The sequence below is a fragment of the Streptomyces xanthophaeus genome (assembly GCF_000725805.1).
Taxonomy (GTDB): Bacteria; Actinomycetota; Actinomycetes; order Streptomycetales; family Streptomycetaceae; genus Streptomyces; species Streptomyces xanthophaeus.
Genome location: NZ_JOFT01000013.1, coordinates 113,124 through 213,625 on the forward strand (window position 1 = coordinate 113,124; position 100,502 = coordinate 213,625).

90 protein-coding genes and 7 pseudogenes (1 of these 97 only partly in view) are annotated in these 100,502 nt (G+C 72.6%); 51 read left to right on the forward strand and 46 right to left on the reverse strand.

The features are described from left to right. Positions 1-388, reverse strand: the 5' end (the start) of a protein-coding gene (locus IO30_RS0108310; RefSeq protein WP_031140827.1) for a potassium channel family protein. The gene continues 500 nt to the left of window position 1, outside the view; only the first 388 of its 888 coding nucleotides appear in the window; it begins with the start codon at positions 386-388; its stop codon lies beyond the left edge, outside the window. After that, the gene (locus IO30_RS48045) at positions 373-732 is read right to left on the reverse strand and encodes a pyridoxamine 5'-phosphate oxidase family protein (protein ID WP_078903898.1); all 360 of its coding nucleotides are present in this window, start codon (positions 730-732) and stop codon (positions 373-375) included. The genes IO30_RS0108310 and IO30_RS48045 overlap by 16 nt, the downstream gene beginning before the upstream one ends. Here IO30_RS48045 and IO30_RS0108315 point away from each other — a divergent pair. From IO30_RS0108315 to IO30_RS0108325, 3 genes are all read left to right on the forward strand, one after another. Continuing rightward, positions 731-1,195: a Crp/Fnr family transcriptional regulator gene (locus IO30_RS0108315; RefSeq protein WP_031140829.1), complete on the forward strand. Its 465-nt coding sequence runs from the start codon at positions 731-733 to the stop codon at positions 1,193-1,195. The two genes, IO30_RS48045 and IO30_RS0108315, sit on opposite strands and share 2 nt — an antisense overlap. Positions 1,196-1,240: 45 nt before the next feature. Further along, positions 1,241-1,867 carry a CBS domain-containing protein gene (locus IO30_RS0108320; protein ID WP_031140831.1) on the forward strand — a complete coding sequence of 209 codons (627 nt, stop codon included), beginning with the start codon at positions 1,241-1,243 and terminating at the stop codon, positions 1,865-1,867. Between the two features lie 130 nt (positions 1,868-1,997). Then, a complete protein-coding gene (locus IO30_RS0108325) occupies positions 1,998-2,714 on the forward strand; it encodes a response regulator (protein WP_031140833.1) in 717 nt (238 codons plus the stop codon). 17 nt (positions 2,715-2,731) lie between these two features. Here IO30_RS0108325 and IO30_RS0108330 read toward each other — a convergent pair whose 3' ends face one another. The 14 genes and pseudogenes from IO30_RS0108330 to IO30_RS0108395 all read right to left on the reverse strand — a co-directional run bounded on the left by IO30_RS0108330 (position 2,732) and on the right by IO30_RS0108395 (position 20,302). After that, positions 2,732-4,480 (reverse strand): GAF domain-containing sensor histidine kinase, encoded by a 1,749-nt coding sequence (locus IO30_RS0108330; RefSeq protein ID WP_031140835.1) that lies wholly within the window; start codon positions 4,478-4,480, stop codon positions 2,732-2,734. 107 nt (positions 4,481-4,587) lie between these two features. Continuing rightward, positions 4,588-4,797, reverse strand: a pseudogene (locus IO30_RS0108335) (DUF1918 domain-containing protein); the annotation flags it as partial. Between the two features lie 5 nt (positions 4,798-4,802). Then, positions 4,803-7,385 (reverse strand): cation-translocating P-type ATPase, encoded by a 2,583-nt coding sequence (locus IO30_RS0108340; protein ID WP_308443088.1) that lies wholly within the window; start codon positions 7,383-7,385, stop codon positions 4,803-4,805. 7 nt (positions 7,386-7,392) lie between these two features. Then, positions 7,393-8,250 carry a universal stress protein gene (locus tag IO30_RS0108345; RefSeq protein WP_031140839.1) on the reverse strand — a complete coding sequence of 286 codons (858 nt, stop codon included), beginning with the start codon at positions 8,248-8,250 and terminating at the stop codon, positions 7,393-7,395. Continuing rightward, positions 8,250-9,152, reverse strand: a complete 903-nt coding sequence (locus tag IO30_RS0108350; protein WP_031140840.1) for a universal stress protein — start codon at positions 9,150-9,152, stop codon at positions 8,250-8,252. Before IO30_RS0108350 ends, IO30_RS0108345 begins: the two co-directional genes overlap by 1 nt. A gap of 214 nt (positions 9,153-9,366) precedes the next feature. Beyond that, on the reverse strand, positions 9,367-9,666 hold the full coding sequence (locus tag IO30_RS0108355; protein WP_031140841.1) for a DUF1876 domain-containing protein: 300 nt from the start codon (positions 9,664-9,666) through the stop codon (positions 9,367-9,369). A 21-nt stretch (positions 9,667-9,687) separates the two neighbouring features. Further along, positions 9,688-12,369: a cation-translocating P-type ATPase gene (locus tag IO30_RS0108360; RefSeq protein WP_031140842.1), complete on the reverse strand. Its 2,682-nt coding sequence runs from the start codon at positions 12,367-12,369 to the stop codon at positions 9,688-9,690. After that, entirely contained in the window at positions 12,362-13,018 is a 657-nt protein-coding gene (locus IO30_RS41785; protein ID WP_031140843.1) for an Rv1733c family protein, read from the reverse strand. Before IO30_RS41785 ends, IO30_RS0108360 begins: the two co-directional genes overlap by 8 nt. Positions 13,019-13,052: 34 nt before the next feature. After that, the gene (locus IO30_RS0108370; protein WP_031140844.1) at positions 13,053-13,556 is read right to left on the reverse strand and encodes a flavodoxin domain-containing protein; all 504 of its coding nucleotides are present in this window, start codon (positions 13,554-13,556) and stop codon (positions 13,053-13,055) included. 60 nt (positions 13,557-13,616) lie between these two features. Further along, positions 13,617-15,740, reverse strand: coding sequence for a phosphoenolpyruvate synthase (ppsA, locus tag IO30_RS0108375; RefSeq protein ID WP_031140845.1), 2,124 nt, complete (start codon positions 15,738-15,740; stop codon positions 13,617-13,619). A gap of 14 nt (positions 15,741-15,754) precedes the next feature. Then, entirely contained in the window at positions 15,755-15,889 is a 135-nt protein-coding gene (locus IO30_RS47595; protein ID WP_267886452.1) for a hypothetical protein, read from the reverse strand. A 260-nt stretch (positions 15,890-16,149) separates the two neighbouring features. After that, on the reverse strand, positions 16,150-18,552 hold the full coding sequence (locus IO30_RS0108385; protein ID WP_031140846.1) for a glycoside hydrolase family 65 protein: 2,403 nt from the start codon (positions 18,550-18,552) through the stop codon (positions 16,150-16,152). After that, positions 18,549-19,307, reverse strand: coding sequence for an HAD family hydrolase (locus IO30_RS0108390; RefSeq protein ID WP_031140848.1), 759 nt, complete (start codon positions 19,305-19,307; stop codon positions 18,549-18,551). The genes IO30_RS0108385 and IO30_RS0108390 overlap by 4 nt, the downstream gene beginning before the upstream one ends. Beyond that, positions 19,304-20,302 (reverse strand): helix-turn-helix domain-containing protein, encoded by a 999-nt coding sequence (locus IO30_RS0108395; RefSeq protein ID WP_202205075.1) that lies wholly within the window; start codon positions 20,300-20,302, stop codon positions 19,304-19,306. The genes IO30_RS0108390 and IO30_RS0108395 overlap by 4 nt, the downstream gene beginning before the upstream one ends. Before the next feature lie 175 nt (positions 20,303-20,477). On the opposite strand from IO30_RS0108395, the gene IO30_RS0108400 reads away from it, so the two are divergent. The 3 genes from IO30_RS0108400 (at position 20,478) to IO30_RS0108410 (ending at position 22,912) form a co-directional block, all read left to right on the forward strand. Then, complete coding sequence (locus IO30_RS0108400; protein ID WP_237403379.1) at positions 20,478-21,905, forward strand: MBL fold metallo-hydrolase RNA specificity domain-containing protein; 1,428 nt, start codon at positions 20,478-20,480, stop codon at positions 21,903-21,905. A 161-nt stretch (positions 21,906-22,066) separates the two neighbouring features. Continuing rightward, positions 22,067-22,249: a hypothetical protein gene (locus tag IO30_RS0108405; protein ID WP_157853155.1), complete on the forward strand. Its 183-nt coding sequence runs from the start codon at positions 22,067-22,069 to the stop codon at positions 22,247-22,249. A 9-nt stretch (positions 22,250-22,258) separates the two neighbouring features. Further along, positions 22,259-22,912, forward strand: a complete 654-nt coding sequence (locus IO30_RS0108410; protein WP_031140855.1) for a CBS domain-containing protein — start codon at positions 22,259-22,261, stop codon at positions 22,910-22,912. A gap of 14 nt (positions 22,913-22,926) precedes the next feature. Here IO30_RS0108410 and IO30_RS0108415 read toward each other — a convergent pair whose 3' ends face one another. Together IO30_RS0108415 and IO30_RS0108420 are read right to left on the reverse strand one after the other, a co-directional pair. After that, positions 22,927-23,748: an ABC transporter permease subunit gene (locus tag IO30_RS0108415; RefSeq protein ID WP_031140856.1), complete on the reverse strand. Its 822-nt coding sequence runs from the start codon at positions 23,746-23,748 to the stop codon at positions 22,927-22,929. Continuing rightward, complete coding sequence (locus tag IO30_RS0108420) at positions 23,745-24,656, reverse strand: ABC transporter ATP-binding protein (protein ID WP_031140857.1); 912 nt, start codon at positions 24,654-24,656, stop codon at positions 23,745-23,747. The genes IO30_RS0108415 and IO30_RS0108420 overlap by 4 nt, the downstream gene beginning before the upstream one ends. 154 nt (positions 24,657-24,810) lie before the next feature. Between IO30_RS0108420 and IO30_RS0108425 the strand changes: the two genes are divergently transcribed. From IO30_RS0108425 to IO30_RS0108470, 10 genes are all read left to right on the forward strand, one after another. Next, positions 24,811-26,187 carry an MBL fold metallo-hydrolase gene (locus IO30_RS0108425; protein ID WP_031140859.1) on the forward strand — a complete coding sequence of 459 codons (1,377 nt, stop codon included), beginning with the start codon at positions 24,811-24,813 and terminating at the stop codon, positions 26,185-26,187. Between the two features lie 39 nt (positions 26,188-26,226). Beyond that, positions 26,227-26,586 (forward strand): rhodanese-like domain-containing protein, encoded by a 360-nt coding sequence (locus IO30_RS0108430; RefSeq protein ID WP_031140860.1) that lies wholly within the window; start codon positions 26,227-26,229, stop codon positions 26,584-26,586. Beyond that, complete coding sequence (locus IO30_RS0108435; RefSeq protein WP_031140862.1) at positions 26,583-27,329, forward strand: sulfite exporter TauE/SafE family protein; 747 nt, start codon at positions 26,583-26,585, stop codon at positions 27,327-27,329. Before IO30_RS0108430 ends, IO30_RS0108435 begins: the two co-directional genes overlap by 4 nt. A gap of 89 nt (positions 27,330-27,418) precedes the next feature. Continuing rightward, positions 27,419-27,991, forward strand: a complete 573-nt coding sequence (locus IO30_RS0108440) for a rhodanese-like domain-containing protein (protein ID WP_031140863.1) — start codon at positions 27,419-27,421, stop codon at positions 27,989-27,991. Positions 27,992-28,056: 65 nt separating this feature from the next. Beyond that, positions 28,057-28,323: a metal-sensitive transcriptional regulator gene (locus IO30_RS0108445; protein ID WP_031140865.1), complete on the forward strand. Its 267-nt coding sequence runs from the start codon at positions 28,057-28,059 to the stop codon at positions 28,321-28,323. Positions 28,324-28,552: 229 nt separating this feature from the next. Then, the gene (locus IO30_RS0108450; protein ID WP_037893490.1) at positions 28,553-30,967 is read left to right on the forward strand and encodes a heavy metal translocating P-type ATPase; all 2,415 of its coding nucleotides are present in this window, start codon (positions 28,553-28,555) and stop codon (positions 30,965-30,967) included. Between the two features lie 81 nt (positions 30,968-31,048). Then, positions 31,049-31,813: a DUF6153 family protein gene (locus tag IO30_RS41790; RefSeq protein ID WP_237403380.1), complete on the forward strand. Its 765-nt coding sequence runs from the start codon at positions 31,049-31,051 to the stop codon at positions 31,811-31,813. 199 nt (positions 31,814-32,012) lie between these two features. Further along, the gene (locus tag IO30_RS0108460; protein WP_031140871.1) at positions 32,013-32,489 is read left to right on the forward strand and encodes a cupin domain-containing protein; all 477 of its coding nucleotides are present in this window, start codon (positions 32,013-32,015) and stop codon (positions 32,487-32,489) included. An 883-nt stretch (positions 32,490-33,372) separates the two neighbouring features. Then, on the forward strand, positions 33,373-34,323 hold the full coding sequence (locus tag IO30_RS0108465; protein WP_051859138.1) for a 1-phosphofructokinase family hexose kinase: 951 nt from the start codon (positions 33,373-33,375) through the stop codon (positions 34,321-34,323). A gap of 172 nt (positions 34,324-34,495) precedes the next feature. Continuing rightward, positions 34,496-34,696 carry a DUF5988 family protein gene (locus IO30_RS0108470; protein WP_031140875.1) on the forward strand — a complete coding sequence of 67 codons (201 nt, stop codon included), beginning with the start codon at positions 34,496-34,498 and terminating at the stop codon, positions 34,694-34,696. A 40-nt stretch (positions 34,697-34,736) separates the two neighbouring features. Here the strand turns inward: IO30_RS0108470 and IO30_RS0108475 are convergent, their stop codons facing one another. After that, positions 34,737-35,273: a flavodoxin family protein gene (locus IO30_RS0108475; RefSeq protein ID WP_031140877.1), complete on the reverse strand. Its 537-nt coding sequence runs from the start codon at positions 35,271-35,273 to the stop codon at positions 34,737-34,739. 77 nt (positions 35,274-35,350) lie between these two features. Between IO30_RS0108475 and IO30_RS0108480 the strand changes: the two genes are divergently transcribed. Beyond that, positions 35,351-35,971 (forward strand): SPFH domain-containing protein, encoded by a 621-nt coding sequence (locus IO30_RS0108480; RefSeq protein WP_237403381.1) that lies wholly within the window; start codon positions 35,351-35,353, stop codon positions 35,969-35,971. A gap of 50 nt (positions 35,972-36,021) precedes the next feature. Here the strand turns inward: IO30_RS0108480 and IO30_RS48050 are convergent. Further along, positions 36,022-36,105 (reverse strand): annotated as a pseudogene (locus IO30_RS48050) (hypothetical protein); the annotation flags it as partial. Between the two features lie 225 nt (positions 36,106-36,330). On the opposite strand from IO30_RS48050, the gene IO30_RS0108485 reads away from it, so the two are divergent. From IO30_RS0108485 to IO30_RS0108500, 5 genes and pseudogenes are all read left to right on the forward strand, one after another. After that, positions 36,331-36,795: a Crp/Fnr family transcriptional regulator gene (locus tag IO30_RS0108485; RefSeq protein WP_031140881.1), complete on the forward strand. Its 465-nt coding sequence runs from the start codon at positions 36,331-36,333 to the stop codon at positions 36,793-36,795. Between the two features lie 396 nt (positions 36,796-37,191). Then, positions 37,192-37,593, forward strand: coding sequence for a hypothetical protein (locus IO30_RS0108490; protein ID WP_031140883.1), 402 nt, complete (start codon positions 37,192-37,194; stop codon positions 37,591-37,593). A 677-nt stretch (positions 37,594-38,270) separates the two neighbouring features. Beyond that, positions 38,271-38,630 (forward strand): annotated as a pseudogene (locus IO30_RS48055) (cation:proton antiporter domain-containing protein); the annotation flags it as partial. Positions 38,631-38,691: 61 nt separating this feature from the next. Continuing rightward, positions 38,692-39,162 (forward strand): annotated as a pseudogene (locus tag IO30_RS48060) (cation:proton antiporter domain-containing protein); the annotation flags it as partial. A gap of 145 nt (positions 39,163-39,307) precedes the next feature. Beyond that, the gene (locus IO30_RS0108500; RefSeq protein ID WP_078904616.1) at positions 39,308-40,483 is read left to right on the forward strand and encodes a PP2C family protein-serine/threonine phosphatase; all 1,176 of its coding nucleotides are present in this window, start codon (positions 39,308-39,310) and stop codon (positions 40,481-40,483) included. 112 nt (positions 40,484-40,595) lie between these two features. Here the strand turns inward: IO30_RS0108500 and IO30_RS48065 are convergent. After that, positions 40,596-41,124 (reverse strand): annotated as a pseudogene (locus tag IO30_RS48065) (IS5 family transposase); the annotation flags it as partial. A 293-nt stretch (positions 41,125-41,417) separates the two neighbouring features. On the opposite strand from IO30_RS48065, the gene IO30_RS0108505 reads away from it, so the two are divergent. Further along, positions 41,418-41,897: a hypothetical protein gene (locus tag IO30_RS0108505; protein WP_031140886.1), complete on the forward strand. Its 480-nt coding sequence runs from the start codon at positions 41,418-41,420 to the stop codon at positions 41,895-41,897. 106 nt (positions 41,898-42,003) lie between these two features. Here the strand turns inward: IO30_RS0108505 and IO30_RS0108510 are convergent, their stop codons facing one another. Next, a complete protein-coding gene (locus tag IO30_RS0108510; protein WP_051859139.1) occupies positions 42,004-42,366 on the reverse strand; it encodes a hypothetical protein in 363 nt (120 codons plus the stop codon). A 128-nt stretch (positions 42,367-42,494) separates the two neighbouring features. Next, positions 42,495-42,743, reverse strand: coding sequence for a hypothetical protein (locus IO30_RS48070; protein WP_078904617.1), 249 nt, complete (start codon positions 42,741-42,743; stop codon positions 42,495-42,497). Positions 42,744-42,772: 29 nt separating this feature from the next. On the opposite strand from IO30_RS48070, the pseudogene IO30_RS40260 reads away from it, so the two are divergent. The 4 genes and pseudogenes from IO30_RS40260 to IO30_RS40270 form a co-directional block, all read left to right on the forward strand. Then, positions 42,773-43,072 (forward strand): annotated as a pseudogene (locus IO30_RS40260) (transposase family protein); the annotation flags it as partial. Positions 43,073-43,644: 572 nt separating this feature from the next. Further along, a complete protein-coding gene (locus tag IO30_RS41795) occupies positions 43,645-44,028 on the forward strand; it encodes a hypothetical protein (RefSeq protein ID WP_051902044.1) in 384 nt (127 codons plus the stop codon). Then, the gene (locus IO30_RS45305) at positions 44,001-44,600 is read left to right on the forward strand and encodes a hypothetical protein (RefSeq protein ID WP_157853159.1); all 600 of its coding nucleotides are present in this window, start codon (positions 44,001-44,003) and stop codon (positions 44,598-44,600) included. Before IO30_RS41795 ends, IO30_RS45305 begins: the two co-directional genes overlap by 28 nt. Before the next feature lie 156 nt (positions 44,601-44,756). Beyond that, positions 44,757-45,140, forward strand: a complete 384-nt coding sequence (locus tag IO30_RS40270) for a hypothetical protein (protein ID WP_063768424.1) — start codon at positions 44,757-44,759, stop codon at positions 45,138-45,140. A 415-nt stretch (positions 45,141-45,555) separates the two neighbouring features. On the opposite strand, the gene IO30_RS0108530 is transcribed toward IO30_RS40270, so the two are convergent. Further along, positions 45,556-46,521: a pirin family protein gene (locus tag IO30_RS0108530; RefSeq protein ID WP_031140892.1), complete on the reverse strand. Its 966-nt coding sequence runs from the start codon at positions 46,519-46,521 to the stop codon at positions 45,556-45,558. A gap of 106 nt (positions 46,522-46,627) precedes the next feature. Between IO30_RS0108530 and IO30_RS0108535 the strand changes: the two genes are divergently transcribed. The 6 genes from IO30_RS0108535 to IO30_RS0108560 all read left to right on the forward strand — a co-directional run bounded on the left by IO30_RS0108535 (position 46,628) and on the right by IO30_RS0108560 (position 51,023). Further along, complete coding sequence (locus IO30_RS0108535) at positions 46,628-46,978, forward strand: tetratricopeptide repeat protein (protein ID WP_031140894.1); 351 nt, start codon at positions 46,628-46,630, stop codon at positions 46,976-46,978. Between the two features lie 99 nt (positions 46,979-47,077). Then, the gene (locus IO30_RS0108540; protein ID WP_037893516.1) at positions 47,078-48,271 is read left to right on the forward strand and encodes a methyltransferase; all 1,194 of its coding nucleotides are present in this window, start codon (positions 47,078-47,080) and stop codon (positions 48,269-48,271) included. Between the two features lie 28 nt (positions 48,272-48,299). Continuing rightward, entirely contained in the window at positions 48,300-49,109 is an 810-nt protein-coding gene (locus IO30_RS0108545) for a MerR family transcriptional regulator (protein WP_234321648.1), read from the forward strand. A gap of 215 nt (positions 49,110-49,324) precedes the next feature. Continuing rightward, entirely contained in the window at positions 49,325-49,882 is a 558-nt protein-coding gene (locus IO30_RS0108550) for a DUF6230 family protein (protein ID WP_031140900.1), read from the forward strand. Then, complete coding sequence (locus IO30_RS40275) at positions 49,873-50,370, forward strand: DUF6114 domain-containing protein (protein ID WP_051902045.1); 498 nt, start codon at positions 49,873-49,875, stop codon at positions 50,368-50,370. The genes IO30_RS0108550 and IO30_RS40275 overlap by 10 nt, the downstream gene beginning before the upstream one ends. Further along, the gene (locus IO30_RS0108560) at positions 50,367-51,023 is read left to right on the forward strand and encodes a hypothetical protein (protein ID WP_031140903.1); all 657 of its coding nucleotides are present in this window, start codon (positions 50,367-50,369) and stop codon (positions 51,021-51,023) included. Before IO30_RS40275 ends, IO30_RS0108560 begins: the two co-directional genes overlap by 4 nt. A gap of 83 nt (positions 51,024-51,106) precedes the next feature. On the opposite strand, the gene IO30_RS0108565 is transcribed toward IO30_RS0108560, so the two are convergent. After that, positions 51,107-53,866 (reverse strand): penicillin acylase family protein, encoded by a 2,760-nt coding sequence (locus IO30_RS0108565; protein ID WP_031140904.1) that lies wholly within the window; start codon positions 53,864-53,866, stop codon positions 51,107-51,109. 204 nt (positions 53,867-54,070) lie between these two features. On the opposite strand from IO30_RS0108565, the gene IO30_RS0108570 reads away from it, so the two are divergent. Continuing rightward, positions 54,071-54,376, forward strand: a complete 306-nt coding sequence (locus IO30_RS0108570; protein WP_051859147.1) for a DUF2087 domain-containing protein — start codon at positions 54,071-54,073, stop codon at positions 54,374-54,376. On the opposite strand, the gene IO30_RS0108575 is transcribed toward IO30_RS0108570, so the two are convergent. Further along, positions 54,349-55,128, reverse strand: a complete 780-nt coding sequence (locus IO30_RS0108575; protein ID WP_031140909.1) for a metallophosphoesterase — start codon at positions 55,126-55,128, stop codon at positions 54,349-54,351. The genes IO30_RS0108570 and IO30_RS0108575 overlap by 28 nt on opposite strands. 139 nt (positions 55,129-55,267) lie before the next feature. Here IO30_RS0108575 and IO30_RS0108580 point away from each other — a divergent pair, with 139 nt between their 5' ends. Genes IO30_RS0108580 through IO30_RS0108600 form a run of 5 tightly spaced genes read left to right on the forward strand, consistent with a single transcriptional unit; the run spans position 55,268 to position 65,691 of the window. Then, positions 55,268-58,894, forward strand: a complete 3,627-nt coding sequence (locus tag IO30_RS0108580; protein ID WP_031140910.1) for a DUF4132 domain-containing protein — start codon at positions 55,268-55,270, stop codon at positions 58,892-58,894. Beyond that, complete coding sequence (locus tag IO30_RS0108585; RefSeq protein ID WP_031140912.1) at positions 58,891-59,985, forward strand: ATP-binding protein; 1,095 nt, start codon at positions 58,891-58,893, stop codon at positions 59,983-59,985. The genes IO30_RS0108580 and IO30_RS0108585 overlap by 4 nt, the downstream gene beginning before the upstream one ends. Continuing rightward, complete coding sequence (locus IO30_RS0108590; protein ID WP_031140914.1) at positions 59,985-62,342, forward strand: DUF5682 family protein; 2,358 nt, start codon at positions 59,985-59,987, stop codon at positions 62,340-62,342. Before IO30_RS0108585 ends, IO30_RS0108590 begins: the two co-directional genes overlap by 1 nt. Further along, positions 62,339-63,562 carry a VWA domain-containing protein gene (locus IO30_RS0108595; RefSeq protein ID WP_078904613.1) on the forward strand — a complete coding sequence of 408 codons (1,224 nt, stop codon included), beginning with the start codon at positions 62,339-62,341 and terminating at the stop codon, positions 63,560-63,562. Before IO30_RS0108590 ends, IO30_RS0108595 begins: the two co-directional genes overlap by 4 nt. After that, positions 63,559-65,691: a hypothetical protein gene (locus tag IO30_RS0108600; RefSeq protein WP_031140917.1), complete on the forward strand. Its 2,133-nt coding sequence runs from the start codon at positions 63,559-63,561 to the stop codon at positions 65,689-65,691. The genes IO30_RS0108595 and IO30_RS0108600 overlap by 4 nt, the downstream gene beginning before the upstream one ends. 33 nt (positions 65,692-65,724) lie before the next feature. Here IO30_RS0108600 and IO30_RS48075 read toward each other — a convergent pair whose 3' ends face one another. From IO30_RS48075 to IO30_RS0108630, 7 genes and pseudogenes are all read right to left on the reverse strand, one after another. Continuing rightward, positions 65,725-65,853: a hypothetical protein gene (locus tag IO30_RS48075; RefSeq protein WP_373316553.1), complete on the reverse strand. Its 129-nt coding sequence runs from the start codon at positions 65,851-65,853 to the stop codon at positions 65,725-65,727. A gap of 59 nt (positions 65,854-65,912) precedes the next feature. Then, positions 65,913-65,987: pseudogene (locus IO30_RS48080) on the reverse strand (hypothetical protein); the annotation flags it as partial. A gap of 78 nt (positions 65,988-66,065) precedes the next feature. After that, positions 66,066-67,496 carry a dihydrolipoyl dehydrogenase family protein gene (locus IO30_RS0108610; protein WP_031140919.1) on the reverse strand — a complete coding sequence of 477 codons (1,431 nt, stop codon included), beginning with the start codon at positions 67,494-67,496 and terminating at the stop codon, positions 66,066-66,068. A 41-nt stretch (positions 67,497-67,537) separates the two neighbouring features. Further along, complete coding sequence (locus IO30_RS0108615; protein ID WP_031140920.1) at positions 67,538-67,975, reverse strand: thioredoxin family protein; 438 nt, start codon at positions 67,973-67,975, stop codon at positions 67,538-67,540. A 94-nt stretch (positions 67,976-68,069) separates the two neighbouring features. After that, on the reverse strand, positions 68,070-69,509 hold the full coding sequence (locus tag IO30_RS0108620) for an aldehyde dehydrogenase family protein (RefSeq protein ID WP_031140922.1): 1,440 nt from the start codon (positions 69,507-69,509) through the stop codon (positions 68,070-68,072). A 172-nt stretch (positions 69,510-69,681) separates the two neighbouring features. Next, the gene (locus IO30_RS0108625) at positions 69,682-70,881 is read right to left on the reverse strand and encodes a thiolase family protein (protein ID WP_031140923.1); all 1,200 of its coding nucleotides are present in this window, start codon (positions 70,879-70,881) and stop codon (positions 69,682-69,684) included. A 237-nt stretch (positions 70,882-71,118) separates the two neighbouring features. Beyond that, positions 71,119-72,165, reverse strand: a complete 1,047-nt coding sequence (locus IO30_RS0108630; protein ID WP_031140924.1) for a LacI family DNA-binding transcriptional regulator — start codon at positions 72,163-72,165, stop codon at positions 71,119-71,121. A 248-nt stretch (positions 72,166-72,413) separates the two neighbouring features. On the opposite strand from IO30_RS0108630, the gene IO30_RS0108635 reads away from it, so the two are divergent. The 3 genes from IO30_RS0108635 to IO30_RS0108645 all read left to right on the forward strand — a co-directional run bounded on the left by IO30_RS0108635 (position 72,414) and on the right by IO30_RS0108645 (position 75,186). Then, on the forward strand, positions 72,414-73,127 hold the full coding sequence (locus tag IO30_RS0108635; protein WP_031140926.1) for an alpha/beta fold hydrolase: 714 nt from the start codon (positions 72,414-72,416) through the stop codon (positions 73,125-73,127). A 118-nt stretch (positions 73,128-73,245) separates the two neighbouring features. Beyond that, entirely contained in the window at positions 73,246-74,667 is a 1,422-nt protein-coding gene (locus IO30_RS0108640; protein WP_031140927.1) for an amidase, read from the forward strand. Positions 74,668-74,721: 54 nt separating this feature from the next. Next, complete coding sequence (locus IO30_RS0108645) at positions 74,722-75,186, forward strand: type II toxin-antitoxin system PemK/MazF family toxin (RefSeq protein WP_031140929.1); 465 nt, start codon at positions 74,722-74,724, stop codon at positions 75,184-75,186. On the opposite strand, the gene IO30_RS46850 is transcribed toward IO30_RS0108645, so the two are convergent. Beyond that, positions 75,171-75,368 (reverse strand): hypothetical protein, encoded by a 198-nt coding sequence (locus IO30_RS46850; RefSeq protein WP_063768426.1) that lies wholly within the window; start codon positions 75,366-75,368, stop codon positions 75,171-75,173. The genes IO30_RS0108645 and IO30_RS46850 overlap by 16 nt on opposite strands. A gap of 3 nt (positions 75,369-75,371) precedes the next feature. Further along, positions 75,372-75,845 (reverse strand): TIGR02452 family protein, encoded by a 474-nt coding sequence (locus IO30_RS46855; RefSeq protein WP_063768427.1) that lies wholly within the window; start codon positions 75,843-75,845, stop codon positions 75,372-75,374. A gap of 317 nt (positions 75,846-76,162) precedes the next feature. On the opposite strand from IO30_RS46855, the gene egtA reads away from it, so the two are divergent. From egtA to egtD, 4 genes are read left to right on the forward strand one after another with little or no spacing between them, the layout of a single operon-like run. Further along, positions 76,163-77,506 carry an ergothioneine biosynthesis glutamate--cysteine ligase EgtA gene (egtA, locus tag IO30_RS0108655; RefSeq protein ID WP_031140930.1) on the forward strand — a complete coding sequence of 448 codons (1,344 nt, stop codon included), beginning with the start codon at positions 76,163-76,165 and terminating at the stop codon, positions 77,504-77,506. Beyond that, a complete protein-coding gene (gene egtB, locus IO30_RS0108660; protein ID WP_031140932.1) occupies positions 77,503-78,816 on the forward strand; it encodes an ergothioneine biosynthesis protein EgtB in 1,314 nt (437 codons plus the stop codon). Before egtA ends, egtB begins: the two co-directional genes overlap by 4 nt. Next, entirely contained in the window at positions 78,816-79,589 is a 774-nt protein-coding gene (gene egtC / locus IO30_RS0108665; protein WP_031140934.1) for an ergothioneine biosynthesis protein EgtC, read from the forward strand. The genes egtB and egtC overlap by 1 nt, the downstream gene beginning before the upstream one ends. Next, a complete protein-coding gene (gene egtD / locus IO30_RS0108670) occupies positions 79,586-80,560 on the forward strand; it encodes an L-histidine N(alpha)-methyltransferase (RefSeq protein WP_031140936.1) in 975 nt (324 codons plus the stop codon). Before egtC ends, egtD begins: the two co-directional genes overlap by 4 nt. On the opposite strand, the gene IO30_RS0108675 is transcribed toward egtD, so the two are convergent. The 3 genes from IO30_RS0108675 to IO30_RS0108685 all read right to left on the reverse strand — a co-directional run bounded on the left by IO30_RS0108675 (position 80,491) and on the right by IO30_RS0108685 (position 83,628). Then, positions 80,491-81,384 (reverse strand): lysophospholipid acyltransferase family protein, encoded by an 894-nt coding sequence (locus IO30_RS0108675; protein ID WP_051859141.1) that lies wholly within the window; start codon positions 81,382-81,384, stop codon positions 80,491-80,493. The genes egtD and IO30_RS0108675 overlap by 70 nt on opposite strands. Further along, positions 81,381-82,235 carry a GNAT family N-acetyltransferase gene (locus IO30_RS0108680; RefSeq protein ID WP_237403382.1) on the reverse strand — a complete coding sequence of 285 codons (855 nt, stop codon included), beginning with the start codon at positions 82,233-82,235 and terminating at the stop codon, positions 81,381-81,383. Before IO30_RS0108680 ends, IO30_RS0108675 begins: the two co-directional genes overlap by 4 nt. 130 nt (positions 82,236-82,365) lie before the next feature. Continuing rightward, positions 82,366-83,628, reverse strand: a complete 1,263-nt coding sequence (locus IO30_RS0108685; protein ID WP_031140940.1) for an extracellular solute-binding protein — start codon at positions 83,626-83,628, stop codon at positions 82,366-82,368. 166 nt (positions 83,629-83,794) lie between these two features. Here IO30_RS0108685 and IO30_RS0108690 point away from each other — a divergent pair, with 166 nt between their 5' ends. Further along, positions 83,795-84,010 carry a dodecin gene (locus IO30_RS0108690; protein WP_031140943.1) on the forward strand — a complete coding sequence of 72 codons (216 nt, stop codon included), beginning with the start codon at positions 83,795-83,797 and terminating at the stop codon, positions 84,008-84,010. Positions 84,011-84,056: 46 nt separating this feature from the next. Here IO30_RS0108690 and IO30_RS0108695 read toward each other — a convergent pair whose 3' ends face one another. Beyond that, positions 84,057-84,551: a phosphatase domain-containing protein gene (locus tag IO30_RS0108695; protein WP_031140945.1), complete on the reverse strand. Its 495-nt coding sequence runs from the start codon at positions 84,549-84,551 to the stop codon at positions 84,057-84,059. A gap of 59 nt (positions 84,552-84,610) precedes the next feature. Here IO30_RS0108695 and IO30_RS0108700 point away from each other — a divergent pair, with 59 nt between their 5' ends. Then, positions 84,611-85,627, forward strand: a complete 1,017-nt coding sequence (locus tag IO30_RS0108700; protein ID WP_031140947.1) for an LLM class flavin-dependent oxidoreductase — start codon at positions 84,611-84,613, stop codon at positions 85,625-85,627. Positions 85,628-85,637: 10 nt separating this feature from the next. Further along, positions 85,638-88,043, forward strand: a complete 2,406-nt coding sequence (locus IO30_RS0108705) for an excinuclease ABC subunit UvrA (RefSeq protein WP_031140949.1) — start codon at positions 85,638-85,640, stop codon at positions 88,041-88,043. 23 nt (positions 88,044-88,066) lie between these two features. Here the strand turns inward: IO30_RS0108705 and IO30_RS0108710 are convergent, their stop codons facing one another. From IO30_RS0108710 to IO30_RS0108725, 4 genes are all read right to left on the reverse strand, one after another. Continuing rightward, positions 88,067-88,717: a hypothetical protein gene (locus IO30_RS0108710; RefSeq protein ID WP_237403383.1), complete on the reverse strand. Its 651-nt coding sequence runs from the start codon at positions 88,715-88,717 to the stop codon at positions 88,067-88,069. A 174-nt stretch (positions 88,718-88,891) separates the two neighbouring features. Next, a complete protein-coding gene (locus tag IO30_RS0108715) occupies positions 88,892-89,632 on the reverse strand; it encodes a succinate dehydrogenase/fumarate reductase iron-sulfur subunit (protein WP_031140952.1) in 741 nt (246 codons plus the stop codon). Then, complete coding sequence (locus IO30_RS0108720; RefSeq protein ID WP_031140954.1) at positions 89,629-91,605, reverse strand: fumarate reductase/succinate dehydrogenase flavoprotein subunit; 1,977 nt, start codon at positions 91,603-91,605, stop codon at positions 89,629-89,631. The genes IO30_RS0108715 and IO30_RS0108720 overlap by 4 nt, the downstream gene beginning before the upstream one ends. Before the next feature lie 2 nt (positions 91,606-91,607). Continuing rightward, positions 91,608-92,315, reverse strand: a complete 708-nt coding sequence (locus tag IO30_RS0108725; protein WP_031140956.1) for a succinate dehydrogenase cytochrome b subunit — start codon at positions 92,313-92,315, stop codon at positions 91,608-91,610. Between the two features lie 93 nt (positions 92,316-92,408). Here IO30_RS0108725 and IO30_RS0108730 point away from each other — a divergent pair, with 93 nt between their 5' ends. Continuing rightward, positions 92,409-93,287, forward strand: coding sequence for a LysR family transcriptional regulator (locus tag IO30_RS0108730; RefSeq protein WP_031140957.1), 879 nt, complete (start codon positions 92,409-92,411; stop codon positions 93,285-93,287). An 872-nt stretch (positions 93,288-94,159) separates the two neighbouring features. Here IO30_RS0108730 and IO30_RS0108735 read toward each other — a convergent pair. Continuing rightward, positions 94,160-94,804, reverse strand: a complete 645-nt coding sequence (locus tag IO30_RS0108735) for a TetR/AcrR family transcriptional regulator (protein WP_031140959.1) — start codon at positions 94,802-94,804, stop codon at positions 94,160-94,162. 108 nt (positions 94,805-94,912) lie between these two features. On the opposite strand from IO30_RS0108735, the gene IO30_RS0108740 reads away from it, so the two are divergent. Continuing rightward, entirely contained in the window at positions 94,913-96,016 is a 1,104-nt protein-coding gene (locus IO30_RS0108740) for an FAD-dependent monooxygenase (RefSeq protein WP_051902047.1), read from the forward strand. A gap of 675 nt (positions 96,017-96,691) precedes the next feature. Here IO30_RS0108740 and IO30_RS0108745 read toward each other — a convergent pair. Together IO30_RS0108745 and IO30_RS0108750 are read right to left on the reverse strand one after the other, a co-directional pair. Next, complete coding sequence (locus IO30_RS0108745; protein WP_031140963.1) at positions 96,692-98,935, reverse strand: putative bifunctional diguanylate cyclase/phosphodiesterase; 2,244 nt, start codon at positions 98,933-98,935, stop codon at positions 96,692-96,694. Positions 98,936-98,967: 32 nt separating this feature from the next. Then, positions 98,968-99,798: an SAM-dependent methyltransferase gene (locus IO30_RS0108750; RefSeq protein WP_031140965.1), complete on the reverse strand. Its 831-nt coding sequence runs from the start codon at positions 99,796-99,798 to the stop codon at positions 98,968-98,970. Positions 99,799-100,502 lie beyond the last annotated feature (704 nt).

Sequence of the window (100,502 nt, forward strand, 5' to 3'; positions counted from 1 at the left end):
GCCACCCCTCGGCAGGTGCGACGTCGCCGAGACCGAGCGTGGAGAGCGTGACCAGCGAGACGTATGCCGCGTCCAGCAGGCCCGCATGGTCGTCGGGCCGCAACCCGCCCGCGTACACGAACGCCTCGGGCATGTGAGGCCAGTAGATCAGCGCCCAGCCCGCCGCCACGGTCAGGGCCCACAGGGCGACGACGGACACCATGGCGAGCGGGCCGGCCAGGCCGGCTGCCGTGCGACGGGTGCCCAGGACCGACGACAGCCGCCACAGTGTGGTCATGACCAGGCGGCTCAGCCCGCCGTGCCGCGTCGGGTGCCACAGCGTGTGGAACACGTCCCGCAGGATCAGCAGGACCAGGGCCGCGCCCGTGACCGTCACCAGCCAATCCATCCGGCACCCCTTTTCCACCGCGTTTCGCCCAGGTTCGCGCACCTCCGTAGCGGCTGATCGCAGCCCACGCCGCGTGCCGCGCCTTCGTCGAGCCGGACGACCACGTCCTCCCCCTCGACGACGTGGTTCACCGGTCGGGTGGCCGGCAGCGCCCGGTGGGTGAAGACGATGCGGCCCAGCGGCACGGTGCCCAGGAGCCGCAGTGCTTCAGGCGTCCTTGCTTCCTCGCGCGCCGTGCCAGGGCCGAACGGTCCCCCGTCCTGCGGAACCGGGGGCCGGTCGGCCCATGCCCAGCGCCTCTGGAACGGCCCAGAATTGAATCGGAATCGACCGGAGGCCGCCATGAGGACCACTCCCCCTACGAAGATCACCGGCGCGCTGCCTGCTGAACACCGTTCCCGCCTGATGAGCGTCGCGCGGGAGGTCAGCTTTGCCGAGAGCGCCCGCCTCTTCAACGAGGGCGGCCGGGCGGACAGGTTCTGGATCGTCCGAACGGGCATCGTCGCCCTGGACGTGCATGTGCCCGGCAGACAGCCGGCGGTGATCGAAAACCTTGGACCGGGCGAACTCGTGGGGTGCTCCTGGATGCTGCAGCCCGCTGCCTGGAAGCTGGGCGCCGTGGCCACGACGCCTGTGCGCACGTACGAATTCGACGCCGCCGCGGTGCGCACGATGATCGATACCGACCCTGCTTTCGGCTCCGCGATGGGCCACTGGGTCGCGCAGGTGCTCGCGCACCGACTGCACGCCGCCCGTATCCGGCTGCTCGACCTCTATGCCCCGCACGGCAGCGGCAGCTACCTCTGACCGGCGGTGTCCCGCACCTGAAACCCCAGCAGCGAGGAGGGCGTCATGCCCGCGTCCCGGTACACCGTCAGCGATGTCATGACCCACACGGCCGTGGCGATCGGCCGTGAGGCCTCGTACAAGGAGATCGTCGAGCTGATGGACCAGTGGAAGGTCAGTGCCGTTCCCGTCCTGGAGGGCGAGGGGCGCGTCGTCGGGGTGGTCTCCGAGGCTGATCTGCTGCCGAAGGAGGAGTTCCGGCGGGACGACCCCCGGCTCCCCGATCAGCTGGAGGAGGCTTCCAAGGCGGGGGGTGTGCTGGCCGAGGAGCTGATGTCGAGCCCGGCCGTGACCGTCCACCCCGACGCCACCCTCGCCGAGGCTGCCCAGATCATGGCCCGCAGGCACGTGAAGCGCCTCCCCGTGGTCAACGGCGTGGGGATGCTGGAGGGGGTCGTGAGCCGGAGCGACCTGCTGAAGGTCTTCCTGCGCACCGACGAGGAGATCGAGGAGGAGGTCCGCGACGCGGTTCTCGCCGAGCTCGCGCCCCCGGTCGATCTGCAGGCATCGGTGAAGGACGGCGTCGTCACCCTGCACGGATCTCTCCGCAATCGCGCCTTGGTGCCTCTGGTGGCCCGCGCCATCCGTGCCGTGGAAGGTGTGGTGGACGTACGGATGGAGCTGGAAGGGTAGCCCCGCGGAGCTGCCTGAGGCCCTCTACCCGCCTCACTGGGCTCTGGGGCGCGCCACGAGGTGCATCCGCCCGCTCCCTGAGACAATCCGTACGAGACGTGCGCACAGCCGATCGACCACAGGGGCGTACATGTCCGACGTACCGGCGGCCTCCGCCGAGGCTCCCATCCGGGTCTTCCTGCTGGACGACCACGAGGTCGTCCGCCGCGGCCTGTACGACCTGCTGGACGCGGAGCCGGGCATCGAGGTCGTCGGCGAGGCCTCCACCGCCGGACAGGCGCTGGCCCGCGGGCCGGCGCTGCGCCCGGACGTCGCCGTGCTCGACGTCCGGCTGCCCGATGGCGACGGGATCACCGTGTGCCGCGAGCTGCGCTCGCGGATGCCGGATCTCGCCTGCCTGATGCTGACCTCGTTCGATGACGAGGACGCGCTGCTCGACGCGATCATGGCCGGTGCGGCCGGCTACGTCCTCAAGCAGATCAAGGGGTCGGACCTGGTCTCGGCCGTACGGACCGTGGCGACCGGGCAGTCGATGCTGGACCCTGCGACGACCGCCCGGCTGATGCACTCGCTGCGGGACCCGGAGACCGCCAAGGAATCCCAGGACGACCGGCTGGCCACGCTGTCCGAGCGGGAGCGTTCCGTGCTCGAACTGATCGGCGAGGGCCTAACGAACGCGCAGATCGCCAAGCGGCTGTACCTGTCCGAGAAGACGGTCAAGAACCACATCTCGCGGCTGCTGGGCAAGCTGGGGGTGGAGCGCCGGGTGCAAGCTGCCGTCATCGCCGCCCAGGTCCACGAACACGAGCACGGGCACGAGCCGGAGCACGGCAAGGGCCGGAGCTGAGGGCATCGGAGTGCTCCTCACCCGGAGGGCGGGAAGCCGTCTCCATCCAGCGGTACTCGCCATTCCAGTTTCGTGCCCCTCCCGGTCGGCCCGGGCGCCGACACGGAGAGTTCGCCGCCCAGGCATTCGGCCCGCTCGGCAAGATTGCGAAGCCCGCTGCGACGGCCTCCCTCCACCAGCCCCACTCCGTCGTCGGTGACCAGTACCGTCAGTACGCCCTCGACGGCCGAGAGGGAGACTTCTGCCCGGCCCGCGTTCGCATGGCGGGCCACGTTGGTGAGCGCCTCCCCGATGACGGCGAGCGCCGCGTCCGCCGTCGGGGAAGGCACATCGGTGTCGATCAGGCCCTCCATCCGCAGGGCCGGGGTGAAGCCGAGTGTCCGCGCGGCCTCCTCCACGGCCTGGGAGGCACGGAGCCGCAGCTTCGGCGTCACCCCGGGCACCTCGTGTTCACGGAGTCCGAAGATCGTCGAGCGGATGATCTTGATGGTGGCGTCCAGGTCGTCGATCGCCCGCGCGAGTCGTTCCGAAGCCTCCGGATGCTCGACGAAGCGTTGGGCGCTCTGCAGGGTCATGCCGGTCGCGAAGAGCCGCTGGATGGCGAGGTCGTGCAGGTCGCGGGCGATGCGGTCGTGGTCCTCCAGCATGCTCATCTGCTCGGCGTCCCGGCGCCGGTCGGCGAGCTCCAGGGCCAGGGCGGCCTGGCCGGCGAAGCCGGGCAGGGCCGCGATCTCGGTGCGGGCGAACGGCGGGCGGCCGTGTCTGCGGGCCAGGATGAGGACACCGCTCAGCTTCTCCTTGGTGCCGACCGTGACGGCGACGGCCGGGCCGAGGCCCTTCCAGCGTTCCGGCTGCACCGTGATCCGGTCGTCGCTCCCGACATCGGCCACGGTGATCAGCCCGTCCTCCTCGCCCAGGGCTGCGGCGGCCAGGGTTCCCGCACTGCTGGGCAGCACGATGCCGCGATGCGCCTCTGCGCCCTCACCCAGCGCCAGCGAGCCGCGGAGCTCCCCGCCCTGGCCCACGAGGTAGAAGACACCGATGTCGGCGCCCGTGATGTCGCGGGCCCGCTCCAGCATCCCCTCCAGTACCTCCGTCTCGGCCAGGCCGGACAGGAGGGCGCTCGTGAAGTCGGAACTGGCGGCCAGCCAGCGCTCCCGGAGACGTACTTCCTCGTAGAGGCGGGCGTTCTCGATGGCGATGCCGGCTGCCACCGCCAGCGTGGACAGGACCGCCTCGTCCTCCTCGTCGAAGTCGATGCCGCCGCGCTTCTCGGTCATGTAGAGGTTGCCGAACACGTCCTCGCGGACCCGGATGGGAACGCCGAGGAAGGTGTGCATCGGGGGGTGGTGGGCCGGGAACCCGTAGGAGGCGGGGTGATCGGACAACTCCGACAGCCGTAGGGTCTCGGGGTGGCGGATGAGTTCGCCCAGGATGCCGTGGCCTGAGGGAAGGTCGCCGATCTCGGCCCGGAGTTCGCCGCTGATGCCGACGGGCAGGAACTGGGCGAGCTTCTGGTCGTCGCCGATGACGCCCAGGGCTCCGTACTCCGCGTCCACCAGGACGACGGCGGCTTCCACGATGCCCCTCAGGACCTGCGGAAGGTCGAGCTCCCGGCCCACGGACAGCACGGCTTCGAGGAGCCCGTTGAGCCGGTCCCTGGTGCCGCGCACTTCGTCGATGCGGACCTGGAGCTCTTCGAGCAATTCGTCCAGCCGGAGCCGCGGCAGCCCCGGACGCACGGCAGCCTGCTCGTCCCCGCCCATGCGCACCTCCAAGCGGCGCCCAGGGGAAGTCCGGCCCGCCTCTTCACCGTATCCCCGCCACCGCCATCCCGCGCAGGCTGAAGGCGTCAGCCGGAGTCGTCCGGGCCGAGATGCCGGACGTGTGCGTCCGGTCCGGGGAAGAAGAGGGTCGTCCTGCCGGTGTCCGACCAGCGGACGTCGTAGGGCGGGGTGCCGTCGTCGTGGTGCAGACCGACGACTTCGCCGTCGCGACCCGCTTTGCCCACCGAGGGCCCGCCCACCACGATCTCGTCGCCCACGCGGGCGTGGGGACCGTGCTCGGACGTGTGTGCCTTCATGATCATCAGCTCCTTCGGAAAGCGTGCCGTGCGAGTCGGGCTGCCGTGAAGCCGCTCACGAGGGCGGTTGATGCCAGGGCAAGGCCCGGCCATCCAAGAGGTGCGGTCTCCAGAACCGACTGCAGCGGCGGAAGGTAGAGCGCTGCCGCCCCGAGGAGGGCGGACGCGAGGACGGACAGGGGCAGGAAGAGGTTCTCCCGGGTCAGCAAGCGGGTTCGCAGGCCCAGCACGACGCCGAGCTGCGCAGCGAGCAGGGACAGGAAGAGGACGCTCTGCCAGGGCAGGCCCCAGGCCCGTGCAACCGTCCCGGCGGTGAGGCAGGCGGCTGTGACGACCGCGGCGAGCACCACGAGGCGCTGCCAGGCACCCGCGCCGAGGATGTGCTGGCCGGGCGGCCTCGGGGGCCTGTGCATCGCCTCCGGGTCCACCGGTTCGGCGCCCATGGCCACCCCGGTCAGACCGTGGGTCAGGAGGTTGATCCACAGGATCTGGCCCGCCCGGAGTGGGAGCGGAAGGCCGAGGAGGGGGCCGATCAGCATGACGAGGATCTCGGCAGCGCCGCCGGCCAGGCCGTAGACGAGGAAGCGGCGGATGTTGTCGTAGACCCGTCGGCCCTCCTCGACGGCCGCGACCACGGTCGACAGGTCGTCGTCGGTCAGCACGAGGTCGGCTGCCTGGCGGGCGACCTCGGTGCCCCGCTGTCCCATGGCTACCCCGATGTCGGCACGGCGCAGGGCGGGACCGTCGTTGACCCCGTCGCCGGTCATGGCGGTGACGGCTCCCCGGGCCCGCCAGGCATCGACGATCTCCAGCTTCTGCTGCGGATCCGTCCGGGCGAAGACCCGTGCGGCGGTGAGGTCGGCAACCCGGCCTGCCGCCAGATCGGAGCCGTTGACCACGGTCTCGTCATCGGTGTCCGCGTCGGCCAGGCCGACGCGGACGGCGATCGCGCGTGCCGTCGCCGGGTGGTCTCCGGTGATCAGGACCGGGGTGATGCCGGCCGCGTGGCAGGCGGCGAGCGTGGCCGCTGCCGCGGGCTTGGGCGGATCGCTGATGGCGACCAGGCCCAACAGCCTCAGTCCTGCCTCGGCCGTCTCCGCGCTGTCCGGTTGCTCGGCGTGTTCGGCGGACGCCACGGCGAGCACCCGGTATCCGCGGGAGGCCAGGATGGCCGCCTGCTGCCGGGCTCCGGCCATCAGGTCGGTGCGGTCGGCGAGAACGGCTGCGTCCAGCACCACCTCCGGGGCGCCCTTCAGGCACACCAGGGCGCCGCCGGACGGCAGGCGGTGGACTGTCGTCATGCGCTTGCGTCCGCTGTCGAACGGGATCTCCCACGTCCTGGGGTGAGTGCGCCTGAGAAGCTCCGGCTCTTCGCACCCTGCCTTGACGGCGGCGGACAGGAGGGCCGCTTCCATGGGGTCGCCGACCGCGGTCCACCGGTCCTCGTCCGGGGGCGGGCCCTGGGGCGGCCTCAGAGAGGCGTCGTTGCAGAGCGACGCGGCCGTCAGCAGCTCTTGTACGGGGCCGAGCTCGGCCGCCGTCGGCTGCCTGCCCTCGACCAGGACGCCTCCCTGCGGTTCGTACCCCACTCCGAAGAAGTCGGCCGCGGCCCGTGGCGTCCACACGTGCTGGACGACCATGCGGCCTTCGGTGAGGGTGCCGGTCTTGTCGGTGGCGAGGACAGTGACGGAGCCCAGGGTCTCCACGGCGGGGAGCCGGCGGATGAGGGCGTGCCGGGCCGCCATGCGCCGGGCTCCCAGCGCGAGGGCCAGGGTCACGACGGCCGGCAGGGATTCCGGGACCGCCGCTACCGCGAGGCTGATCGCCGTCACCGCCATGATCCCGAGCGGCAGGCCCTGTACGAGCCCGAGGCCGAAGACCACCAGGCAGAGGGCCAGGGTGACGACGGCCAGGATGCGCCCCAGCGAGGCGAGACGGTGTTGCAGGGGCGTCGGCTCCCGCTTGGTGTCGAGGAGGGCGGCGATCCGGCCGAGCGCGCTGTCGGGGCCCGTGGCCCTCACCGTCGCCACACCCCGGCCTCGCACGACCACGGTCCCCGCGCCCACCGTCGAATCGACCTCCTTGTCCACGGGGACGGATTCCCCGGTGAGCATGGATTCGTCGATCATCAGGGCGGATGCCTCGGTGACATCGGCGTCGGCCGCCACGATGTCACCCTCCGCGAGCAGCAGGACATCACCGGGCACCACGACGGCGGCGGGGACCTCGCGCGGAGCGCCGCCGCGCAGGACCCGCGCCTTCGGTGCCGACATCGCGGAGAGAGCGGCCACGGCGTGGTCGGCACGGGTCTCCTGCACGACGCCCACGGTCGTGTTGACGACGATCACCACGGCGATGACCACCGCGTCGGCGTGGTCGCCGATCGCGATCGTCAGTACCACCGCGCCCAGCAACACCATGATCAGCGGATCGCGCAGCTGGGCCAGCACCCTGGCGTACCAGGGGGTCGCCGGGGCGGGCGGTATCTCGTTGCGGCCGTGCTCGGTCAGTCGGCGTTCCGCCTCGGCGTCGGTGAGGCCGCCGGACGTGCGGACAGGTGCCTCTGCGGTGCCCGGGGTCATCGCCATGGCGGTCCTATTCCGCCGGAACCGTGATCACCGGGCAGAACGCCCGGTGCAGCAGTCCGTGGACGACGGAACCCAGGCGCATGCCGGAGTACCCTCCGTGTCCGCGGCGGCCCACCACCACGGCCAGGGCGTGCTCGGCGGCCTCCGCGAGTTCCTCCACCGGGTGCCCGATCGGTATCTCGTGGGAGACCACCACGTCCGGATATTTCTGCGACCAGCCGGCCGTGGCCTCGGACAGCATCCGCCGCTGGGCCTGCAGCGCGACCTCCTCGTCGTGGAGGAGGAACAGCGGCGGCTGCCACACCGCGATGGCGCGCAGCGCGGCGCCGCGCAGGTCGGCTTCCTCGAAGGCGAGTGCGAGCGCCGCCTTCGAGGACTCGCTGCCGTCGATGCCCACGACCAGGTAGGGCGGCCGCTGGGTGATGTGCTCGGCGTCTGCGACCACGACGACCGGGCAGTGCGCCTGGGCCGCGACCGGGACCACCGTGGAGCCGGCGCTGAAGTACTCCGCGGTGCGGCTCAGGTGGCGGGATCCGAGTACGAGCATGCGGGCCTGACGAGACAGGCGGCCTATGGCGGGGACGGGGAATCCTTCGATCAGATCGGTGGCCACCTCGGCCCCCGGGTACCGTTCCCGCGCCCAGTCGGCACCGGCCGCCAAGGCTTCCGGGCCCGCCTGGCGCAGGGCGATGGTGCGAGGGGTGCCGTCGACCTGCCGGGTGGGGTGCGCAGGAGGCACGGCCACGACGAGCCGGAGCCCGAGTCCACGCCGGTGGGCCTCGTCCGACGCCCAGGCAAGGGACAGGTGCCAGTCCCTTGCCGGGTCGATGCCGACGACGATCTCGCGGCGTTCGGCGGCGGCCATCACGATGCGTCTCCGTGCGTGTCCCTGTGGCGCGGGATGAGCAGCACGGGGCAGTGGGAGTGGTGCACGAGGCTGTGGGTGTGGCGCCCGAGGGTGGGTCCCAGGTACGCGGACGCCCGCCGTCCGCCCATGACCAGCAGGTCGGCGTGCCGGGAGGCCTCGACCAGGACACCGGCGACGGACACGCTCTTCTCGGCGTCCGCCTGCACGGTGAGGTCCGGGAACTCCTGACGGATCTGCTCCGTCACCGCGGTCAGGTGCCGGACGTAATCGTCGGCGATCTCCGTGACATCGTCCATCATGGTCACCACGCTGCCGACGGACTCGAGCACGTTCCACACGTGGAGCAGCCTCAGATCGGCCTTGCGCAGCTCGGCCTCCCGGGCCGCGTGACGGACGCAGTCCAGGTCGTGCTCGTCACGGACTCCGGCGAGCACCGTCCCGCTCTCGGAGCGGTCGTCGGTCCCCCTGACGACGATGACGGGCGTCTTCGCGCCGGCCGCGACCTTCAGGCCCACGGATCCGAGCATGAGCGAGTGGAATCCGCCCAGACCGCGGTTGCCGACCACGATGGTGCCGTGCAGGCCGGCCGCCCGGTGCAGGCTGGCCACGGGGTCGCCACGGCCGAACTCCGTGGTGACGACCAGGCCGGGGTACCGTTCCTTGACGGCGGCGGCAGTTTCGTCGAGCAGTTCACGGCCGGCGACGCGGACGCGCTCGATGGTCTCTGCGGACACGTAGAGGGCCCGGCCGTCCGTGTCGGCGCCGTACACGATGTGCAGCGGACGCCCGCGACGCTCGGCCTCTGCCGCTGCCCAGAGCGCGGCCTGACGGGCGGGCTCGGAGCCGTCGACGCCGACGATGACCGAGCTTGGTTCCGAGCCGCTGACGGTGTTGTTCATGATTCCTCCTTGCCCGGGGCCACTGGGGGTCTGCTCCCACGCTGACACCAAGGACCTCACCGGGCAGAGGGCCGCTCAGGACCTTCATGGGGGCCAAAGGTCCCTGTCGGGGACGGCGTGCGGGGTCCCCTTGGGACGCGTCGGCCGGACCGGCGCCGATCACGGCGGATCCGGTGTCCCCGGCACGCCCGAGCACGCACCGCGGTGGGGGTGTTCACGCTTCGGTGTCCAGCCACCCGGAATACGGCTTGGGGGACCCTTGGAGGGACGGAGCGCCGGCAGCCTGCATGTCTCCGTAGGCGGCTCGCTTCATCTGGAGGGCGAGGTCCTCCATGGCGCGGGCTACCGCGAGTTCGTCGCCGATCTCCGGGACGTCGTCGTCCTGGGGTGAGCAGCGGGCGGCGCCGTGGCCCGTGAGCCTGTTCGTGCCCGTGTCGAGCTCCAGCCGGGCCTTCGTCGTGTGGTCCTCCTCGAAGAGGTAGAGACGGACCTTCCACTCGGCGGTGTGTGTCATGGCGTGCCTCCGGTAAGGGTGTCAGGGCCTCGTCTGCTGGTGAGTGCGCCGGACCCAGCGCCGCAGTTCGTCGGTGCCCCAGACGATGACGGGGAAGGTCGCGATGAGGGCGACGACGTCCAGCGGGAGGGCGGCGGTACCGAACAGGCCTTGCAGGGGCGGCGCGTACACGAGGGCCGCGGTGAAGACGAGCTCGAAGGCGATGCCCGCCAGGAGCAGGGGGTTGGTGAACAGGCCGATGTCGCGCAGGGCCGCATGGTCGGTGCGGGCGGCGAAGGCGGTGCCGACCTGGCAGGTGACGATGCCGGCGAACGTGGCCGTGGTCGCGGTGACGTAGGCGTGGTGCAGGGGGCTGCCCGTGCCGGTGGGGTCGCCCGGGTGCCAGCCGGCGCGCCACAACACGTAGAAGAACGCGCCCATGACCAGGACTGCGGAGACGGTACCGAGGTAGCCCCAGCTACGGATGAGCATGTCCCGGGAGATGACCCCTTGCGAGCTCGGGCGGGGCGGGCGGCTCATGGTGCCCGGTTCGGCTCGTTCGCGGCCGAGGGCGAGGGCGGGGAGGGTCTCGGTGCCGAGGTCGATGGCGAGGATCTGCAGGACGGTCAGCGGGAGCGGGACCGTGCCGGCCGACAGGGCGAAGACCAGGAACGGCACGACCTCGGGAGTGAGGTGGGCGAAGATGTAGACGATGAACTTGCGGACGTTGTCGTAGACGCGGCGGCCTGATTCGATCGCGGTGACGATGGTGGCGAAGTTGTCGTCGGTCAGCACCATGGTGGACGCCTCACGGGCCACATCGGTGCCGGAGAGTCCCATCGCCACGCCGATGTGAGCCCGGTGCAGGGCAGGGGCGTCGTTGACCCCGTCACCGGTCATGGCGACGATCTGCCCGTGTGCGCGCAGGGCGTCGGCCACCTTCAGCTTGGTCTCGGGCGAGGAGCGGGCGAAGACGACTTCGGCGTCCGCCGATGCGAGGAGCGCGTCGAGTTCGTGGTCGCCGATCGACTCGGACTGTGCCACCACCTGGAGACGAGGCAGGCCGATGCCGACTTCGCGGGCGACGGCCGCGGCGGTGGCGCCGTTGTCGCCCGTGACGATGTGCACGCGGAGCCCCGCCTCGTGGCAGCGCCGGACGGCGGCGGCGACTTCGGGACGTGGCGGGTCGTACAGGCCGACGAGCCCGAGCAGGCGGAGCCCGGTCTCCGCGTCCTGGCGACGGGTCGGTACCGCGGCACCGGCCGGCAGTGTTCGGACGGCGACGGCCAGGACGCGCATGCCTTCCTGGGCGAGCTCCTCCGCCGCGTCGGCCGCGGACCCCGAACCGCCTTCCAGGGTCTGCAACACCGTCTCCGGCGCTCCTTTGACGACGACGCGCAGACCGTGCACGCCAGCGGCGTGGACGACGGACATCAGACGCAGCCGGGGGTCGAAGCGGAAAAGGGCCCGGCGCCCGGTGTCACGGCCTTCGAGGTCGACGGGTGCGGCGTGGGCAGCGGCACCTTCCACCAGGGCCGTTTCCGTCGGGTCGCCGTGAAGTGCGCCTTCTTCGTCGCGGGTGACCGTGGTGCACAGCGCGCTGGTCCGCAGCAGCTCTCCGTCCCAGGGGCCGGGCTCCCTTCCGTGCTCCGGCGTCCACACGGCTTGGAGTCGCATGCGGTTCTGGGTGAGGGTTCCGGTCTTGTCGGTGCAGATGACGTTGGTGGAGCCGAGCGTCTCCACGGCGCTCAGGCGCTTGATCACCGCACCTTGGCGGGCGAGGCCGCGCACGCCGACGGCCAGGGCGAGGGTGATGGTCGGCAGCAGCCCCTCGGGGACGTTGGCGACCAGCAGGCCGATCGCGAACGTCAGGGTGTCCGTCAGCGGCAGGCCCACGGCGACACCGGCCGCCAGGAACACGCCGCCCATGGCGACCGCTACGGCGGCGATGAGCCAGGCAACCTTCTTGACCTGCTGTTCCAGGGGGCTGGGGTCGCGCAGGGTGCGCTGACTCAGTGCGGCGATGCGGCCGAGTTCCGTGTGGTCTCCGGTGGCGAACACGATCGCCTGGGCCTGGCCCCCGGTGCAGACGGTGCCGCTGAACACGAGGTTGGGTTCCTGCAGCAGCGGCGCCCCGACGAGTCCGGGGCCGGCGATGCGTTCGGCAGGGGTGGACTCCCCCGTCAGCATCGACAGGTCGGCCTCGATGCCACCCTCGGTCAGCCGTGCGTCGGCGGGAACCTTGGCGCCCTCTTCGAGAACGACCAGATCACCCGGCACCAGTCCTCTCGCCTCCACCGCCGAGGACCGGCCGTCGCGGATCACCAGCGCGTGCTCGGGCAGGTACTTCGCGAGAGTCTCCACCGCCTGTTCGGCCTGCCGCTCCTGGAGGAGCGCGAACGCCGCGTTGACGAGGACCACGGCGATGATGGCCCACCCGAGCACGGGAATGCCTGCGACGAACGCCAGCGCGGCAGCCGCCCAGAGCAGCATGGCCAGCGGGTGGACGAGCTGGCGGACCAGTTCACGCCCCAGCGAGGTCCGGGCCTTGCGGCGGACCTCGTTGGGACCGTAGACGGCAAGGCGGCGGGCTGCCTCGCGTGCGGAGAGTCCACTCGGCCCGGTGCCGAGCTCGCGCCTCAGGAGCGGCAACGGTTCGAGGGGGTCAGGGCTCGCGGGGAGCCCGCCCGCAGGGGACGGGGGCCGGGTCGCTGACTCAGTCATTGCCAGGTCCCTGTCCGCGCCGCAGCCTGCCGGACCAGCGCGGCTCCACGGCCTCCCACTCGTCCTCCCACTGGGCCAGGGTGCGGGTCTCGACGAGCAGCAGACGAAGGCGGACCACTGCCCCCGAGACCAGGACGAGCAGCCCGAGGGCTCCGGCCCCCGCCGCTGCGGCCGTCAACGCGCGCTGCGCTTCGGACGAAGGGGCCTGCGCTTCCGTGCCCGCGTCATCGACCCAGAGCGTGACCGGCCTGCCTGCCGATGTGCCGAGCGGGACGGGTACCGTACCGGCGTGCTGGTGAGCGGGCGGGTACTCCCAGACGGCTGGAGCAACCGCCCGCAAGTTGCCGCCGGAGCGGCTGGAGACCGCGCGCTCCGCGGGGCCGACCGTCGTCGCCTCGATCTGGTGCCGGTGGCGGGCCGTTTCCCCGGCAGTGCGGCTCTCGGAGTCCCAGACGGCCGTCGTGACGACGACGCCGCAGAGCACGGCGATCAGGAAGGACAGTGCGAAGACGGCGTTCCAGCGGCGCCGGGTCCGGTCGGCCGGCCGACGCAGCTCGTTCGGACGTCCGTCGAACAGCCGACGTACCCGGCCGGCTCTCGCCGGACGCGATCGCGTGGGCCCGTCTCCGGGCGGGCCGGCCTCGGACATCGTGCACCTCCGCGCTCTGGTCCTGTCCAGCCGCTCAGCGGGGAGCGGCGAGTTCGGCGCTGATGTGGTGGGCCCACGTCCGGATCCGCTCGGGATTGCGGAAGTCCCCGCCCTTCCCCGCACGGACCATGGCCCGGGCGATGAACCCGGGCGTACGGGAGGTGAGGCTGCCGCCGAAGGTGACGTGCTCGCGTGCGCCGAGGCGCTCCATCTCCCGGGCCACCGCGGGCACCGGCGCGATGTCGTGCCGCTCGGCGGAGCTGTCGACGGGGCCGCTGCTGAACAGGTACACCGGGCGGTGCTTGAGGAGGTGCTCGTTGCGTTCGGCGCAACGCTTGGCCTTGCCGCTCCAGTGCCCGGCGTACAGGGCGCCGCCGAGCACCACGGCGTCGTACCCGCGCACGTCGTCCACGTCGTCGGCGGGGACCACGACGGCGTCGAGGCCGTCCTCACGCAGGGTCCTGCCGATCTCGGAAGCGATTCCGGCGGTCGCACCGTGCTTGGTTCCGTAGGCGACCAGGACGCGCTTGGAAGTCATGGCGACTCTCCGTTGCTCTCTGTTGTGGTGCGCTTGAGCGCCTTCACGTGGTGTCTTCCTTCACTGTCGTGAGGGGGACGGCTGCTCCGCTTGGGGCCATCGGGTCCCGGATGGGGCCGTTCGGCCCTCCCCGTACCGGGCCGGTTGCGCGGCGGCCACGTGCTGCTTGACCGCGGCGAAGCTGTCCGGGGCGACGGAGATGGAGTCGATACCGGCGCCCAGGACCCGGTCGGCTTCTTCGAGGGTGCGGCAGAAGGGGATCATGATGATGACGTTGGTGAGGCCCATCTCGTCGCGGACCCGGCGCAGCGCCCGGCATTCGAGGGCGAATCCTTCCCGGTATCCGTCGCTGTAGTAGCGGCTCGCACCCCGCCAGCCGATCATCGGGTTGGCCTCGACCGGCTCGAACGGACGGCCGCCGAGGAGGCGTGCGTACTCGTTGGTCTTGAAGTCGCTGGTCCGTACGACGACGGGAGCGGGCCACCGGGAGGCGGCGATCCGGGCGATGCCGTACGCCAGGCGGTCCGTGAAGTAACGGGTGCGGTCGAGGTAGCCCTCGGTGAGCTGGTCGACGGCGCAGCGGTCGGCGTGGTCCAGGCGTTCGGGATGCAGCAGGGCCATGGGGTGGACCTTGACCTGGTGCGCCACGATGAACTCCAGCCGGGCCAGTCCGACGCCGTCGGCCGGCAGGCGCCACCATCGGAAGGCGGCGGAGGGGTCGGCGAGGTTGAGCATGATGTGCGTCAGGGTGGAGGGAATGCCGGCGAGGTCGGTCTCGGTCTCCTCGTAGGCGAGCAGCCCGGCGTGGACCTTGCCGCGTCCGCCCTCGGCGCAGGAGACGGTCACCTTCTGTCCGTCGTGCAGGACGTGAGTCGCCCGCCCGGTGCCGACGACGGCGGGGACGCCGAGTTCACGGCTGACGATCGCTGCGTGCGAGGTGCGGCCGCCGTGGTCGGTGACGATGGCGGAGGCACGCTTCATGCTCGGTTCCCAGTCCGGGTCGGTGATGCCGGTGACGAGCACCCCGCCGGACGGGAAGCGGTCGAGGTCGACGGGCCAGTCCAGGAGGACGACCGGTCCGCTGCCGATGGCCTCGCCCACGGCGGTGCCGTCCACGAGAGGTGTACCGGGCAGGGCCGTCAGGCGGCAGCGGCGCAGGGTGGAGGCGGCGCGGCGGGACTGTACGGTCTCGGGCCGGGCCTGCACGATCCACAGGTCTCCGGTGAGGCCGTCCTTGGCCCATTCCAGGTCCATGGGGCAGCCGTAGTGCCCTTCGACGGTCAGTGCCCAGTCAGCGAGGAGCCGGACCTCGGTGTCGGTCAGGACCCTTTGCGAGCGCTCCTCGGGGCTGGTGTCGACGGTCCGGGTCAGTCCGTGCTCCGCGTAGACCGCCTTCCGCCGCTTCGCTCCGACGCGCACGTCGATCAGCGGGTCCAGCTCCGGGTCCTTCAGGCCGGGCTTGAAGACGGTGTACTCGTCGGGGTCGACCTGCCCGCTGACGACCGTCTCACCGAGCCCGAACGCCGCGCTGATGACGATGACCTCGGGGAATCCGCTCTCGGGGTCGAGGGTGAAGATCACGCCGGCGCCGGCGAGATCCGAGCGGACCATGGTCTGGACGCCGACCGAGAGGGCGACCTGGAGGTGGTCGAAGCCCATCCGCTCCCGGTAGTCGATGGCGCGGTCGGTGTAGAGGGACGCGTAGCAGCGGTGCACGGACTCCAGCAGCCGGGCGGCCCCGCGCACGTTGAGGTAGGTCTCCTGCTGGCCGGCGAAGCTCGCCTCCGGCAGGTCCTCGGCGGTGGCGCTGCTGCGTACGGCGACCTCCGGATCCGCGCGGCCTTCGTCGCGTCCCAGCTGCTCGTACGCGGAGACGATCTCGGCCCGCAGCTCCGGGGGCAGCGGCTCGGCGAGGGTCATCGACCGGATCGCGGCCCCGACCTCGTCGAGCGCGGCGCCTTCGCGCAGGCGCGCGATCTGTTCCTCGATCCGCCCGCGCAGTCCGTGTCCGTCCAGCAGCTCTCCGTACGCGTCGGCGGTCGTGGCGAACCCCGGGGGGACGCGCACACCGGCACCGGCCAGGTGGGCGGTCATCTCCCCCAGGGAGGCGTTCTTGCCCCCGACACTGCCGACGTCCTGTCGGCCGAGTTCCGCGAACGCGATGACGTGCCGTGTGCGTGCCATGACGGCCTCCGGACTCAGTACGGGAGCGGGCGGCCGGACGGCGTGCGGAGGTCCAGCGGCGCGGGCCTGTGGGGCTGCTTCTGGTGGGGCTGGATCCGGATGCGCTGCATCGTGGCCACCTCTTCGGAAAACGGAGCCTGGATCGACATCCGGATTCCACGGTCACACCTGGAGGTGGCTGCGCCGCAGTGCCGAGTGGGACAGCGGCGAGGGGCGGACCGGTCCGTATCTCGCAGGGGCCGACCTGCCCATGGCGGGCCGGGCAGGGGACCGCAAGTCTCATGCCCGACATGCGCAGGCCGTGCAGGCGGCGGCAAGTCCGAGACGACCACCGCCGACGTCTACGAGGCGACGATGGCGGTGCCGTGCCCGCGAGAGGGTGTGTGCGCTCCTGAACGGTGTTCACTGGTCAGCCGGCTTCCATGTGGAACCACCTCTGCCGACCTGCGGGCAGGTCCGCAGTCACGCCGTCGGGCAGGCACAGGGGAAGGGGAGACGCTGTTCGGGATGAGGGGACCTCGATGCCCAGCTTTCCTGGGAGGAACCGAATATGAATGCCGCGGTGACCCAGGCAGTCGACGGTGAAGGAGCAGCGCGGGACCTCCCGGAGCGGGACGGGGTCGATACGCAGTCCGTCGGGGCCGGCTTCGAGCCCCACGATGCCCCGTTCGATGAGGTCGAGGGTGCCGGCCATCGCTCCGAGGTGGATGCCTTCGCCGGTGGTGCCGCCCTGGATGTCCATCACGTCGCCGAGCAGGGCTTCCTCGCAGTACCGCCAGGCGTCGGGGCCCTTGTGGCGGGCCAGGACCCAGCCGTGGACGAGACTGCTGAGCGTCGAACCGTGGCTCGTGCGCTGCAAGTAGTACGCGACGGTCGCCCGCCAGAGGTCATCGTCGAGCCGGTAGCCGAGCCGGGCGAAGATGCCGTGCAGCTCGTCGGGGCGGAAGAGGTAGCCGAGCATGAGGGTGTCGGCCTGCTTGGACGCCTGGTAACGGTTGACCGTGTCGTCCTCGGACTCCAGGATCCGGTCCAAGCGGCGGATGTCCCCGTAGCGGGCGCGATAGGCGTCCCAATCCAGCTCGGCCAGATCACCGTAGCCCTCGAACTGGCTGATGACATCGCCGTGCAAGGGGACGTGGAGACGGCGCGACACGTCCTCCCAGCGGTTCAACGCCTCTGCATCGACGTCCAGTTGTTGCTCAAGTTGACGCATGCGCGTCCTCGGCAGCTCTGCGGCCAGCTCAAGTGCGCGGGCCAGCACCCATGCGGCGGTCACGTTCGTGTAGGCGTTGTCGTCTATCCCCGGAGTTGCGGCCCCGGGGTAGGCGTCGTGATATTCGTCCGGGCCCACGACCCCGCGGATCCGGTAGCGCCCCCGGTCGGTGTCATAGTCGGCGGCCGCTCCCCAGTAGCGGGCGATGCTCATGAGCAGTTCGGCGCCGGGTCCGTACAGGAAGCCGGTGTCACCGGTGGTCTGCGCATAGCGCCAGACGTTCCAGGCGATCGCGGAGCCCACATGGCGCTGGAGGTGGGAGTGGTCCGGGAGCCAGCGGCCGGAGCGCGGATTGAGGTGCAACGTCTGCGTTTCCTCGCGCCCCGAACGGGCGCTCTGCCAGGGGAACATCGCGCCCGGCCGCCCGGCCCGCCGCGCTGCGGCACGGGCCGCGGGCAGGCGCCGGTGGCGGTACATGAGCACCGCGCGTGCCACCTCGGGGAGGTGCAGGGTGAGGTAGGGGGTGACGAACAGCTCGTCCCAGAAGACGTGACCCCGGTATGCCTCTCCGTGCAGGCCTCTGGCGGGTACGCCAACGTCGAGCTCCGCCGTGTGCGGGGAGAGGGTCTGCAGGACGTGGAAGGCGTGGAGGCGCAGGATCCGGCCGGCCTCACCGGGCACCTTTACCTCGCCTCGGCTCCACAGGTCTTCCCAGGCGGCCTGGTGGCCGGCGAGCGCGGTCGCGAAGTCCGGTGCGTGCGTGACGTGTTCGACCGCAGACGTGAGCGGATCGCCCGCGGGTCGATCCAGCGAGCTGTAAAGGGCGGCTGCCTTGAGGACGACGACGGGACGTCCGCGGGAGATCGGCAACCGGAAGGTCTGCGCGGTCGCCGGCTCCGTGCAGCTCTGGTCCATGGCGGCCAGGGGGCGGGAGGATGTGCGAACCGCGATGCCGATCCGGGTGCGGAGCGATGTGGTCTCGCAGGAGAGCCAGGCGATGCCGTCCGCGCCGACGCCGGTGCGGTGGCCCGTGAGGTGGCGCCCGTCGAGGGCCCGGTACCGCGCGACGCCGGCATTGGTGACGTCACCGTCCAGTACGGACTGGATCTCGATGGTTCCGCGCCATCCGGACGCGCGGAAGGTGCTCTGCTGAGCGGCGAGGTAGGGGTCCGCCATGGACACGAGCCGGGTGTGGGTGACGCCGAGCCGACGGCCGTGGCCGTCCTGGAACAGCATGCGGCGGGTGAGGGTCCCCGCGTGCAGGTCCAGGACGGCGCGGTGGTGGCGCAGGCTCGGGTGGTCGGGAGTGAGCCACTCCCCCGCCGGCCCGTCCTGCGGCAGGCAGCGGTAGCGCAAGCGGGTCCAGTCGGGGAGGTTGACCATGTCCTCGTTGCCGACCTGCTTGCCGGCGACCTGCGAGGGGAGCCAGTTGTAGCAGCCCGCCGCGTAGGTGCCGGGATAGTGCACGGCGTCGGCGGGTGATTCGGGGGCGGCTCCGCGCGTGGCGAACCGGCCGTTCCCCAGCGTGCACAGGGCCTCGACGACCCGCTCCGTCTTCGGGTCGTAGCGGTCGAAGGTCCAGGTCCACGCGGTGTTCACGGCCGCGCTCCGGCAACGGTGCCGACGACGGCGGTGAGGTCAGGGAGCACGACATCCGCGCCGCGATCCCGCATGGCCTCTGCGGCGGACATGCCGCCGGACCGGTCGAGGCCGATCACCAGGCCGAAGTGACCGCGTCGGCCCGCCTCCACCCCGGCCAGAGCGTCTTCGACCATCGCCGCGTCGGCGGGGTCCACGTGCAGCCGGCGTACCGCTTCCAGGAACAGGGCTGGGTCCGGCTTGCCCGCCAGGGTCAGCCGGTCGGCGTCCGTGCCGTCCACGAGCACGTCGACGAGGGGGGTGATCGCGGCGCACTCCAGCAAGGGCCGGGCATGTCTGGATGCCGACACCGCGGCGCACCGCATCCCCTGGGCGCGCAGCGCTTCGAGTGCGGGCCGGACTTCCGGGAACGCCTCGACGGCTCCGGCCTGAAGCGCTTGGGTGAACGCGCGCTCCTTCCGGGCGGCGACCGCCCACGCCGTACCGCACCCCGGCGGTTCCGCGGCGTCACCCGGCGGCAGTTCGATGCCGCGCGCGCTCAGGAAGGCGAGGGCGCCGTCGAGACGGGGTTTGCCGTCCACCAGCTCCCGGTATTCCCGCTGGGCGTCGAAGGGAGGCTGCGCTGCGTGGCCGGCGGCTGCCGCCCAGGTGTCGAGGCAGCCGTCGAAAGCGGACTTCCACGCAGCAGCGTGCAGCGCGGCGGAGTCGAGGAGGACGCCGTCGGTGTCCAGGACGACGGCGCGCAGCGTGCTCACTGCCGGATCACCCGGCGCCCGGTGATCCGGATCTCGGTGACCTTCATCCAGTGGGTCCGCGGACCGCCGGCCCAGGGCAGCGAGTACGAGACGGCCTCGAGCCGGCCGAGCTCCTCCGCATCGGTGACGCCTTCTGCCTCGCCCACGGCCATGACGCTCCAGCCCAGGCGCGTGACGTCGTCGATACGGTCGACTTCGAAGGCCACTTCCGTCCCGGCCGCCCCCGCGAGCACCGCGTCGACCGAGGTCCTGAAGGCGATGTCGCGGCCCGCCACTACGTAATTGACCGGGAAGATCGCCGGGCCGTCCGGGGTGAAGACGGCGATCCTGCCGACGCCGTGCGTGGAAAGCAGCCGCCGGCACTCGCCGTCGGACAACTCGACCAGCTCGGCGTCCCGGACGGCCGTTCCTCTGCCGGGTGGGTACTCCGTCGTCGCGCCGGAGAGTGCCGCCGTGGTCGTCCCCAGCGCGTCGGCGAGACGCAGGAGGGAGCCGGTCGCCGGGGCTGCCGCGTGTTCCTCCAGGTAGGTGATGTACGCGCCGTCGGCCCCGCAGCGCTCACCCAGTTGGTCCCGGGTGAGGCCGAGTTCCTCACGGCGCATGGCGATCCGCCGTCCGAGGTCCGTGCGTCCGGCCGGCGCCTGCGCGGCGCCCGGCCTGTGCTGGGTACTGCTCATCGTCTTCACGTCCTCTCGGTGCCACGGCCGGGTGGCCGGGACGGTGACGGCGTCGTGCCGGGACCCACCGAGCGCGACCTTGAGGGCGCCGGTGTCGCCCGCACGGGCTGTGCCGGCGATCGTGTGGCCCAGCACCCGCCCGCTGCTCCCGCAGCACTGGCCGTAGTGGCTCTCGCGGCAGAAGCGGCAGCGGCCGCAGGCCGAGATGCAGGAGACGAGCACCCGGTCCCCGGGCCGCACCGCAGGGACGTCGCCGCCCGGGTCCGGTAGGTCCTGCACTGCGGTCTGTCCGGAACCCTGGAAGACCAGTGCCTCCATGACGTCCCTTTCTTTCATTTCCCACCGCTTGAGGTGTCACCGCCAGGCTGGACCGGACCCGACCGGCCGCGCATGGGCCGATCGGTCCCCTGCCGGGGCCTGTCGGCCCCCTGCCGGCCCCCGCACCCGGTGCGATGGTGAGAACCGGATCCCCTTACCGAAGGGAGGGCAGGTCGTGTCCGAGACAGCCCAGCGCCCCACCACCACCTCGCCCAGACCCGCACTCCTGCGTCTGCTCGGTGCGGTACGCACGGTCACCGGCAGCAAGTTCCTCGTCGAGAGCGACCACGCCCGCATCCTGGTCGACTGCGGGCTCTTCCAGGGTTTCGCGGACCTGCGCCGTCGCAACTGGGAGAAGCCCGGCTTCGATGCTTCCGACCTCCACGCCGTGGTCGTCACCCATGCTCACCTGGACCACTGCGGCTATCTGCCGCGCCTGGTCCGGCACGGCTTCCGTGGTCCGATCCTGAGCACCGCCCCTACCGCCCGGCTCGCCGAGATCGTGCTGCGCGACAGCGCCCGCCTCCAGATGGAGGCAGCCGAGCACGCCAACAGCCACGGCTGGTCCAAGCACCGCCCCGCCAAGCCGCTCTACGACGACACGGACGTCGAGAACACGCTGAAGTTCTTCGACCCGGTCGAGATCGGCAGCGAAATCGAGATCATGGCCGGAACGAAGCTGAGGCTGCACCACGGCGGGCACATCCTCGGCTCCGCCTGGGCCCACCTCACGCTGGAGGACGGCCACACCCTGGCCGTCAGCGGCGACCTGGGCCGCCCCGGGCACCCCCTGCTGCTGCCCCCGGAGCCGTTCTCCGGCGCCGACGTGCTACTCATGGAGTCCACCTACGGCGACCGCCGCCACGACCACGAGACGGCGCGGCGCGAGTTCGCTGCCGTGGTCACCAGAACGCTGTCGCGGGGCGGAACCGTGGTCATCCCGTCGTTCGCGATCGACCGGACCGAGGTCGTCCTGCACGAGCTGGCCGGGCTGCGCCGCGACGGCACCTTGCCCCGGAGCGTACCCGTGTACGTCGACAGTCCCATGGCCTTGGCCGCCCTGGACGTCTACCGGGACGCCCTGCGCTCCCACTCTCCCGAGCTGAGGCCCGAGATCCTGGCCCAGGGCGAGGCGGCGTTCAGCCCGGAGCCGTTCCTGGCCGCCCGTACCGTCCAGGAGTCGATCGACATCAACAGCACCACCGGGCCGGCAGTCATCGTCTCCTCCGCCGGCATGGCCACCGGTGGTCGGGTCCTGCACCACCTCCACCGACTCCTGCCCGACCCCCGCAACGCCGTAGTCATCGTCGGCTTCGCCGCCGCCGGTACGCGGGCGCGTGACCTCGTCGACGGCGCCCGCACCCTGAAGATGTTCGGCGAGTACACCCCCGTACGTGCCGAGGTGGCCGACGTACCCCACTTCTCCGCCCACGCCGACGCCGACCAGATCATCGACTGGCTGCGCGCCGCCCCCGCCCCGCACACCACCTACCTCGTCCACGGCGAGGAGGCCGCGGCCGAGACTCTCCGGGACCGCATCGACCGCGAGCTGGGCTGGACGGCCGTCGTACCCAAGCCCGGGGAGGCCGTCCTGGTCCGCTGACCGGGCCGGATGGGCCCTGCGGTATGCACCGCGAGGCCCTCCCGCACCCCGAGGACCGGCGCGAACCTGAAGGGGAAGGGCTGGAGGCACACCATGAACACTCTCCCGGGCGACATGGAACCCGAAGCGCGTGAGGCCCTGTGCTCGCCCACGCCCATCGCATGGACGTCCCCGCCGGCGCGGTGGCCGTACGGAAGCTCTGCGAAGAGAACCCGCCCGTGGGCCGTTGCATATCCACCGCTGTTGCCGCGGTCATCGCCCGTCGGCTCGGCTCGGCCCGCACCCGGATCCTCGACCTGTTCGCACCCCACCACAGCGACATGCCACTCGCCTACGCCCGCTGAGGACCAGCCATGACCTCCACCCCGTACACCGTCAACGACGTCATGACGAAGACCGTCGTCAGCGTCACGCCCGCCGCCGAATTCAAGGAGATCGCCACCGCGATGGAGCGCTGGAAGGTCACCGCGGTCCCGGTCATCGAAGGCGAAGGCCATGTCGTCGGCGTCGTCTCCGAGGCCGACCTCCTCACCAAGGAGGAGTTCCACGAACACGGACCGAGCCTGATCGAGCAGATGCGCCGCCTCGGCGACACAGCGAAGGCCGGATCGGTCCGCGCCGAGGAGCTGATGACGAGCCCGGCCGTCACCATCCGCCCCGACGCCACGCTCCCCCAGGCCGCCCGGCTGATGGCCGACCGCCGCATCAAGCGTCTCCCGGTCGTGGATGCCGACGGCACTCTCCTCGGCGTCGTCAGCCGCGCCGACCTCCTGAAGGTCTTCCTCCGCACCGACGACGACCTGGCCGCCGAAGTCCGCCGCGAGGTCGTCGAGCGCCTGTTCCCGCTCTCCCGCCATGACATCACGGTTGAGGTGACGCACGGCGTCGTCACCCTGAGGGGAAGGACCCGCGACCCCCACCTCATCCCCGTGGCCACTCGCCTCGCCCGGGCTGTCGAAGGGGTGGTCGGTGTGCACTCCCGCCTCGAAGGCCCCGCATCCCCCTGACCGCTGTCCCTCCGCTACGGGGCCAGGTCCCGCCTCATCAGCAACGCGTGGCCCAGGATGAGCCCCACTGCTCCGACCCCGACCAGAACGCCCAACTGCGGCCACAGCACGTGGCCCTGTGCCAGTGCGTCACCCGGTGTGTAGTAGTGGAAGGGACTGATGAACCGCAGGGGTGCCGCCTTGGACCAGGCCAGCGCGATGAAGTTCAGCGCGAAGCCGACCGCCCCGATCGCGATCGTCGCACCGATCACCTGCGCGCGTCGGCTCCCCCATGCGGACACGGCCAGGGCCGGTCCGGCCAGGCACAGCGCGAAGCCGCACCCCATCAACCCGGCGGCGAAGACACCGCTGAGCGGCACGTCCCGGTGGATGTCCGGCGACAGCCAGACGCCTGCCGCCACGGTCAGCGTCGCCGCGGCGTTGAGGGCGAGAGCGGCAATCACCACGGCGGCCGTCCGCTCGGCGAGCAGCCGGTTGCGGCTCACGGGACGCACCATGATCAGCTCGATCGTCCCGGATTCCACGTCGGCCGCCACCGCCGCCGCGGCCAGGGCGCCGATCGCGGTCAGCTGCATGGCGATCCAGAACGGATGCACCAGTCCGGCCCCGAGCAGCCCCGGATAGCTCGCGATCGACACGTCCCCGCCCGACCCGCTGAACGCGCGGTACGCCGACGGCGTGCCCTTTCCGCCCGCCGAGAACAGCGTTCCCGGCGCGATCGTGTTCGCCACCACCACGATCAGCGCCTCGAAGACGACCATCCCCACCACCAGGGCCATCAGCATCCGCCGGCGCCGGTGCAGCGCCAGCCACAGCAGGGGCCACCGCGTCTTCACGGCGCCGCCCCCTCCGCCTTGCCGTTGCGGTACAGGTCCAGGAACGCCTCGCCCAGCCCCGCCTCCTCCACGAAGACGTCGGCCACCCCCAGGGTCAGCAGCTCGCGCAGTGCCCCCACCACCTCGCTCGGGGGTACGAGCAGCTCCACCCGGTCGCCTTCCCAGTGGGGCGCCCACTGCTCCGCGCGCCCCAGAGGGCGTGCCCCCTTCCCGTCGCCGAAGGTCAGGCGGATCCGCCGCGCACGCGCCTCCCGCAGGGCGGCCACGCTCTCCACCGTCACCAGGCGCCCGTCCCGGACGATCGCCACGCGTCCGCAGGCCCGCTGCACCTCCGGGAGGACATGGCTGGACAACAGCACGGTGCGGCCGTCGGCCGCCGCCTGCTCCATCAGCTCGAAGAACGTCTCCTGCACCAGGGGATCCAGCCCCTCGGTCGGCTCGTCCAGTACCACCAGCCGGGGATCGTGCTGCAGCGCCTGCACCAGGCCCAGCTTCTGCTTCATGCCGCGCGAGTACCCGCCCACCGTGCGACGCAGGACCGCCGGCGTCAGTCCCAGCCGCTCGCACAGTTCGGCCCGCCGTGTGCAGGACCGGCCCTGGAGGGAACACAGCAGGTCGAGGGTCTGTGCCCCGGTGAGTTCGGGGTACAGCCGCAGCTCACCCGGGAGATAGCCGAGTTCCCGAGCCACCCGGCGGTGATCGGCGAGCGGGTCCATCCCCAGCACCCGCACGTGCCCGGCCGTCGGGCGCAGCAAGCCGGTCAGGCACCTGAGGGTGGTGGTCTTGCCCGCCCCGTTCGGCCCGAGGAAGCCGAACACCTCGCCCGGACCGATGCCGAGTGTGAGTTCCTCCACCCCGACCACGGCCCCGTACCGCTTGGTCAGTCCTATGAGCTCGATCGCGTCCATGGCGCCCACCCCACCAGTCTGTGCCCTGGCCCGGACCGACGCGCAGTGAGCCGAGAACGGGCCCCACGGCGCCGGCCGAAAATACCCCCGGGGGTACTACTGCTACGCTCGAGATATACCCCCGGGGGTAATTCTCACGAGAAGGAGCGACAGCGTGTTCTTCATCGACACCCTTGAACTGGAAGGGCTCGGCAACCGCAGCTACCTGGCGGGTGGCGCCCACACGGCCGTGGCAGTGGATCCACCGCGCGACGTCGACCAGGTGCTCGCCATGGCGGCACGGCGAGGGGTGCGGATCTCCCACGTCGTGGAGACGCACGTCCACAACGACTACGTCACCGGCGGCCTGGACCTGGCCCGCCTCACCGGCGCGGCCTACCTGGTGCCCGCCGCGGCCCGGGTGTCCTTCGACCGCACCCCCGTCCATGACGGAGACACCTTCGCCGTGGACGACGGCATCACGCTGCGGGCCCTTGCCACCCCCGGCCACACCCCGCACCACACCTCCTACGTTCTGGAGGAGTGGGGTTCGGCCGTCGCCGTTTTCACCGGAGGCTCCCTGCTGATCGGGACGGTCGGACGGCCCGACCTGGTCGAGCCGCGACTGACCGAGGAGCTCGCCCGCGCCCAGCACGCCTCCGCACGCCGGCTGGCCGCTGAACTGCCTGACGAAGCCCAGGTACTGCCCACCCACGGGTTCGGAAGCTTCTGCTCCTCGGCCCAGGCCGACGGGGTCGCCACCACCATCGGCAAGGAAAAGGCCGGCAACGACGCCCTGGTCCAGGACGTCGACTCCTTCGTCTCCGCCCTGCTGGCCGGACTCGACGACGTGCCTGCCTACTACACCCACATGGGCCCGGCCAACGCCGCAGGTCCGGCTCCGGTGGACCTCACCGCACCTCCCGTGGCGGACGCCGCCGACATCGCCGCCCGCCTGGCCGCCGGGGAGTGGGTGGTCGACCTGCGCAACCGCATCGCCTTCGCCCAGGGACACGTAGCGGGATCGTTCAATTTCGAGGCCGACGGGAAGATCGCGACCTACCTCGCGTGGCTGATCCCCTGGAGCAAGCCCGTCACGCTCCTCGCGGAATCCCCCGAGCAGCTGGCGAAGGCGCAGCGCGAACTGACCCGTGTCGGGATCGACCGCCCGGCCGCCGCGGCCACCGGGGAGCCGGCCGGTTGGATCTCCGCGCACGAACAGCTGCGGAGCTTCCCACGGGCCACGTTCGCCGACCTCGCCGCCCTCGATCCCTACGAGCACCGGATCGTGCTGGACGTACGGCGGGACTCCGAACGCGCCGAGGGCTGGATCAAGGACTCGGTTCACATCCCGATCCACCAGCTCCACCGACGCCAGGACGAGGTGCCGGCCGGAGCGGTGTGGGTGCACTGCGCGGGCGGCATGCGCGCGGGGATCGCGGCCTCCCTGCTCGACGCGGCCGGACGCGATGTCGTGGCCGTCGACGACTCCTTCGACGCCGCCCGGAGCGCGGGCCTCCCGATGACCGCCGGACCCCGTTCCGACAGCTGACCGCTCGCCCCCCGTTCCCCACAAGAGAAGGACCCGATGATGTTCCTCTTCCGGCGCGGCCCCGCCCGCGTGACTCCAGCCGATGCCCATCAGCGCACCCGCGACGAGGGCGCCGTCCTGCTCGACGTACGCGAGCGGGCGGAATGGACGGCCGGGCACGCGCCCGGCGCCGTGCACGCCCCGCTCTCCGCCCTGCTGGCCGGCGCCGACCTGCCCCCGGCTGCCAAGGGACGGCCGCTGATGGTGATCTGCCGCTCCGGGCACCGGTCCCGGCAAGCGGCGAAGATCCTGACGGAACGCGGAACCGGGGCTGTCGACGTCAAGGGCGGCATGAACGCCTGGGCGGCGGCGGGACTGCCGGTCGTCGACGGCCACGGAAGCAGCGGCTCGACAGCGTGAGCACGCTCGTCCTCGCCCTGATCGCAGGTGCCGTCGTCGGCCTCGCCCTCGGCGCCCTGGGCGGCGGCGGCAGCGTGCTCGCGGTCCCCGCCCTGATCTACCTGCTCGGATTCACGCCGGCCGCCGCCACCACCGCGTCGCTGATCATCGTCACCGCCACGTCCGCCACCGCCCTCTACACCCACGCCACCTGCGGCAACGTCCGCTGGAGGACCGGCGCCCTCTTCGCGGCCGCCGGCATCCCTCCCGCCATGGCTGCAGCCGCCCTCGCCGCACGCCTGCCCGGGCAGCTGCTCACAGCCGCGTTCGCAGCCGTCGCGGGTCTCGCGGCCCTGCGCATGCTCAGGTCCCCCGCACCCGAGAACGAGGTCCGCCCGGTCCGCCCGGCCCGGGCCGCCGGAGTCGGCGCGAGCCTGGGGGCGGTCACCGGATTCCTGGGCGTCGGCGGCGGATTCCTCGCGGTCCCCGCCCTGGTCGCAGTGCTGGGTCTGAGGATGCGGGCGGCCGTCGGGACCAGCCTGCTCGTCATCACCGTCAACTCGCTCGCCGCGCTCACCGTCCGTACCGGCGGCGCGGGGCCTCTGGACTGGGCAGTCGTCGCGCCCTTCACCGGGGCGGCGATCCTCGCCGCCTGGGACGGAAAGCGCCTGTCCGCCGCGATCAAGGGCCCAGCCCTGCAACGCATCTTCGCCGTCGTGCTGCTGTCCGCCGCGGCCTTCATGCTCACCGACGCGATCCGCTGACGGCAGGTCCGCCCACACGGCCACCCCCACAGCTCGCCCGGTATCCGCACCCGGACACCGCCAACACCCAGCAGGAGAGACAGTCCGTCATGAACACCCCCCGCACCCTCAGCTCCGGACAGGCCCTCACCCGCCTGCACGAGCTCACCGTCCTCGACGTCCGCACGCCCGGCGAATACGCCACAGGCCACCTGCCCGGCGCCCTGAACATCCCCCTCGACCAGATCTCACGCGCCCTCCCCGCCATCCACCACGCCGCCGACCGCGGCGACATCCTGGTGGTCTGCGCCTCCGGAGCCCGCTCCGACAGCGCATGCAAGACGCTCGCCGAGCACGGCATCGACAGCGCCACCCTCGCCGGGGGCACCGGCGCCTGGGCCGCAGCGGGCCATGGCCTCCACCGCCCCGGGCAAGGCTCGCGCACTACGTGGGGCATGGAACGCCAGGTCCGCCTGGCCGCCGGCGCTCTCGTCCTCGCGGGCCTCGGCCTCGGCCTGCTGAACCCCGCCTTCCAGCTCATCTCCGCCGCCGTCGCCGGCGGACTGGCCTTCTCCGCCCTCACCAACAGCTGCGGCATGGCTGCCGTCCTCGCCAGACTCCCCCACAACCGGCCGCGGCGTGGCGACCTCGATGCCACGCTGGCAGCCCTCCTCGATCACTGACCCCGGAGTCACATACCCCCTGGGGTACCATGGACACGGACAGCACACCCCTCAGGAGGTACCCGGTGAAGGTCGACGACGACGCGGTCAGCTCAGTCCTCAACCGACTGCGCCGCGCCCAGGGGCAGCTCGCCGGTGTCATCGCCATGATCGAAGCCGGGCGGGACTGCAAGGACGTCGTCACCCAGCTCGCCGCCGTCTCCAAGGCACTCGACCGCGCCGGATTCAAAATCGTCGCCAGCGGCATGCGCCAGTGCATGAACAACGCCGACGAGAGCCAGCCGCCCATGACCGAGGAAGAACTCGAAAAGCTCTTCCTCACCCTGGCCTGACACCCGTCCGGAAGACGCGCGGGCCGTTCTTCCGCCATGGCCCCGGACCCGACGGAGGTCGCGCCGGCCGGACTCCTCGAACCCACTCGCCGGGTCGGCCACGTGCCGCTGTCCCCCGCCGACTGCGCCCACCGGCTCCCAGCGCGGCAACAGCCGTTGCGGCACCCTCACCAGGAGCGCAGGCTTCTGTACAGGCGGAGCCGAACCCATCCGGGAGGCGAACGGGAGCATGGCGCACCCCGCAGACCATCGCACCACGGCGGTGCTGGATGTGCGGGGCATGGTGCGCGCGAGCCAGCAGAGCACCGTCGCGGCCGTACTGGGCCGGCGGCCCGGCGTGCTCGACGTCGAGGTCAACCCGGTGGCGCAGTCGGCCACGGTCGTCTTCGACCCTCGCCGGACCTCGCTCGCCGAGCTGCGCGCATGGGTGACCGAATGCGGATACCACTGCGCCGGCCAGTCGGTTCCCTCGCACCTCTGCGATCCGATGCAGGAACCGGACCCTCCCGGTTCCACGGCTGCGCCGGAGCGCCCTCGCGCGACGCCCGGGACGGCAGCAGGCACACGCGCGCCCGACGAGGCGAGGGGGCACGGGGGCCACGGGGGCCACGGGGGCCACGGCGAGATGTCGATGGCCGCGATGGTCGCCGACATGCGCAACCGCTTCCTGGTCGCGGTGGCGTTCTCCGTCCCGATCGTGGTCTGGTCGCCGATCGGCGAGGAGGTCTTCGGCTGGCACGCGCCCGTTCCGTTCGGCTTGCGCCAGGACGTGTGGGCACTGTTGCTGAGCCTGCCGGTGATCCTCTACTCGTGCTCGGTCTTCTTCGTCGGCGCTGTCCGGGCCCTGCGTGCCCGGACGTTGGACATGATGGTGCTCGTGGCGGTCGCCGTCGGTGCCGGCTGGCTGTACTCCCTGATCGTCACCCTGACCGGGGGCGGGGACGTCTTCTACGAGGCGGCCACCGTGCTGGCCTCCTTCGTCCTGCTGGGCCACTGGTTCGAGATGCGTGCCCGCGGCGGTGCCAACGATGCCGTGCGCACGCTCCTGGACCTCGCCCCGTCGAAAGCCGTGGTTCTGCGGGACGGCGTGCCCGTCGAGGTCGCCACCGCCGAGGTGCTCGTCGGGGATCTGCTGCTCGTACGCCCCGGGACGAAGATCGCCGCGGACGGGATCGTGGAGGAGGGCGAGAGCGAGGTCGACGAGTCGACCGTGACCGGGGAGAGCATGCCCGTGCACAAGGGCCCCGGATCCCCGGTCGTCGGCGCCACCCTCAACGCCAACGGCACGCTGCGGGTGCGGGCGACCAAGGTCGGTGCGGACACGGCGCTGGCCCAGATCGTCAAGCTCGTCCAGGAGGCCCAGAACTCCAAGGCTCCCGGTCAGCGGCTCGCCGACCGGGCCGCCTTCTGGCTCGTCCTCGTCGCCCTCGTCGGCGGCGCCCTCACCCTGGCCGTATGGCTGCTCGCCACCGACCGCCCCTTCGGCGAGGCCATGCTCTTCGCCATCACCGTGGTCGTCATCACCTGCCCTGACGCACTGGGCCTGGCCACCCCCACCGCCATCATGGTCGGGACCGGGCTGGGCGCGCAGCGGGGCGTGCTGTTCAAGAACGCCATGGCCCTGGAGGCGTCCGCAGGCATCCGCATCGTGGTCATGGACAAGACCGGCACCCTCACCAAAGGCGAACCCGAAGTCACCGACGTGATCAGCGTTCGCGGCGGCGACGAGGACGAGGTGCTGCGGCTGATCGCAGCCGTCGAGCAGGAATCCGAGCATCCCCTGGCTGCTGCGGTCGTACGGTACGCCGCCGCGCGCGGCGTCGCCGCCGCTCAGGCCCGCCACTTCGAGAACGTACCGGGCCACGGCGCGACGGCCGTGGTCGACGGCCGCCGGGTCGCGGTCGGCAACCGCCGCCTGATCGAACGTGAAGGCGTCGACCTCGGGCCCCTGAGCGGCCGGCGCGAGGAGCTGGTCGCCACCGGCCGCACCGTCGTCATCGCCGCCGTCGACGGCCGGGTGGCGGCCCTCATCGGGATCGCCGACGCCCTTCGGGAGACCTCCCCCGCAGCGGTGGCCGACCTCCGCAGCCTCGGTGTCGAGGTCGTCATGCTCACGGGCGACAACCGGGCAACCGCCGAACGGATCGCGCAGCGCCTGGGCATCACCACCGTCATCGCCGACGTCCTCCCCGGCGACAAGGCCGCCAAGATCAGCGAACTTCAGCAGGGCGGCCGCACAGTCGCCATGGTCGGTGACGGTGTCAACGACGCGCCCGCCCTCGCCCAGGCCGACCTGGGCATCGCGATCGGAGCCGGCACCGACGTCGCCATCGAGACCGCCGACCTCGTTCTGATGCGCTCCGACCCCCTGGACGTCCCCACCGCCCTGCGTATCGGCCGGGGCACCCTGCGCAAGATGCGCCAGAACCTGGGCTGGGCCATCGGCTACAACGCCATCGCCCTGCCCATCGCCGCCGGGGTCTTCGAACCCGCCACGGGCCTGATCCTCCGCCCCGAGATCGCCGCCCTGTCCATGTCCGGCTCCAGCATCATCGTCGCCGTCAACGCCCTGGCGCTCAAGCGCCTCCACCTGCCCCGCCCTCAGCGGACACATCCGGCGGGCGGAGACGGCGAGCGGGGCTGAGGGCTGTCCCGGAGCGCCCTTGGCGGGCGCGTCCTACGCTGGAAGACATGTCCGGCCGCGAGCCCCGCACCACGGGTGCTGATGCGGTTCACCACGATGCTCGTCCTGGCCCTCACCGTGGGGCTGCTCGGTATGCACGCCCTGGGCCCTGCGGCCGCTCTGCCGTCGCCGGTCACCGTCGAGCGCACGTCCCACCACGTGGCGACGACAGATGCCGGTCAGCACTGCCCGTGCCCCGACGACGACCACGACACGGGCCGCCACATCAGCCACACAGACATGATGTGCGCCTCCGCGTCCCTGCCCAGTGCCCCCGGCAACACCGCACCGGACAACGTTCCCGTCACCGGCGCAGAGCACGACGACGCCGATGCCTTTGCCCCTGCGCCGAACCTGCCCTCGGCAGCCTGCGAAGCCGTCGGAAAGCGGGCGCCGCCCTCGCTGGCGGACGTCGCCTTCGCGCAAGGGATGATCCCCCACCACCGTCAAGCCGTCGTCATGTCCGACATGGCCCGGCCGCACGGCGCGTCCAATGCGGTCAAGGCCCTCGCCGAGAGGATCAAGAAGGCGCAGCAGCCGGAAATCGACGCCATGGCCGACTGGCTGAGGGCATGGGGCGAGAGAGTCCCCTCCTGCATGGGAGGCATGGACGGCATGGGACACCGCGATGGTGCTGCACAGAACAGCACAAGTCCGGACCGGGACGCCGCCGGTCCGGGGCCACCCGGTGCGCGCACGCCTCGCACGCCGGCAGACCCGGCCACCCGCGTCCGGTGTCACTTGCCCACCACGCCAGCTGACGCCAATGACGCGAACCACCACACAGAGTGTCATCCTGGCGGGTAGGGATCCGGTGATCGAAGCCCCGCGGGCTGTGCTGGAGTGCGCGGACGAGCACTCGATCATGAAGGCCCACGGCCGGCCGCGTGTGCGGTAGCAGGTCGCGTACTTGCGGCCGGAAGAGCCCAGGGCTCTGAGCATGTCGACGTGCGCTGACGCGCAAGACCGCGACCGTGTACCGCCTTTCGTCGACCGGGAGAGAAGTATGACCATCAAGGACATCGGGCCGGAGCCTCAGAGCTTCGACCTGGAGAAGGCGACGCTCGACAACACGAACTATCGCGCCGTCGCCTGGTCCGGGAAGTACCTTCAGCTGACCCTCATGTCGATCCCGGTGGGTGAGGACATCGGATTGGAAGCGCACCCGGAGACCGACCAGTTCCTACGACTCGACGCGGGCCGGGGCCGCGTCCAGATGGGCCGCACGAAGGATCGACTCGACTTCGACCAGGAGGTCGAGGATGGTTGGGCCGTGTGCGTACCCGCCGGTACTTGGCACAACATCACCAACATCGGCGACGAGCCCCTCCGGCTCTACGCCGTATACGCACCGGTCCACCACGCGTCGGGCAAGATTCATGCGACGGCCGCCGACGCTGAGCGCGACGAGGACTCGGGCGGTGACGAGCCGGCGAGCTGGTCGGCCCAGCCTGACCAGCAGCCATCGGACGAGCACGCCTGACCGGCGGGGGCATACCGCGAATGCAGTTCCTGGCCCCGAGGTGAGCCGGGAGAATCACGATCCCTGACAGGCATGGACGTCCCTCCGCGGCAGACAGCGACCGGCTCGGTGCCCGGCCTGTCCGCACAGTCCGGGACGGACGACGAGATTGCCCAGGGGCGCACGTTCTTGCCCCGGGCGCCGCAGCCGTCACCGTCTGCCCGATGCTCCTGTAGATCCACATGCCGAGGAACAGGACCAGCCGTGGGCCGGCATGCAGGTGACGTCAGGCTGTTCCAGTATGGAAGTCGGGGTCGGACGTGTCGCAGTCCACGGAGGTGAGTGCGATGACCCATCCCCCGCGGCGCCGGACCGGTGCCCCGGCGGAGCCGGACGCGTTCTTCGGCCGCACCCACCAGCTTTCTGGCGCGACACAGGCGCGGCACACGCCGCTCCAGCCGATGCGGGTACCCGGCCATGCTCCCCTCGGCGGTGAAGAGCGAGGACACCGGCACGGCTCCGGCCGACGGTGCGCTCACGCTCACCGTCCCCAAGGCCCGGACAGCCACGGCACGGGGCGGGAAACGGCCTCCGTGAATCCGTGCGAGAGGACAGCGGGCATTGTCAGGCCCCACGCGTTCCACGGTCGGCACCGTGATCAGGAGCCGAAGCTGTTCCTGGCAGCGGCCGGGACCGGGATCGACCGCAGCGCGTGGGAACAGGCCCTGATCTCCTCAGGCTGCAGGGGGCGGGGCCGTGCCCAGCGGGCGGTGCGCCGGGAAAGGGCCGGCGCGACCGCCTGGGCTCCGCGATGAGGACGGCCGCGACGCCGGAACCCACCACAGCCAGGAGTGCCGACGGTGCAGGAGGATCGGAGGGCGCGGCCAAGCCGCCGATCCTCACCTTGACGATGAATCCTGCGGTCGACCTCTGCTGGGAGGTCGGGCACCTTGAGGACATCGGCAAGAACCGCGCCCGGGTCAGGTCGGTGGCCGCCGGGGGCGGAGGGATCAACGTCGCCCGTCATGTCGTGCGGCTCGGAGGCCGAGCCACCGCCGTCCACACCGCCGGAGGCGAGGTCGGGCTGCGCCTGAACCGGCTGCTGGACGAAGAGGGCGTCGACCACGTCGCCGTGGACATCGACGACGACACCCGCGAAGCACTCGTGCTGTTCGAGGCCGAATCGCGCCGCGGCTACCACATCGTGCCACCCGGGCCTCACCTGCACGACCACGAGGGGCGGCGATCCCTGGATGCTCTGGTGCAGGCCGTTGGCGGTTGTCCGTACGTCGTGGCCAGTGGCAGCCTGCCCGGCGGCTTGCCCGACGACTTCTACGCGGCCGTCTCCCGCCGCGTCAGGGAAGCCGGATCCCGACTGGTCCTGGACACCTCCGGTCCGGCGCTTCGCGGAGCACTCGGGGAGGGCGTGTTCCTGCTCAGGTGCAACCGCACAGAGGCCGAGAGCCTGACCGGTCGGCCGGTCCGCGGCTTCGACGACGCCCGGGCCCTCAACGAGCACCTGATCGCCACAGGGGCCGCCGAGATCGCCGTCACCACCCTCGGAGAACTGGGCGCACTGTGCTCCACCGGCCACGGCCACACCGAGCTCTACGCGCCGCCGCTGCCCGGCGAGCCCCTGAGCGACGCCGGGGCGGGAGACAGCATGGTCGCCGCCCTCATCACACAGCTGACCGCCGGAGAGGATCCCGTCAGCGCCTCCGCGTCGGGGGTGGCCGCAGCCGCCGCAGCGATGCTCACCCCCAGCACCGAGCCCTTCGACCTGGACGTGGCCCGATCCCTCCGCTCCCAGGTGAGGATCAGGTTGCAGACCGATGCTCGACGCCGAGGCGTTTGACCCTGCCCATTCCCTGCTGTTCGGCCGGCCCCTCAACCGCATTGCGTACCCCGCGCCCACGAGCCGGCCCTGCCCCGTCACCGCGTCGGGACGGGGCGCTGCCGGTGGGTGCTGAGCAGCGCCGGTGCCGAGTCGTGATGCGAGCGGGCCTGCGGTTGGGAAGACTGGAAACATGGAGACCAAGGGAGTGCTTGAGGGCGGCCCGGACGATCTGCCCGAGCGGATCGTTCCGATCTCCGACCCCGGACAAGACCTGAAGATTCCACACCGCGGCGGGTACGAGCATTTCAAGATCACGTCGCGGCACCAGGACAGCGCGGAGGGACGACTCGCGGTCTACGAGTGGTGGGAACGGACAGAGATCGCCGAGTAGCACGGACGGTCACCTTCGGAGCCGGTGAGAGAGTCACCGATCAGCCCAGGGCCGCGCCCCAGGCCTTGGCTCGGTCCAGCTCCCCTTCACGGAGGGGTCCCTCGGCATCCTCGGTGATGAAGCCCTCCGGTTCCGCGACGAGTCGGTAGCCGTGGACACGCAGCCGGCGAGCAATGGCGGGTGCCGCGCCGCCGGCGAGCCGGAAATCCCCTCGCGTGTCGAACGCGGCAGCGGGCACGTCCCCTCGCGTCCGGAGCAGCTCGTGGAACCAGTCACGAAGCCCAGGCCCCTCCGCGCCCTCCTCAGCTTCGTGCCGCCTCTCCGGTTCGTCCTCGGCCTGCCTCTTCTCCGACTGCAGTCCGATCTTCCGCGACAGGCCCGATGGCATGCCACGCATGTGGGTGGGGCCACCCACGATGAGCAGGTCGGCCGAGCCGACGCGTTCCCGATCGGCCTTGTCCACCCGCACGCAGTCGACCGTGGCATCCGGGCGGGCCTCCCGTACGCCGGCCCCGATCGCCTCGGCCACCTGGCGCGTGTTCCCGAACAGGCTCTCGTACACGATCACGACGCGCATCACATCTCCTTGGGGGCTTGGCGCCTCTGCAGACAGGATCACGGCACCCGGCCGCCCATGCGACGAGCCGTGCGGGATTGTGGACCGTTCGGCCCCTGTCCGGCACCTGGGGGGCGCGCAATGCAGGCGGACACGTCGACGCCTACTTCCGCGTCGTCGACGCCGTGAAATCGGTCATCGCCGTCGAGAACGTCGAAGCGGCGATCAACCAGATCGCCCAGACCACCCTGCGCAAGGTCGTCGGCCAGCACACCCTCGACGAGACCCTCTCGGAGACCGACCGCATCAACATCGACATCCGCGAGATCCTCGACATCACCACCACCGACTGGGGCGTCGAGGTCACCCTGGTCGAGCTGAAGGACATCCAGCTGCCCGACAGCATGAAGCGCGCCATGGCCCGCCAGGCAGAAGCCGAACGCGAGAAGAGGGCCAAGATCATCAGCGCCGAGGGAGAGTCGATGGCCGGAGCAGCGCTCGGTGATGCCTCCGACATCATGATGGCCCACCCGCTCGCCCTGCAGCTGCGCAATCCGCAGAGCCTGGTGGAGATCGGCGTGGACAAGAACAGCACCGTCCTCTTCCCCGCGCCCCTCATGAGCACCATCGGTGAGCTCGGCGCCTTCCTCGCCCGCAAATCGGCCGCTGCTGCACACGAGACCACCACACCGGTGGACATCAGCACGATGGTTTCCTGATCGGGCATCACCAGGTCCGGCGGCGCCCCGCCCTCCTCCGGCATGGTGGTGCCCGGCGTCCGCACCGCGTCCACAAGGGTGGACAACGCGCAGACGGATGCCTCCTCATTGCCTGCACAGACGGCCGATCGCAGGTCGGAATCCCGCTCGTTGAGCCGGCGGGTAAGCCCAGGCGCGGGATCGTGTCATCGAGGTCGGGAGGGCCTCGAGCGTCGCAGGGGTCTGATCATCGTGTCATCGAGGTCGGGAGGGCCTCGAGCGTCGCAGGGGTCTGATCGGGCCATATGTGGGACCGGTCGGCCCATGCCCGCCGAGGAGGCGCGGGGCGAGACTGGACACGGAATCGAACGGAGACCGCCATGAGCACCCCTTCCCCCCTCCGGATCTCGGCCGCACTCTCGGCGGAGTACCGGGCACGGATGATGAGCGTCTCCCACCAGGTGAACTTCGAGGAGGGAGCACGGATCTTCACCGAAGGAGGCCGTGCCGACCGCTTCTGGATCGTGCGGACGGGCACCGTCACCCTCGACGTTCTCGTACCGGGCAGCAAGCCGGCGGTGATCGAGAGTCTCGGTGCCGGTGAGCTGGTCGGCTGGTCGTGGCTGTTCCCCCCGTTCACCTGGCACTTCGGCGCTGAGGCGATGACCCCGGTGCGCACCGACGAGTTCGACGCCGCGGCCGTGCGGATGATGATGGACGCCGACCCGGCCTTCGGGTCCGCGATCGGCCACTGGGTGGGCCAGGTGCTCGCCCACCGGCTTCTCGCCGCCAGGATCCGTCTGCTCGACCTCTACGCTCCCCACGGGAGCGGCAGCAGGCTGTGAGCCGCCCGATGGCGTCGCGCCCGGTCCGGGAGTGGTCATGCCGGATACAGCGCCATGACTTGTCCACCGCCGCAGGTTCGGCACGAGGTGGCGCAAACAGCGACGGCTGCGATTGGGCCGGATACGTGAATTCCGTGGGGATATCGCGCCGCAACCGGGGTGATCGCAGGCCAGACGCGGTGCCGCCCGCCGAGCCTGCGGGCCAGAGAGGCCGACTGCCCGGCATGTCCAGGTTGTCGGCTAGTGGCCACAGGCGCGAGATCGGTGGAGGATGGAAGCAGCCCCAGGGCGGGCGGACAGGCGCGCTCCCTTGCCTCGTCCCGCCCCGGCACCGTCACGGCAGTCTGCCGCTCGCGGATCACACGCCTACCGGACGCACGGAACCAGGCGTCTCCCATGGCCGGCATCTACGCGGTGATCCATTGCGACGGGCATCTGGAATTCCGCGACAGCGTCCCCGACCCGGTGGAACAGGACGGCCGCCCGCTGTACGCCGACAGCTTCATCATCCAGCATGCCGGCTGGGGCGGTCCCGGCCTTCACGGAGACACGGGTACTGCCCACGGCCCCTCCTCTGCCGCCCTGTTCAACGGCACCGCCGCCTCGGTCGTCTCCGCGCTGGGAGGCCCCGAGCAGAACATCCTCGGCAGCCTGGTCATCGGCGGCGACCACGATCAGCCCGGCCACGGAGAAACCGTCGCCTGCGGCCTTACCACCGCACAACAGCACCTCATCCAGGACGTACACCGAGCTGTCCTCGCCCATGCCGAGGCAGACTTCCATGGAGACGGGAAGTGATGTGAGGGCCATCCAGCGACGTAGTGAGCATCCCGCGACCTCCCCCGGCCAAAGGTGGCCGGCCCGGGCAACCCCGCCGACATCGCCGAAGCCAGCGCTGTGCAGGCGGTCTGATGCTGTCCGCGGGATCGGCTGAACCGCTCGTCGTACCCGATGACGGCGAGAATTCCCTCAGCACCGTGCGGGACGCTCTGGCCGTGCTCGGCCGGACCCTGCCCGGGACCGAGCGCATGTTCGGCCGCCGCGATGACGCCGACCCGTCCGGCACCTCATCGGTACCGCGGTGGGCTGGGCCGGCCTCCCCGAGTTCGAGGCGCTCTGCCTGCTGGTCGAGTCTGGCCCGTCCGTCGAGAAGTACCGGATCGCGGTCGGCGACGTACCCGTCATCGGCCCATACGCAGCGCCCGGGGATCGGTGTGTCTCGTCCCCTTCGGGGGGGGCCGCGTCGGGCCGAGCCGCGTTGGGCCGACCGGGCCGAGCCGGGCGCGTTCGGAGCACGGTTCCCACAGGTCTGACCGGCGCCGCCATAGGGTCGGGCTTCGCCCCTCTGCGTGAGGCGGGTGTGAAGGAGTGCGGATGAACGGCTGGGCCGTCGTGGTCGCCGGGGCTGTGGTCCTCGGCTACGGGCGCTCTCACGCCGTTTGTCGACCACGGTCCTCTCGGGGCCGCTGGTGTTCATGCTCGTCGGTCTGGCCATCGGTCCGCTGGGCCTGGACCTGATGGACCGGGCGAAGGATCCCGAAGTCACGCGCACGCTCCTGGAGAGCGCACTGGTGCTCCCGTTGTTCGCGGACGCGTCCGGAATCAGGGCCCGGGACCTGCGCCGGGAGGAGTTCCTGCCGCTGCGGCTGCCCGCGGTCGGCCTGCCGGTCACCATGGCCCTGGGGTGGCTGGCGGCCTGGCCGCTGCTGCCCGGCCCGGGCGTGTGGGAGCTGGCCCTGGCCGCCATCATCCTCGCGCCGACGGACGCCGCGCTCGGGCAGCAGGCCTTCTCCGACAAGCGGGTGCCGCCGCTGATCCGCGGCGGCCTGACCGCCGAATCCGGTCCGAACGACGGCCTGGCCCTTCCGTTCTTCGTCCTGGCACCCGCCGCAGCGGGTGAGGGGCCATGGCCATCCGGGCGTCGCCGAGACGTTCCTGCGCGCCTTGCTGCTGAGCGGCGCGATCGGAATCGCGGCCGGCTGGAGCGGGGCGAGCCTGTTGCGCCGGTCGCTTGCCCGAGGGTGGAGCAGCTCCGACCGGCGGCAGTTCCTGGTACTCGTCGTCCCGGTCGTCGCCTACGTCTTGTGCGCCATGGCGGAGGGCAGCGGCTTCATCGGCGCCTGGGGCGCCGGCCTGGCCTTCGGTATCCACCTGCGCCGCACCCCCGCCGACCTCGGCATCCCTTCCCAGGACTCGGACCCCGCGCAGAGCACCAGGTTCACCGACCGCCTCGTCCTCGCCTCGCTCAGCTTCCTCGTCTTCGGCTCCGTGATCCTGGGACCGGCACTCCAGCACCTGACGTGGCACCCGGTCGTCTACGGGCTGCTCAGCCTCACCGTCATCCGGATGCTGCCCGTCGCACTCGCCCTGGCCGGCACCGGGCCGCAACGCCCCGCCCCACCCATGGCAATGAGGAGTACAAGATCGAAGCGGTCTCGCGCCGGGCAGGTGAAAAGTGAGCAACATCGACTTCGAGGCGGTCTTCCACGCCCTGCCGGGCGCCGTCGCCCTGATGACCCCGGACCTGTTGTTCGCCGAAGCCAACGAGTCCTACTTGTCGCTCTCCGGCCGCACGCGCGAGCAGGTGATGGGCCGCTACCTGTTCGATGTCTTCCCCGACAACCCCGACGACCCCGCCGCGAGCGGCATGCGCAACCTGCACGCCTCCCTGCGCAGAGTCGCCTCCACCGGGGAAAGCGACACCATGGCACTGCAGCGCTACGACGTGGAGGACCCCGACCGGCCAGGGGTGTGGGAGGAGCGTTACTGGAGCCCCATCAACGTCCCGGTGCCCGGTCCGGACGGCGCCGTGGCGCTGGTGCTCCACCGGGTGGAGGAGGTCACCGAACTCATCCGTGCCCGCGGCACCCGCAGCGGAGGTGACGGTGCCCGCGTCCTGGAAGCAGAGCTCTACACCCGCGCCCGGGAACTCCAGGACCTCAACCAGCGCTTGCGCGACGCCCACGCCCGCGAACGCGAAATCGCACTCCACCTCCAGCAGGCGATGCTGCCCGCCCCCGGCCCGCTCAGCCACCGCGCAGCAGTGCGCTACCGGCCCGCCACCGGCTCCCTCAACGTCTGCGGCGACTGGTACGACCTGATCGACCTGACCGACCTGCCCCACCGCGACCATACCGCCGTCGCCGTCGGCGACGTCGTCGGCCACGGACTGCAGGCCGCCGGCGTCATGGGCCAGCTCCGCAGCGCCCTGTCCGCCGCCTCCCGGGTAGCAGCCGGGCCCGCCCAGGCCCTTGAAGTCCTCGGCCTGTACGCCCGCCACGTCGACGGCGCGGAGTCCGCCACCGCCGTCTCGGTGTTCGTCGACTGGGCCGGCCACACCCTCACCTACAGCAGCGCCGGTCACCCGCCGCCCCTGCTCTGCCACCCGGACGGCACCATCACGTTCCTCGACCAGGCGACCGACCCCCCACTGGGAGCCCGCCCCGAACACGTACCCCGCCCCCAGAGCCAGGCCGCCTTCACCAACGGCTCCACTCTCGTCCTCTATACCGACGGACTCATCGAGCGCCGCCACGAGGACATCGACACCGGCCTCCACCGGCTCGCCGACTCCCTCACCCGCCACCGCACCGCCGACCCCGACCAGCTCGCCGACGCCCTCCTGACCGACCTGATCCCACCCGCCGGCATCACCGACGACACCGCCCTGGTCATCCTCCGCCTCTGACCACACAGCAGCCAACAGAACCAGCACTCGTACCAGTCGGGCTCAGGGCGGGCAGTCCCGCAACGCGCATCACCTGGCCACCGATCCGGTAGCCCGTAAACAGACGTATGAGGCGTTTGCGGTGGGCGATCTGGTCGTCAGGCTGCGGGACCACGGCACGGATCTTGCGCTTGCGGAGGTGTTCGCGGATCGCGCGGGACGAGTACCCCTCGTCGGCCAGCACGGTCGTGGGCCGGGTCCGGGGCCTGCCCTTCGGCCGGCCCACCCGGATGGCGGCCATGACCTGCGGGAAGGCGGGGGCGTCACCGGCCTGGCCGGGAGTGAGAACGAACGCGAGTGGCCGGCACCGGCCGTCGGCGGCGAGGTGGATCTCCGTGGTCAGTCCGCCGCGGGACCGGCCGAGGGCATGGTGGAGCGGCCCGCCCGGCGGGGCCCCTACTGACGGGCCCCGGCGGCGTGCTGAGGGGCACGGACGATGGTGGAGTCCACCGAGACGACCCGGTCAGGTCCTCTTCCGTGTCGGCCTGGGCGAGCAGGGCGGCGAAGACGCACTCCCACGCGCCGTCGACCGCCCACATCCGCAGCCGGCTGCGGGCGCCCTTCCATGAACCGGACCGCTCGCGCAAGTCCATCCAACTACTCGGCCCGACCGCGCAAGCAACACGGCCCGCTCACAGTCACTCACTGCCCGGCTCACCCCTGCCCGTCCGGGCTCCCAGCACGGACCGGCACCGCGGGTCCCGGGATATGGATCCGGCCATCGCTGATCACCCAGACCCCGTAGTCCCTTCAGCTCTCCCCGCCACCCAGACCCCGTGGCCGCGCAGAGCAGCTCACCGATCACCCAGACCCCGCGATCTCCCCCGTACCGATGCACGGCCCGACGGCTGCGGATCTTCCGCTCCGGGCCGCGGCCATGCCCAGGGAGAATCCCATGCCCCTTCACACCCAGCTCCGCACCGCCGCGATCGGCGCCTGTACGGCGGCACTGCTCGCCGGTTCCGGCCTGCTCGCACTCCCCGTCCAGGCCCAGGGCCAGCAGCCTGCAGCCGCCGCCAGCGCGCGGACGGGGCGGGCGGAAATGCAGGTCGCCAGCTTCTTCCAGGAGTACGAATTCGCCACGGAAGGTAAGCAAGGCGAAGGCAAGAGCAACCTCCAGCTCCGCGAGGAATTCCTCACCACCGAACTCGACGAAGCGCTCACCGTCTGGGGCTCCGAGCACCAGGCGGACCCGGTCTTCCGCGAGCAAGAGATGCCCAAGTCCTACTCGACAGCGGAAGGCGCGAGCACCGCGACCCACACCAGGATCATCCTCACCGAGAACTGGGCAGACGGCACCAGCCAGCAGGTCTGGTACCAGGTCCGGCTCTCCGACCTGCTCATCGACGGCCTGACCGACGCCCCGGCCGAGTAGTCCGCCTCCGGGCCACCGCGACCGGCGCGTGGCTCGAATCGGCCCTCGGCAACGGGGAAGGCCACCAGCACGAGGGCGGGCCGCACTCGTTAACGACAAGTCGAACTCAGCCGGAGCTGAGAAGGAACCTCACCGAGCGGAAGTGGTACTCGTTCCCCCGCGTGTCACCCGGGTGGAGCAGGACCTCCTTGCCGTCCTCACCAGGGTCCTCACATGCGGCGTCGAGGAACATCGCCGCATCCGCATTGCTGCGGTTCTCGGGCGCGTAGGCGTCTACGTACGCTCCGTCCACCTTGGGGACCGCGTAGCACTCGTTGAGGTTCGGGAACTGAATCTGCCACTCGGTGGGATCGGCCACGTCGCCGTACTTGAAGTCGAGAGACCCGGTGGCCGCCGATGCGGAGCCGGGCATGGCGACGATGAGTACGGCCGCACCGAGAGCGGCAGCCAGGGCATTGCGAAGACGCACGGTTTCAGATCCTTTGGATTCGGGAGCCCCGAACCTCTGCCTTTGCTCAGGTGAGCAACGTGCTTGGGGGCCTGAGTAAGAGTTCCCGGTCACGCCGCAGAAGTAGCACCCATAGGGGGCGAATCACCCTATGGACGGACGAAGAACCGTTCACTCTTAGCCCGTTCGGACAGCGCTCCCGCAGCCGAAGGCAAGTTCCCTTTAGTCAAAGGTCCATTGACCAGGCCGCTGCTCCGGACCACCACGGGCCGGAGCAGCGACAGGCCTGCCGTCAGAGCCCCCGCACGAACTCCGCGAAGGCGGCCGGGCTCACGGTGAAGGCGTGCAGCTAGCTGGGGGTTCTTGGAGTCCCGCACGGCGATCCGGTGCAGCTGCACGGCGACCTCGACGCAATCGCCATCGGTGCGCCCACATCTGGCGGGAGTCGGACCTGCCGGCCGCGGCGGCCGGGACGACGGTCATCGCGGACGGCGCCTACCTGGGCACCGGCCTGATCGTCCCGCACCGCAGAAGGCCGGGACGGCCCCTCCTGCGCGGCCAGGAGGAGGACAACGCCGAACACCGACGCGTTCGTGCCCGCGTCGAGCACACCTTCACCCGCATGAAGAACTGGAAGATCCTCCGCGACTGCCGCCAGAAAGGAGACGGCCTCCACCACGCCGTCCAGGCCGTCGCCGCCATGCACAACCTCGCCATGGCCGAATGAACCAGCAGGTCAGCCAGCCGCGCAGCCCTGCCCGCGACGGACCTTCTGCAACAACCTCTAGACAACTGAGACAAGCCCGGGTTCACCGACGAGCACACCGGACGTCGCAGGCTCTGCCTCAACCTCGGCCCCGGAACGCGGTACATCATCCTGGGTGGAATCGACGCCCAGGCGGCCTGCCGAGCCGTCCACCCCGACGACCACGTCCACCGCTACCCACACTCCCAGGGCTACCGCGACTACGTCGCCAGTGGCCGCCCCATCGGCACCATCCGAATACGCCTAGCCCCCGGCGAGGGCTACATGGCTCCCACTGAATACCTGCTGCACGACGGTTCCACGGAGGCCCAAGACCGGCCCTCGGCAGCCGCGTTCTGGCTCGGGCATTGGCCGCGCGGCATCCCGCCCTCCCTCATCTGACCCGTCACGACGATCCCCCCTTCTCCACCACCTGCAGAAGGCAGCGTCAGATGCCAGCGCAGTCACCACGGCGACCGGTGCGGTCATATGCCCGATGAAGGTGCAGTCGGCGCGTAACGGGGGATAACCAAGGTGAGACGGAGGGTGCACTGATGAAAGAGAAGCCCCTGAAGCAGCTCCCCGAAGAGCCGCGCCGCCACATCGAGGTCACCGGAGACGAACTCGTCGAGGCGAAGCGTCGAAGACAGCTCGTGGCCAACGCACTTGAACGCGCGTTCCCCGGTTCCACCATCTACTTCAACGGGAGCGTTGCCCACGGTGACGCCAATACACCGCTGACCGATGTGGACCTGGGCGCAAAGCTCAGCCCGCTCTACGCCGAGGGGTTCGGCCCTGACGGAAGCGACGCGCTGCCCCTGATGGAGCGCGCCCGAGACGCGATCCGGGAGGGATCTCGCCGACGCGTTCCCGAAGCTGAGCCGTGGAAGTGGCCGGGCGTCGGCGAGCCGTGCTCGTCAGGTTCGGCGACCCGGTGACGGCAGGCCAACCGGATTTCACAGCCGACGCCATGACGGCGATCCCGCACCCCTCCGGCGAGGGTCTTTACATCCCGAACATGGACATCGCCGATGAGTGGGACCGCGCCGACCCAATCGCGCACACCGAGATGGTCCTGGAGGTCATCGACAAGACGGAGAATACGTTCGCTCGGGCGGTCCGGCTGCTGAAGCATTGGAACTGCACTCACAGCAAGCCGCTTTGTTCCTGGAACATCAAGGCGCTCGCGTTGGAGTCCATCACCACGCCTATGCCGCTGATCGATGCTCTCCAGACCTTCTTCGCGCACGCGGCACGGGAGTTCAAGTCCGGACAGACACAGGACCCCTCCGGGGTCGCCGGCCCCTATCCCCCTCAACCTGCCGATCAGCGAAGTCCGCAAACGCCTGGACACGGCCCGGGATTACATCGACCTCGCAATCCAACACGAAGCAGAGGGCCGTCCAGTCAGTGCGCAGCACGCACTCAGCCGGGTCAAGCCCGGCGCGACATCGAAGCACCGCTACAGCACGGACGGCGCCTTGTGTCTCTGGTATCCGTACGATCCTGAGGAGTGCCGGTGGACGAGCCCGAAGGGCCTCCTCCACCTGCTCGAGATCGTCCGGACGCACCTGTTCCTGGAACACTACTGGCGCCTCACCGACGGAGAGAACGGCGGCGAATGGCTCGTCGAGGACGCACCACACGGTCTGCCGGGGAACAGCGGGTGGGTACCGGCTTCGTCATCTCGACCGCGGCGCAGGCGAGCGGCTGGACGTGGGCCCAGACGACCGCCCTGATCGTTCCCGTCATCGCGCTGGTCGGCGTCTACGTCACGTACTCGTTGAATCAGCGTGCGCTGCGACGCGAGCGGCGTTCCAAGGCGTTCGCGGAAGCACTGACGGCAGTCGAGGAGTATCTGGAGATGCCGTACCGCATCCGCCGGCGGCCGTCTTCTGCGGACATCCGCCGGGGGCTGACCGACGAGGCCATCTCCCTTCTCGCCCGCATGGCCTTCCACCACGCTTGGCTCCAGATCGAAGCTCGACGGTTGCCGAACCCTACGCCGCACTCGTGGCAGCCGCGCGCTCCGAGGCCGGCGTCCACATGAGCGGGACCTGGCAGCAGCCCCCGATCGACACCGACAGCGGCATGAACCTCGGCGCCGCCTATCCCCGGGACCGCTCGAGCGCCGCACGCACCGTCTGCATCCACGCCTGCGACGAAACCTCTGACGACTACGCTCCGTCCAACCTGACGCAACGAGCCCGAGGACCTCATCCCCGGCGCCGTCGCGACCATCGGAAGCCATGACCTGATCTGACGAACCATCACCAAAGTCAGCATGGGGTCAGCATTGATCCTGGCAAAGCTGACCTCAGCTGGTCATACCTGGGAAACGCCGAGGGCCCGGAGAGGGCCTCCCGGAGCCTCCCGTCGCTCGCCCCGCCGGGATGATCTCCGCCAGGGATACGCCCCCTCCCGGGCCGAGCTCGACCGATCGACCTACTTCACAAAAGTGCAGGTCAGCGCACCCGTCCGCGCGCCTTCAGGGGCACCGGCGGGAGTTGCGGAGCGGGGATCGGGGGGCCGTCGTAGCCCTTTACCTCGCCGTAGCGGGTGCCTTCCATCCAGTCCTTGCGGAACTGGACGATCTCCTCGTTGCTCCGGCCGATCCAGTTCCAGAACATGACGATCTCCTCCTCGAACGGTTCGCCGCCCAGGAGCATCAGGCCTGCGTCCGAGCTTGCCCGCAAGGGGAGTTCCGTGCGGCCGCAGCCGAGGTAGAGCATCGAACCCGGGAGGACCGGGACGCCGTCCACGTGGGCCTCGCCCGACATCGACAGGACCGCGTATTCGAAGTCCGGGTCGAGCGGGAGCCGGGTCTCGGTGCCCGCCGCGAGGGTCAGGTCCGCGCCGACGATCGGGCTGTACGCCGTACCGGGCGAGGTCGCCCCGTCCAGGGAGCCCAGGATGACCGTCGCCGTCAGCCCCGGGGCCGTGACCTGCGGGAGCTCGGCGTGGTGCTGGAAGTGCGGAGCCACGTCCCGGTGGGCGTCGGGCAGGGCCACCCACAGCTGGGCCCCGTGCAGCAGGCGCGCGTGCGGGCGCGGGCTCTCCTCGGAGTGGCTGATTCCGCGGCCGGAGGTCATCAGGCCCAGCTCGCGGGGCCTGATCGTCTCCAGGCTGCCGACGCTGTCGCGGTGCAGGACCTCGCCCTCGTGCAGCCAGCTCACCGTCTGGAGCCCGGAGTGCGGATGCGGGGCGACCTGCATGCCCGGCTCGTCGGCGATGTCGTCGGGGCCGTAGTGGTCCACGAAGCACCAGGCGCCCACCATGCGGCGGCCCAGGTTCGGCAGGAGTCGGCGGACCTCGGTGGATTCCCCGAGCTTGACGGTGCGCGGGCTCAGGAGCTCGCGCACCGGTTCGGCCACGACGAATCCGCGGCCGCCGCAGGCGGAGAGAGCGGGCTGGCGATCGAGATTGCTCATGCGGACAACCTAGTCCTGCCGCGGCAGCCGCGTGAGGCGGAATGTTCCGCCTCAGAAGCGTGTTGGAGCCACCGGAACACAGCACCCGGACGGCGGAAGGAACGCGATGGACACGGCGACGGCGTACTTCGGGCACGGGACGCCCGCCGAGCGGTGGGAACGTGCCCAGCTCTTCTTCGAGGCGAAGGAGTACGCGACGGCCGCCCGCATCCTGGACCCGCTCGCGGGCGAAGCCCCGGAGCAGCTGGCGCCCCGGCTGCTGCTGGCCCGCGCCTACTACCACTCGGCGCAGCTCACAAGGGCGGAGCGCGAGCTGCGCGCCATCCTGGAGCGCTGGCCGGTGGAGGACTACGCGCAGCTGATGCTCGGCCGGACCCTGGAGCGCAGCGGCCGGGCGGACGAGGCGCGCCCGTTCCTGCGGGTCGCCGCGGCGATGGCCGGGGAGTTCCCCGAGTAGGTCCCGGGGTGCGCCCGGCGATCGACCTGAGCGCGGCTCGGCCCCGCCCATGCGGGGTCGGGCCGCCGCCTCGGTTAGCCTGGGGCCACGATGAACCGTCTGACCACGCCTTACGGCTCCTACGAGCTCACCCGCTTCCCCGAGGACCCGCGCGACCGGCTCCGCGCCTGGGACGCCGCCGACGAGTACCTCCTGCGCCACCTCGAATCCGGTACCGGGGAGCGTGGTCCGGTGGACCTCGCGGCGGCCGGCCAGATCACCGTGCTCGGGGACCGGTGGGGGGCGCTGACGACGGCGCTCGCCGCCTTCCGGCCGACGCAGATCACCGACTCCTCCCTGGCCCGCTCCGCCACCGCGGCGAACCTGGACCGGGCCGGGATCGGGACGTCCAAGGCCACGGTGACCCTGCTGACCTCGCAGGACCCGCCGCCCGAGCGGATCGACGTCCTGCTGGTCCGCGTACCGAAGAGCCTGGCGCTGCTGGAGGACCAGCTGTACCGGCTGGCGCCGCACGTGCACGCGGGCACGGTCGTCATCGGTACCGGCATGGTCAAGGAGATCCACACCTCCACGCTGCGCCTCTTCGAGAAGATCCTCGGGCCGACGAAGACCTCCCTCGCGGACAAGAAGGCCCGGCTGATCTTCTGCACCCCCGGTGCTCCGGGCGCGGTCCGCCCCACGGGTGCCGGGCCCTGGCCCGTGACGTACACGGTGGACGAGGACGGGGGCTCGGGTGCCGGGCTGACCGTCGTCAACCACGCCGGGATCTTCTGCGCGGACCGCCTCGACGTCGGCACCCGGTTCTTCCTGCAGAACATCCCGACCAACACCGACGGCGCCCGGGTCGTGGACCTCGGCTGCGGCAACGGTGTCGTCGGTACGGCGGTCGCGGTCGCCGACCCGGACGCCGAGGTCGTCTTCACCGACGAGTCCTACCAGGCGGTCGCCTCCGCTCGGGCGACGTACAAGGCGAACGTGCGCGAGGGCCGGCGGACCGCCGAGTTCCATGTCGGCGACGGGGTGGCCATGCTGGATCCCGGTTCGGTGGACCTGGTGCTGTGCAACCCGCCGTTCCACTCCCACCAGGCCACGACCGACGCGACGGCGCTGCGGATGTTCGCCCAGTCGCGCAAGGTGCTGCGGCCCGGCGGCGAGCTGTGGGTGGTCGCCAACCGGCACATGGGCTACCACACGCACCTGCGGCGGCTCTTCGGCAACAGTGAAGTCACCGCCAGCGAGCCGAAGTTCGTGGTCCTGCGCGCGGTCAAGCAGGAGCGTCCGCGCCCTATGTGACCTGCCGGTACGTCCTACACTCTGCCGCGTGAGCAGCCAGGCGGAGCATGACGGGGACCGAGCAGTCGGATCGAGCGGGGACGGGAGCGGTGGCGTCGGTCCGGGCGGGGACGTCGGCGGGCGCTACCGCCGGGAGGACGTGGCCCGGGCGGCCGGGGTCAAGGTGCGCAACCTGCGCTACTACCAGGAGCGCGGGCTGCTCCCGCCGCCCCGCCGCGAGGGCCGGATCGCCTGGTACTCCGACGACCACCTCACCCGGCTGCGCCTGATCAGCGACCTGCTGGGGCGCGGTTACACCGTGAACGGCATCGCGGAGCTGCTGCACGCCTGGGAAGAGGGCGGCGGCCTGTCCCGACTGCTGGGCCTGGAACGGGAGATGACCCGGGACTGGGTGCAGGAGGAACCGGTCACGATGACCCGCGCGCAGCTGCGGGAGCTGTTCGGCCCGACCGCCACGGCCGCGGACACCCGGCGGGCGGCGGAGCTGGGGTACGTGACGGTCGACGGGGACCTGGTCACCTATTCGAGCCGGCGGCTGCTGGAGGCGACGCTCACGCTGGTGCGGCAGGGGGTGCCGCTCGCGGAGATCCTGGACGCGGGGGACTTCCTGCAGACGCAGGCGGCTGCGCTCGCGGACCGCTTCGTGGGGCTGTTCAGGCGGCATGTGATCGGTGCGGAGGGGCTGGAGCAGCTTTCGGCCAGCCAACTCCAGCACGTCACGCGGGCGGTGGCCGCCCTGCGTCCGGTGGCCGGCGAGGTCGTGGCCACGGAGTTCGCGCGGGCGATGGCCCGGCGGGTCGACGAGGAAGTCGCGGAACTGCTGCGTACGGAGCAGTAGGAGTCGGCCGAAAAGGTGCGCTCGCACAACCTTGCCAACCGCCATTGGCACTCTTACATTCAACTCGTCGGTAACAACAAAGGTGCACAGCCGAAATAAGGGACGATCTCATGGCAGATTCCCCGCACTTATCCGGCCCGCCCGGCCCCTCGGACGACGAGGCCGGCGCCGCGAGCAGCGTCGCCGGCCGGGTCCGATGGCGCCGGTTCGCCCTCCTGACCGTTCCCGCCGTCGCCGTCACGGCGGGCCTCGGGATCGCCCTGGCGCAGGGGGCTCTCGCCGCCTCCTTCGCCGTGTCGGGGCAGCAGTTCAAGGTCTCGGCGAAGAGCCTCGACGGCGAGGGCTTCGCCCAGTACGGCAGCGTCGACGTCAATGCGCGCGACGAACTCATCCCGGTGGCGGTCACCGCCATCCGGGAAGCGAAGCTCCACAGCCTGTGCCAGTCCGTGGTCACCACGCTCCCGGTGATCGGGGACATCTCGCTCAACCTGACGGCCGGCCAGAAGACCCCGGTCGAGGCCACCAACCTGTTCGTCGACGCGACCCAGCTCTCCGGTGACGCCGTCTTCAGCAACATCGAGATCGGGCGCGACGCCTCCACCCTCGACAAGGGACCGGCCGACGCGCAGGGCATGCAGGACCTGTTCGCCCAGCAGGCGGACACCGTCAGCATCAGCAACCTCCAGCAGACCGCGTGGGCGACCAACGCGGGCACCTTCAAGCTCTCCGGGCTGAGCATGAACATCAGCAAGGGCAAGAAGGAATGCTTCTGAGCCGCACCGCCGGACAGGACCCCAGGCGCGCCGCCCGCACCGGACGGTTCCGCCGCTGGCGGCGGAGCAGGCCGTTCTGGGGAGGACTCCTCGCCGTTCTGGCGGGCGCCGAGATCTGCGTCCTGCCGCTGGCACCGCTGAAGGTCATGCTCCAGCAGGGCGTGGCGGGCATCCCGTCGGTCCTGATGGGGATCGTCATGATCGTGCTCGGTCTCACCGCCTGGTTCGCGCCGCCCCAGCGCGTCCTGGCCGGTGTCCTCACCACCCTCATCGCCACCGCCGCACTGGTCCTGTCGAACCTGGGCGGCTTCCTGATCGGCACCCTGCTCGGCATCGTCGGCGGCGGCCTCATGTTCGCCTGGCAGCCGTACGCCGCACCGCGCACCGGTGGCAGTCCCCCACCTGCCCCGTCCTCCGCTTCCGCTTCCGCTCCCGCTTCCGCTTCCGCTCCCACCGCTCATCACGATCCCCAAGGAGCACAGCCATGATCCGTACGCGCACCGCGCTCGCCCTCGCGACGGCAGCCGCAGGACTGCTCACGGTGGCCTCGGTCACCGTCCCGGCCACCGCGGCACCCTTACCGCTGGCCGGGTCGACCACCGTCACCCCGGCCGGGCACGCCTTCAAGGCCACCCTCAGCGGGAAGGCCACCCTCAAGGCCGGTTCGGTGACGGTGACCTGTACGGTCTCCGTCTCCACCGGCACGGTGCCGGCCGCCCCCGGCAACACCAACCCGGCCGGACCGGTCAGCTCGCCGATCTCGCCCCCCACGTACAGCTCCTGCACCTCCAGCATCCCCGGTGTGACCCCCACCGTCACCACCAGCGGCGCCTGGACGGTGTCCATGCAGAACGGCTCGCCGATCACCGCCACCATGAAGGTGCCGGTCGGCGGACTCGTGGTGACGACCAGCGGCCTGGCCAACTGCACGGTCACCGCCGCGCCCACGGCCCCCGCCAACGTCGGCGGCACCTGGGCCAACGGCGCCCCGTCCAGCCTGACCTTCACCAACGCGACCGTGCCCGTCACGGTCACCGGTGGGTTCGGCTGCCCGACCAGCGCCACCTTCTCCACCTTCAACGCCGTCTACAAGGTCGCCGACACCACCAACCCGGCGCAGCAGATCACCGTCGGCCCCTGACCGGTCCGCCCGTCAGCCGGCTGCGCAAAGGCCCGCCGGTCCCGGAGGTTTCCGGGACCGGCGGGCCCCCGCGCGTGCACGCCTCAGCGGTGGGACGGGAACTCCACCACCTGCTGGTAGGTGGGCCGGTTCTGCCAGTTGATCTGCGGGTGGGCCAGTCCGCCGACCGGCCGCTGCACGACCGAGTCGGCGCACCACTGGTTGCCCGCCGCGCAGGTCCCGTCCGCGGGGTAGACGGCGGCGGGGGTGGCCGCCGCGGCCTGCTTCAGGGTCACCGTCATCGCCTCGCGGCAGGCGATGAGCGCTCCGCCCCCGCAGAACACCTGGGGCGGCGGGTCGGCGACCGGGCGTCCGAGCACCATGCGCAGGTCCTCGTCGACGTAGCTCCACCAGCCGTACTGAAAGGCGGACCCGGCGTGCGAACCGGTGGGCCCATGACCCGCGTTGGGAGCCTCGTCGACGCTCAGTGAGGCGCGCAGGGCGTCGTAGAGCGGGACGCCGAGGCCCGGTCGGAAGGCGGCCTCGACGAGCAGCGGCCACCAGGCGTCCATGATCCTGACGGCGTCGGCGTGCGCGTACGTCTTCGAGCCCCGGGCGGTCTCCTTGCGCTGGGCGCCGCCCGCCAGCCAGGCGGCGAGCTTGTCGGCCGCCGCCGTCACCGCGGGATCGGTGCCGGGACCGCTGCGGAGCACGTCGAGCAGCTCGGGGAGCAGGTTCTCGGCCCGCAGGTCGGTGACCGCCGCTTCGGCCATGGCCCGGGTGAGCCCGGCCCGGGTCACCCCGCTCGCCGCGACCAGCTGCTTGACCCGGCGGTCGAGGAGGTCGCCGCGGTGGACGGCGCCCATGCCGAAGCCGGCCGCGCTGTAGTCCTTGGCCTGCTTGTTGTTCCAGCTGACGTAGTAGTCCTGGCCGACGGACTGCGGGTGCTCGGCGGTTGGGGTGTACGCGGCGGTGTTCGCGGCGGGGTCGAAGCCCTGCCACTCGTACGGCTGGCGGGCGTGCACGGGCAGGGCCGCGTCGACACCGGCGGGGCGGACCGGGTTGAGCCCGCTGTTGTAGTAGGCGGCCTCCCGCGAGTCGGCGTAGAACCAGTTGAAGGCGTAGCCGATGTGCTCGGCGGCCTGCTGGAAGCTGCGGGCGTCCTTGACGTGGGACGGGTCGTTCAGCATCTGGAAGCCGATGATCGAGTCGGCCTCGTGGCGGTAGGTGGAGCGCAGCGAGGTGTAGGCGACGGGCTTGCCCGCGACCCTGGCGCGGTGGGTGACGACGCCGTAGTGGGTGCGCAGGACCTGCATCCGGTAGGAGCCGGCCGGGGTGGCGTCGGCGACCGACGGCTTCCAGGCGTTGGTGCGCTCCAGCTTCTCCATCGGCGTGCAGGTGCCGCGGTAGAGGTAGGAGGCGCTGGCCTTGGTGGGCGTGGCGCCGCCGGGCTCGCACAGTTCGACGGCGAAGGTGTCGGTGATGTCCTGGCCGGCGGAGGTGGCGCTCCAGGCGTAGTCCTGGCCGCGGCCGAGCTGGACGTACATGCTGACGCCCGCGAAGGAGGCCCCGCGGGCGCTGATGCCCGGTCCCTGCAGCTCCTGGAGCATGAGCAGCTGAGGTGCGAGGTAGCCGGTCTGCGGGCCGAAGACGGCTACGGGGTGGCCGCTCGCGGTGTGCGCGCCGGAGACGAGCAGGGCGTTGGACATGCTCTGCTTGACCGGCTTCGGGGGGTCGGCCGCGGCGGGTGCGGTGGCGGCCCCCGTACGGTCGTGGACGAGCTGCTCGGCGGTGACCGAGCCGGCGTCGGGCAGGGCCGTGCCCTGCGGGTCCGCGGGCTTCTGGGCGTACGGGAAGCTGGTGCCGTCGTGGACGGTGAGGACGGCCTCGGGGTCGTTGCGCTGGCGGAAGGACTCCCAGACCCGGGTGCCCTCCTCGACCCCGTACCGCTGCTGCGCGGCGAGCAGGGACAGCGCGGCCTGCACCTCGCCGCCTCCGCCGCCGCCGAAGAGGCCGCCGACGACGGAGGCCAGTGCGATCAGGTCGGTGAGCTTGAAGGGCTGGATCTCACCGGCGTTGGTGATCGAGTTGATGTGCCCGGTGAGCACGTACTCGCCGGGGAAGTAGCGGCCGTTCTTGGACTGGGTGCGGTAGGTGTTGATGCCGTCGATGTAGGCCTGCGCGTCCTCCATGGCCAGGCGTCCGCGCTCGCCGCCGGTGGTGCGGATCCGGTCCACCTGGGCCTGGAGGTCGGCCTCGGTGTACGGGGCCTGCGGCCAGAACTGCTGCTCCAGGCCCTGGTTGGCGAGGGCGCCGCCCGCGAAGGGGGTCAGGTCGCCGCGGCCGACGTGCCGGAAGAGGTCCATCTGCCAGAGCCGGTCCTGGGCGGCGGCGTAGCCCGCGCCGAAGGAGGTGCCGTAGCGGGTGGTGCCCTTGATGTGGGGGACACCGGTCTTCTTGTCACGGGTGATGGTGACGTCGGGGCGGGGGCTGGTGGTGGACTCGACCTGGTCGGCGGGGACTCCGAACGAGGCCGTGTTGAAGAAGTCGTTGATCTTGGCGTCGGTGAGACCGGGGTAGCCGGCCACGAGGGAGTCGTAGCGGGCCAGTTGGTCGGAGGCGTGGGCGGGCATGGTGCCGAACGCCTTGTGCGCCAGGATCTGGGCGAGGGTGGCGTTGCCGTTCTGGCCGGGCGGCAGGATGTCCGAGCACTGTCCGCCGCAGTGGTCGGCCACGGGCAGCGGTACGGGGTCGGCCGCGCCGAGGGCGGCGGCCGAGGGGGACAGGGGTGACAGCAGGGCGGCGCCGAGGGCGACCAGCCCGGCGGCGACGGCTGTTCTCAGGCGAGCGGTGGGGCGTCGCATGCGTGCTCCTCCGTGGGGGGCAGGAACCGGTCACGGGGAGGGTACTGGCGGGAACTACCACTCAGTAAGATGAACGACCGTCACTTTTCCGGCGGGGGTGCGGGGTGGGTGCGGGTGCGGTTCTCCGACCGGCTGGACCGGCCGGACCGGTGCGCCGGGGAAATTGCGTTGCCCGGGCCGCGGCGCCGGGAGAGGCTTCCCGACATGTCACAGAGCACCGTGCAGTCCCCCACCGCAATTCCCGCTACGCAGCGGGACGTCGCCGACCTCTTCTCCGGCGGCCGCCTCAAGGCGATCCCGCGCAGGGCCGCCCGGCGCGAGCAGTTGCTCGTCCACCTCGCGCAGACCCTCTTCGCGACGGACCGCGACTACACCGAGCCCGAGGTGAACGACGCGCTGCGCACGGTGCACGAGGACTGCTCCGCCCTGCGGCGCTATCTGATCACCTCGGGCCTGTTGACCCGCACCCGCGACGGCAGCAGCTACCGGCGGGCCGTCACCACCCGGTAGTGGGTCGTCAGCCGCCCCTCCTCCCCCAGCACGTGGAAGGCGACGGCGGGCGGCTCGTCCAGGTGCACGTGGTGGTCGGGCCCCTCCTGGGCCTCCCACGGGAGCCGTAGCGTGGAGACCACCCCCGGCGCCACGAGCAGCGGCCGCCCCGCGAAGGTGGTGGCCGCGGCGGTGTGGGCGTGCCCGCACAGGAACGCCGTCAGGTGCGGGTGCCGCTGCGCCAGCTCCGCGAGCCGTTCCTCCCCGAACATCCTGATCTCGTCGACGTAGGGCGTGTGCAGCGGTACGGGCGGGTGGTGGAAGCCGACCAGGACCGGGGTCCGGTGCGGGGTGCCGGCCAGGACCTCCTCCAGCCAGGCCAGCGTGGAGTCGGCGAGGAGGCCCTGGTGTTCACCGGGGACCGAGGAGTCGCAGACCGCGAGGACGAAGCCCTCGCCGCGCAGCACCTGGTCGACGGGCTCCGCCGACGGTGCGCCCGAGGGGTCCGGTTCCTCCCCCAGCAGGACCCGGCGGAAGGCCGCGCGTTCGTCGTGGTTGCCGGGGCAGAGGACCAGCGGGTGCCGCGAGACCAGCAGTTCGCGCGCCTCCTCGTACTCTGCGGCCTTGCCGTTGTCGGCTATGTCCCCGCTCACCAGGACTGCGTCCAGGTCGTACGGCAGGGCGTCCAGGTACTCCATCACGGCGCGGGTGCGGTCGGCTGCCCGCCCGTCGCCGTCGAGGTGGACATCGCTGAGGTGGGCGATCACGATCACGGTGCGGCCTCTCTCCGGGAATGTGTACGCCCCATTCAACAGGGCCCGGCCGGCCCGCTCCCCGACACCCGGCGACCCGTTGTCAGAGCCGCCGTCTACCCTTCGGACAACTGATCGCACGGGGACAAGGGGAGGCAGCGTGCAGCGCTGGGAGTACGTCGGCGAGAGCTCTGCGAAGTTCTGGGAGGCGCAGGCCGAGGGCGCCTCGGTCACCCTGCGCTTCGGCCGCTCCGGTGCCGCCGGCCGCACGCAGGTCAAGGAGTTCGCCTCCCCGGCCGAAGCCACGTCCTACCTGGTCAAGGCCATAGCGGAGAAGGAGCGCAAGGGGTACGGGAAGACCGGCGAGCAGGCCGCCCCCGCGCGTGCGGCCGAGGCTGCCGAGACGGCCGGGGTCACGGCAGCCTCCGGCGCCGCTGCCCCCGAACTGCCCGACGAGGACTCCTTCACCCTGCCCGCGGCCTGGAAGCGGAATCTGTACCCGCGGCGCGGGGGTGTGCCGCGCACCGTGCCCGCGGCCTCCGAGGACGCCCCGCAGGAGATGGACCGCCTGCTGCGCAACCACCGCGACACCGTCGAGCGCGTCCTGACGTCCCGTCGGAGCGAGCCGTCCCTGGTCGAAGCGGCCCGGGCGCACCAGGGCGGCAGCCCCGACACGGTCGGCGCCGCGGTCCTCGCGACCCTGCTCACGTCCCGGCAGGGCGGACCCGAGCTGATCGCCGACGCCTGGACCGTTGCCTTCGGGCTGCCCTTCGCCGCCTGCGCCGCGGTCGAACTCCTGGAGGTCCAGGGCTCCTGGCACTCCCACGGCAGCAAGAACACCCTCGAGGCCGTGGCCGTCTGCCCCGAGAACCCGATGTACGCGCACCGCAACCACCTCAAGGTCACCCTGGACCGGATCCGCGCCCTGCTGTCCGCAGCCGACCAGGTGACGTACGAGGCCGCGGTGACCGCCCTCGGCCGGCACCGCACCAGCCCGCGCCGACGGGTCAGCGTGTCCTTCCTCGTCCCTGCCGAGCAGGACTGGGTCGACGACTGCTGCGCCGATCCGGGAACGCGCGAGCACCCCCACTACCTCGTACGGGAGATGCTCGTCTGCTCGCTCGGCAGGCCGGAGCAGGTCAAGGCGTACGGCGGCCGGGCCGAGATCGGCTGGCCCGGCTGGTCGGCGGCCGTCATCGCGACCGTGGCCGAGGGCGTGGGCGCAGCGATGGCTCCGCTGCTGAACGGCGAGCTGGACGGGGCCTACGTCGGCACCGACGAGGTCAGGACGCTGGCGGGCGCACTGGCCGAACTGCCCACCGACGAGGCCTTCGGCCTGCTCCTGAAGCGGTCCGGCAACAAGCACGTGCGGCCGCCGCTCGTCACGGCCTCCCGCCGATTCCCGGTCCGCTCCCTGCGCATGCTGGCACGTGCCTCGCAAGGGACCGACAATGCCGCCTCGCTGGCGCGGCAGCTCCTGAACACCCATGTCGCCGCCCACCGGGACCTCGCCCTCGCCGTGCTGCCCACCCTGCCCGAGGACGTCGCCCCGGTCGTGGCCCCGCTCGCCCACCGGGAAGGGACCGTCGCGGAGGCGTCCCCGGACGCGCTGCCGGAACTGCTGACCAGCCCGCCGTGGACGCGTAAGCGCCGCGCCGTGTCCCCGCCGCGCGTGGTCGAGGGGCTCACCGCACCGGCCGTGGGGAAGGTGGAATGGCGGCCGGGCGAGCGGGAGGCCTGGGCCGCCACCGACTCGTGGGTCGCCCAATGGGAGCCCTACCGCCACCCGCTGGAGCACTTCCTCAACGGGCTGCGCAACGGAGTCCGGCTCCCGGCGTGGGACGCGCTGGGCGCGCTCACCCACGGCCCCGCCGCACTGGTGCGCCCGGTCCTCCTCCACTGGCAGGGCACCGAGCACCTCTACGACGGGCCGAGGAGCTTCAAACCCCTCGTCGCCGCCCACGGACTGGCGGCCCTGCCGGTCTGCCTGCGCATGGTGGACCGCAATCCCACGACCATGGCCCAGGTCCTGCTGCCCTTCCTCGACGCCCGGGTGGCCCGGGTGATGGCCGACTGCCTCGTACGGCTGAAGACGGCGGGCCAGACCGCCCGGACCTGGTTCGCCCGGCACGGCGCCGAAGCAGCCGGGCTGCTCGTCCCCGACGCACTCGGCACGCCCGGGGAAGTACGTACGGCCGCCGAGCGGGCGCTGACCCTGATCGCGGCGAACCACGGACCGGACACGGTCCGCCAGGCCGCCTCTGAGTACGGGACGGAGGCGGCCGAGGCCATCGAGGTGCTGCTCTCCTGCGACCCCCTGGAGACGGCGCTGCCCGCCCGCCTGCCCAAGGTGGCCGACTGGGCGGTCCCGCACGCCCTGCCGCAGATCAGGCTGGTGGCCGGCGGCGCCGCGCTCCCCGCCTCCGCGGCCGCGCACGTCATCACGATGCTGGCGCTCTCCAAGCCGGGCGCGGCCTACCCGGGGCTCGCCTTCGTCCGGGAGCTGTGCACGAAGGAGTCCCTGGCCGCCTTCGTCCAGGCCCTGTTCGGGGAGTGGCAGCTCGCGGGCATGCCCCCGAAGGAGGCGTGGACGCTGCACGCGCTCGGCTGGTTCGGCGACGACGACACCGTGCGGTCCCTGACCCCGGTGATCCGCTCCTGGCCCGGGGAGGGCGCACACCAGCGGGCCGTCGAAGGGCTCGACGTCCTGGCGTCCATCGGCACCGACGTGGCCCTGATGCACCTGCACGGGATCTCCCAGCGGGTGAAGTTCAAGGCGCTCAAGCTCCGCGCCCAGGAGAAGATCACCGAAGTCGCGGCCGAACTCGGCCTGAGCGGCGAGCAGTTGTCCGACCGGCTGGTCCCGGACCTCGGTCTCGACGCCGACGGGAGCACCGTCGTCGATTACGGCACGCGCAGCTTCACCGTCGGCTTCGACGAACGGCTGGCCCCGTACGTGCGCGATGCGACGGGCCGCGCACTGAAGGACCTGCCCAAGCCGGGTGCACGCGACGACGCCGAGCTGGCCCCGGCCGAGCGCAAGCGCTTCATGGCGCTGAAGAAGGACGTCAGGACGATCGCCTCGGACCAGGTGCGGCGCCTGGAGTCCGCGATGGTCGAGGGGCGCACGTGGACGGGCGAGGAGTTCCGCCGGCTGTTCGTCGAGCACCCGCTCGTCTGGCACCTGGTGCGGCGCCTCGTGTGGCTGGCGGCCGACGCGGACGGCGCCGTGACGGCCTTCCGGGTGGCCGAGGACCGTACGTACGCCGACGCCGAGGACGAGGCGGTCACCGTCCCGGACGCGGCGACCGTCAGCCTGGCGCACCCCCTGCACCTATCGGAGGCCGAACTGGCCTCGTGGTCCGGGCTGTTCGCCGACTACGAGATCCTCCAGCCCTTCCCCCAGCTGGGCCGGCCGGTGTTCGCGGTCACCGAGGAGGAGGCGGGCGGGGCCCGGCTCACCCGCTTCGAGGGCGTCAAGGTGCCGGTCGGCAAGCTCCTCGGGATGCAGAAGCGCGGCTGGGAACGCGGGGAGCCGCAGGACGCCGGTGTGGAACGCTGGTTCTCCCGCCGGCTGGGTCCGCAGTGCCACCTGGTGATCGCGCTCGACGAGGGCATCGCGGTGGGCATGGTCCAGGAATTCCCCGACCAGACGCTGGAGACGATCTGGCTGGACCGGCAGCCCTGCGACCACTGGCCCTCCCGGACCTACCCGCTGAAGTTCGCCGACCTGGACCCGGTCATCGTCTCCGAGGTGCTCGCCGACCTGACGGAGCTGACCTCATGAGCGCGCCCGGGGAACTGCTCCAGCGGCCGCCCGCCGAGGTGCGCTACGCCGAGGAGCTCGCCGCGCTGCGCGCCCAGGACGCCGACCACCGGCCGCCGGGCTGGCAGCTGAGCCTGCGGGCGGCCCTCCGCTTCGTCGTCGGGGACGAGGCGGCCGGCATCAGCCGCAAGTTCGTCGGCGACACGGCCCTGGTCGAACGGGCGCTGGTGACGCTGGCGACCAACCGGGGCCTGATGCTCGTCGGCGAACCCGGCACGGCCAAGTCCCTGCTGTCCGAGCTGATCTCGGCGGCCGTCAGCGGCGAGTCCACCCTGGTCGTCCAGGGCGGGGCGGCCACCACCGAGGACCAGATCAAGTACTCCTGGAACTACGCCCTGCTCGTCGCCGAGGGGCCCTCGCAGCGCTCCCTGGTGCCCGCGCCGATGCTCACGGGCATGCGCGAGGGCCGCCTCGTGCGGTTCGAGGAGATCACCCGCTGCCCGCTGGAGGTACAGGACTCGCTGCTGTCCCTGCTCTCCGAACGGGTGGTGTCCATACCCGAGCTGGAGGGACCCGAGGGCATGGCCTTCGCCCGCCAGGGGTTCAATGTGATCGCGACGGCCAACACCCGCGACCGCGGGGTCAACGAGATGAGCGCCGCCCTCAAGCGGCGGTTCAACTACGAGACCGTCTTCCCGATCGCCGACCCGGACACCGAGACCGCCCTGGTCGAGGCCGAGGCCACGGCCCTGCTGCGCCGCTCGGGCGTGCCCGCGGCGCCGGACCGCGACGTCCTGGAGGTCCTGGTGACCACCTTCCGCGAACTGCGTTCCGGGGTCGCCCACGACGGCGCGGGCATGGACCGCCTCACCTCGGTGATGAGCACCGCCGAGGCCGTGTCGGTCGCGCACGCGGTCGGCGTACGGGGCTGGTTCCTGCGCGGCGAGCCCGGCAACGCCGCCGACGTGGTCACCTGCCTGGCCGGCACTGCGGCCAAGGACAGCCCGGAGGACCTGGCCCGGCTGCGCCGCTACCTCGAACAGCGCGTGGCCGGGCGGGGCGGCGCCCAGTGGAAGGCCCTGCACGCCGCCCGTCACCTGCTGGCGGGCTGATGGTGGTCACCTTCCTGGGCGTGCGCCACCACTCCCCCGCCTGTGCCCGGCTGGTGGCGCGCACGATCTCCGAACTGCGGCCCGCCCACGTGCTGATCGAGGGCCCGGCGGACCTGGGCGGCAGACTGGACGAGCTGCTGCTGGGCCACGAGCTGCCGGTCGCGGTGTTCAGCCACTACCGGGACGAGGAGCGGTCCGCCACGTCCTGGGCCCCGTTCTGCGACTACTCGCCCGAGTGGGTCGCGCTCACCGCCGGGCGGGCGGCGGGGGCGCAGGTCCACTTCATCGACCTGCCCGCCTGGCACCCGGCCTTCGACGGGCGCACCAACCGGTACGCCGACGCCGAGGCCCGGTACGAGCAGGCCACCGCCCTGCTGTGCCGCCGCTTCGAGGTGGACTCGGTGGACGCCCTGTGGGACCGCCTCTTCGAGGCCGGGCCGCAGGACGGCGGGGCCGCGGCGGACGGGCCGGCCGAGCGGCTCGCGGCGTACTTCGACGTCGTGCGCGGGGACACGGAGGCGGACGAGGGCGACCGGGCCCGCGAGGCGTACATGGCCTCCTGGGTACGGGCCGCGGTGGCCGCGGCCGGGCAGCGGCCCGTCCTCGTCGTGACGGGCGGCTTCCACCGGCCCGCCCTGCGGGCCCTCGTGGAGGCCGGCGGGCCCGTCCCGGACGGCTGGCCGGAGGTACCCCCTCCGCCGCCCGGCGCGGTGGGCGGCAGCTTCCTCGTCCCCTACTCCTTCCGGCAGCTCGACGCCTTCTGCGGCTACCAGTCCGGGATGCCCTCGCCCGCGTACTACCAGCAGCTGTGGGAGGAAGGAGCACGCGCGGCGGGCGAGGGCCTGGTGCGCGCCGTGACGGGGCGGCTGCGCGAGCGCGGCCATCCGGTCTCCACGGCCGCCCTGGTCGCCGCCCGGAGCACCGCGCTCGGCCTGGCCGCCCTGCGCGGCCACCCCGAGCCGACCCGGCTCGACCTGCTGGACGGGCTGGCCGGGGCACTGGTCACCGACGCGCTCGACGAGCCTCTGCCGTGGACCCGGCGCGGCCCGCTCGGCCCCGGGGCGCACCCCGCCGTCGTGGAGATGGTGGCGGCCTGTGGCGGCGACCGCGTCGGCCGGCTGCACCCCGACACCCCCGCGCCGCCGCTCGTGCACGACGTCGAGGCCGCACTGGCCGGGCTGGGCCTGGACTCCGGGCGCCCCGTCACCCTGCGCCTGACCGATCCGGCGGACCTGGGACGCAGTCAGGTGCTGCACCGGCTGCGGGTGCTGGGCGTGCCCGGCTTCGAGCGGGTCTTGGGACCCGCCGACGGCAGCGACCCGGTCTTCACCGAGCGCTGGGAACCCCGTTCGGGGACGCCCCGCGAGGCCGCGCTGATCGAGGCGGGCGGCTTCGGAGCGACCCTCGCCGAGGCGGCGGCCGTCGCGCTCGGCGACCGGGCGCGGGCTGCGGGGGCCGCGCCCGGGGCGCTTGCGGGGGTGCTGTTCGATGCCGTCGTGTGCGGGGCCGCGGACCTCTCGGGCCGGCTGGTGGCCGAGCTCGGCGCGGGCCTCGGCCGGGCGAGCACGCTGGGGCCGCTGGGCGAGGCGCTGAGCACGGCGCTGGGCCTGTGGCGGCACGACAGGGTGTACTGCGTGGCGCGCGATCCGCTGCTCGCGGCCGTGGTCGACAGCGCGGTGACCCGCGTGCTGTGGCTCGCCGAGGGGGCGGGCGGCGCGGGCGGGCCCGATGCCGGGCGGCTGCAGGCGCTGGCCGCCGTACGGGATGCGCTGCTGCACGCCGAGGGACTGCTGTCGGTGTCCCGCGAGACGGCGGCCGGGATCTGCGGGCGGATCAGCGCGGACCGGTCGGCCCCGGCCTCCCTGCGGGGCGCGGCGTTCGGCCTGTGCCGCGTCCTGTCGGAGGCGGCCCCCGCGCCCGCGGGCGCATCCGGCAGCGCGGGGGCCGCGGCCCGGGCGGTGGCGGGTCCGCAGGAGCTCGGGGACTGGCTGGCGGGCCTGTTCGCCCTCGCCCGTGCGGAACTGACCGGTGGCGGTGGCCCCGAGCCGCTGATCGACGTGCTGGACGAGCTGCTCGCCGCCATGACCGAGACGGACTTCCTGGTGGGCCTGCCCTCGCTGCGTCAGGCGTTCGCGTACTTCCCGCCCCGCGAGCGCGAGCAGATCGCCGCCCGCCTGATCGAACGGCGCGGTCTGCGCGGCTCGGCCCGGTCCCTGCTGCGGACCACCGCCGACCCGCTGCTGATCGCCCGCGCCCGAGCCCTGGAGGACCACGTGGGGCGCACGCTCGACCGTTACGGCCTGGGGGCGCCCCCTCGGCACGGCGCGGTCCCGACGACGACCGGAGGCCCGGCATGAACGGAGCCGGAACCACACCACCCGGGTCCTCCCCCGGGTCCACGCCCGGATCCGCCCCCGTCCCCGCTCCCTCTCCCGTCCCCGTCCCCGCCCCGGATCCCACGCTGGAGCGGTGGCGGCTCGTCCTCGGTACCCCCGCCGAGCGGTGCACCGGCCCGCTCTCCGCCCAGGCCGCGGCCCGCGACGCCGCCCTGGACTGGCTCTACGGCCGCGACGCCGAACAGGCCCGGCGCGGAGTGCGGCCCGGGGCGCACGCGCGTCCCGGCGGAGACGGGCCCTCCGCGGTCACCACCGTCGACTGGCTCGACGACGTCCACCGCCTCTTCCCCAAGGAGACCGTCGAGCGGCTGGAGCGGGACGCCGTGGAGCTGTACGAGATCCACGAGATCGTCACCGACCCGGCGGTGCTGGAACGCGTGGAGCCCAACGCCACCTTGCTGCGCGCCGTACTGCGGACCAAGCACCTGATGAACCCCGAGGTCCTGCGGCTGGCGCGGCGGATCGTGGAGGCGGTGGTGCGCCGTCTCCTCGCACAGCTGACCCCCGAGGTCCGGCGTTCCTTCACCGGCAGCCGCTCCCGGCGCCCGAGCCGCCTGCCGCTGGCCCGCGACTTCGACTTCCGCGGTACCGTCCGCGCCAACCTGGCCCACTACCAGCCCGCCGAGCGGCGCGTCCTCATCGAGAGGCCGCGCTTCCACTCGCGCACCCGCGCGCATCTGGAGCAGTGGCAGCTGATCCTGCTGGTGGACCAGTCCGGCTCCATGGCCGGTTCGGTCATCCACTCCGCGGTGACGGCGGCCTGCCTGTGGGGGCTGCCGGGCCTGAAGACCCATCTGGTCTGCTTCGACACCGACGTGGTGGACCTGAGCGGCGAGGTCACCGACCCGGTGGAGGTGCTGATGCGCGTCCAGCTCGGCGGCGGCACCGACATCGCCAGGGCCGTCGACTACGGGGCCTCCCTCGTGGAGAACCCGCGCCGCTCCGTCGTCGTTCTGATCACCGACTTCTACGAGGGCGGCGACCCCTACCGTCTGGTGCGCGGCGTACGGGCGCTCGTCGAGCAGGGCAGCACCGTGCTCGGCCTCGCCGCGCTCGACGAGGAGGCGGATCCGGCGTACGACCGCCAGGTCGCCCAGCGGCTGGCCGACGCCGGCGCGCACGTCGGGGCGATGACCCCGGGCGAGCTGGCCGCGTTCGTGGCCGAGCGGCTGGGCCGATGACGGCCCGCGCCGACCTGCTCGCCCTGGACACCGGCACCCTCGCCGAGCTGGCCAACCGCGGCCTCGTCAAACGTGCCGCGAAGGAGCTCGACGCGGGCGCCGGGGCGGTGGTCTCCACGGACGGGGACGGCGCCCTCCAGGGCCGTTTCCCCGACGGCACCCTGGCCTGCCTGCCGCCGGGTGCGGGCCTCGGGCAGGGCTCCTGCACCTGCGGGGCGCCCGGAATCTGCCGCCACCTGATCGGCCTGGTGCTCGCCCACCAGCGGGCGGCCGGGGCGCATGCGGCAGGGGAAGAGGGCGAGGCACGGGGACCGGCAGGGACCGCGATACGAGCCGGGGACGCAGACGCAGATGCAGATGCCGCCCGGGCCGGAGCCGGGGCCGGAGCCGGAGCCCGGGTCGGAGCCGGACCTCTGGGCTGGTCCCCCGGCGACCTCGACGACGAGCTGCTGTCCGCCGCCGTGGGTGCGCGGGCGCTCACCGCGGCGCGGCGGGTGCTGGCGCGCGGCTACACCGCGCGGCTGCACCGGCCGAGCGCGGCGGACCCCGTCGCCCGGGCCGAACTCCCCACCTGCACCGTACGGTTCCCGGTCCCGGCACCGGACGGGGTCGCCCACGCGGTCACCGACGCCGCCGCCGACCGCCGCGGGGAGATGATCGCGTTGGCCGTCTGGGCGTTCCGCGCGGCCGCCGGGGCGGATTGCGCGGACCCACCCACCCAGGTCGACGTGGGAGGTCCCGCCGCCCGGTCCCGTACCGGCGGCCCCGAACTGGCCACGGCGGCCGCACTCCTGGACGACCTGCTGCTGGACGGCGCCGCACACGCCGGACCGGTGCTGGCCACGGCCCTGCGCCGGGTCCGGGACGAACTGGCCGGCCGGGCCCTGCACTGGCCGGCCGACACCCTCACCGAGCTGATCGAACAGCTCGACGACCACGCGGCCCGCGGGGCCCGCTACCGCACCGAGCGGCACGCCCTGCTGATCACCGAGTTCCATGCCCGGGTCCGCGCCGCCGCCGCGGCGGCCGGGGCCGACGGCGCACCGCGCGGCCCGCTCTCCGTGTCCCAGGTGCTGGGCTCCGGCGAACGGGGCGACACCGCGCTGCGCCGGGTGCGGCTGACCGCGCTCGGCTGCCGGATCGGCGGCACCCCGCAGGAGCGGACCGCCGAGGTGTTCCTCGCACACGGCGCGGCCGGCACCGCCCTGGTGCTGCGGCGGCGCTGGGAGCTCGCGGAGGGCCAGGAACCGACGGGTCCGGAACTGGCGGCCCGGCGGCTGGCGGGAACCACCCTGGGGGCGGTGGCCCGGGGCAATCTGGTGAGCGACAGTGCGTCCCGTACGCCCGCCCGGTCCGTCCGCATCGCCGGTACCCGCCTGGCGTCGACCGGCGTGACTCCGGTCGGTTCCGCATGGACGGAGCTGCCGGAGCCTCTGCTGCTGCGGGACTTCGCCGCGCACGCGCGGGCGCTGGAGCAGCTTCCGCCGTTCCTGGTGCGGCCCCGGATCGAGGCCGACTCCGTGCACGTGGTGGAGGTGCACGGGGTGGCGGAGATCGGCTACGACCCGGCCCAGCAGCGGCTGGAGGCGAGGGTCCGCGATGCGCGGGGCGCATGGGCGACGGTGTCCGCGGCGTACAACCCGTACAGTCCGGGCGCGCTGGACGTGCTCGCCGAGGCGCTGGCCGGAGGGAGCGGCGAGGTCCGCTACCTGAGCGCCTTCGTCCGCGGCACGGGCCACGGCCTCTGCCTCGACCCGATCGCCGTCATGACGGACGGCGGCGTGAGCGTGCCGGACCTCGCGGCGCCGCCCGTCGGCGGCTCCCGGGTCGTGTCGGCCGTGGGTACGGGCCCCCGCGATCCGCTGGCCGGGGCGTTGGAGGCCGCGCTCGCGGCTCTCGCGGAGGCGGCCGGCCGGGGTCTGCGCCACCTGCCGGAGGGTGCCCGGGCCGAGCTGGAGGAAGCCGCGGCCGCGCTGGCCCGGACGGGCCTGGCCACCGCCGCCGCACGGGTCCGCGCCTTCCTCGCCGCCCACCGGCAGGCGGGCCCGCGGGCAGCCGTCGGCCCGTGGCTGGAGGCGCAGGTGCAGCTGCTGACCGCGCTCGAACTGCGCGGACGTCAGCCCCGGTAGGCCGCCAGGGGCGCAGGAGCTCCGCCGGGCGGCCTACTTCACGAAGCGGTACTTCTGGTGGGTGGCGAGGGGCGTGCCGATCGCGCTGACCGGCTCCAGGTTCCTCGGCCCGGCGCCCGGTCCCTCGAAGAGCCGCAGCCCCGCTCCGAGGAGCGCGGGCACCACGTGGCTCCGAGGAGCGCGGGCACCACGTGCAGCTGCAGCTCGTCGATGAGCCCCTCCGCGAGGTACTGCTGCACGGTGCTCGCTCCGCCCGCGATGCCGACGTTCCTGTGCCCGGCGGCGCCGCCTGTCATGCCCTGGCGCTCCCTCCTGCGTCGAACGGCAGCCCCCGCATTCGACAGGGCTTGCAGACGGACCTCCGCCGTCGCTCCTCAGCCGCGGTAGGCCTCCAGCAGCCGCAGCCAGACCTCGCTGATCGTGGGGAAGGCCGGGACGGCGTGCCACAGGCGGGCGATCGGGACCTCCGCCGCGACGGCAATCGTGGCGGCGTGCAGCATTTCCGCCGCGCCCGGGCCGACGAACGTCACCCCGAGCAGGACCTCGCGGTCCAGGTCGACGACCATCCGGGCGCGGCCCCGGTAGCCGTCGGCGTACAGGCCCGCGCCGGAGACCTTGGACAGGTCGTAGTCGACGGCGCGCACCCGGTGACCGGCCCGTTCCGCCTCGGCCAGGCTGAGGCCCACCGCTGCGGCCTCCGGGTCGGTGAAGACCACCTGCGGGAGGGCTCCGGTGTCGGCGGTGGCCGCGTACGGGCCCCAGCGGTCCGGGTCTGCCGGGTCCGTGCCGGCGGCCCGGGCGGCGATCGCGGCGCCCGCGATCCGGGCCTGGTACTTGCCCTGGTGGGTGAGGAGCGCGCGGTGGTTGACGTCCCCGACGGCGTACAGCCAGTCGTGCCCCGGGACCCGGCAGCCGTCGTCCACGCCGATCCAGTCCCCGGGGGTCAGGCCGACGGTCTCCAGTCCGATGTCCTCGGTCCGCGGTGAGCGGCCCGTCGCCATCAGCAGTTCGTCGCCCTGGATGATCTCGCCGCCCTCCAGCACCACCGAGACGGGCCCGGTGGAACCGTCCCGTACGACGGCCTCGACGGCCACGCCGGTACGGACCACCGCGCCGGCCTCCGTCAGCGCCTCGGCGACCAGCTCACCGGCGAACGGTTCCATCCTCGGCAGCATCCGCGGCCCCCGGACCAGGACGGTCACCTGGGAGCCGAGCGCCTGCCAGGCGGTGGCCATCTCCGCGGCCACCACGGAACCCCCGACGATCAGCAGCCGACCCGGCGCCTCCTGCGCGGAGGTGGCCTCGCGGCTCGTCCACGGCCGGGCCCCCTCGATCCCGGGCAGGGCGGGGATCACGGCCCGGGTACCCGTGGCGACGACCACCGCGTGCCGGGCGGCGAGCACGTGGTGCTCGCCCTCGGGACTCGTCACGGCGACCTTGCGGACCCCGTAGAGCCTGCCGTGGCCCCGGTACACATGGGCACCGGTGGACTCCAGCCAGTCGATCTGGCCGTCGTCCTTCCAGTGGCCGGTCCAGTAGTCCCGGTGCGCGAACACCGCCGCCGTGTCCAGCGGCCCGGCGACGGCCTCCGCCAGCCCGGGCACCCGGCGCGCGTCCGCCCGGGCCAGGGCCGGCCGCAGCAGGGCCTTGCTCGGGACGCAGGCCCAGTACGAGCATTCGCCGCCGACGAGTTCGCTCTCCACCAGGGCCGTGCTCAGCCCTGCCGCGCGCGTCCGGTCGACGATGTTCTCGCCGGCGGGACCCCCGCCGAGCACCACGACGTCGTACTCCACCGCTTCAGTCATGCGGGTCAGTGTCACCGCTGCCCGGGGGCCGCGTCACGCACTCAGGCCTCCGGCGTGCCGGGCTCCTTCGGAGCCGGGTCCGCCGCGCCCGGCTGCGGGGCGTCCGGCTGTGCGCCCGGCTGCTGGGTTTCGGCGATCTTGGCGCGCACCTCGTCCATGTCCAGGGCGCGGGCCTGCTGGATGAGGTCCGTCAGGGCGGCCTCCGGCAGGGCTCCCGGCTGGGCGAAGATGGCCACCTGGTCGCGGACGATCATCAGCGTCGGGATCGAGGTGATCTGGAAGGCCCCGGCGAGCTCCTGCTGCGCCTCGGTGTCCACCTTGGCGAAGACCAGGTCCGGGTGGGCCTCCGAGGCCTTCTCGTAGACCGGGGCGAACTGGAGGCACGGCCGGCACCAGCCCGCCCAGAAATCGATCAGCACGAACGGGTTCTCGCTGACCGTCTGGTCGAAGTTGTCCTTGGTGAGCTCGACTGTAGCCACGGTGTGCAGTCCTCCTGTGTTGAGCGGTCTGCTCCTTGAACGAACGACCCGCCCCCAGGATTCCGCCTCGGCGGCCGGGGGCGCTCCGAACGCCCTAGAACGGGTGCCCGGCGGGGTCGGTACGGGCCGTGGTCCAGCGGAGTTCCGTGAAGGCGTCCAGATTCGCCTCGCCGCCGAAGCGGGAGCCGTTCCCGGAGGCGCCGACCCCGCCGAAGGGGGCCACGGCCTCGTCGTTCACCGTCTGGTCGTTGATGTGGACGATCCCGGTCGGGATGCGCTCGGACAGGTCCAGGGCGCGGCCCACGTCCCGGGTCACGATGCCGAGGGAGAGGCCGTAGGGGCCCGCCGCGGCCAGCGCCACCGCCTCCTCCTCCGTCGCGAAGGACCGTACGGGGGCGACCGGGCCGAAGACCTCCTCCGTGTAGCAGGGGGTGTCGTCGGCGGCCCCGGCCAGCACGGTCGGCCGGTAGAACAGGTCCCGGTGACTGCCGCCCGTGACGAGCTTGGCACCCTGCGCGGTGCTGGCCTCGACCAGGGCGTGCACGCGTTCCACCTGGCTGGCGTCGATCAGCGGGCCCAGGTGCACCTGCTCGCGGTACGGGTCCCCCACGGCGAGGGCATCGGCCCGCGCGGCGAGCCGCTCGACGTACTCGTCGTAGAGCGAGGCGTGCACGAGGTGGCGGCCGGCCGTCATGCAGATCTGGCCCTGGTGGAAGAAGGAACCCCAGGAGGCCTGGGCCACGGCGGCCTCGACGTCGGCGTCACGCAGCACGAGGAGGGCGGAGTTGCCGCCCAGCTCCAGATGGACGCGCTTGAGGTGACGGCCCGCCAGTTCGCCGACGGCCCGCCCGCTGGCGGTGGACCCGGTGAACGACACCACCCGGACCCGGGGGTCCTCCACCACGGCGGCTCCGGTCGCGGCGCCGCCGGGCAGTACGTGCAGCAGTCCGGCCGGAAGGCCCGCGGCGGCGAAGACGGCCGCGAGCGCCAGGCCGCCGCAGACGGCGGTGCGCCGGTCGGGCTTGAGCAGGACCGCGTTGCCCAGCGCGAGCGCCGGCGCGACCGAGCGGATCGCGAGGATCAGCGGGGCGTTGAAGGGGGCCACGACGCCCACCACCCCGGCCGGGACCCGGCGGGTGAAGGACAGCCGCGGCGATTCGCTCGCCAGCACCTGCCCGGTGGGCCGCGAGGCCAGGGCGGCGGCCTCGTAGCACTCCTGTGCGGCGACGTGCAGCTCGAAGTCGCCCTTGCCGGGGATGGAGCCGGATTCCCGCACCAGCCAGTCCCGCAGTTCACCGGCGTGGGCCGAGAACAGGTCCCCGGCGCGGCGCAGTACGGCCGCCCGCTCGAGGTGGGTGGACCGCGCCCAGTCGCGCTGCGCCGCCGCGGCGCGGACCGCGGCGTCGGCCACGTCGCCGGGCGAGGCCAGGTCGAGGGTGGCGAGGGTGTGTCCGGTGGCGGGTTCGAGGACCGGTGCGGTGCCTCCGGTCAGGGTGGGTCCGTCCTGCCAGAACGTCGGGTCGAGGAGCGGCATGACGCGGGGCCTCCGGGTGGGGATGGGCGGGGTGCCGGACGGGGTGCCGGGCACGGGGACCCGGCGGGGGGGAGCGGCAGCACGCGCCATCGTGCCAGACCGGAGGCGCCACTTCTGTTCAGTTATTGGGCAGTTGACGCGGGGCGGTGACCGGAAACGATCGCCGTACGGCTCAGCGTTCGAGGACGAGCGCGATGCCCTGCCCGACTCCGATGCACAGCGCCGCCAGACCGGTCCCGGAGCCCGCCGCGGCCAGCTGGTGCGCGACCGAGCCGGCCAGCCGGGCTCCCGAGGCGCCGAGCGGGTGGCCGATCGCGATGGCGCCGCCCCGCGGGTTCACCACGGCCGGGTCGAGCTCCGGCCAGGCCGCGAGGCAGCCCAACGCCTGAGCGGCGAAGGCCTCGTTGAGCTCGAAGGCGGTGAGGTCGCCGAGGCCCCGCCCGGCCTTGGCCAGCGCCCGCTGGACGGCGTCCACCGGGCCGAGGCCGAAGAACTGGGGCTCGATCCCGGTGACGGCGGAGGTGCTGATCCGGGCGAGCGGCTCGCGCCCGGTGGCCGCCAGCCCCTCCTCGTCGGTCAGCAGCAGGGCGGCGGCCCCGTCGTTGAGCGGGGAGGCGTTGCCGGCCGTGACCGTGCCGCGGCCGTCCGTCCGGAAGGCGGGCTTCAGCCGGGCCAGCGCCTCGGGGGTGGAGCCCTCGCGGATGCTCTCGTCGCGCAGCAGGTCCGCGCCGGGGTAGGGGACCACCTCGGCGTCGTAGTGCCCGGCCGCCCAGGCGGCGGCCGCCTTGCGGTGGCTCTCCAGGGCGAAGGCGTCCTGCGCCTCGCGGGTGATGCCGTACTTGTCGGCGACGAGCTCGGCGCCCTCCCCCAGCGAGCCGGTCCACTCCTCGGGCATCCGCGGGTTGGTCATCCGCCAGCCGAGGGTGGTGGACCACATCTGCTGGTGGGCGGCGGGGAAGGCCCGTTCGGGCTTCTGCACCACCCAGGGCGCGCGGGTCATCGACTCGACCCCGCCCGCGATGGCCACGGAGGCATCGCCGAGGGCGATGGCCCGGGCGGCCTGCACCACGGCTTCGAGCCCGGACCCGCAGAGCCGGTTCACGGTGACCCCGGGCACCGTCACGGGCAGGCCGGCCAGCAGCACGGCCATGCGGGCCACGTCGCGGTTGTCCTCGCCGGCGCCGTTGGCGTCACCGAAGACGACGTCGTCGATGCGGGCCGGGTCGAGGGCGGGCGTACGGTCCACGAGCGCGCGGACCACGTGCGCGGCGAGGTCGTCCGGCCGGACCCCGGCGAAGGCACCGCCGAACTTGCCGATCGGGGTACGGACGGCGTCGACCACGTAGACGTCGCGGACGGTGCGGATGCTCATCGGGGCTCTCCTGGGCGGATCCGTACGGGAGGCGGCGCGTCGGTGCGCGGGTGTCGGCACGGCCGCACCGCCGGGTGCGCCCGGTGGGGCGCGCCCGCAGTCTCCGTCCGAGCGTCACCGCCTGTCAACGGCCCCCGGGACCCGGCCCGGCCCCCCACGGGGACGAGGAGCCCGGGTGCGGGCGCCGGGGCAGGTCCGGCGGCACCGCCGGGCCCGGCAGCCCGGCGCGCCGCCGCGTCAGGTCGACTCGCGGGGGACGGCCCTGGCCGCCATCAGGTCGTGCCGCTCGGTGACCTCGGAGGGTTCGCGCACGGCACGGTCCACCAGGGACGCCAGGTGGTCCCCGGTCGGCATCTCGATCTGCACCGTGCTCAGCCGGGGCCGCAGCAGCCGTCCGATCAGCAGGTCGTCGGCCCCGATGACGGCGACGTCCTCGGGGATGCGCAGGCCCTCGTCCTGCAGGGCGCGCATCAGCAGCATGGCGTACTCGTCGTTGTACGCGAAGACGCCGTCCAGGCCGAGACCGCGCCAGCGGGCCGCCAGCGCCGCGGCCGACTCCTCCGTGTAGGCCATCGGCACCGGCTCGATCAGGGCCCCCTCGACCGAACGGGCACCCGCGAGCCGGGGGTCGGAGAAGAGCCCCATCCCCTCCTCCTGCGGAACGACCACGCCGATCCGGCGGTGGCCCCGTTCGACGAGGTGCGCGGCGGCCCGGGCGCCCACCTCCTGCTGATCCATGACGAGCGCGTGCGCCCCGGGCACGCTGACCGGCCCCATCGTTATCACCGCGCGGGCCCCGGCCCGTTTGAGCGTGGCGACGTTGTGCGCGGAGAGCGTGATCTCGCCGAGCGAGATGACCGCCACCGGGCGCAGCTCCGCCCAGGCGCGCGCAGCCTCGTCGCCGCTGAGGCCGAGGCTGCCGTACTGGACGACGGTGTAGTCGAGGCGGCGCAGCCCCCACTGGAGTTCGTTGAGGAAGGTGCTGTAGAGCGGTCCGACCGGCACGTGCGAGGTCGGCAGCAGCACGATCCGGGTGTGCCCGGCCCGCAGGCTGCGCGCCGCGGCGTGCGGCACGTAGCCGAGTTCCTCGGCGGCCTCGCGGACCTTGCGGCGGGTCGGCTCGCTGATCCGCACGGCTTCGGCGTTGTTCAGCACGTACGAGACCGTCGCGCGCGAGACGCCCGCGAGGCGGGCCACGTCCGCGCTGGTCGCCGCGGTGGGCGGCTGCGTGGGGGACCCGGAGGCCGGGGTGGGCGGCTTCGGCGATTTCGATGACTGAGGCATTGCCGTGGCATCTTTCCAGACCTGTGTCCCCCGGTGACCGGCGGATGGCCGGAACCGCATGCTACACAGCAGTGACACGTTTCATTGACACGTGTCACGAAGGCCTCGCGCGCCGCCCACCTGGTGCGACGCACCCCCTCCGCACCCCCTCCGCACTCCCGGCGCCGAAGTGTGACCGCCCGGCCGGCACCGGGAGCACGACACAGCCCGCCGACCCCGTACCGCACCTCATCGAGAAGGGCACCACCGTGCAGCTCCACACACGTACCTGGGGCGAGGGCGACCGCGTCGCGCTCCTGGTCCACGGCATGATGGCCGACCACCGGACCTGGCGCCGGGTCGGTCCCGCCCTCGCCGCCCTCGGCTACCGCGTCATCGCGGTCGACCTCCGCGGCCACGGCACCAGCGGCCGGGGCGAGTACACCCCCGCCCACTACGCCGACGACCTGGTCGAGACCCTCCCGGCCGGGGCCGAACTCGCCCTCGGCCACTCCCTCGGCGGCCTGGCCCTCTCCCTCGCCGTGGAGCGCCTGGCCCCGCGCCGGGCCGTGTTCAGCGACCCGGCATGGCACCTGGCCGGCCCTGCGGAGGGCATCGGGCCGGAGGTCCTGGCGCAGTTCAAGTCGGCGCCGAAGGAGCAGATCCGAGTCCTGAACCCGCGCTGGGAGGAGGCGGACGTCGACATCGAGCTGCTGACCCTCGCCCTGTGGGACGAGACGACCGCCCTGGGCCTGCGCCCGCTGCTCGGCTCGGACCTGATGCCGGCCGCGCCGGTGGTGCCCTCGCTGGTCCAGCTCGCCGACCCCAGCATGCTGATCGACGCGGAGCGGGCGGCCCTGCTGAAGCGGCGCGGCTTCGAGGTCCGCCCGGTACCCGGCGCCGGACACACCATCCACCGGGACGACTTCGACGGCTTCATGGCCTCCCTGGAAGGCTGGATCCAGGCGCCTCCTGTCCCCTAGCCCGTACGACCGCTGCCCGCTACCGTCGACCTACCGAGCGGTAACGGGGAGGTCGCGGGTGTCGGATTCTTCAGCGTCAACGGTCCCGAGGGGCCCGGCAGGCGCGGCGGCCGCCTCGCTGACCCCGCCCTGCGGGCTGGTCGAGATGGCCGCCGCCCTCGCCGAAGGAAGCGTCACGGCACGGCAGTTGACCGAGGACGCGCTGCGCCGGATCACCGCGGCGCAGCCCGGGCTCAACGCCTTCCGGATCGTCCGCGGCGAGGCCGCGCTCGCGGAGGCGGACGCGGCGGACCGGCGGCTCGCCGCCGGGGAACGCCTGCCGCTGCTGGGCGTGCCCCTCGCCGTCAAGGACGACATGGACGTGGCCGGTGAGCCCACCGCCTTCGGCTGCGCCGGGGCGTTCGCACCGAAGGCCGCCGACGGCGAGGCGGTACGCAGGCTCCGCGCGGCCGGTGCGGTGATCGTCGGCAAGACCCAGACTCCCGAGCTGGGCCAGTGGCCCTTCACCGAGGGCGAGGCCTTCGGTGCGACCCGCAACCCGTGGAACCCGGCCTACACGCCCGGCGGTTCGTCGGGCGGTTCGGCGGCCGCCGTGGCGGCGGGGCTGGTCCCGGCGGCGCTCGGGTCGGACGGCGCGGGCTCCGTCCGGATCCCCGCGGCCTGGACCCACCTGGTGGGGGTGAAACCGCAGCGCGGGCGCATCTCCACCTGGCCGGCGCCCGAGTCCTTCCACGGCCTCACCGTCAACGGGGTGCTGGCCCGCAGCGTCGCGGACGCCGCACTGCTGCTGGACGCGGCGAGCGGCCCGCACCCGCAGGACCTGCACCGGCCGGAGCCGATCTCGGCGCGGGAGGCGGCCCGGCGGGCACCGCGCCGGCTGCGGATCGCCCTGTCCTTCGGTACAGCCTTCACCGCCACGGCCAAGTCCGTGGACCCGCAGGTCCGTTCGGCGGTGGAGGGGCTGGCGGCGCGGCTGGAGTCGCTGGGCCACGAGGTGGTCCCGGAGGATCCCCGGTACGGCCCGGTCGGGCTGGCCTTCGTACCCCGCGCGACCAGCGGCGTACGGGACCTGGCGGCCCTGGTGCCGGACCGTTCGCTGCTGGACCCGCGCACCCACGAGGCGGTGCGCACGGGCCGGCTGCTGGGCGGGCCGGCGCTGCGGATCTCCCGCCGGGCCGAGGCGGCCCTGCAGCGGCGGGTCGGGGAGGTCTTCGGCCGCTTCGACGTGGTGCTGACGCCGACGACGGCCACGCCCCCGCTGCGGATCGGGGCCCTGGCCGGTCTGGGGGCGCTGGCCACGGACCGGGCGATGATCGCCGCCTGCCCGTACGCCTGGACGTGGAACGTCCTGGGCTGGCCGGGCGTGAGCGTCCCGGCGGGCTTCACGGCCGGCGGTCTCCCGCTGGGGGCGCAGCTGCTGGGCCCGGCGGAAGCGGAGCCGCTGCTGCTGTCGCTGGCCGCGCAGCTGGAGGCGGAGGGCGGCTGGGCCGCGCACTGGCCTCCGGGATTCGGCGGCGGCGCGGCGGGCGGCGCACCCTAGGCCGCCTCCGGGGCACGTCGTGCCGGGGCCGCGCGAACCGCTAATCTCGCCCGGATGACGGCACTTTCGCATCACGGCAACGGCCACATCGCGCAGCCCGGACGGGACGGGGCCACGGCGACCACCGAGGCCGATCCGCGCGCCATCGGCCCGGTGCGCACCGAGTACGCACCCGACCCCGACGGGGATCCGGATCCGGGCGAGATCGTGTGGACCTGGGTCCCGTACGAGGAGAACGACGGGCGCGGCAAGGACCGGCCCGTGCTGGTGGTGGCCCGGGAGGCGGGCGGCAGCACCCTGCTCGCAGTGCAGCTGTCCAGCAAGCGGCACGACGGGGACCGGGAGTGGGTGCCGATCGGGACGGGCCCCTGGGACGCGGCCGGGCGCGAGTCCTGGGTGGACGTGGACCGGGTGCTGCGGGTGCACGAGTCGGGCATGCGGCGCGAGGCGTGCGCCCTGGACCGGGGGCGCTTCGGGCTGGTCGTGGACCAGCTGCGGGAGCGCTACGGCTGGCAGTAGCCGGACCGGCCCCGCGGACCCGGCCGGGCGACGGCTCCGGCGGTCCAAGGCCCGACGGGGCTGCCCGCCCCGGCGGGCCCGGTCGCATCGCCGAGCCCGGTGGCGCCCGTGAAGGCGTGCTCGAAGGCGGCCCGGGTGTCCGGCTTCCGGTCGAGGATCCCGAAGACCACCCGCCCGAACACCCGCTAGAAGGGTCCGGCCGTTAGCGCCCGGACGGCCTCCGCCACCACCGCCGGGTCGTTCTGGAAGACCCCGCACCCCCGGGCGCCCAGCACCAGCCGCGGGTACCCGTGCAGCGCCGCCGCCCGGAAGACCAGCTCCGCCCGCCGGGCGAGCGCCTGCGGGATCCCGGCGACGCGCTCCGGCCCTGGCGGCGGATGGTGCCCGCGTAGGGGGCCGAGGAGGTGAGGCATCCGGCCCGGAAGGTTCCTCCGGCAGTTCGCCCCGGTCATCGCGGAAAACGGGCCGCCGGGCGAGTGAATCACCCGGTCGGTGTAGAAGGTGCTGCGCCCGGCACGGTGCACCTCGTCGTACTCAGGAGCCTCCAGCAGCGTCTCGTAGAGGGTCGACGCCCGGCACGGCGCTTTCTCCTGCGCCTTGGCCCCGCAGGCGTACCCGCTCCCGGAATTGCGGGCCGAGGCGAAGTTCAGGACGGCCATCGCAGCCGCCCCCGATCCGTCGGACGGGACCCGGCCACCGGTTTTCCGCCTGGAATGATCTGGTTTGGGCCATATATTCTGGTTCCTGCCTTGGCGTCCGCCAGGGTGGCGGCAAGGGAGACCTGCCGTCCCGACCCCGTCCGGCACCCGCCGGCCGCCAGAAGCTGCGCGTTCCCCCGCGCGATCTCCCGCAATCTGCTGCTCGCACCGCCACCCTCGGCGGCGCGACCCGAACGCTCAAAGCATTTTCCAGACCGGCCACATGTGGCCGACAGAGGTGAAGTCTCGGTCAGCGACAGGAGATTAGGATCCCGGTCATGCCTCAGGACTCGCCCACTCCCCACGCCCCTCCGCACTGCGCGGACCCTCCCGCACGGCCGCCGGAACCGCACGGTGCCCCCGCCGGCGCCACCCCCCTGACCGAGGACGCGGCCGAGGACCTGCTGCTCGGCATCTGTTTCAAGACGGGGCCGCCCCGGATCCTCGGATCCGAGCTCGAATGGCTCGTGCTGGACGCCGAACGCCCCTGGGAACCACTGCCGCCCGACCGGCTGGCCGCCGCGCACGACGCGGCCCACGCACTCCCCCTGCACTCCCGCGTCACCGTGGAACCCGGCGGCCAGCTGGAGCTCAGCTCCGCCCCCGCCATCGGCCTCAGCGCCTGCCTGGACGGCCTCCAGCACGACCTCACCGCCGTACGGGCCGCCCTGCGGGCCCAGGGGCTGATCCTCCAGGGCCTGGGCTCGGACCCGCGCCGCCCGCACCGACGGGTGCTGACCAGTCCGCGCTACGACGCGATGGAGACCTACTTCGACCGCACCGGCCCGGCCGGGCGGACCATGATGCGCGCCACCGCCTCCGTGCAGGTGTGCGTGGACGCCGGGCAGGAGGAGCCGGGCCCGCTGGGCCACGGCCGCCGCTGGCGGATGGCGCACCTGCTGGGCGCGGTACTCGTCGCCGCCTTCGCGAACTCCCCGGCCGCCGAAGGCCCGTACGCGGGCTGGCGCAGTGCCCGCCAGGGCGTCTGGAGCGACATAGACCGACGGCGCACCCTCGCCCCGCCGCTGGACGCGGACCCGCGCGCCGGATGGACCCGGCACGCGCTGGACACCGAGGTGATGTGCGTCCGGTCCCCCGGGGACGGGGCCTGGCAGGTCCCCCGGGACCTGACCTTCCGTTCCTGGCTGCGCTCCGGCGGCCCCCGGCCGGCCACCGCCGAGGACCTGGACTACCACCTGACCACGCTGTTCCCGCCCGTGCGGCCGCGCGGGCACCTGGAGCTGCGGATGATCGACGCACAGCCGGGTGAGGACGGCTGGCTGGTGCCGGTGGCCGTGGTGCACGCCCTGTTCGACGACCAGGAGGCCGCCGAGAACGCGTACCGGGTGGCCAAGGCACTGGCCGACTCCTACGGGGCCGAGCCCTCGCCGCGCAATCCGCTCTGGCGCTCGGCGGCCCGTGACGGCCTGGCCGATCCGGAGCTGCGCTCCGCCGCCACCGCCTGCTTCCGGGCCGCCGCCGAGGCGCTGCCCCGGCTCGGGGCGGACGCGCGGGTCCGGGACGCGGTCGGCGCCTTCACCGAACGTTACGTACTGCGCGGTCGCTGCCCGGCCGACGACCGGCCCCTGCACGGGCCCACCGGGAAGGACACGAGGCCGTGACGACCGAATCCCCCTCCCAGGAGGGCCTGCGGGAGCGGGCGGTAGCCGCCCTGACCGCGGCCCGCGCCCGTACGGCCGGGCTCACCGACACGGTGACCGACCACGACCTGACCGCGCAGCACTCCCCCCTGATGTCCCCCCTGGTCTGGGACCTGGCGCACATCGGCAACATGGAGGAGCTCTGGCTGCTGCGCAACGTCGCCGGGCGCGCGTCCATGCGTCCCGAGATCGATCCGCTCTACGACGCCTTCGAGCACCCGCGCGCGGAGCGCCCGAAGCTGCCCCTGCTGGGGCCCGCGGAGGCCCGTACGTACGCGGCCGAGGTGCGGGGCCGGGTCTTCGACCTGCTGGAGCGCACCCCGCTGGAGGGCACGGCCCTGCTCGACGGGGGATACGTCTTCGGGATGATCGCCCAGCACGAGCAGCAGCACGACGAGACCATGCTGATCACCCATCAGCTGCGCGCGGGCGCGCCGGTGCTGACGGCGCCGGAGCCCGATCCGCCGCAAGGTCCGCCGCCCGCTGCCGCCGAAGTCCTCGTACCCGGCGGCCCGTTCACGATGGGCACCTCGGCCGAGCCCTGGTCGCTGGACAACGAACGGCCCGCGCACGTCCGGGAGACCGCAGGGTTCTGGATCGACACCACCCCGGTGACCAACGGCGCGTTCCAGGCGTTCATGGCGGACGGCGGCTACGGCGAGCCCCGCTGGTGGGCGCCGGCCGGCTGGGACCAGATCCGCGCGCACGGCATCGAGGCCCCGCTGTTCTGGCACCGCGAGGGCGGCCAGTGGCTGCGCCGCCGTTTCGGGGTCACCGAGCCGGTGCCCGCCGAGGAGCCGGTGCTGCACGTGAGCTGGTACGAGGCGGACGCCTACGCCCGCTGGGCGGGGCGGCGCCTGCCCACGGAGGCGGAGTGGGAGAAGGCGGCCCGGCACGATCCGGCCACCGGCCGCTCGACCCGCTACCCGTGGGGCGACGCGGACCCGACGCCCGCGCACGCCAATCTCGGGCAGCGCCACCTGCGCCCGGCCGCCGCGGGCAGTTACCCGGCCGGGGCGTCCGCGCTCGGGGTGCGCCAGCTGATCGGCGACGTCTGGGAATGGACCTCCTCCGACTTCCTGCCCTACCCCGGTTTCCGGGCCTTCCCGTACCGCGAGTACTCGCAGGTGTTCTTCGGGCCGGAGCACAAGGTACTGCGGGGCGGCTCCTTCGCGGTGGACCCGGTGGCCTGCCGGGGGACGTTCCGCAACTGGGACCTGCCGGTCCGGCGGCAGATATTCGCCGGTTTCCGGACCGCGAAGGATCTCTGATGTGCCGTCACATCGCTTACGTGGGACCACCGGTGGCCCTCGGCAGGCTGCTGAGCGAGCCCGAGCACTCGCTGGTGCGGCAGTCCTGGGAGCCGCGGCGGCAGCGGTACGGCACGGTCAACGCCGACGGTTTCGGCGTCGGCTGGTACGCGCCGGGCGATCCGGTGCCCGCCCGCTACCGGCGGGCCGGGCCGGTCTGGGGGGACCTGGGCTTCGCCGATCTGGCGCGCGTGGTGAGCAGCGGTGCGGTGCTGGCCGCCGTACGGGACGCCACCTGGGCCGGGGCCGACGGGGAGGCCGCGGCGGCGCCGTTCGCGGACGGGCCGTGGCTGTTCAGCCACAACGGGGCGGTGCGCGACTGGCCCGACGCGGTGGCGCCGCTGGCGGCCGGGCTGCCGCCGGCGGAGCTGCTGCGGCTGGCCGCGCGCACCGACTCGGCCTTCGTCTGGGCGCTGGTCCTGCGGCGGCTGCGGGCGGGGGACGATCTCGGCACGGCGCTCGCCGAGCCGGTGCGGGAGCTGGCCTCGGCCGCTCCGGGTTCCCGGCTGAACCTGCTGCTGACCGACGGGGCCACCGTGTCCGCGACGGCCTGGGGCGATTCGCTCTGGTACCTGGCGGATGCGTCGGCCGGGCGCACGGTGGTGGCGTCCGAGCCGTACGACGACGACGTCCGGTGGCGCGAAGTGCCCGACCGGACCCTGCTGACCGCCACCCGCACGCGGGTCCGGCTGACCCCGCTGAAGGAATCCGCGCCCGAAGAAGGAGTGCTGTGAGTGACTTCCAGTTGACCCGTACGCTCGACGAGCACACCGCCGAGGCCGCCCTGCGCACGGACGTGCGCCGCGGGCTGACCCGTACTCCGAAGGTGCTGCCGCCCAAGTGGTTCTACGACGCTCGGGGCAGCGAGCTCTTCGAGGAGATCACCCGGCTGCCCGAGTACTACCCGACGCGCGCCGAGCGGGAGATCCTGCTGGCGCGGGCCGGGGAGATCGCCGCGGCGACCGGGGCCCGCACGCTGGTGGAGCTGGGTTCCGGTTCCTCGGAGAAGACCCGGCACCTGATCGAGGCGATGCCGGCGCTGGACACCTACGTCCCGGTGGACGTGAGCGAGAGCGCCCTGACCGGGGCGGCCGAGGCGCTGCTCGCGGAGCACCCGGGGCTGCGGGTGCACGCCCTGCTGGCCGACTTCACCAAGGCGTTGCAGTTGCCGGACTCCCCCGGTCCGCGGCTGGTGGTGTTCCTGGGCGGCACGATCGGGAACCTGCTGCCGCCGGAGCGCGAGGTGTTCCTGGCGTCCGTGCGGGCGATGCTGTCGCCCGGGGACGCGCTGCTGATGGGGACGGACCTGGTGAAGGACGAGTCCGTGCTGGTGGCCGCGTACGACGACGCGCAGGGGGTGACGGCCGAGTTCAACAAGAACGTGCTGGCCGTCGTCGACCGGGAGCTGGGCGGGGACTTCCACGCCGCCGACTTCGCGCACGTGGCGGTGTGGAACCGGGAGCAGGAGTGGATCGAGATGCGGCTGCGGGCCCGGTCGGAGGTGCGGGTGAAGATCCGGGCCCTGGACCTGGTCGTGCCGTTCGAGGCGGGCGAGGAGATCCTGACGGAGGTCTCCGCGAAGTTCCGTGAGGACGGCGTGCGCAAGGAACTGGCGGCCGCCGGCATGGAGCTGACTCACTGGTGGACGGATGCCGAGGGCCGTTTCGCGCTGTCCTTGTCGGTGGCCGACGGCGGGGAGGGCTGAGCGGGGATGCCGGGCAGGGTGCGCGGGCCGGGTCCGGCGGCGGCCACGGCCTGCTGAGCGGCCGCCGCGAGGCCGCGGCGGTCCGCGTACCGGCCCGGCGGGATCCGCGGCAGCAGCCGGACCTCGGCCCGCACCCCGCGGGCCCGGGCGATCCGCCACAGCGAGGCGGTCAGCGGATCGTCCCCGACGAAGGCGGGCGCTCCGGCCGTCTGTCCGTCGCACCCGAGGTAGGAGAGGCGTACGGGCTGGACGGGGACCCGTGCGTCCAGGGCCGACTGGAAGGCGGCCCTGCGGAAGGTGCCCCGGGCCCGCCCGCACCAGGTGGAGCCCTCGGGGTAGACGGTGACGCGGTCGCCCGCCAGCAGCGCGCGGGTGACGGCCTCGACGGTGCCGGGCAGGGCGCGGATCCGGTCGCGTTCGATGAAGAGGGTCCCGGAGCGTGCGGCGAGGCGGCCGAGTCCGGGCCAGTCGCGGATGTCGCTCTTGGCCAGCATCCGGCAGGGCAGGACGGCGGCGACGAGGGGGATGTCCAGCCAGGAGATGTGGTTGGCGACGACGAGGCGGCCGCCGTCCGGGCCGGGGTGCCCGTGCACGGTGATCCGCAGGCCGAAGGCCCGTACCAGTGCGCTCGACCAGGCGCGCACCACCGCGTGCCGGGGGCCGGCCGGCAGCAGCCGGACCGGCGGGGCGCCCAGGATCCCGAGGAGGACCAGGGCGACGGCGGCGGTGAGCCTCAGCACCGCGCGGGGGACGCTCGCGGTGCGTCCCTCGTGACCGGCGCAGGTCTCGGGGGTGCAGGGCGAGGTGGGCAGCCAGGCGCTCATGCGCCCGGGGCGAGCGAGAGGAAGTGCTTGAGGTAGCGGGGGTTGGTGCGGCGCAGCGAGAGCAGGACGTACAGGTCGGCGCAGCCGAAACCGGCGTCGAGGGCGGGTTCGCCGCAGACCCAGGCGCCCAGACGGAGGTAGCCGCGCAGCAGCGGGGGCAGTTCCGTGCGGTCGGGGAAGGCGATGCCCTCGGGGTTCCAGGGGATGTGGGGGGTGACCCGGTACTCCTGGGGGGCGAGGGCGCGGGCCAGGGCGGCCTCGCGGGTGGCGGCGGCCAGGACCCCTCCGTCGGCGAGCGGGACGGAGCAGCAGCCGGCGAGCCAGTTGTGTCCGGAGCGGTCCATGTAGCGGGCCAGCCCCGCCCAGATCAGGGCGATGACGGCGCCGTTGCGGTGGTCGGGGTGGACGCAGGAGCGGCCGACCTCGACGAGGTCGGGGCGGATGGGTGCGAGCGCGGAGAGGTCGAATTCGCCCTCGGAGTAGAGGCGTCCGGCGACGGCCGCGCGCTCCGGGGGCAGCAGCCGGTAGGTGCCGACGACCTGGCCGGTCTCCTCCTCGATGACCAGGAGGTGGTCGCAGTACGCGTCGAAGGCATCGGCGTCGAGGCCCGGCTCGGGGCCGTCGAGGCGGGCCCCGAGCTCCTGGGCGAAGACCTGGTGGCGCAGCCGCTGGGCGGCGCGCACCTCGTCCTCGTCGCGGGCCAGGCGGACGGCGTAGCGGAGGCCGTCCGCGGCAGCGGGGGCCGCGGCCCGGACCGGGCGCAGCGGGGACTGCGCGGGGAGCGGGGCGGACGGGGACAGGGGGGCGGAGGGGGACAGCGGGTCGGACGGGGACAGGGGGGCGATGGTCATGGCTGCTCCTGATCCGGGCACGGAGGGCCGGGCCGGCAGGTGCGCGGCCTGGCTCCTTTACTTCTTCCGTGACCGGCTGGATTCGACATGACAGCCCAGCGGCTCTTGGATGTGCGGACGCTGAACTCACTCAGCGGTCGGAGCTCAGCACCTTGCTGATCGAGTCGGAAGCGGCCCTGGCGGCCTGCTTGGGGTCCTGTCCGGTGAGGACGGCCGTCATGAAGGGCTTGATGGGGTTCTTGCCCTCGACCTCGGCCCAGCGGGGGGACTTCGGGGTGGCCCGGCCCTGTGCGGCGCCGGGGGCCATGCTGGCGGCGCCCTCGTTGCCCTCGACGACGTGCGCGAGGGTGGTCTTGTTCGGCACGTAGCTCATCGTGCGGGCCAGTTCGGTCTGCCACTTCTCGCTGACCAGGGCGGTGATCACGTCCACCGCGGCGGCGCGCTGCCCGGTGCGCTCCGGGATGATCAGGTCGGAGCCACCGGTGAAGACGGCGCCCGGCTTGTCGGAGGTCTTGCCGGGGATCGGGAAGAAGCCCAGCTTGCCCTTGAGGGCGGGGTTGGCGGCCTCGATCTCGGCGACCTGGCCGGGCGGGGCCACTATCTGGGCGACCTGGCCCCGGGCGAAGACCTCGGACTGCGGGGGCGTCTCCTCGTCGGCGTCCTTGGGGCCGTCGCCGAGGGCCTGGAGCTGCTTGTAGAAGTCCATGCCGGCCAGGGCCTTCTCGTCGTCGAGGGTGCCGACCCACTGGCCGCCGCTCTCGACGGCGAGGTCGCCGCCCTCGTCCCAGATGAATCCGGCGAGGACGTACCAGTTCTGGCCCGCGAGGTAGATGCCCTGCTGGTCGCCCTTGTCGAGCTTCTGGGTGGCCTGGACCCACTCCTGGCGGTTCTTGGGCGGTGTCTTGACGCCCGCGTCGGCGAAGAGCTCCTTGTTGTAGATGACCACCCGGTTGGCCGCGTACCAGGGGACGCCGTACTGGGCGCCGTTGACGCTTCCCGGGTCGGCCAGGCCCTTGAGCCAGTCCTTGCTGCCCCACTGGCGCAGGCCTTCCAGGGTGAGCTCGGAGAGGCCGCCCGTCTCGACGTACTGGGCGACCTGCGTGTTTCCGACCTCGATGACGTCGGCTCTCTCCTTGCTCGTGCCGTCGAGCACGGCGTTGACCTTGTCGCCGATGCCCGTCCACTCCTGGATCTTGACCTCCAGGTCGACGCCCGGGTGGTCCTTCTCGAAGGATGCGGTGAACTGGTCTATGAAGTCGTCCGAGGCGCTGCCCTTCATCAGCCAGAGCGTCACCTTCTTCGACCCTTCTTCGGAACCGCCGAACTGGCTGCAGCCCGTGAGGGCGGTCGCGGCCGCGAGGGCGGTACACAGGGCGAGGAAGCGCATCTTCACGAAGGTCACCTTCTGGGAATCGGTCTCGGATGGCTTGAAATTGGCATAGACCAATAGGCGGGTCAAGGGCCTTCGGCTCTGGATTGTTCGCACAAAGTTCGCGGACCCGGACTTACTGGGGCACCGTGGAACCAGGCAAATGCCCACCCACTGTCGGGAGACCCCCATGTCCAACCACACGTACCGGGTGACCGAGATCGTCGGCACCTCCCCCGATGGCATCGATCAGGCCATCCGCAACGGGATCGCCCGGGCGGGGCAGACCGTACGGAACCTGGACTGGTTCGAGGTGGTCCAGGTACGCGGGCACATCGAGAACGGCGAGATCGCGCACTACCAGGTCGGACTCAAGCTCGGCTTCCGCCTCGACGGCGAGGACTGACCCCCCGGAAGGCCCCCGGGACACCGGCCCCCGAGCGGGGCCGGTCTCAGGTCCGGCCCTCGCGCTCCTGGGCGGCCTCGAGTTCCGGCGCGTCCTCGGCCCAGTCCGCCCGCACCACCGGGAACCCGGCCGCGCGCACCGCCTGGCAGACCAGCTCGTCGTCGTCGACGAGCATGCGCACCTCGCGGCCCCGGGCGATCTTCTTCAGCACCTCCACCTTGGTGGTGCGGGCGGGCCGCCGGTCCTGGTCGCCGCGCATCCACAGGCGCCCCTCGGGCAGTCCGTGCCGTTCGAGCCAGTCCACCGTGTCCTTCCGGCAGCGCTCCGGGCGCCCGGTCAGGTACACCACCTCGCAGTCGGCCGCACTCTCCACGGCCAGCGCCACCCCGCGCGCGAGCGGCGGATCGGCCGGGGCCGCGGCGAAGAAGCCGCTCCAGTCCCGGGGCCGGCGCTCCAGGAAGCTCTGCCGGTGCGCGGTGTCGGCCAGGGTGTTGTCGATGTCGAAGACGGCCAGCGGCCGACGGCTGTTGATCTCGCTCATGCGCCCCAGGGTAGGCCGCGCCCCGGGAATCCTGACGGGCTCCCGGTGTTGAGGAGGGTGTGATCCCCCGACTCTCCGTCCTCGACCGGTCCCGCATCCGCGAGGGGCACCCGCCCCCGCAGGCCCTGCGCGACACCGTGGAGCTGGCCCGCGCCGCCGAGCAGCTCGGCTACCACCGCTTCTGGGTCTCCGAGCACCACAGCGTGCCCGGGGTCGCGGGCTCCGCACCGACCGTACTGGCGGCGGCCGTCGCCGGAGCCACCCGGCGGATCCGCGTCGGCACGGGCGGGGTGATGCTGCCCAACCACCAGCCGCTCGTGGTCGCCGAGCAGTTCGGGGTCCTGGAGTCCCTCTTCCCCGGCCGCATCGACATGGGCCTCGGCCGCTCCGTCGGCTTCACGAACGGCATCCGGCGCGCGCTGGGCCGCGACATCGAGGACGCCGACCGTTTCGAGGAGCAGCTGACCGAACTGCTGGGCTGGTTCGACGGAACCCAGCAGGCCCACCCCGAGGTCCACGCCCGCCCCGCCGAGGGGCTGCGGACACCGGCCTACGTGCTGGCCACCGGCGAGGGCGCAGGGGTCGCCGCGCGGGCCGGGCTGCCGGTGGTGGTCGGCGACCTGCGCTCCCGCAGCCGGCTCGTGGAGGCCGTCGAGCGCTACCGCGAGGAGTTCCGGCCCTCCGCCCGGGGCGCGGAGCCGTACGTGGTGGTCTCCGGGAGCGTGGCCGTCGCCGCCACGGAGCAGGAGGCGCGGCGGATCCTGGTCCCGGAGGCCTGGTCCCTTGCGCACTCCCGTACCCGCGGCAGTTTCCCGCCGCTGCGTCCGGCCGAGGAGGTCGAGGCCATGGCCATGACCCCGAAGGAACGGGAGCGCTACGAGGCAGCCCTCGCCGGGCACGTCCACGGCACGCCGGAACAGGTCGCGGCCCAGCTGGCGGAGGTCTCCGCGCTGACCGGGGCGGACGAGCTGCTGGTCACCACGTCCACCTACGACCGGACCGCGCTCCTCGACTCCTTCACTCGGCTGGCCCGGATCGCCGGGCTCCCTCCGCAGCCCTCACCCGCCGGACCCTAAACTAGGGCGAATGCACCAGCCCGCCGAAACCCACGCCGCCCACGACCCCTACGTCCGCGTCCGGGGCGCCCGGGAGCACAACCTGCGCGGGGTCGACGTGGACATCCCGCGCGACGCGCTGACCGTGTTCACCGGCGTCTCCGGTTCCGGGAAGAGCTCGCTCGCCTTCGGCACGCTCTACGCCGAGGCCCAGCGCCGGTACTTCGAGTCGGTGGCCCCGTACGCGCGCCGCCTCATCCACCAGGTCGGCGCCCCGAAGGTGGACTCCGTCACCGGGCTGCCGCCCGCCGTCTCCCTGGAACAGCGGCGCTCCTCCCCCGGTTCGCGTTCCTCCGTCGGCACGGTGACCCTGCTGTCGAACTCCCTGCGGATGCTGTACTCCCGGGCGGGCAGCTACCCGCCGGGGGCGGAGCGGCTCGATTCGGACGCCTTCTCCCCCAACACCGCGGCGGGCGCCTGCCCTTCCTGTCACGGGCTCGGCCGGATCCACCGGACCAGCGAGGAACTCCTGGTCCCCGACCCCGGCCTGTCGATCCGTCAAGGGGCGATCGCGGCTTGGCCAGGAGCCTGGCAGGGCAAGAACCTGCGCGACGTGCTGGAAGCCCTCGGCCACGACGTGGACCGGCCCTGGCGGGACCTGCCGGCCGAGGAGCGCGAGTGGATCCTGTTCACCGAGGAGCAGCCGGTGGTCACCGTGCACCCGGTGCGGGAGGCCGACCGCATCCAACGGCCCTACCAGGGCACGTACATGAGTGCCCACCGCTATGTCATGCGGACCTTCTCCGACAGCAAGAGCGCGACCCTGCGGGCCCGCGCCGAGAAGTTCCTCGCCGATTCCCCGTGCCCGGTGTGCGAGGGCCGGCGGCTGCGGCCGGAGGCCCTGGCGGTGACCTTCGCGGGCCGTACGATCGCACAGCTGGCGGCGCTGCCGCTGACCGCGCTGGACGCCGTACTCGCCTCCGCGCACGGGGGCGGGGGCGGGAGCGGCGAAGCGGCCCGGGTGCTCGGCGAGGACCTGCGGTCGCGGATCGGTCCGGTCGTGGAGCTGGGCCTGGGCTACCTGAGCCTGGACCGCACGGCCCCCACCCTGTCCGCGGGCGAACTGCAGCGGCTGCGGCTGGCGACGCAGCTGCGGTCGGGGCTGTTCGGGGTGGTGTACGTCCTGGACGAGCCTTCGGCGGGGCTGCACCCCGCCGACACCGAGGCCCTGCTCGACGTACTGGACCGGCTCAAGGAGGCCGGGAACACGGTCTTCGTCGTCGAGCACCACCTCGACGTGGTGCGGCACGCGGACTGGCTGGTGGACGTCGGCCCGCTGGCCGGGGAGCACGGCGGGCAGGTGCTGTACAGCGGGCCGCCGCAGCAACTGGCGGGCGTGGCGGAGTCGGCGACGGCCCGCCACCTCTTCCCTGCGGCGGGCCCCGGGGCCGGTGCGCGGCGGACCGTACGCAAGCCGACCGGCGCGGTACGGCTGCGCGGCGCCGACCGGCACAACCTGCGGGACGTGGATGCGGAGTTCCCGCTCGGGGTGTTCACGGCCGTGACCGGAGTGTCGGGGTCCGGGAAGTCCACGCTGGTGGGGCAGGTGCTGGCGCAGGAGGTCGCGGGACGGCTGGCCGAGCCGGAGTTCCCCGTACGGCGGCTGGTGGAGGTGGACCAGAAGCCGATCGGCCGGACCCCGCGGTCCAACCTGGCCACCTACACCGGACTGTTCGACGTGGTGCGCAAGCTCTTCACGGCGGCGCCGGAGGCCAGGGCCCGCGGCTGGAAGGCGGGCCGGTTCTCCTTCAACGTGCCCGGCGGCCGCTGCGAGACCTGCCAGGGCGAGGGCTTCGTCTCGGTGGAGCTGCTCTTCCTGCCGAGCACGTACGCCCCCTGCCCGGAGTGCGCCGGTGCGCGGTACAACGCCGAGACCCTTGAGGTCCGTTACGAGGGCCTGGACATCGCCGAGGTGCTGTCCCTGACGGTGGAGTCCGCGGCCACCTTCTTCGCGGGGGTCCCGGCCGCGGCCCGCGCCCTGGGCGCGCTGGAGGCCATCGGCCTGGGGTACCTGCGGCTGGGGCAGCCCGCCACGGAACTGTCGGGCGGCGAGGCGCAGCGGATCAAGCTGGCCACGGAACTGCAGCGGCTGCGCCGCGACCACACCCTGTACCTGCTGGACGAGCCGACGACGGGGCTGCATCCGGCCGATGTACGGGTCCTGCTCGGGCAGTTGCACGGGCTGGTCGACGCCGGGCACTCGGTGGTGGTCGTGGAGCACGACATGGCGGTGGTGGCGGGCGCGGACTGGGTCGTCGACCTGGGCCCGGGCGGCGGCGCGGAGGGCGGCCGCATCGTGGCGACGGGCACCCCTGCCGACGTGGCCGCCGCAGGCCAGGGCCGCACGGCCCCCTACCTGGCACGGGCGCTGGCCTAGGCCGTCTCTTCCGGGGTGGTGGTCTACGCGTCGCCGGGGAGCAGGTGTTGCGGGAGTTCGCGGAAGCTCCAGGCGCCCTGGCGGCGGGTGAACGTCCAGACGAGGTCGTGGCGGTCGGGCCAGGCCGAGGGGATGCCGAGCAGTTCGTGGGCGCCCAGGGCGCGGACCAGGCGGGGGATGCCGATGTGCTCCCAGCAGATCAGGACGGGCATCGCGGCGGCGAGTGCGGCGCGGGCCAGGTCCGGTTCGGCGCCGACGGCGAACTCGCTGCGCACGGGCGTGCGCAGTGCCGTCGCCAGGGCCGTCACGGTCTGGCGGCAGCGCTCGGGGCTGCCCGCGCGGCCGCCCGCCGCGAAGACCGCCGCGGGGCGGGGCAGGACGGAGCCGCGGGCCGGCTGGAAGAGCTTCGGCAGCGCCTCGGCGCGGCGCCAGCCGCGTCCGGCGAGGAAGCCGGGGTCCTCGTTGCCCTCGGGGTCCTCGCCGAGAGCGCCGGCGTACGGCTTCTCCGCGTGCCGGATCACCATGACGAGGGCGTCGGCGGCCGCGGCCGGTGCGCCGGGGGCCGGGCCGCGGGGCTGCTCCTGCTCGGTGCAGCCCGCCACCGCCAGCGGGGCGAGGGCGGCCGCCAGTACGGCTCTGCGGCGCGGTCCGGACCCGGCGGGGGCTTGTGGCATGCCGCCCACTGTCTCCGACGGCGGGGCCCCGCCGGGGCACGGCACGGCGCTGCGCCGCCACGAACGCCCGGTCGGCCCATCGGATCGTCCGATCGGCCGACGGGGCGGGGGGCCGACGCGCCGACGGGCCGACGCGCCGGGCCACGGTGGCCCGGGCCGGCCCGGTCGGCGGGATCAGCCCTGGCGGAGCGCCCTCAGCCACTCCTTGTTCATCGCGGCGATCGACGGCAGCGGGATCCCCTTCGGGCAGGCCGTGGCGCACTCGCCGGTCAGGGTGCAGCCGCCGAAGCCCTCCTCGTCCATCCGGGCCACCATGTCCAGCACCCGGGTCTCGCGCTCCGGCGCTCCCTGCGGGAGCACGTTGAGGTGGTTGATCTTCGCCGAGGTGAACAGCATCGCCGAGCCGTTGGGACAGGCCGCCACGCACGCCCCGCAGCCGATGCACTCGGCGTGCTCGAAGGCGAAGTCGGCGTCGGCCTTGGGCACGGCCGTGGCGTGCGCTTCCGGGGCGGAGCCGGTGGGGGCGCTGACGTAACCGCCCGCCTGGATGATCCGGTCGAAGGCGCCCCGGTCGACGACGAGGTCCTTGACCACGGGGAAGGCGGCGGCCCGCCAGGGCTCGACGTCGATGGTGTCCCCGTCGGAGAAGGACCGCATGTGGAGCTGGCAGGTGGTGGTGCGTTCGGGGCCGTGGGCATCGCCGTTGATCACGAGACTGCACGCGCCGCAGATGCCCTCGCGGCAGTCGTGGTCGAAGGCGACCGGGTCCTCACCGCGCAGGATGAGGTCCTCGTTGAGGGTGTCGAGCATCTCCAGGAAGGACATGTCGCGGGAGATGCCGTCGACCTCGTAGGAAGCCATGGCGCCGGGGGTGTCGGGGTTCTGCTGGCGCCAGACGCGCAGGGTGAGCTTCATGCGTAGCTCCGCTGAGTGGGGTGGACGTACTCGAAGACGAGGTCTTCCTTGTGCAGGACGGGGGCGGCGCCGGAGCCCGCGAACTCCCAGGCGGCGGCGTAGGAGAAGCTCTCGTCGCGCCGTTCGGCCTCGCCGTCGGAGGTCTGGGACTCCTCGCGGAAGTGGCCGCCGCAGGACTCGGCGCGGTGGAGCGCGTCGAGGCACATCAGCTCGGCGAGTTCCAGGTAGTCGACGATGCGGTTGGCCTTCTCCAGCGACTGGTTGAACTCCTCGCCGCTGCCGGGGACCTTCACGCGCCGCCAGAACTCCTCCCGGATCTCCGGGATCCGGTCGAGCGCCTTGCGCAGGCCCTCCTCGGTACGGGCCATTCCGCAGTACTCCCACATGAGTTCACCGATCTCGCGGTGGAAGGAGTCGGGGGTGCGGTCGCCGTCGACGGAGAGCAGGCGTGCGAGCCGCTCTCGGGTCTCGGCCACGACGGCCACGGACTCGGGGTGGGTGTCGTCGACCGGTTCGGCGGCGGCCCCGGAGGGGCGGCGGGCCAGGTAGTCGTTGATGGTGGAGGGGAGGACGAAGTAGCCGTCGGCGAGGCCCTGCATCAGCGCGGAGGCGCCGAGGCGGTTGGCGCCGTGGTCGGAGAAGTTGGCCTCGCCGATCGCGAAGAGACCGGGGACGGTGGTCTGGAGGTCGTAGTCGACCCAGAGGCCGCCCATCGTGTAGTGCACGGCCGGGTAGATCCGCATGGGGACCTCGTACGGGTTCTCCGCGGTGATCCGCTCGTACATCTCGAAGAGGTTGCCGTACTTCTCGGCGACCTGGTCGCGGCCCATGCGACGGATGGCGTCGGCGAAGTCGAGGTAGACGCCCTGGCCGCCGGGGCCGACGCCGCGGCCCTCGTCGCAGACGTTCTTGGCGGCGCGGGAGGCGATGTCCCGGGGGACGAGGTTGCCGAAGGAGGGGTAGATCCGCTCCAGGTAGTAGTCGCGCTCGGTCTCGGGGATGTCGGCGGCGGGGCGGGTGTCGCCCTTGGCCTTCGGGACCCAGATGCGGCCGTCGTTGCGCAGGGACTCGCTCATCAGGGTGAGCTTGGACTGGTGGTCGCCGGTGCGCGGGATGCAGGTGGGGTGGATCTGGGTGAAGCAGGGGTTGGCGAAGTGGGCACCGCGCCGGTGCGCCCGCCAGACGGCGGTCGCGTTGGAGTTCATGGCGTTGGTGGAGAGGTAGAAGACGTTGCCGTAGCCGCCGCTCGCCAGGACCACCGCGTCGGCGTAGTACGTGGACACCTCCCCGGTGATCAGGTCGCGGGCCACGATGCCGCGGGCCACCCCGCCGACGACGATCAGGTCGAGCATCTCGGTGCGGGCGTGCATCTCGACGTTGCCCGCGGCGATCTGGCGGGAGAGCGCCTGGTACGCGCCGAGGAGCAGCTGCTGACCCGTCTGCCCACGGGCGTAGAAAGTGCGGGAGACCTGGACGCCGCCGAAGGAGCGGGTGTCGAGGAGGCCGCCGTACTCGCGGGCGAAGGGCACGCCCTGGGCCACGCACTGGTCGATGATCTCCACCGAGATCTGGGCGAGGCGGTGGACGTTGGACTCGCGGGCGCGGAAGTCGCCGCCCTTGACGGTGTCGTAGAAGAGGCGGTGTACGGAGTCGCCGTCGTTGCGGTAGTTCTTGGCGGCGTTGATGCCGCCCTGGGCGGCGATGGAGTGGGCGCGGCGCGGGGAGTCGGAGAAGCAGAACTGGACGACGTGGTAGCCCTGCTCGGCGAGGGTGGCGCCCGCGGATCCGCCCGCGAGGCCGGTGCCGACCACGATGACGGTGTGCTTGCGGCGGTTGGCGGGGTTGACGAGCTTGGCCTCGAAGCGGCGCCGGTCCCAGCGGTCCGCGATCGGGCCGTCGGGAGCCTTGGTGTCCACGAGGGGCTCGCCGGTGGTGTAGTCCGCGTACCGGCTGGGGTGCGTAGGTGCGCTCATGGTCAGTTCACCACTCCGGTCATGACGGCCACGGGGACGGAGACGAAGCCCGCGAAGAGGACGAGGGCCAGGGCATGGGCAAGGAACTTCAGGGTCCGCTCGCGCCGGGCATGGCCGGCGCCGAGGGTCTGGGCGGCGCTCCAGAAGCCGTGCCGCACGTGCAGGGCGACGGCGACCATGGCCACGATGTAGATCGTGTTCCCGTACCAGGTGGAGAAGGTGGCCAGCACGTTCTCGTACGGGTGGCCGGCCCAGGCACGCTCGTTGACGGTGAGCGTGGTCAGGTCGAGCAGGTGCCAGACGATGAACAGGGCGAGGATGATGCCGCCCCAGCGCATGGTGCGGGTGGCGTAGCTCGCGCGGCGGCGCTTGTGCGCGTACTTCACCGGGCGGGCCGCGATGCCGCGGCGGCTCAGCTGGTACGCGGACACCCCGTGGGCGACGACCGCGGCGAGCAGCACCACCCGGAAGATCCACAGCGCCCACTCGTAGTGGAGGAAGGGCGAGCCGAGGGTGCGCAGCCAGTGGGCGTAGCCGTTGAACTCCTCCGCGCCGAAGAACACCTTGAGGTTGCCCAGCATGTGCAGGACGAGGTAGCCGAGCATGATCAGGCCGGACACGGCCATCACGGACTTCTTGCCGACGGACGAGTCCCAGAGCGTTCGTGTGGTGGACGGCCGTCGACCCGTCCGCGTTGCCAGAGCTGCCATGTCATCGAAGGTAAGGACGAAGGTCCTGAAAGGTCCAAGACATGATGGGGCTGAAGTCCATAGGAAGGATCTATCGACGGGTACGCTGGACCGATGCAGTTCCAGCAGCTCCTCTACTTCGTGGCCGTCGCCGAGACCCGGCACTTCACCCGGGCCGCGGAACGGGTGCACGTGGCCCAGCCCTCGCTCTCCCAGCAGATCAAGGCACTGGAGCGGGAGCTCGGCGCCGAGCTCTTCAGCCGGGCCCGGGGGAACATCACCCTCACCGACGCCGGGGAGACCCTGCTCCCCCTGGCCCGGCGGATCCTGGCGGACGCGGACACCGCGCGGCTGGAGGTGCAGGAGCTGGCACAGCTGCGCCGCGGGCGGGTCCGGCTCGGCGCCACGCCGAGCGTGTGCACGGGCCTGCTGCCGGCCGTGCTGCGCGCCTTCCACACCGCACATCCGGGGATCGAGCTGCTGATCGAGGAGAGCGGCTCCCTCGACCTCGTACGCGAACTGGCCCGCGGAGCCCTGGACCTGGCCCTGATCGCCCTGCCGTTGCCGCCGTCGGCTCCCGCGCTGACCACCGTGGAGCTGCTCACGGAGGACCTGGTCGTGGTCTCCTCCACCGAACGGCCGCCGCCGGGCCGCGGCGGGGAACTCACCATCGCCGGGCTGCGCGACGAACCGATGGTGATGTTCCGCCACGGCTACGACCTGCGGGAGCTGACCGTGGCGGCCTGCCGCGCGGAGGGCTTCGAGCCGGTGTTCACCGTGGAGGGCGGGGAGATGGACGCGGTCCTGGGCTTCGTACGGGCCGGCCTCGGCGTCGCGGTGGTCCCGGCGATGGTGGTGGACCATTCGGGCCCGGGCCTGCGCGCCACCGCCCTGGCCGGCTCCCCACTGCGCCGCACGATCGCCCTGGCCCACCGCACCGACGTAGCTCCCCCACGCGCGGCGCGCGAACTGAAACGCATCCTGGTGAGCTGAGCCCCACCCTCCGGCCGGGCGGGGGCCGGCCCGGAGCGGGGCAACAGCCTGCGGTGCGGCGGGGCGCGTGCGGCGCGTCCCCGCGCGCGGACGCCCCAAGCGGGTGGTACCGAGCGGAGCGACACCCCCGCCATCGCCGCCCCGAGTGCCGGGTGGTCCCGAGTACCCGGCCGTCCCGAGTACCCGGCCGTCCCGAGTACCCGGCCGTTCCGGGTACCCGGCCGTTCCGGGTACCCGGCCGTTCCGGGTACCCGGCCGTTCCGGGTACCCGGCCGTCCCGAGTACCCGGCCGTTCCGAGTGCCGGGTGGTCCAGAGCGGGGCGATGCCCGCGCCGGGCGGTCCCGGTGCGGCACGGCCCTCGCGCAAGCCGACATCTTGGGCGGTGGTCCCCGTGCGGGCTCGTCCACTGCGCCAAGGCCCCGAGCCGAGCCGTCCCACGCCCGCCGACATCGTGCGGCGCGGTCCCAGTGTGAGGCGATCCCGCGCGGCGCGAACCAGCGCAAGTCCGACACCGTGCGGCGCGCGCCGTGCCGGGTAGCCATATGCAAGCTGACATAGCGCGGGGCGACTGTCGTGCCGCACGCGCCGAACCGGCGGCCCGCACCCGAGCGACCCCCGCACGCCGGACACCCTGCGGCGCGGCCCCATCCGGGAGGCCCCGTGCCGGGCGGCCCCGTGCGGCACGGTCCTGAGCCGGCGACCCCCAGCCGAGCGACCCCCCGCAAGCCGACACCCTGCGACGCGGCCCTGCGCCACGCGGCCCTGCGCCGGGTGCCCGCCGCACGCCACCGGGTGAGCCCCCTGCCGGAGTGGCCGCGGACCGGGCGGCCCCGCACGGCGGCGACCCGCGCGGGTGCGGCCTCTGTCGCCTTCAGGCGTGGGATATGGACAGCCCCCGGTCGAGACCGCCTGTGAGCATCCCGAAGGCCAGGTCGGCGTCGGCCACGGCTTCCGGGTACACCTCGTCCGCACTCCGGCCCGCATCGAGCCGACGCCAGTTCCCCCGGCCGAGCTCCTGGCGCACCGTCACCAGATGCAGGGCGGCCAGCCGGGCCGCGAAGGGCGGTACGGACTCCGCCTCGAGCACGGCGGCCAGCAGCTCCACCTCGCGGGCGGTGTAGCGAGCCATCCGGGACCCCAGGCTCGCGGTGGAGTAGAGCAGCCCCTGGAAAGCCAGGACGTCGGGGTGGTCACAGAGCCCGGTGATCGGGTCGCGCTCGGCGAGGGCCTCCAGGAAGTGTGCGTGCAGCGCCTGCACCGGCCCCTGCCCCGCGGGCCTCTCCCGCACGATGCGGGCGGCTTCGTCCTGATGGTCGGCGAAGCGGTCCAGCACCAGGTCCTCCTTGCTCGGGAAGTACCGGAACAGGGTGGGTTTGGAGACCTCCGCCGCGGCGGCCACATCGGCCACCGACACGGCATCGAAGCCCCGCTCCAGGAAGAGCTCCAGCGCCGTGGCCGCCAGCTGGCGGCGTGTACGGAGCTTCTTGTTCTCGCGCAGTCCGGTCGTCTTCTCCATACGGACACCATAGCACGAATTCGTGACCGGGTTATTTTTTTAACCGGGTTGCTTTTTCCGGCGACAGCCGCTTTCCTTGGAACAACGACGAAGACGAGAGGACCTCCGATGAGCCGCCGACCGACCGATGTACCGACCGACGCACCGACCGACGTTCTGATCGCGGGCTCCGGCCCCACCGGGCTCACCCTGGCCTGCGACCTCGCACTCCGCGGCGCCTCCGTGCGGATCGTGGACCAACGGCCGGCTCCGCACCGCGAATCCCGCGGCAAAGGCCTCACCCCTGGCAGCATCGAGGCCTTCGAAGTCCTGGGGGTCGCGGAGCGCATGACGGCCGTCGGCAGGAAGGGCGTGACCCTCCGCAAGTACTTCGACGGCGTCCAGGTCCGGGACACCACCGTCCCTGACGGCCTGATCATCGGCCAGTGGCAGGTGGAACGGGTGCTGCGCGAACGGCTGTCGGAGCTCGTGGTGCACGTCGAGTACGGCGCCCGTCTCACCGGCATCAGCCAGGACGCATCGGGAGTGAGCGTGCAGCTCGAGGACGGCCGGTCCGTCCGTAGCCGCTATCTCGCCGGGTGCGACGGCGGCCACAGCACGACCCGCCGGCTCCTCGGGATCCCCTTCGAGGGGACCACGGCAGAGGAGGAGGTCATGGCGCTGGGGGACGTGACGGCGCCGGGGCTGAGCCGGGAGTTCTGGCACCAGTGGTTCAGCTCGGACGGCGGCGGGCTGCTGCTGTGTCCGATACCGGGGACCGAGAGCTTCCAGTTCCAGGCCTCGCGGGAGCTCGATGAGCAGGGCGAGCCGCTGCCGCCCTCGCTGGAAAGCTTCCAGAGGCTCTTCGACCGGTACGCCGGGATGCCCGGGATCCGGCTGGGGGAAGCCACCTGGCTGTCGGCCTGGAGGATCAACGTCCGCATGGCCACCCGGCTGCGGGAGGGCCGGGCCTTCCTCGCCGGGGACGCCGCCCATGTCCACCCGATAGCCGGCGGCCTCGGCATGAACACGGGTATCCAGGACGCGTTCGCACTCGGCCGGACCCTGGCCGCCGCGCTCGACGGGACGGCCGGGGAGCGGGTGCTCGACGCCTACGGGGAGGAGCGCCTGCCCGCGGCGGAGGCACTGCTGAGGGACACGGCGCGGCGGATGGAGCGGGTCATGGAAGCCGTCCGCGAACCGGGCGTCGGGACGGAGGCGGGCCTGAACTGACCAACTCCAGCCGCAGCCGCGGCCCGGCCCGGCCCCCGCCTCCGACCCGGCTCAGTCCCGGCGGCCCGGCGGCCCGGCCCCAGCAAGCCCCTGCCCCAGCGCCAGCCCCGCAGCCCGGCAGCCCGGCAGCCCGGTATCGGCCCCGTCGCCCAGTGGCCCCGTGGCCCGGCTATGATCCCGGACCCCCGTAGTCCCACCTGCGGTCACGACCACAAGCCTCGGCATGGTTCCAGGCCGCGGCCACGCCTGCGGTCACGCCTGCGTAGCCCCTGCATGGTCCGGTCCCCGGCTCCCGCAACCGACGCTGTGGTCATGGCCGCCCCCGCAGCCGGGTCCTGACCTTCGGCCGCGCACCCCGGTCGTGGGCCGACCGTCGTCCCGGCTGCGGAAGCCGACGGGCCGTCCCGGGCTGGGTCCGGACGGGGTGGGCTGCACGGACCAGGCGGCACGGACGGGTCCGGCGACGGGCCCGGGCAGGCGGCCCCGGCGGGCGGCGGCGTCCGGAGACGGCCCGGGCACGCGGCAACTGCGTCCGGAGACGGGGCCCCGGCGGACGGCAGCGGCTGCGTCCGGGGAAGGGGCCGGCGACGGTCCCGGCCGGTGGCGGCCCTGTCCGGGGACGGGGCCGACGGCAGCCGCGGCTGCGACCGGGGACAGGGCTGGCGGTGGGCTGGGTCAGGAGGCGGTGGGCACCGCGTCCGAGAGGGAGAGGGTGTGGATGCGGTCGGGGGCGCCGGGGCGGGCGTAGTACCAGCCCTGGGCCGTGTCGCAGCCGAGGGCGCGCAGTTGGGCCGCCTGGGCACCGGTCTCCACGCCCTCGACCGTGACGGCGAGTTCGAGGCTGTGCGCCAGGGCGACGATGCCCTCCACGATCTTGACGTCGACCGGGTCGGCCGGCTGCTGCTGCATCCCCTGGGTGAAGGAGCGGTCCAGTTTCAGGACGCTGACCGGCAGGCGGCGCAGGTTGGCCAGGTTCGAGTAGCCCGTGCCGAAGTCGTCGAGCGCGATGTCCACACCGAGGGCGGCGAGGCGGCGCAGCGGTTCGAGGAGTTCGTCGTCGGCTCCTATCAGGGCCGACTCGGTGACCTCCAGGCACAGCGCACCGGGGGCGAGGCCGGACTTCTCCAGCACCGCGATCGTGTCGGCGACGAGACCGGGGTGGTGGAGCTGGGTCGGCGAGAGGTTGACGTTGATCCGCAGGGAGGCCCCGCCGAGCTGGCGCTGCCAGTTGCGGGCCTGGCGGACGGACTCCTCCAGGACCCAGCGGCCGAGCGGCACGATCAGCCCGGTCCGCTCGGCGAGCGGGATGAAGCGGTCCGGGCCGAGTACCCCGTACTGCGGGTGCGACCAGCGCACCAGGGCCTCGGCTCCGTGGATGCTGCCGTCGTGCATGTGCACGAGCGGCTGGTACTCGATGAAGAACTCGCCGCGCTCCAGCGCCGCGGGTAGCGCGTTGGTCAGGCCGTGCCTGGTGATGGCGCGGGCGTCGGCCTCGGCGTCGGCGAACTCGAAGCGGTTGCCTCCGGCCGCCTTCGCCCGGTACATCGTGATGTCCGCGCTGCGCAGCACCTCCGCCGGGGTGCGCTCCCTGGCCCGGCCCTCGACGATGCCGATGCTGCCGCGGACCGTCAGTTCGCGGCCCTCCAGGCGGATCGGTGTGGAGAGGGCCGAGAGGATGCGGACCGCGAGGTCGGTCACCTTCTCCTCGGTGTCGGGCCCGGTGGTCAGCGCCACGAACTCGTCGCCGCCCAGCCGGGCGACCACCTCGCCGGGGCCGGTCGCGCAGCTCTGGAGGCGGTCTGCGACCTCCACCAGGAGCCGGTCCCCCGCCGAGTGGCCGAGGCTGTCGTTGACGGCCTTGAATCCGTCGAGGTCCAGATAGCACAGGCCGAACCGGCTGTCGCCGGCCGCGCTCAGCGCCTTCTCCAGCCGCTCGAAGAACAGCGTCCGGTTGGGCAGCCCGGTCAGCGCGTCGTGCGTGGCCTCGTAGCGCAGGCGCAGGTTCAGCAGCCGGCGTTCGGTGGTGTCCTCCATCAGGGCCAGCTGGTACTGCGGCAGCCCGTCGGCGTCGCGCAGCAGCGACACCGTCAGGTTGGTCCACAGCACGGTGCCGTCGTGCCGGTAGTACGGCTTCTCCACGCGGTAGCTCTCGCGCTCGCCGCGCACCAGTTCGCCGTACATCCGCCACACGTGCGGGGTGTCGTCGGGGTGCCCCCACTCGCTGACGTTGCGGCTGCGGACGTGCCCCTCCAGGCCGCCGAACATCTGCAGCAGCGCGTCGTTGGCCTCCAGCACGTTGCCGTCCAGGTCGGCGATGCCGATGCCGACGGCCGCACCCTCGAAGACCGCCCTGAAGCGTTCCTCGCTCGCGTGCAGGGCTTGCTGTGCGTCGGAGCGGGCGGTCAGCGCCGAGCGGGCGATGGCCTCCTGCTCCCGCAGGGTCCGCTCGCGCAGGGCCCGCGCGAAGCCCGCCGCGATGCCGTGCTGGAGCCGGGCGCAGCGCGAACGGGACTCCTCGGCGCCCTCCGTCCCCGGGGAGTCGGGGGTCGGGGAGCCGCAGTAGAGCACCAGGTACGACTCGATCACGCCGAGAGTGCCGGCCAGGGCCTCGGGGTCGGTGCAGTGCACGGCGACGAGTTCCGCCCCGACCTTCTGGGCGATGCCCGCGTCGAAGCGCCGCGCGTGCAGGGCATCGGTGAGCGTGCGGGCCAGCGGCACGAGGTGCTGTTCGAACTCGACGCGGGTCAGCGAGGTCGCCGTGACCGGAAAGATCGCCCGGCTCCAGATGGTCGCGAAGCGGGCGATCCGGTCCTCGAGGCCACCGTGGGGGGCGGCGCCGCGGCCTGGACCGGGGGCCGGTTCCGGAGCCTGGGCTGGGGCCTGGGCCGGCGCCTGGGCCGCGCCGGGCTTCGCCGCGATCTGCGGCGAACCCGCCGTCTGTGCCGGGAGTCTCACGCCTTGCGTCCCACTCCGCCGAAGCCCGAGAAGGCGTACGGGTCCTCCTGCGTCTCCCCGTCGTCCGCTGCCTCGGGGCCGTCGGGCCGCCAGTCGGGCATGGACACCAGACCGGGTTCCAGGAGCTCGAAGCCGTCGAAGAAGCGGGAGACCTCCTCGGCGCTGCGCATGACGAGGGGGTTGCGGATGTCCCGGTAGACGCCCACGGTGCCGCTCGCCTCCTCCTGCGTGAGCGGGATGCCCTCGTACGAGGCGTGGGTCAGGATCAGCAGGCTGCCGGGGGCCAGTGCGTCGCGCAGCTCGGCCACGGCGGCGTAGGGCTCGTCCGCGTCCTCCAGGAAGTGCAGCACGGCGACGAGCAGCAGGGCCACGGGCCGGTCGAGGTCGAGCAGCTGCTGCACCTCGGGGGAGTTCAGGATCTCCTGGGGCTTGCGGAGGTCGGCCGCGACGACGCCGGTGCGGTCGTCACCGCCGAGGACGGCCTGGCTGTGCGCGACGGCCACCGGGTCGTGGTCGACGTAGACCACGCGCGCCTCGGGGCTGGCGGCACGGGCGATCTCGTGGACGTTGCCGAAGGTGGGGATGCCGGAGCCGATGTCCAGGAACTGGGTGACGCCCTCGCCCACGGCGTAGCGGACCGCCCGGCGCATGAATGCCCGGTTGGCCTGCATGATCTTGGGCAGGCCCGGGATGAATTCCATGGCCCGGCGGGCGGCCTGGCGGTCGACCTCGAAATTGTGCGAGCCGCCCAGGTAGTAATCGTAGATGCGGGACACGCTCGGCACCGATATGTCGATGCCTGGCGGGGCCCAGGCGGGGCGCTCCATCGGGTCTCCAAGCCTTGTTCCTGCGGTGGTCCGTCCTGGATCGGACTCCTGTCCGAGCCGAATGTACTGATCATTGGCCAACGGGGCGAGCAAAAGCGGAAATTGGCGATCCGTTCTTCGTCACACACCAAAGCCGTCTGGGCCCCTCCCCGGGCCCATTGATCGATACCGACAAATCCCTTATGGGGATTGACCGGCGAGCAGTCAGAGACGGTCTGAGATCGGTCCAAGATTGGCTCAAACCTCTACGGTGAGCACTCCACCCGTTCAGGCGAACCGGGCCCGAGCCCCCCGCGCGCGGGCGCGCGTGGCCCCATGCTCCCGGGGTGAACAGAGCCTGTGCCAGGCGCCTGCTGGCCGTCCCCGTACTGCTGTGGGCGGCGTTGTCCGCCACACCGGCCGTGGCTGATAGCAGCGCATATGCGACGACCGGATCCGATGCGAGCGCGCACTCCGCCACGCTGGTCGCGATCGCCGGCGGCGGTGGCCGCGGAGGCGGCCCGCGTGGCGGACATCACGGCGACGGCCACGGGAAAAGCCCCGGTCACGGCCATGGAGGGGGACATCACGGCGGTCACCACGGCGGTCATCACGGTGGCCACCACCACGGCGGGCACCACTGCCCGCCGAACGGCGGGGGTAACGGCCCCAGCAACATCTCGGTCAACCCGTACGCCGTGCACCAGGGCTCCACGATGCAGGTG

Excerpts from the sequence above, each read along its gene's own strand:
- IO30_RS0108405 (WP_157853155.1), top strand. The coding sequence starts at position 22,067 with ATGGACGTCCCCGCCGGCGCGGTGGCCGTACGGAAGCTCTGCGAAGAG.
- IO30_RS0108725 (WP_031140956.1), bottom strand. The coding sequence starts at position 92,315 with ATGGCAGCTCTGGCAACGCGGACGGGTCGACGGCCGTCCACCACACGA.
- IO30_RS0108715 (WP_031140952.1), bottom strand. The coding sequence starts at position 89,632 with ATGAAGCTCACCCTGCGCGTCTGGCGCCAGCAGAACCCCGACACCCCC.
- IO30_RS0108420 (WP_031140857.1), bottom strand. The coding sequence starts at position 24,656 with ATGGACGCGATCGAGCTCATAGGACTGACCAAGCGGTACGGGGCCGTG.
- IO30_RS47595 (WP_267886452.1), bottom strand. The coding sequence starts at position 15,889 with ATGTCGATCCAGGCTCCGTTTTCCGAAGAGGTGGCCACGATGCAGCGC.
- IO30_RS0108505 (WP_031140886.1), top strand. The coding sequence starts at position 41,418 with ATGCCCCTTCACACCCAGCTCCGCACCGCCGCGATCGGCGCCTGTACG.
- IO30_RS46855 (WP_063768427.1), bottom strand. The coding sequence starts at position 75,845 with ATGGCCGTCCTGAACTTCGCCTCGGCCCGCAATTCCGGGAGCGGGTAC.
- IO30_RS0108450 (WP_037893490.1), top strand. The coding sequence starts at position 28,553 with ATGGCGCACCCCGCAGACCATCGCACCACGGCGGTGCTGGATGTGCGG.
- IO30_RS0108530 (WP_031140892.1), bottom strand. The coding sequence starts at position 46,521 with ATGAGCAATCTCGATCGCCAGCCCGCTCTCTCCGCCTGCGGCGGCCGC.
- IO30_RS0108360 (WP_031140842.1), bottom strand. The coding sequence starts at position 12,369 with ATGACTGAGTCAGCGACCCGGCCCCCGTCCCCTGCGGGCGGGCTCCCC.
- IO30_RS0108740 (WP_051902047.1), top strand. The coding sequence starts at position 94,913 with ATGAGCCGCCGACCGACCGATGTACCGACCGACGCACCGACCGACGTT.
- IO30_RS0108350 (WP_031140840.1), bottom strand. The coding sequence starts at position 9,152 with ATGAACAACACCGTCAGCGGCTCGGAACCAAGCTCGGTCATCGTCGGC.
- IO30_RS0108325 (WP_031140833.1), top strand. The coding sequence starts at position 1,998 with ATGTCCGACGTACCGGCGGCCTCCGCCGAGGCTCCCATCCGGGTCTTC.
- IO30_RS0108470 (WP_031140875.1), top strand. The coding sequence starts at position 34,496 with ATGGAGACCAAGGGAGTGCTTGAGGGCGGCCCGGACGATCTGCCCGAG.
- IO30_RS0108695 (WP_031140945.1), bottom strand. The coding sequence starts at position 84,551 with ATGAGCGAGATCAACAGCCGTCGGCCGCTGGCCGTCTTCGACATCGAC.
- IO30_RS0108440 (WP_031140863.1), top strand. The coding sequence starts at position 27,419 with ATGAACACCCCCCGCACCCTCAGCTCCGGACAGGCCCTCACCCGCCTG.
- IO30_RS41790 (WP_237403380.1), top strand. The coding sequence starts at position 31,049 with ATGCGGTTCACCACGATGCTCGTCCTGGCCCTCACCGTGGGGCTGCTC.
- IO30_RS0108625 (WP_031140923.1), bottom strand. The coding sequence starts at position 70,881 with ATGAGCATCCGCACCGTCCGCGACGTCTACGTGGTCGACGCCGTCCGT.
- IO30_RS0108355 (WP_031140841.1), bottom strand. The coding sequence starts at position 9,666 with ATGACACACACCGCCGAGTGGAAGGTCCGTCTCTACCTCTTCGAGGAG.
- IO30_RS0108330 (WP_031140835.1), bottom strand. The coding sequence starts at position 4,480 with ATGGGCGGGGACGAGCAGGCTGCCGTGCGTCCGGGGCTGCCGCGGCTC.
- IO30_RS0108600 (WP_031140917.1), top strand. The coding sequence starts at position 63,559 with ATGACGGCCCGCGCCGACCTGCTCGCCCTGGACACCGGCACCCTCGCC.
- IO30_RS0108750 (WP_031140965.1), bottom strand. The coding sequence starts at position 99,798 with ATGGAGCGCCCCGCCTGGGCCCCGCCAGGCATCGACATATCGGTGCCG.
- IO30_RS0108570 (WP_051859147.1), top strand. The coding sequence starts at position 54,071 with ATGTCACAGAGCACCGTGCAGTCCCCCACCGCAATTCCCGCTACGCAG.
- IO30_RS0108585 (WP_031140912.1), top strand. The coding sequence starts at position 58,891 with ATGAGCGCGCCCGGGGAACTGCTCCAGCGGCCGCCCGCCGAGGTGCGC.
- IO30_RS0108500 (WP_078904616.1), top strand. The coding sequence starts at position 39,308 with ATGACCCCGGACCTGTTGTTCGCCGAAGCCAACGAGTCCTACTTGTCG.
- IO30_RS0108340 (WP_308443088.1), bottom strand. The coding sequence starts at position 7,385 with ATGGCGATGACCCCGGGCACCGCAGAGGCACCTGTCCGCACGTCCGGC.
- IO30_RS41785 (WP_031140843.1), bottom strand. The coding sequence starts at position 13,018 with ATGTCCGAGGCCGGCCCGCCCGGAGACGGGCCCACGCGATCGCGTCCG.
- IO30_RS0108345 (WP_031140839.1), bottom strand. The coding sequence starts at position 8,250 with ATGGCCGCCGCCGAACGCCGCGAGATCGTCGTCGGCATCGACCCGGCA.
- IO30_RS0108630 (WP_031140924.1), bottom strand. The coding sequence starts at position 72,165 with ATGCCTCAGTCATCGAAATCGCCGAAGCCGCCCACCCCGGCCTCCGGG.
- IO30_RS0108410 (WP_031140855.1), top strand. The coding sequence starts at position 22,259 with ATGACCTCCACCCCGTACACCGTCAACGACGTCATGACGAAGACCGTC.
- IO30_RS0108645 (WP_031140929.1), top strand. The coding sequence starts at position 74,722 with ATGACGGCACTTTCGCATCACGGCAACGGCCACATCGCGCAGCCCGGA.
- IO30_RS0108680 (WP_237403382.1), bottom strand. The coding sequence starts at position 82,235 with ATGACCATCGCCCCCCTGTCCCCGTCCGACCCGCTGTCCCCCTCCGCC.
- IO30_RS0108395 (WP_202205075.1), bottom strand. The coding sequence starts at position 20,302 with ATGGAGGCACTGGTCTTCCAGGGTTCCGGACAGACCGCAGTGCAGGAC.
- IO30_RS41795 (WP_051902044.1), top strand. The coding sequence starts at position 43,645 with ATGAAAGAGAAGCCCCTGAAGCAGCTCCCCGAAGAGCCGCGCCGCCAC.
- IO30_RS0108595 (WP_078904613.1), top strand. The coding sequence starts at position 62,339 with ATGAACGGAGCCGGAACCACACCACCCGGGTCCTCCCCCGGGTCCACG.
- IO30_RS0108315 (WP_031140829.1), top strand. The coding sequence starts at position 731 with ATGAGGACCACTCCCCCTACGAAGATCACCGGCGCGCTGCCTGCTGAA.
- IO30_RS0108690 (WP_031140943.1), top strand. The coding sequence starts at position 83,795 with ATGTCCAACCACACGTACCGGGTGACCGAGATCGTCGGCACCTCCCCC.
- IO30_RS0108475 (WP_031140877.1), bottom strand. The coding sequence starts at position 35,273 with ATGCGCGTCGTGATCGTGTACGAGAGCCTGTTCGGGAACACGCGCCAG.
- IO30_RS0108620 (WP_031140922.1), bottom strand. The coding sequence starts at position 69,509 with ATGCCGCTCCTCGACCCGACGTTCTGGCAGGACGGACCCACCCTGACC.
- IO30_RS0108560 (WP_031140903.1), top strand. The coding sequence starts at position 50,367 with ATGATCCGTACGCGCACCGCGCTCGCCCTCGCGACGGCAGCCGCAGGA.
- IO30_RS0108720 (WP_031140954.1), bottom strand. The coding sequence starts at position 91,605 with ATGAGCGCACCTACGCACCCCAGCCGGTACGCGGACTACACCACCGGC.
- IO30_RS48045 (WP_078903898.1), bottom strand. The coding sequence starts at position 732 with ATGGCGGCCTCCGGTCGATTCCGATTCAATTCTGGGCCGTTCCAGAGG.
- egtC (WP_031140934.1), top strand. The coding sequence starts at position 78,816 with ATGTGCCGTCACATCGCTTACGTGGGACCACCGGTGGCCCTCGGCAGG.
- IO30_RS0108490 (WP_031140883.1), top strand. The coding sequence starts at position 37,192 with ATGGCCGGCATCTACGCGGTGATCCATTGCGACGGGCATCTGGAATTC.
- IO30_RS0108735 (WP_031140959.1), bottom strand. The coding sequence starts at position 94,804 with ATGGAGAAGACGACCGGACTGCGCGAGAACAAGAAGCTCCGTACACGC.
- IO30_RS0108320 (WP_031140831.1), top strand. The coding sequence starts at position 1,241 with ATGCCCGCGTCCCGGTACACCGTCAGCGATGTCATGACCCACACGGCC.
- IO30_RS0108565 (WP_031140904.1), bottom strand. The coding sequence starts at position 53,866 with ATGCGACGCCCCACCGCTCGCCTGAGAACAGCCGTCGCCGCCGGGCTG.
- IO30_RS0108370 (WP_031140844.1), bottom strand. The coding sequence starts at position 13,556 with ATGACTTCCAAGCGCGTCCTGGTCGCCTACGGAACCAAGCACGGTGCG.
- ppsA (WP_031140845.1), bottom strand. The coding sequence starts at position 15,740 with ATGGCACGCACACGGCACGTCATCGCGTTCGCGGAACTCGGCCGACAG.
- IO30_RS0108535 (WP_031140894.1), top strand. The coding sequence starts at position 46,628 with ATGGACACGGCGACGGCGTACTTCGGGCACGGGACGCCCGCCGAGCGG.
- IO30_RS0108610 (WP_031140919.1), bottom strand. The coding sequence starts at position 67,496 with ATGACTGAAGCGGTGGAGTACGACGTCGTGGTGCTCGGCGGGGGTCCC.
- IO30_RS40275 (WP_051902045.1), top strand. The coding sequence starts at position 49,873 with ATGCTTCTGAGCCGCACCGCCGGACAGGACCCCAGGCGCGCCGCCCGC.
- IO30_RS0108430 (WP_031140860.1), top strand. The coding sequence starts at position 26,227 with ATGTTCCTCTTCCGGCGCGGCCCCGCCCGCGTGACTCCAGCCGATGCC.
- IO30_RS0108675 (WP_051859141.1), bottom strand. The coding sequence starts at position 81,384 with ATGAGCGCCTGGCTGCCCACCTCGCCCTGCACCCCCGAGACCTGCGCC.
- IO30_RS0108485 (WP_031140881.1), top strand. The coding sequence starts at position 36,331 with ATGAGCACCCCTTCCCCCCTCCGGATCTCGGCCGCACTCTCGGCGGAG.
- IO30_RS0108590 (WP_031140914.1), top strand. The coding sequence starts at position 59,985 with ATGGTGGTCACCTTCCTGGGCGTGCGCCACCACTCCCCCGCCTGTGCC.
- IO30_RS0108460 (WP_031140871.1), top strand. The coding sequence starts at position 32,013 with ATGACCATCAAGGACATCGGGCCGGAGCCTCAGAGCTTCGACCTGGAG.
- IO30_RS0108730 (WP_031140957.1), top strand. The coding sequence starts at position 92,409 with ATGCAGTTCCAGCAGCTCCTCTACTTCGTGGCCGTCGCCGAGACCCGG.
- IO30_RS0108705 (WP_031140949.1), top strand. The coding sequence starts at position 85,638 with ATGCACCAGCCCGCCGAAACCCACGCCGCCCACGACCCCTACGTCCGC.
- egtA (WP_031140930.1), top strand. The coding sequence starts at position 76,163 with ATGCCTCAGGACTCGCCCACTCCCCACGCCCCTCCGCACTGCGCGGAC.
- IO30_RS0108710 (WP_237403383.1), bottom strand. The coding sequence starts at position 88,717 with ATGCCACAAGCCCCCGCCGGGTCCGGACCGCGCCGCAGAGCCGTACTG.